Genomic DNA, 99,472 nt, shown 5'->3' with positions numbered 1-99,472 from the left:
GCAACGGCACCGTTTTCGTATTCAGCGACAACCAGGATAGTCATTTAGATTACCTTCGCCTCGTTCTTCAGTTTCTCGACCAGTTCGGCCACCGATTTGACCTTGATGCCAGCGCTGCGAGCAGCCGGCGCTTCAACTTTCAGGGTCTTGGTGGTGGAGGCGGTGGAAACGCCCAGCGCGTCTGGAGTCACGGTTTCCAGCGGCTTCTTCTTGGCCTTCATGATGTTGGGCAGCGACGCGTAGCGCGGCTCGTTCAGACGCAGGTCGGTGGTGACGATCGCTGGCAGGTTGAGCGCAACGGTCTGCAGGCCGCCATCGATTTCACGGGTGACATTGAGCTTGTCGCCAGCCACTTCGACCTTGGAGGCGAAGGTGCCTTGGGCGTAGCCTGTCAGCGCCGCCAGCATCTGGCCGGTCTGGTTGTTGTCACTGTCGATGGCCTGTTTGCCGAGGATCACCAGCTGTGGCTGCTCCTTGTCGACCAGGGCCTTGAGCGCCTTGGCCACGGCCAGCGAGTTCAGCTCGTCGCTGGTCTCGACCAGGATGGCGCGATCAGCACCCAGCGCCAGCGCGGTGCGCAGTTGCTCTTGGGCTGCGGTCGGGCCGACGGCGACGGCGACGATCTCGGTCACAACGCCCTTCTCTTTCAGGCGCACGGCTTCTTCCACGGCGATTTCGCAGAAGGGGTTCATGGACATCTTGACGTTTGCAAGGTCGACGCCGGAGTTGTCCGCCTTGACGCGAACCTTGACGTTGTAGTCGACCACTCGTTTGACAGCTACAAGAACCTTCATGGATTCCTCGTTACTCTCCGGTGAAAAGAATGTCGCCTGGGGCTGGCCCGGCGATTGCGCGTGGGTACAAGGGCACCTCTAAAAACGTTGCGGGGCGAGCGATCTTCACAGTGACCAATCAGTCTTGTTCAGACCCTGCCGGCAAAACCCGCGAGTCATTTTCTGTCGTGGCGTGTAAACTCCACTACACAACGGGTTTTGGCCTCAAAACCCTGCTCTACGCCTGGTCTTTAGGGGTGCACCTGCGCTCGACGGTCAGCCTACGGCGAGCGTAAAACCGCTCGTATCTTGACCGTAACACCCATCCCGGTCAATACGGCAAATCGGCCAGCCTCCAGCCGCGTCCCTGTGATTTTACTGGGCTGCGGCAAATTCAAACAAACGTTTGTATTGGACCCGCCGAGTGGTGTAGATATAATGCGCGCCAAGACAAAACGGTGTAGTCCGCCATCCGCAAAGCTACAGCATAGATAGCTGCGAGTGACCCACCGATAAAACCCACAAGACAAGCAACAGCGATGAGCCTTGAGTAGGAGAGAACCAGTGGAACGCGAATACATGGAATTCGACGTGGTCATTGTCGGCGCCGGGCCGGCAGGCCTGTCCGCCGCCTGCCGCCTGAAGCAGAAGGCCGCCGAAGCCGGTAGCGAGATCAGCGTCTGCGTGGTCGAGAAAGGCTCCGAAGTCGGTGCGCACATCCTCTCCGGTGCGGTGTTCGAGCCGCGCGCGCTCAACGAGCTGTTCCCAGACTGGAAAGAACTCGGCGCGCCACTGAACACCGAGGTCAAGCGCGACGATATCTATGTGCTCAAGGACCAGGGCAGTTCGGTCAAGGTACCCGACCTGTTCGTGCCCAAGACCATGCACAACCAAGGCAACTACATCATCTCGCTGGGTAACCTGTGCCGCTGGCTGGCCCAGCAGGCCGAGAACCTGGGCGTGGAAATCTACCCAGGCTTCGCTGCTCAAGAAGCCCTGTTCGATGAAAACGGCGTGGTGCGCGGCATCGTCACCGGCGACTTGGGCGTCGACCGCGAAGGCAACCCCAAAGACGGCCTGTACACCCCAGGCATGGAGCTGCGCGCCAAGTACACCCTGTTTGCCGAAGGCTGCCGTGGCCACATCGGCAAGCAGCTGATCAAGCGCTTCAACCTCGACAGCGAATCCGACGTCCAGCACTACGGCATCGGCATCAAGGAAATCTGGGAAATCGACGCGGCCAAGCATGAGCAAGGCCTGGTGGTGCACACCGCCGGCTGGCCGCTGGATGTGGTCAGCAGCGAAAACACCGGTGGCTCGTTCCTGTATCACCTGGAAAACAACCAGGTGGTGGTCGGTTTGATCGTCGACCTGTCCTACGCCAACCCGTACCTGTCGCCGTTCGACGAGTTCCAGCGGCTCAAGCACCACCCGGTGATCAGCCAGTACCTCGAAGGCGGCAAGCGCATCAGCTACGGCGCCCGCGCCATCTGCAAGGGCGGCTACAACTCGCTGCCCAAGATGGTCTTCAACGGTGGCGCGCTGATCGGTTGCGACCTGGGCACGCTGAACTTCGCCAAGATCAAAGGCAGCCACACGGCGATGAAATCCGGCATGCTCGCCGCCGATGCAGTGGCCGACGCGTTGATCGCCGGTAGCGAGGGCGGCGATGCGCTGAACGCCTACGTTGACGCCTTCAAAGCCAGCTGGCTGCATGACGAGCTGTTCGCCAGCCGTAACTTCGGCCCGGCCATGCACAAGTTCGGCCCGCTGTTTGGCGCAGCCTTCAATTATGTCGACCAGAACTGGTTCGGCGGCAAGCTGCCGTTCACCCTGCGCGACACCAAGCCCGATTACGCTTGCCTGAAGCTTGCGGCCGACTCGAAGAAGATCGACTACCCCAAACCCGACGGCAAGCTCAGTTTCGACAAGCTCAGCTCGGTATTCCTCTCCAGCACCAACCATGAAGAGGAACAACCCTGCCACCTGAAGCTGACCGACCCGAACATCCCGATCGCCAGCAACCTGCCGCTGTACGACGAGCCAGCCCAGCGCTATTGCCCGGCCGGGGTCTACGAGGTGGTCACCCAGGAAGACGGCGCCAAGCGCTTCCAGATCAACGCGCAGAACTGCGTGCACTGCAAGACCTGCGACATCAAGGACCCGGCCCAGAACATTACCTGGGTCACCCCTGAAGGCGCTGGTGGGCCGAACTACCCGAACATGTAAGTGCATCGCGCTGTATGAAAAAGCCCCCTGGCCGCGAGGTCAGGGGGCTTTTTTATCCGACTGGCGGTGGTCCGAGACGCATAACCAAGTGTCTACGTCGCTCGTGAGCGCGAGCGCCACCCGCTTTATTTTTCAGCACACATGACCGGCACCGCCTGCGAATCGAACACCAACCGCTCCCGCCCCTTGAAATAAAGAGCCGTAAGCAAGCCAACCATGCCCATCAGCAGACAAAAGCCGACACACACCCACGGGCTCCACGGCATCAAGGCAATCAGCGCCAACGGCGTGGTACTGGCCCACAAGGCGTAGGCGACGTTGTAGGTGAAGGAAATACCCGACACGCGGATCTGCGCCGGAAACAGCCCGACCATCACCGACGGCACCACGCCCACCACCCCACAGCACAGTCCGGCCAGGGCATAGGCCGGCCAGATCAGGCTCCACTGCCCCACCAGGCTGGCATACAGCGCGCCAATCCCAACAGGCAGCAACAGGCTGTAGATCTTCAGCGCCCGCCAGGCGCCCAGGCGGTCGACCAGCAATCCGGCCAACACGCAGCCGATATTCAAGAACACGATGCCGACGCTGCTCAAGGCAAAGGTCTGCCCGGCAGCAATGCCAAAGCGTTGCTGCATCACGGTCGGGGTGATCACCACCAGCACCACCACCGCCGAGGTCAATACACAGGTCAGCAACGCCGCCGGCAGCAACGCCCGGCGATGCTCGCGCAACACCTGGCGCAGCGGGAACGCCACCGGCTGCTCGCGACGCTCGCGCAAGGCGAGAAATACCGGCGTCTCGCTCAGCCAGCGGCGCAGCCACACCCCGATCACCCCGAACACCCCGCCCAGCAGGAACGGATAGCGCCAGGCGTAATCGAGAATCTCCTGCGGGCTGAACAGTTGCGCCAGCAAGGTCGCCGTCAGCGCGCCAAGCAGGTAACCGAAGGTCAGCCCCGCCTGCAGAAAACCCAAGGCATAGCCGCGCCGCCCTTCGGGTGCATGCTCGGCGACGAAGGTCCAGGCACTGGGCACCTCCCCGCCCACGGCGGCGCCCTGCAAGATACGCAACGCCAACAGGATCAGCGGCGCCGCATAGCCGATGTCGGCATAGGTCGGCATCACCCCGATCAACAGGCACGGCAGGGCCATCATCAGGATGCTCAGGCTGAACACCCGCTTGCGCCCCAGATGATCGGCAAAGTGCGCCATGAGGATGCCGCCCAACGGGCGCGCAAGATAACCGGTGACGAAAATCCCGAAACTCTGCAGCAGGCGCAGCCACTCGGGCATCTCAGGCGGGAAGAACAATTGGCTGAGGGTCAGGGCGAAGAACACGAAGATGATGAAATCGTAGATCTCCAACGCCCCGCCCAACGCCGCCAGGCCCAGGGTCCGGTGGTCGCCACGGGTAAACCGGGGCTGGCGAGCGGTATCGATGGCAGTCATGACAGGGGTCCGCAGATCGGCAAAGGGCAAGAGGATAGCAAATGCCCGCGGCCTGTTGCCGCATGCCGTTCAGCTTGAGCGACTGAATACCGTCTGGGCGAAGTTCAGCCGCTGGCGCGGATAGGCCGAATGACCGGTCAGCCCCGGCGGCAGGGCCACCTGCCCGACCACTACCGGCAAGTCGATGATCGACATGAACGACTCCAGCGCCTCGCTATCTGGCACCTTGGGCAGGCTGATGCTCACCGCCTTGCGCTCGTTCTGCGCCACCGCCGGTACTTTCAGGTGTTGCGAGTGATACAGCAAGGCGTGCTGGATCTGCGTGCTGACCCGACAAAAGCGCGCCAGGTCGACACCGGCATGGCTGGCCAGCTCGATATTGCCAATCAGCAGGTTGAACGGCTGCAATGCGCATTGCACCAGGCGCTGCAGGTCATCGAAGTTGTCTACCGGGGCGATCCGGTAATAACCCAGGGCATTGAGCATCTTCTCCAGCTGCAAGCGTTGGCTGGGGTGCTCGTCGGCGATGAGGATGCGCATGCATTTGTTTGGCATCGATCGAACCTGGGCAGCAAGGTGATGGGAACTCCCTGACCATACTGCGCCAGTACAGGCAATCGCCAGGGCGATGCCTGGAGAGGGTCTTCATTGATAGTTGTCCTGAAACCCGGAGAAATCAAGTCGCCAGCACCGGGATTTGTCGCCCATCGCCCAGGTTTTGCTCAGGATTCCCACTGACGCATGCGCACCCGGCAGTGCTTCATGGCATTGACGATGTGCTTTTCCACGAGACTGCGCGAAATACCCAGGTGTTCGGCGATCTGCTGGTGCGACATGCCGTCGAGTTTACGTAACAGAAAACTGTCACGACACGGTGCACTGAGCTCATCCAAGGCGCGCTGCATCAGCGCCAGGCGCTGGTTCATTTGCATGCTCTGGGACGGGGCCGGGCTGTGCCAGCGCTCGTCAAGGTCAAGCACCTCCAGCGGTTCGGCCTTGCGTACCAGGTGGCGCCGATGGCGATCGATCACCAGGTTCATCGCCGTGCGATAGAGGAAGGCACGCGGATTCTCGATCTGCTCAGGCTCGTTACGCTCCAGCACCCGCAGGTAGGCATCATGGATGACATCTTCCGCCGCCTGACGATTACCCAGACGCGCACTGAGGAAGCTCACCAACTCGCGATAGTAATGTTCCACGACGGCACCTGGCATGTCCCTGCACAACGGCGAAGGAGGAAAAGCTCGAAGGAGTGATATCAAGCTGGAATCTTACAAATTATAATGATTCTCAGCAACACACAGGCACTCGCCTAGGCTAAATCATCTGCGCTGCGCTTCGTTTATCTGGGACCTCCGTGCGCGTCCACTTGGCAGCGCGTGGCCATCCTTCTGGCTGGAAGTCCACATGAGTCGCACATCCAATACCCGCCGTCGCATCCTCCTCGGCGGCCTGGGCCTGCTTGGTCTGGGCAGCCTGCTGGCGTGGCAGGCGCTGCCCTTCGGCGCCCTGCCCGTCAGCACCGTCGCCGTGACCCGCGCCGATATAGAGAGCAGCGTCACCGCCCTTGGCACCTTGCAACCCAGGCGCTATGTCGATGTCGGCGCGCAGGCATCCGGGCAGATCCGCAAGCTGCACGTAGAAGCCGGGGATGAGGTGCGCCAAGGCCAGCTACTGGTCGAGATCGATCCTTCCACCCAGCAGGCGAAATTCGACGCCGCCCGTTTTGCGATCGACAATCTCAAGGCGCAACTGGCCGAGCAACGCGCCCAGTTCCAGCTGGCTCGCCAGCAGTACCAGCGCCAGCGCAGCCTCGCCGCAGCCGGCGCCAGCCGCGATGAAGACCTGCAGATCGCCGATGCCCAGCTCAAGGTGACTCAAGCGCGGATCGACATGTACCAAGCGCAGATCCACCAGGCCCAGGCCAGCGTGCGCAGCGATGAGGCCGAACTTGGCTACACCCGCATCTATGCCCCCATGGACGGAACCGTGGTCGCAGTGGATGCCCGCGAGGGCCAGACCCTCAACGCCCAACAGCAGACACCCCTGATCCTGCGCATAGCCAAGCTCTCGCCAATGACCGTCTGGGCCCAGGTGTCCGAGGCCGACATCGGCAAGGTCAAACCCGGCATGACCGCCTACTTCACCACCCTTGCCGGCGGCAAGCGGCGCTGGACCAGCACGGTCAGGCAGATCTTGCCGATCCCGCCCAAGCCGCTCGAGCAGACCAGCCAAGGCGGCGGTAGCCCGATCAGTGCTAGCTCCGGAGGCAGCGCCAGCCAGGTAGTCCAGTACACCGTGCTGTTGGACGTGGACAACCCCGATGGCGCCCTGATGGCTGAGATGACGACCCAGGTGTTCTTTGTCGCAGGTCACGCCAGCCAGGTCCTCACGGCGCCATTGGCCGCCCTCGACGACAGTGATGGCGACGGCCTGCGCCTGGCCCAGGTGCTCAACCGCCAGGGCAAGATCGAACAACGGCAGGTGCGCACCGGCCTTAGCGACCGGCTGCGGGTGCAGATCCTCGACGGCTTGAGCGAAGGCGAGCAACTGGTCATTGGCGCGCCTCGCGCCAGTGGAGGATAAATGTCAATTCCCCTGATCGAGCTGAGCGACATCCGCAAATCCTATGGCGGCCTCGACACCCCCACCGTCGAGGTGCTGCGCGGGGTCAGCGTGAGCATCTACCCTGGCGAGTTCGTCGCCATTGTCGGTGCGTCGGGCTCCGGCAAGTCGACCCTGATGAACATCCTTGGCTGCCTCGACCGGCCCACCAGCGGCAACTATCGCTTTGCCGGCAAGGATGTTGCCGAGCTAGGCAGCGACGAATTGGCCTGGCTCAGGCGCGAAGCCTTCGGCTTCGTGTTCCAGGGGTATCACCTGATCCCCTCGGGATCAGCCCAGGAAAACGTCGAGATGCCAGCCATCTATGCCGGCATCCCACCAGCCCAACGTCACAGCCGAGCCAGCGCCCTGCTCGAACGCCTGGGCCTGGCCAGCCGCACCGGCAACCGCCCCCACCAGCTCTCCGGCGGCCAGCAACAGCGCGTGTCGATTGCCCGGGCCTTGATGAACGGCGGCCACATCATCCTCGCCGACGAACCCACCGGCGCCCTGGACAGCCAGAGCGGCGCCGAAGTCATGGCCCTGCTGGACGAATTGGCCAGCCAAGGCCATGTGATCATCCTGATCACCCACGACCGCGAGGTGGCGGCCCGTGCGCACCGGGTGATCGAGATCCGAGACGGCCTGATGCTCAGTGATTCGGCCGCAGATCGGCTGCCCGACGCGCTCCACCCCGGCCTGCAAGCGCAGGAGCTACGCCAGCGCCTGGACCGCGGCGCGACCTTGCGCGGTGCCTGGAAGGGCGAACTGCTCGAAGCCCTGCAAGCCGCCTGGCGGGTGATGTGGATCAATCGCTTTCGCACCGCCCTGACCCTGCTCGGCATCGTCATCGGCGTTGCCTCGGTGGTGGTGATGCTGGCCGTCGGCGAAGGCAGCAAGCGCCAAGTCATGGCGCAAATGGCCGCGTTCGGCTCGAACATCCTCTACCTCAATGGCGCACCGGCCACCCTGCGCGAGCCCGCCGGCACCATCACCCTGGACGATGTCGCCGCCATCGGGGAACTGCCCCAGGTCAAGCACATCATGCCGGTCACCGGCGAGAAGATGATGGTCCGCCACGGCAACAACAGCCAGCAGTTCTACGTGGGGGGCAACAACACCTGGTTTCCCGAGATCTTCAACTGGCCGGTGGTCGAGGGCGCTTTCTTCAGCGAAGCCGACGAAGCCAGCGGCGCTGCTGTTGCAGTGATCGGACAGAAAGTCCGGGAAAAAATGCTCGACCCCCAGGCCAACCCGCTGGGTCAGTACCTGCTGATCGGTAACGTGCCGTTCCAGGTGGTCGGCATTCTCGCCGGCAAGGGCGCCAGCTCCGGTGACCAGGATAGCGACGGGCGAATCGTCATACCCTACTCGTCGGCGGCCATGCGCCTGTTGGGTCATCGTGACCCGGACTACATCACCATCGCGGCAGCCGACTCCAGCCGGGTAAGCGAAACCGAGCGCGCCATCGATCACCTGCTGCGCCAGCGCCACCAAGGCAAGCACGACTTCGAACTGACCAACGACGCCGCCCTGATCCAGGCCGAGGCCCGTACCCAGAACAGCCTGTCGCTGATGCTCGGCGCCATTGCCGCCATCTCCCTGTTGGTGGGCGGAATCGGCGTGATGAACATCATGCTCATGACGGTGCGCGAACGCACCCGCGAGATCGGTATCCGCATGGCCACCGGCGCACGTCAGCGCGACATTTTGCGCCAGTTCCTCAGTGAGGCGGTGATGCTGTCGATGGTCGGCGGCGTGACCGGTATCGTCCTGGCGCTGAGCGTCGGCGCCGGCCTGATGCTGGCCGGCATCCCGGTGGCGTTCGCCCTGCCCTCGATCCTCGGCGCCTTTGCCTGCGCCGTGATTACCGGCGTGCTGTTCGGTTTCATGCCTGCCCGCAAGGCCGCCCGCCTCGACCCGGTCAAAGCCCTTACCAGCGAATAACCTATGACATTGCCAAGCCGCATCAGTCTGCTGACCCTGAGCCTGTCCCTGGCCGCCTGCAACAGCTCCCCTGCCCCCAGCGCCGCCATCGAGCCGCCCGCCACCTGGCAGGCGGCAACTGACCAGACGGCAGTCGGGCTTGTCGATGCCCAGTGGTGGCAAGCCTTTGCCAGTAGCGAGCTGGATCAGCTGATCGAACGCGCCCGGCGTGACAGTCACGACCTGGCAGCCGCCGCCGCCAGGGTGCGGCAAGCCCAAGCGCGGGCGACGATCGCCGGCGCACCGCTGCTGCCAGAACTGCAAGTGGGCCTGGACAGCAGCCGCCAACACCTGCTGCATGGCCAAGGCTACGAACAGCTCGATGTCGATAGCAGCGAGCGCACCAGCACCTCGTTCGATGCCCGCCTGAGCGCCAGCTACGAGATCGACTTCTGGGGCGGTGTACGCGCCGCCCGCGACAGCGCGCTGCGTAGCCTTGATGCCAGCCGCTTCGATCGCCAGACCGTCGAGCTGACCCTGCTCAGCTCGGTCGCCAACAGCTACCTGAGCGCCCTGGCGCTGCAGGAGCAACTGCGCATCGCCCGGCTGAACCTGGACAACGCGCGCAACGTCCTGCGCTTGGTCCAAGCCCGGCACAATTCAGGCTCGGCCACCCGCCTGGAACTTGCCCAGCAGCGCAGCCTGGTGGCGGCACAAGAACGCCAACTGCCCCTGTTGGAGCAACAGTGGCAAGACAGCCGCGTCACCCTGGCCACCTTGCTCGGCCAACCGGTTCAGCAGCTGGGGCCAAGCCAAGCGTCGATCAACGCGCTGCGCTGGCCCCGGATCGGCAGCGGCGTGCCTAGCGAGTTGCTGGCGCGGCGCCCGGATATCGCCGCCGCCGAAGCGCGCCTGGCCGCCGCCAGCGCCAATGTGCAGGTCGCCAGGGCAGCCATGCTGCCCAAGTTGACCTTGGGTGCAGACCTGGGCAGCGGCGCACGAACGCTGGTCGATGTCTTCAGCAGCCCCTACTACACCTTGACTGCCGGTCTTGCCGCACCCATTTTCAACAACGGCCGGCTGCGCGCCTCGCATCAATTGGCGCAGGCCGAGCAAGCAGAACTGCTCGAAGATTATCGCGCCAGCATTGTCGCCGCCTTCGCCGATGTGGAAAAAGCCCTCAATGCCACCCATGGCGTCGAGCGCCAGAGGCAGTGGCAGGATCAAGAAGTGGAGCAATCGCGCATTGCCTTCGACCTGGCCCAGCAGCGTTACGCTGCCGGCGCCGAAACCCTGCTGACAGTGCTGGAAAGCCAACGCACCCTGTATCAGGCCCAGGACCAGCAGGCGCGGTTGCAGCTGAGCCAACTGCAAGCCAGCGTGGCCCTGTACAAAGCCCTCGGCGGCGGCTGGCAGGCCGCCCAGGCACCACGCTAGCGCGCCGATCAGTGGCTGTCGCCTGGGTCAGAGCGAGCGTTGCCTGACCTTCAGGTGCCGCGCATACCAAGGACGGCGCGGCACCTTGCGCAGCAGGCCGTCAAAGCGCTCTTCGTCGGCGTAGATGATGCGCAGGGCCAGCTTCATGGTTTCCGGGTCCATCTCCACGCTGCGCCCTGGGCGCAAGCCTGGGACGCTGCTGCAGCCATGGGTGTCGGGGCCCAACCAGGGGTCGGCCACCTGTACCCAGCGCCCCGCGGCGAACCAAGGCACGCCATTGACCTGCACGCGCACCACCTCCCCCGGGTGGAAACGTTCATGGGCGCGAAACCAGTCCTCGATGCGATCGTCGATCCAGCCATGGAAGCGCCAAAACACCGGGTTTACATGGGACGAGAACGGGTCGCCAAGAAAGTCGTTTTCGGCGCCGTACCAGCGCCCTGCGAAATCATCAGGCGTGCGCGCCATCGGCACTGGCATGCCGTTGACCGGGTCGCGCGGCACCGAAGCCCAGCGCATGTGCAACCAGTCATGCAGACCAAGCTCAAGCTCCGAGCCGAACTGCCCCAAGGTCAGTTTGGACAGGTATTGAGGGTCCGAGTAACGCGACTCCCAGACCTCGAAGTTGCCATGAAAGGTCTCGGCGCTCTTGATGTCCCTGACCCACTGGGTGTACTCGTCATCGTCCGAGGCCAGCCAGGTCGGGGGCAAGGCATTGCCATCATGGTTGTCGAAGTAACGCGCGAACCCCTGTCGATCACGCTCAAGCTCAGGCTGGGGTAGCGGGAAGCGGGTCCACGATGGCAGGTCCTCGATGGCCCGCGCCGCGCCGAGCATGTGCCGGTGCATGAACAGGAAATCTTCCCCCGAGCCATTGCGGTCTTTATGTCGACCACGGGCGTCGCGCTCGCGCTCACGTGGACCCGGCTGCCAGCCCAGGCCACGTAGCGCCTGATGCTTATCCTTGGCCAGCTTGTGCCACTTGTCACGTGATGCATGCCATAGCTGGTGGAACAGTCGATGCTCAGGCGTGATCAGCCACTCGACCAGTGATGCAGACAGCGCCGTGCGCTCGCGCGCCTCGGGAAACACCTGCTTGCTGGCCAGGAAGCGGTTGTCCTGCTCGGGCAACGCCAGTGACCGATCCAGGCGCAGGATCCGCCCATTGAGGGTCGCCGGGCCGGCATTGCCGAACTCGCCCCAGACCTCATCCAGCACCACCTGACACTCATAGCGTGGCAGCTGCCCCCCATCGTCGAGGGCAAACAGGCGCCAGCGCAGGGTCCCCGGCTTGTCTGCAGACAGGTCCCCGACGACCCGGTAGCGCGGCTGCTGATCACTGCGCAAGCGCTCGGGCGTGTCGAGGAAGCCACGAATGGCCCGGCCGCGCTGGGCAACATCGAGAAACAACTCCAACGGCTGATGCTCAAGACCCTCAAGGCCTGCATCGCTGCCCTTCAAGGTCCAGCGCCAGATCCCGCGCAAGGTATCGCCCAATTGCTGACCCGGCGTATCGGCAAGCTCCACGACCGCCTCGCCGGCTGTTTCGGGAAACTCATCATCAGCTGTGAGCTGGCGCTGCGCGTACCACGCTCCAGGTACCGCCACACCTGCCAGCGCCACACTTGCGATGAAGCCTCGTCGAGAAATCGTCATTGAACTACCTGTGCCAGTCGTTATGGCCGCAAGCACGGCCCATCGAAGGCTAAAACGTTGTGCGCAGGGGAAAATTTAACCCTGCCCGGCCTCTGCACAGGCACACGCGCACGCGCCCCCAGCCCGCCGCCGAGCGCTAAATTTCTTGCCTTTGCGCTCGTTCTCTCCAGGTAGCAATGGCCTCGAGCCCGAACCTCTGCGGCGAACCTACTGAGACCGAGATGACGACACCACGCTGGAAAAAAGCCCTGTACATCAGCCTGGCCACTACCCTGACCGTAAGTGCCGGGCTTGCCGCCTGGTACTACCTGGACAAGGACGGTTACCCCAAGGAGGTGGTGCGCCAGGCCAATGATCTGCAGGAGCGGATTATTTCGTTTGATAGCCACATCACCCTGCCGCTGAGCTTCGGCACCGAAGGCAATGAAGCCGACCAGGACGGGCCGGGGCGCTTCGACCTGGTCAAGGCTGCCCGTGGGCGACTCTCCGGCGCTGCACTGACGATCTTCGCCTGGCCGGAATCCTGGACCGGCAACAATGGCCCGCACCGCCCTACCGACGGTTTTGTCGACGCCGCCCGGCACACCCAGGAGGTGCGCTACAACGCCATCACCGCCATGGTCCGCGACTTCCCCAACCAGGTTGGCATCGCCTATACCCCACAGGACATGCGCCGGCTGCATGGCGAAGGCAAGTTCGCGGTATTCATCGGCATGCTCAATGCCTACGCCCTGGGCGATGACATCGACCTGCTGGACAAGTGGGCCGCACGCGGTGTGCGCATGTTCGGCTTCAGCTATGTCGGCAACAACAGCTGGGCTGACTCTTCGCGCCCGCTGCCGTTCTTCAATGACACGGTCGACGCGCTGGGAGGCCTGTCCCCCTTGGGTCGCCAGGCGGTTCAACGGCTCAATGACCTGGGCGTGATCATCGACGTGTCCCAGATGTCGGACCAGGCCCTGAGCCAGGTCGCCCAGCTCACCCGCGCCCCGCTGGTCGCCTCGCACTCGGCGCCCAGGGCCGCGGTGGATATCCCACGCAACCTCAGCGACAAGGACATGCAGCTGATCAAGGACAGCGGCGGCGTGGTGCAAATCGTCGCCTTCGGCACTTATCTGAAGCCGCTGAGCGAAAAATCCCAGGATCGGCTCAACGCCCTGCGGGCACGCTTCAGCCTGCCGCCATTGCCTAACCAGGCCTACGCACTGATGCCCGGGGACCCGATCATCGCCGGCTGGCCGGAGCAGAAAGTCGGCGAATATGCCGAAGCGCTGTACGCCATCCTCGATGAGGAACCGCAGGCAACCCTCAAGGACTATGGCGACGCCATCGACTACGCGGTGCGCAAGATCGGTATCGACCATGTCGGCCTCAGCTCCGACTTCAACGAAGGTGGCGGGATCGCCGGCTGGAACGATGCCAGCCAGGCGCGCAACGTCACTGCGGAGCTGATCGCCCGTGGCTACTCGGAGGCCGACATCACCAAGCTCTGGGGTGGCAACTTCCTGAGGGTCTGGGAGCAGGTGCAACACGCTGCCCGTCCGACCACCACCTCCTCCCGTTGAACTGCGAGCCTTGCATGAACGATCGCCGTACTTTTCTCAAGCATGCCGGACTGCTGGCGGCCAGTTTGCCCTTGGCCAGCCAGTTGCTGGGCTCGGCCCAGGCCAATCCAAGGCCGACCACCGGCAGCGACCCATGGGCCGCTTTTCGCCAGCTGTTCGACCTCGACCCTGACTACGCCCACTTCGCCAATTTCCTCATCACCTCACACCCCAAGCCTGTGCGCGAGGCCATCGAGGGCTACCGGGCCAAGCTCGATCGCCATCCGGCGCGCTGGGTGGACTGGGACACCCAGGAAGACTGGAAGCGCGAAGCCGAGGTCCGCGACTGGGCCGCTCGCTACCTGGAGGTCAAGCCGCGCCAGATCGCCCTCACCGGCAGCACCACCGAGGGCCTGGGGCTGATCTACGGCGGCCTGCGCCTGGCGCCTGGGCAAGAGATCCTGACCACCGAGCACGAACACTATTCAACCCGCAACATCCTCGCCTACCGGAGCCAGCGCGAAGGCACGCCGGTGCGCAAGGTGCGCCTGTTCCAGGATCCGGCCAAGGTCTCCGACGACGAAGTGCTCGGCACCATTGCCGCAGCGATCCGCCCGCAGACCCGGGTGCTGGGCATGACCTGGGTGCACTCAGGCAGCGGCGTGAAACTGCCGGTGGGCGAAATCGGCGCACTGGTGCGCGAGCTCAACGGCAAGCGTGACGATAACCAGCGCATCCTCTACGTGATCGATGGTGTGCACGGCTTTGGCGTCGAAGACATGCGCTTCGCTGACCTGCAGTGCGACTACTTCATCTCCGGCACCCACAAGTGGATGTTCGGCCCCCGCGGCACCGGGATCATCTGCGCCGCCTCCACCGAGCTCAAGCACCTGACGCCGACCTTCGCGACCTTCTCGGAAAACGAAGACTTCGCCACCACCATGACCCCCGGTGGCTACCACGCCTTCGAACACCGCTGGGCGCTGGGCAAGGCATTCGAGCTGCACCTGCAACACGGCAAGGCCGCGATTGAGGCGCGCATCCACGGCTTGAACGACTACCTCAAGGAGCGCCTGGCCGAATTCCCCGCCATTGAGCTGGTGACGCCACGTAGCGCCCGGCATTCGGCGGGGTTCACCTTCTTCCGGATCAAGGGCCAGGACGCCGACGCCGTGGCCGCCGAGCTCAACCGCCAGCGCATCGTGGTCGATGCGGTCGATCGCGATGTCGGCCCGGTCGTGCGCACCGCCCCTGGTTTGCTCAATACCGAGACAGAAATCGATCGCCTGATCGAGGCGCTGCGCCAACGCCTGCGCAGCTGACTTTTCCACCCTTTTTCTTGTAGCCAAACGCTGACGGAAACCACTCCATGTCCGACGAACGCTTCACGTCATTGCCCTCTCCCGCGCGAACCTTGCGCCAGCTCAGCTGTTGCGCCGTCCTCGGCCTTGCCGCCAGCGCCCAGGCGGCGGACAGCCCCAAGCCGGGTAGCGTGTTCCAGGACTGCAAGAGCGCCTGCCCGCAAATGGTCGTGCTGCCTGCCGGCAGCTTCCTGATGGGCACTCCAGAGGATGAGCTCGGCCGCGAAGGCGATGAAGGCCCACAGCACACCGTGACCTTTGCCAAACCCTTTGCCATCAGCCGCTACCACGTCACTGCCGGCGAGCTGGATGCCTACATCCGCGAAAGCGGGGTGACAATCGCCGACGGCGATACCCGCCCTGGGCGCTTCTGCGCAGCCAGCAAACCCACCTACAAGCAGGGCCCGCGTCAGCCCGCGGTGTGCGTCAGTTGGTTCGATGTACAGGATTACGCCAAATGGCTGTCGAAAAAGACCGGGCATCGCTACCGCATGGTCAGCGAAGCGCAGCGCGAATACGCCGCACGCGCAGGCTCCAGCGGCCCGTTCCCATTCCCCTTCGATGACAACGATCCGAGCAAATACAGCATCGCCCAGCACGCCAACACCTACGGCCCCACCGACGGCTACTCCTACACCGCTCCCGTAGGCAGCTACCCGGCCAATGCGTTCGGCGTCCATGACATGCACGGCAACGTCTACGAGTGGGTCGCCGATTGCTGGAACGATGGTTACCAGGGCGCGCCGACCGATGGCAGTGCCTGGACCACCGGTGACTGCAGCGTGCGAGTCATGCGCGGCAACGACTGGGGCGAAGCGCCGGTGTTCTCGCGTTCCGGCAACCGCAACAACCGCGCCCCTGACGTGCGCGGTGATTTCCTGGGCTTTCGGGTCGTTCGCGAACTCTGATGACCCTTAACCCCGTGTGATTCAGGAGATACCAATGACCCGCAAACCTCGTGGCGCCGTCAGGGAACTGTTCGGCCTGCTCAAACCCTTCTGGCCCCTGGTGACGGTATCGATCGCGCTGGGCATGGTCGGCGGCCTCAGTGTCACCGCGCTGCTCGCCACCATCAACAGCGCCTTGCACAGCGACAGCGGCCTTACCCAGGGCGTGGTCCTGGGTTTTGCCGGGCTGTGCGTGCTGGCGCTGTTCAGTTCGATCTTCTCCGACATCGGCACCAACTATGTCGGCCAGCACATCATCGCCAGGCTACGCCGCGAGCTTGGCGAAAAAGTCCTGGCCGCGCCCATCGACCAGATCGAGCGCTATCGCAGCCACCGGCTGATCCCGGTGCTGACCCACGACGTCGACACCATCAGCGACTTCGCCTTCGTCTTCGCGCCGCTGGCGGTCTCGCTGACCGTGACCCTGGGCTGCCTGGGCTACCTGGCGAGCCTGTCGTGGCCGATGTTCCTGGTCATCGTCGTGGCGATCGGCCTGGGTTCGGTCATGCAGTTCATCGCCCGCTCGTGGGGCGTGCGTGGCTTCGAGAGCGCGCGCGAGGCCGAGGACGACCTGCAAAAACACTACAGCGCCATTGCCGAAGGCGCCAAGGAGCTGCGCATCCATCGCCCGCGACGCAAGCGCATGTTCAGCCATGGCATCCAGGACACCGCCAACCGCATCTGCGCCACCCAGGTGCGTTCGATCAACATCTTCGTGGTCGCCAAGGCCCTTGGCTCGATGCTGTTCTTCGTGGTGATTGCCGTGGCCCTGGCCATGCAATCGTTGTGGCCCAGCGGCGACAAGAGCGTCACCAGTGGCTTCGTGCTGGTGTTGCTGTATATGAAAGGCCCGCTGGAACACCTGATCAGCACCCTGCCAATCATCAGCAAGGCGCAGATCGCCTTTCGCCGCATCGCCGAGCTATCGCGCCAATTCTCCTCGCCCGAACCGCACCTGCTGCTGGACGATAGCCGCCCTTCGGCAAAAACCCTCGACAGCCTGCAACTCAAGGACGTCAGTTATACCTTCCCACGGGTAGAAGGCTGCGAGCCGTTCCAGCTAGGCCCGGTGAACCTGACCATCAAGCAGGGCGAAATCGTCTTCGTGGTGGGTGAGAACGGCTGCGGCAAGACCACCCTGATCAAGCTGTTGCTGGGCCTGTATGCGCCGCAATCGGGCAGCGTCGTGGTCGATGGCCAGCCAGTCAGCGCGCAGAGCCGGGACGACTACCGCCAGCTGTTCACCACCATCTTCGCCGACTACTACCTGTTCGACGACGTCGTCCAGGGCGACCAACCGGTGCCAGAGGATGCCACGCGCTATCTCAAGCGCCTGGAGATCGATCACAAGGTCAGTATCCGCGACGGCGTGTTCAGTACCACCGACCTCTCCACCGGCCAACGCAAACGCCTGGCCCTGGTCAGCGCCTGGCTCGAAGAGCGGCCGGTATTGGTGTTCGACGAGTGGGCGGCCGATCAGGACCCGACCTTCCGCCGGATCTTCTACACCGAGCTGCTACCTGACCTCAAACGCCTGGGCAAGACCATCATCGTGATCAGCCACGACGACCGTTACTTCGATGTCGCCGACCAGCTGATCCACATGGCCAATGGCAAGGTCAAGCTCGAATCACGGGTTGCCGATTGCATTTAGTTTTCCGGTTTTAGCCGATGGGTGCGTCCTAATCAATAACAAGAACCACTCACACTTAACACCAGACTCCTACATAGAGCTTTCGATAAATGCCAACACAACGCCTTCGTCCCCAGGCCTTGGCCCTGGTCATCCGCCGCACCCTGCGTCAAGCGGCGCCCGCCGCCCTGGGCCTGAGCGCCCTGATGCCGCTATCGGCCATGGTCCAGGCCCAGCAGGTGCAATTCAACATTCCGGCGCAGTCGCTGGCCAGCGCGCTGCTGGCGTTCGGCTCGCAATCGAACCTGCAGGTGCTCTATAGCCCGCAGGACGTCGAAGGCAAGCGCAGTGCCGCCATCTCCGGCGCCATGGAGCCCGCCCAAGCGCTGCCCAAGTTGCTCCAGGGCACCGGGGTCAGCTACCAGATCGAAGGCAACCAGGCCACCATCCATGCCCGGGAGGGGGGCAATGCGGTGGAACTGGGGGCAACCAACATCAATAGCCAGGGGCTGGGGCAAACCACCGAGAACACCGGTTCCTACACCACTGGCGCCATGCAGACCGCGACCAAACTGCCGCTGACACTGCGCGAAACGCCGCAGGCGGTCACGGTGATCACCCGCCAACGCATGGATGACCAGTCGATGCGCAGCCTCGACGACGTGGTCCAGGCCACCCCTGGCCTGCGTATGTCAGCGGCGCGCCCGGCCAACAGCGAGTACTTTTCGCGCGGTTTCCCCATCAGCAACCTGATGTTCGATGGCCTGCCGACCACCTACAACGCCGACTGGGTCGCGGCAGCCGACATGGCCCCCTACGACCGCGTCGAGATCGTCCGTGGGGCAACCGGCATGATGCAGGGTGCCGGCAACCCGTCAGCGGCCATCAACATGGTGCGCAAGCGGCCCACCAAGGAGTTCCAGGGCAGCGTCACAGGCTCCGCGGGCAGCTGGGACAACTACCGTGGCGAGCTGGACCTGAGCGGCCCGCTCAATGACAGCGGCAGCGTGCGTGGCCGTTTCGTCGGCGCCTACAACGACAAGGACAGCTTCCAGGACTATGCCGGCCGCGAGCGTGGCTTGTTCTACGGCATCACCGAATTCGACCTGACCGACGACACCACCCTCACCGTGGGTGCGTCGAACCAGAACGACAACAACAACATCAACTGGGGTGGCCTGCCGGTCAACCGTGATGGCAGCCATGTCGGCTACTCGCGCTCCACCAACGTCGGCTACGACTGGAGCTATCAGGACATCAACAACACCACGCTGTTCGCCGAGATCGATCATCACTTTGCCAATGACTGGCGCTTGCATGTGGCGGCGTCCAAGAACTGGTCCGATTTCGCTCTGCAAGGCGCCGTGTTCGAGCGCACCGGCTCACCGTCCGCCGAAGCATTCCGCCAGCGCGTGTTCAACCAGCGCCGGGACTACGACCAGTCCAGCTACGACATCTACGCTAACGGCCCTTTCAAGCTGTTCGACCGCCAGCATGAACTGGTGGTCGGTGCCAGCAAACGTGAAGTCAAGACATCCGCACACGGCGGTACCGTGTTCATCCCGGTCGACAACCTGTTCGCCGTCAACCCAAGCGGTATCGCCCGACCCACTGTCCCCGACCTGTACGACCTGAGTGAGAAAGTCGAGCAGGAAGGTGTCTACGTCACCACGCGGCTGAACATCGCCGACCCTCTGAAGGTGATCATCGGCGCGCGCCTGGACTGGTATGACAATCAGTCGACCTACAACGAAATCAACGACGGCTACTACACCAACAGCGATTACAAGGTCACCCGTAACGTCACCCGTTACGCCGGGGTGATCTATGACCTGGATGACAACCACTCGGTGTATGCCAGCTATACCGACATCTTCATGCCGCAATCGGAGCAGGGCCAGGGCCGTTCCATCATTCGCCCGATCGAGGGCAAGAACTACGAGATCGGCATCAAGGGCGAGTACTTCGACGGTGCCCTCAATGCCAGCGCGGCGATCTTCCAGATCGACCAGGAAAACCGTGCAGCGGAGTCTGCCGATCAAAGGGGCTGCACCGACTACATCTGCTACGAGGCCTCCGGCAAGGTCAGGACCCAGGGTATCGACCTGGAGTTGATGGGCGCGCTGACGCCAAACTGGCAAGTGGGTGCCGGCTATACCTATTCGCAAACCAAGTTCTTGAAAGATGCCAACAAGGCCAAGGAAGGCAGCAAGTTCGACAGCGACCTGCCCGAGCACCTGTTCAAACTCAGCACTACCTATACCCTGCCGGGTGAGCTGAACCAGTGGCGTGTCGGCGGTAACGTCTACGGCCAGAGCGGCATCTTCAACAAAGGTAGCAATGCCTTCGGTAACTACCGGATCGACCAGGGCTCGTACGCCGTGGTTGGGCTGATGGTGGGCTACAAGGTCAACAAGAATCTCGATACCCGCCTTAACCTCAACAACATCTTCGACCGCAAGTACTACCAGGGCATCGCCAGCAACAATACCTGGAGCCCATACGACGTATACGGCGACCCACGCAATTTCACCCTCACTGCCAAGTACAGCTTCTAAGCAGCACCTGGGGTAAAAAAAATCCGCATCCCTCACAGGATGCGGATTTTTCATTTGCGCTTCGTGCGCGATCTCACAGCCTGTCGCGCAACGCCTCCACCACCAGCGCCAGCCCCTCTTCAGCCTCCTCGATGATCAAGCCCATGCGCATGAAGTCATGGGTCACGCCCGCCATCACCTGCAAGTTCACCGGCACCCCGCCCTCCTCCAGGTGACGCGCATAAGCCACGCCTTCGTCATGCAACGGATCGCACTCGGCCACCAGCAGCAAGGCCGGCGCCGCCTGTGGCGATACCGCGCCGAGCAACGGCGAGAAGCGCGGGTCGAGACGGTCCGCAGGTTGCCGGGCGTACTGTCGATAGAACCATTCGAGGGTCTGTTGTTCGAGCAGATAGCCGCTGGCATAGCGCTGCATCGAATCGCGGCTGCGGCTGGCATCGGTCACCGGGTAGACCAGCACCTGCAGCCGTGGCGCGGGCAGTTGCGCCTGCTCAGCCAACTGGCTTGCCAGCACGGTGGCCAGGCTGCCGCCGACACTGTCGCCCATCACCGCCAGACGGTTGCGGTCGATGCCCAGCTCAGCGGCGTGGTCGACCAGCCAGCGCCAGCCATCCAGCGCATCGTCGACCGCCGTCGGGAAACGCCACTGTGGCGCCAGGCGATAACCCACCGACAGCACGGGCACGCCCGCCTCTTGGGCCAGGTTCCAGCACAAGGCATCGTGGGAGTCGAGGCTGCCTACCACGTAGCCGCCACCATGCAGGTACATCACAGCCGCGCCCAACAGGTGCGGATCGGCCTCCGGTGGCCGGTAGAGGCGCGCCTGCAAGGCATGGCCATCGCGCGCGAGCAGGGTCAGGTCGTCGATCTGCTCGGGCTCCTCGGCCTTCGGCGCCATCAGCGCCGACGACTGCTCGAATTGCTCACGGGCTTGATCTGGGGTCAGCGCATGCATCGGCAGCACCTTGCCAGTCGTGCGGCCCTCCTCCACCAATTTCAGGTAGGCAGCCAGGTCAGGGTTCAGCGACATCGGTATTCTCCAAAAGGGGCTGCACCCGGCAGCCCCGTCAGCTCAAGTAACAGCAACAGTTCAGGCCTGGCCAGTGCTCGGCAAGCGCCCAAGGGCCTGTTCCAGCGCGTCCAGCACGGCGGCGTCATGAGGAACCTGGAAGTGCCCGCAGGACAGCATCGGTGCCTGATCCAGCGACTGCCCGAGCTGGGCGGCCAGCGCCGCACGCTCATCCTCACGGCCAGCGACCCACCAGCTGCGGGGCAGTACCTTGACCCCCTCGCACACCTGCAGCTCACGTGACAGGCGCTTGAGGGTGCGCGCGGTAAGGAACACTTGAAGCAGCTCCTCGACCCCCAAACCTGCGCCTTCGGGCACATCGCCAAGCGCCTGGACGATCAACTCACGGGCGCCAACTGCGCTCTCTTGACGCGGATCGCCGCGATCTACCGTACGCGCTGCCGGTAGCGTGGCCTGGAGCAGTTCGTTCAAGTCATCCAGCCAGTGATCCGCCTGCTGGGCGGATTGGCGGCTCGGCACGAAGCTGTCCAACAGCGCCAGCAACTGCACCTGTTCACCTTCGCGCTCCAGCTGCGCCGCCATCAACGCCGCCAAGGTGCCACCGAGCGACCACCCCAGCAGCCGATAGGGCCCTTGCGCCTGGCGCTCGCGCAGGCAGGCCACGTAGTCACTCGCCAAGGCCTGCAACGATGCCGCCTGCCAGCTTGCATCGAGCAACTGCCGGGCCTGGATGCCGATCACCTGGCAGCGGCCGTTGAGTCGGCGTGCCAATGGCTCGTAGTCGAACACCGTACCGAAGCCGGCATGCACGCAGAACAGCGGTGCCTGTCCGGCGACTTCGCCATTGAGCGACAACAGCGGCGTCTGCTTGCCAGAGGCGGCGGTGAGCTGGGCGATGCTTGGCTTTTGCATCAAGTCACGCAGACGCAGGCTGAAGCCATGTTTCTTCAAGGCCCGCGACTTGGCCACCACCTGCATGCTAAGGATCGAGTCGCCACCGAGCTCGAAGAAGTTATCGGTGATACCGACCTGCTCGACCTTCAGCACTTGCTGCCAGATCTGCGCGATGGCCCGCTCCAGGTCGTTGCGCGGCGGCACATGCTCGCTGCGCGCCTCGATAGCCGGCAGTGCGTTGCGGTCCAGCTTGCCATTGGGGCTAAGTGGCAACTGCTCCAGTACCATCAGCTGGGCCGGCACCATGTACTCGGGCAACTCCCGCTTCAGCCGCTCGCGCAACTGCTCGGCAAGGTTGCCTTGCGCGTTGCCGACCAAGGTCACATAGCCCACCAGCTGTTTACCGCCCGGGCCGTCCCTGACCACCACTGCGGCCTGGCGCACCTCATCCATCTCGCTCAGGCGTGCTTCGATCTCACCCAGCTCGATGCGAAAACCCCGCACCTTGACCTGATTGTCCAAGCGCCCGAGGTAGTCGAAGGTGCCGTCAGGGCGCTGGCGCACCAGGTCGCCGGTGCGGTACAGGCGCTGCCCCGGGCTGTTCGGGTCGGCCACGAATCGCTCTGCGGTAAGCCCTGGACGATTCAGGTAACCCCGTGCCACGCCCACTCCGCCCAGATACAGCTCTCCGGCCACACCGGGCGGCAGTGGATTGAGATCGGCATCCATGACATAGCCGCTGCGCTGGCCGACCAGGTGGCCAATGGGCGCGTAGACTGCGCCGCAGGGTTGCTCAGGGCCGGCTTTCCAGATCAGCGGCGTGACCACGGTCTCGGTCGGCCCGTAGCCGTTGATGATGTAGCGCGGCCGGAGGAACTGGTGGGCCTGCTCATAGCTGGCCTGCGGCACCGCATCGCCACCGAAACAGTAGATGCGCATCGCGGGCGGGTTACCATCCTGGCGCACCTGCTCGATCAACTGCTGCAAATACACCGGCGGGAAGGCCGCTACGGTGACGCCATGGCGATGCATGGCCTGGCAGGTCTGCTCCGGCGTCCATAGCTCATCACCGCGCAGCAGCACGCTGGCGCCGTGGGTCAAGGCGGTCAGCCAGCGTTCATGGGCGCCATCGAAGGCAAACGACATGAACAATAGCTCGCAGTCCGCCGGCGTCATCTCGTAACGCTCGCCCACTGCCTGGCAGTGCATGGCCAACGCCCCCTGGCTGACCACCACGCCCTTGGGCATACCGGTGGAGCCGGAGGTATAGATCACGTAGGCCAGGTTCTCGGGATCGACCGTGACCTGCGGCGCATGCTCCGGCCATTGCTCAGCCGCGAAATCGTCCAGGTGAAGCGTGTGCAAGGTCGCCACTTTCGGCAAGTGGGCGATGGCCGCGGACTCGCAAAGCAACAGGGTGATACCCGAATCCTGCATCAGGTAGCTCAGGCGCTCCTTGGGGTAGGCGGTGTCGATCGGCACATAGGCCGCACCGGCCTTGAGCACCGCCAGCAACGCTACGATCAGTCGTTCACTGCGCTGCAAGGCAACCCCGACGCGAACCTCCGGGCCGACCCCTTCGGCGATCAAGGCATGGGCCAATTGGTTCGCCGCGCGATCGAGCTCGGCAAAGCTCAGGCTGCGCTGATCGACTTTGACCGCGGTGGCCGCGCCGTGCCGGGCTGCCCACTCCGCGATGCGCTGATGCACCAACTGCGCCGGCTGCGCGTGCTCGACCGGGGCCGGGTTCGCAGGTGCCTGAGCCAGCAACCCGAGGTTGCCCAGCGGCGCTTGCGCATCGAGGGTCAGCGCCTGCAACAGCGCCTCCATGTTCGCCCGGATACCTTCGACCGCCTCATCGCTGAAGCACTGGCGCAGGTACATGTACTCGATGATCAGCTGCTCCTCGACAATCACCATCAGGTCCATCGGGAAGTCAGTCAGGCCTGATCCGCCGACATCGCCGAACTGCAAGGTATCGTCCTGCCAATCACGCAGGGTGCGATCAAGCGGCTGGTTCTCGAAGACGATGATGCTGTCGAACAATGCCTGGCCACTGCGGCCCGACCAGCGCTGCAGATCGCCCAGCGGTGTGTACTCGTGATCGCGCAGCTCCAGGTTGATCCGCTGCAGCTCTTGCAGCCACTGGCCGACCCGAGCTTGCGGGTCGACCTGGTGAATCACGGGCAAGGTGTTGATGAACAGCCCGAGCATGCTCTGCGCCCCTGGCAAGGCAGCAGGGCGTCCCGCCACGGTGGCGCCGAAGGTGACGCTGCGCTGGCCACTGTAGCGACTGAGCAGCAACAGCCAGGCGCCTTGCACCAGGGTGTTGAGGGTAATCCGCTGATCCTGGGCGAACGCCTTCAACGCCTCGGTCTGCTGCTGGCTGAACCGGCTGTAGAGGGCTTGGTGTCCGCTGCCACGCTCACCACTTGCGAAGGCGTCCGCCAGGTAGGTTGGCTCCTGCAGAGCGGCCAGTTGCTGGCGCCAGAACACCTCGCTGTGGCGCGGGTCCTGCTGGCGCAACCAACCGATGTAGTCGCGGTAGGGCACCACCTCGCCCAACGCCTGCCCCGAGTAGCAGGCGAGCACTTCGCCCATCAACTGCGAGGTGCTCCAGCCATCGAGCAGGATGTGGTGATAGGTCCAGATCAGTTGCTGACGATCCTCGCCCAGGCGCACCAGCAACAGGCGCTGCAGCGGCGGCTGGTCAAGATCGAAACCACGCTGGCGCTCTTGCTCGGCCAGGGCTTTGAGGGCGTGCTCGGTATCGTCGCGCCCGCGCCAGTCCAGTTCGCGCAGCGGCACTGGCAGCTCGCGCAGGACAAACTGCAGCGGCTCGTCCAGGTCCTGCCAGAGGAAGCCGGTGCGCAAAATATCGTGGCGCGCCATCACCTGCTGCCACGCCTTTAGCAGACGCTCTGCCACCAACCCTTGCACCGGTACGCTCAGCTGGTTGACGTAAAGCTCATCCTCGCGACTGGCGTTGAGGCTCAAGAACAGCATGCCCTGCTGCATCGGCGACAGGCTGTACAGCCCATCCACCTGCGCATGCTCGAGCGGCAGCGCTTGCACCTGGGCCTCGCTCAAGCCATGCAGGGCCACCGGTTGCTGGGCAACCTCGCGCCATTGGCTGACGCTGTCGGCCAACTGCTCGATGGTCTGCTTCAGGAACAGGTCGCGGGGGGCGATGTCCAGGCCCAATTGACGGGCATGGCTGACCACCTGGATGGCGATGATCGAGTCACCGCCCAGGGCGAAGAAGTTGTCCTGGATACCGACTTGCGGCAGATCCAGCACCGTTTGCCAGATGTCCACCAACTGCTGCTCCAGCGGCGTACGCGGCGCCACGTGAGCGGCCCTGGCAGCACTGAAGTCCGCTGCCGGCAGCAGATTGCGCGCCAACTTGCCATTGGCCGTCACTGGCATGCTAGCCAGCAGCAACAGGTGCGCCGGCACCATGTAGTCGGGCAAGCCCTGAGCGAGGAACTGGCGCAGCGCCTCGCGCCATTGTCGTCCGGTCTCGCCCTCATCGGCGACCCGCTGCGGATCGACCGGCACCAGGTAGGCGACCAACTGCTTGCCGCTCGGCCCGTCCTGAGCCAGCACCACCGCCTCGCGCACCTGCTCGTGCTCCATCAGGCGTGCCTCGATTTCCCCCAGTTCGATGCGCAGGCCACGGATCTTCACCTGGTGGTCGATCCGCCCCACGTAGTCGATCACGCCGCCCTCGCGGTAGCGCGCCAGATCGCCAGTGCGATACAGGCGGCCACCCTGGGCGTCGAAGGGGTTGGGGACAAAGCGCTCGGCGGTCAACGCCGCACGCCCATGATAACCGCGCGCCAGCCCCACACCGGCCAGGTACAACTCACCATTGACCCCACGCGCTGCCGGGCACAGGTCGGGTTCGAGGATGTGCGTGCGCAGGTTATCGATCGGTTGGCCGATCGGCACGCTCACGCCCTGCTTGCCGGCGCAGGTCCAGTGGGTCACATCGATTGCCGCCTCGGTCGGACCGTACAGGTTGTACAGGCCAGCTTGCGGCAAGCGCTCCAGGCATTGCTGGGCCAGCGGCGCCGACAACGCCTCGCCGCTGCAGACCACCCGGCGCACGCTCCGGCACTGCTCCACGCTTGTGCTGGCCATGAACGCCTGGAGCATCGACGGCACGAAGTGCAGGGTAGTGACTCGATGCTCGATGATGGTCTGGCACAACCGCTGCGGATCACGGTGATCACCCGGCAGGGCAATGGCCAGGCGAGCACCGGTCATCAACGGCCAGAAGAACTCCCAGACCGAAACATCGAAGCTGAACGGGGTTTTCTGCAGCACCGTGTCGCTGGCATCCAGGCCATAGGCGCGCTGCATCCATTGCAAACGGTTGAGCAAGGCCTCGTGGGTATTGCCAGCGCCCTTCGGCCGCCCGGTCGAGCCCGAGGTGTAGATCACATAGGCCAGGTTGCCCGGCGCCAGCGTCAGCTGCGGTGAGCTGTCGGCATAGGCCGCCAGCCAGCCTGACGGCTGGTCCAGGCACAGGCTACGTACCGTGCTCGGAATGGGCAGGCGCGCGACCAGCGCCTGCTGGGTCAGCAGCAGGCCGATGCCACTGTCCTGCATCATGTACGCCAGACGATCAGCAGGGTAATCCGGGTCCATCGGCACATAGGCGCCGCCCGCCTTGAGCACGGCCAGCAAGCCGATCACCAACTCCAGGCTGCGCTCCAGCGCAACCCCCACCAGCACTTCCGGGCCAACCCCTTGTTCGCGCAGCTTGTGTGCCAGGCGGTTGGCGCGCTGATCCAGCTCGGCGTAGCTCAGGGTCTGTTCTGCGAAGACCAGCGCGGGCGCATGGGGATGGCGCTGGGCGTGGTCCTCGAACAGCTGATGGACCCAACGCTCACCAGGATAGGCCACTTGGGTTCGATTCCACTCGCCGACGATGCGCAGCTGTTCGGCCTCATCGAGCATCGGCAGTTGCACCACCGGCAGGTGCGGGTCGCAGCTCACCGCCTGCAGCAGGTTGCGCCAATGCCGCGCCATCTGCTCGATGGTCTGGCGATCGTACAGTTCGGTGGCAAAGGTAAACGCCGCAGCAATCCCGGCGGCATGTTCGACGGTGTCCAGGGTCAGGTCGAACTGGGTGCTGTACAGCGCCCAGTCCACCGCCTCGATACGCAGCCCACTGACCTCACGCGGCGCGCCCTTGGCCTCGGTCTGGTGGTTGAACATCACCTGGAACAATGGGCTGTGGTTGAGGCTGCGCTCCGGTTGCAGGGCATTGACCAACTGCTCGAAGGGCAGCTCCTGATGAGACTGGGCATCCAGGGCCGTCTGGCGCACCTGTTCGAGCAGCTCGCTGAAGCGCTGGCGCAGGTGGAACTGGGCCTTGAGCACCTGGGTGTTGACGAAGAAGCCGACCACCCCCTCGGTTTCGCCCCGGGTGCGGTTGGCCACAGGCACGCCCACGCGGATATCCGGCTGCGCCGAATAGCGGTGCAACAAGGCCTGGAAGCTGGCCAGCAACAGCATGAACACCGTCACGCCTTGGGCGCGCGCCTGGGCCTTGAGTGCCTGCACCAGTTCATCGTCGAGCACCAGCCGCACCTGGTCGCCCGCTCGACTCGGTTGCGCCGGGCGTGGACGGTCGGTCGGCAGTTCCAGCACCGGCTGCTGGTCACCCAACTGGCCCAGCCAGTAGTCCAGCTGCCGGGCCTGCTCGCCGGCCTCCATCCACTGGCGCTGCCAGGCGGCGTAGTCGGCGTACTGTACCGCCAGCGCGGGCAAGCTGACCTCGCGGCCCTGGCTATAGCCCTGGTACAGGCTGACCAGTTCGTCGACCAGTACCGCCATCGACCAACCGTCCGTGATGATGTGGTGCAGGTTGAGCACCAACACGTGCTCCTGCGCACCCAGACGCAGCAGGTCGACCCGCAGCAGCGGACCGCGCTCCAGGTCGAACGGCTGGCGGGTCAGCGTTTCCACTGCCTCGCGCAATCCATCGGCGCAGACCTGCGCGTGGCCGATCTTCCACTCGAACGCATGTGCTGCATGGATGACCTGGCGCACTTCGCCGGCCTCCTGGGCGAAGGTGGTGCGCAGGCTTTCGTGGCGCGCCAGCAGGGTCTGGAAGGCACGGCTAAGCGCAGCAACGTCCAGCGCCCCTTGCAGGCGCAAGGCCGAGGCGATGTTGTAAGCGCTACTGTGCGGTTCCAACTGCCAGAGCACCCACTGCCGTTGCTGGGCGTAGGACAGCGCCAGCGGCGCACCGCGCTCGAGCACGACCATCGCCGGCTGCGTTTGCCTGCCAGCGGCGCGGGCGACCCGCTCGGCGAAGCCGGCCAGGTCCTGGGCCTCGAACAGGCTGCGCAGCGGCACTTCGATGGACAGTTGCTGACGCACCCGGCCGACCATCTGCGAGGCCAGCAGCGAATGGCCACCCAGTTCGAAGAAATTGTCGCCTAGCCCGACCTGCTCAACCTTGAGCACACTGGCCCAGATCGCTGCCAGCTGCTGTTCAAGGGGTGTACGCGGCGCCTGGTGCACGCGCTGCTGACGACTGAGGTCGACCGCCGGCAGCGCCTTGCGGTCGAGCTTGCCGTTGGGCGTCAGCGGCATGCATTCTAGGAATGTCAGGTAAGTCGGCACCATGTAGTCCGGCATCTGCCCCAGCGCATGGGTTCTGAGTGCCTGGCGCAAGGCCTCCAGTTGCGCATCCTCCAGCTGCAAGGTGGTCGGATCATGCGCGACGATGTAGGCCGCCAGTTGCTTGCCCAGCGGTCCATCGACATCGATCACGGCAATCTCGCGCACCGCCTCATGCCCCTGCAGGCAGGCCTCGATTTCGCCAAGCTCGATGCGGAACCCGCGAATCTTCAACTGATGGTCGATACGCCCCATGTACTCGAGCACACCGTCATCACGATAACGCACCAGGTCACCCGTGCGGTACAGACGTCCGGCACCGAACGGATCCGGGATGAACCGCTCGGCGGTAAGGCCTGGGCGGTTCAGATAACCCCGTGCCAAGCCATCGCCAGCGATGAAGAGCTCGCCGCTGACCCCCACCGGAACCTCCTCGAACTGAGCATCGAGGACATGGAAGGCGGTATTGCCGATCGGCCGTCCCAGCCACACCTGGTGGCTGTCGCTGACCCGTTCGAGCCCCGACCAGATGGTGGTTTCGGTCGGGCCGTAGAGGTTCCACACATGCCCGGCCTGGTCGATCAGGCGCTGGGCCAGTTCGCCGGTCAATGCCTCGCCGCCGCTGAGCAGTTTCTTGCCGCGCAGCGCTTGCGCCGGCGCGTTGTCCAAGAGCATGCGCCAGGTCGAGGGCGTCGCCTGGATGACGCTGACCGCCTGCTGCTCGATAACCTTGAGCAGGGCGAAAGGGTCCTTGTTCTGCTGCTCGGCCAGCAGCACCACGCTGGCCCCATGCAGCAATGGCAGGTACAGCTCCAACCCGGCAATGTCGAACGACAGCGAGGTCAGCGACAGCACGCGATCGCTGGCGTCGATGCCGGGTTGCTCGGCCATGGTCCAGAGGAAGTTGACCAGCGCGCCATGCCGCACACTGACGCCCTTGGGCCGGCCGGTGGAGCCGGAGGTGTAGATGACGTAGGCCGGATGATCCGCGGCTACCTCGATGGCCAGGTTGTCGACCGGGTTGTGCGCGAACTGCTCTGCCTGGCTGTCCAGGCACAGGCAGGCCACCTGCGCCGGTACCTGAAGCCTCGCCACCACGGCGCTTTCGCTGAGCAGCAAGGCCAGGCCGCTGTCCTCCATCATGTAGGCCAGGCGTTCGCTCGGGTAGTCTGGATCGAGCGGCACATAGGCGCCGCCTGCCTTGAAGATCGCCAGCAGGCCGATGATCATCCGCGGGCCGCGGGGCATCGCCACCCCCACCAGCACCTCAGGCCCCACGCCCTGCTCGCGCAGGGTGTGGGCCAACTGATTAGCGCGCAGGTTCAGCTCGGCGTAGCTCAGCGTCTGCTCGCCCCAGCGCAACGCCGTGGCATCCGGGGTGCGCTGCACCTGCTGCTCGAACAGGCGATAGACACTCTGCCCGGCCGGGTAGTCCATCGCCGTCTGGTTCCATTGCGCCGAGATCCGCTGGCGCTCGTGGTCTTCGAGCAGGGCCAACTCGATGACCCGCTGCCCCGGCTCACGACATACCGCCAGCAGCAGGTTGCGCCAGTGGCGGCCCAACTGTTCGATGCGCGAGGCATCGAACAAGTCGGTGGCATAGGTCAGGGATGCGAACAGGCCGTCGGCATGCTCGCGGGTGTCCAGGGTCAGGTCGAACTGGGTGGTGCGTGAATCCCACTCCAAGCCCGCCACATCAAGGCCGCTGACCTGCGCCTGGACGGCGCTGCTGCGCGTCTGGTGATTGAACATGACCTGGAACAGCGGGCTGTGGCTCATGCTGCGCTCGGGCTGCAACGCCTCGACCAACTGCTCGAACGGCAGGTCTTGATGGGTCTGGGCCTGCAGGGCGGTCTCGCGCACCTGCTGCAGGACATCGACAAAGCGGCTGTGCACGTCGAAGTCGGCCTTGAGCACCTGGGTATTGACGAAAAAGCCGATCAGCCCCTGGATCTCGCTGCGGTTGCGGTTAGCCACTGGCACCCCGACACGCACCTGCGGCTGGCCGCTGTAACGGTGCAGGAGGGTCTGGAACGAGGCCAGCAGGAGCATGAACAAGGTCACCCCCTGCGCTTTGGCCAAGGCCTTGAGCGCCTGCAGCAGGTCGGCATCGATGTCGAGCGTGATCCGCTCGCCGCGGCCACTGGGCACGACCGGGCGGCTGCGGTTGGTGGGCAGGCTCAGTACCGGTTGCTCACCGCCGAGGGTGTCCTTCCAATAGGCAAGCTGGCGCTCCTGCTCGCCAGCTTCCATCCAGTTGCGCTGCCAGATGGCGTAGTCGGCATACTGCACCGCCAGCGCCGGCAGGTTGACCGCCCGGCCCTGGCTGAAGCCCTCGTAGAACTGCACCAGATCGTTGATCAGGATGGGCATCGACCAGCCATCGGCGGCGATGTGATGCACGCTCAGCACCAGCACATTCAGGTTGGCGGCCCGTGGCAGCAGATGCATACGCAGCAACGGCCCCTGCTCAAGGTCGAACGGCTGGCCGATGCACGCCTCGACCTGCTGCCTGAGCCCTTCGTCGGTAGCCTCAGGCGCAGCCGGCTGCAGTGGCTCGAGCTGCAGTTGGAAAGGCATCTGAGGATGGATGACCTGCACCACCCGTTCGCCGTCCTGGCGGAACGTCGTGCGCAACACCTCATGACGCTCGATCAGCGCCTGACAGGCGCGTTGCAAGGCTTGAGGGTCCAGTTCACCTGCCAGTTGCAGCGCCGCACCAATGTTGTAGGCGCCACTGCTCGGGTCCAGTTGCCAGAGAAACCATTGCCGTTCCTGGGCGTAGGACAACGGCGTAGGGTCGGCACTGTCACGGGCGAAGATGCGCGTGACCCCATAGAGGTTGACACCCTGCCGCTTAAGCAAGGCGGCCAGGGCCTTGCGCTCCCGTGACGACAATGACTCTACGGAATCGAGCAATGCTTGCACTAGAACATCTCCTACCAGGGCACCGGTCCCCGCCTGCGAGCCAACCAGCCCGCGACATGCCGACGATGCTGCCGAACAAATGAAAGAGCCGGACAGGAGCCGGCTCTGGGTGTACTGAAGTTGACGAGCCAGGCCAGGCCCAGGGTGGTTCCTGGGCCTGGCCAACCGCGCTACAGGGTCAACTCGTCGATCTCCTCTGCAGTAAGACGTTTCAAGGCTGCCAAGGATTTAGCCAACTCGTCCTGAATCGCCTCGCCATGTCCCTGCCGGGCCGCAACGACCTCGCTGAACGCCGCCAGCGTCGGCTGCTCGAACAACTCGCGCAGGCTGACTTCGGTACTCATCTGGTTGCCCACCCGGGCCACCACCTGCACCACCAGCAGCGAATGCCCGCCCAGCTCGAAGAAGTCGTCGTCAAGGCCGATGCGCTCGACCCCCAGCACCTCGCTCCAGATCTGTGCCAACTGCTGTTGCACGGCGGTGACCGGCGCCTGGTACTGCTGCTGCGAAGTGCTTGCATCCGGCGCTGGCAAGGCCTTGCGGTCAAGCTTGCCGTTGGCAGTCAACGGCAGGCTGTCGAGCATCACCCACAAGCCGGGGACCATGTAGCCCGGCAGGCTGCTGCGCAAGTGCTCGGCGAGCACGGCGCGCAGCTCACCCGCCTGCGCGCTCACCTGCCGGGGCACCCAATAGGCGACCAACTGCTTGCTGCCGGCCACCTGCACATCCACCACCACGGCGCTGTGCACCGCCTCGTGGGCCAGCAGTCGCGACTCGATCTCGCCCAGTTCGATCCGGTAACCGCGAATCTTCACCTGGAAGTCGGCCCGCCCTACGTACTCCAGTACCTGGCCATCGGCGCGCACCCGCGCCAGATCGCCGGTGCGATACAAGCGCTCACCCGGGCTGTGGCTGAACGGATCAGGCACGAAGCTCAAGGCCGTGCGCACCGGGTCGCCCAGGTAGCCGCGCCCTACCCCCACGCCAGCCACATGCAGCTCGCCGGTAGCACGCGCCGGCATGGGTTCGAGCAGGTCGTTGAGCACGTACAGGCGGTTGTGATCAGTGGCTGTGCCGATCGGCAGATGCACGGACGGGGCATCATCGAGCACGCGGTACAGCGCCACGTCATCGGAACACTCGGCCGGCCCATAGGCATTGACCAATTCGATCTGCGGATAGCGCTCGCGCCAGCGCCGGGCCAGGGCCGGTGGCATGGCCTCGCCCGTGGTCAGCAGGTAGCGCAGGTTGGGCAGCGCACGGGCCGGCAGTTCCAGCATCGCCTGGATCATCGCCGGGACGCACTCAAGCACCGTCACCCCCGTGGCCTCGACCTGCTGCAACAATGCCTGTGGGTCCTGGGCGACAGCGTCGGGGAAGATCTCCACACGACAACCGCACAGCGCTGCCGTGAGCAACTGCCACACGCAGATGTCAAAACTCTGCGAGGCCGTCTGGGCGATGACGTCATGCTCTTGCAGCCCCAGATAGGGCAGCTTGCTCAACTGGTTGTTGAGCATGCCGGCCTGCTCCACCATCACCCCCTTGGGCACACCGGTCGAGCCGGAGGTGAAGATCACGTACGCCAGCAACTTGCCGGCTGCCTCGGGCAATGGCTTGAGCGGTGCACGCCAGGCGAGCGTCTGCACCTGCTCCCACACCAGCAGCGCCGGTGGCTGGTCCAACTCGGCGAGCAGCGCTTGGGCCAACGGCGCGCAGCGCTGGTCGCAGACCAACAGCGCCGCGCCACTGAGGCCGAGCACCTCGCTCAGGCGCCGCAGCGGCAGCGACGGGTCCAGCGACAGGTAGCCCGCGCCGGCCTTGAACACACCGACGATCATGCCCAGCAGCGACAGGTCGCGCTCGCCCAACACCGCAACCAGGCCATCGGCGCCGACCCCAGCGGCCTGCAACCTCAGCGCCAGGCGGCTGGCCTGCACATCCAGCTCCTCATAGCTCCACTGGCGCCCACTGCAACGGGCCGCAGGCAGCTGCGGCACCCGCGCCACGGTGGCATCGAAGAGCCGCGCATAGCCCTGCTGCAGCGCTTGCGGCAAGGCCTCTGGGGTCACCCTGGCCTGCTCCTGAAGCCGCGCTGCTACCTGGTGGAAGTCCGCATCCAGCTGCTCGCTCAAGGCCAGCAACAGGGCCTGGAAGTCGGCCAGCAATACCGCGATGGTGTCGCCATCGAACAGGCGCTGGTCATACGACAGGTGCAGGCCCAGCACTTCTCCTGGATAGACCACCACCGTGATCGGGTAGTTGGTGTGGGTGCGCGAGCTGCCCGCCTTGACCTTCATGCTCGACGCCTGCGCACCGACGCTGGACTCCACCGGCGCGTTCTCGAACACGAACAGGCTGTCGAACAACGCCTGGCCACTGCCAATCTCGCTGCACGCCTGGATGTCGACCAGCGGCAAATGCTCGTGCTCTCGCAGGTTCAGGTTGTATTCGAGCAGCGACTTGAGCCAAGCCTTGGCGCTCAGGCCTGCTTGCGCCCCTGGCAGTTTCACCCTGAGCGGGATGCTGTTGATGAACAGCCCGACCGTGGTCTGCATCTCTGGGAACTCGACCGGTCGGCCCGCCACTGTGACCCCGAACAGCACATCCCGATCACCGCTGTAGCGCTGCAGCAACAGCGCCCAGGCGCCTTGCACCAGGGTATTGACCGTCAGTTGCGCCGCCTGGGCGCGCTGCGCCAGCTGGGCACTTTGCTCACGGCTCAGGTACACCAGTTGGTCAGCGACGCTGCCCTTAGCCTGCTCGCGCGACGGTGCACGGTCGAACGGCAGCGCGGTGGGACGCTCGAAGCCCGCCAGCTCCTGGCGCCAGAAGCCGCGCGAAGCGTCACGGTCCCAACGCTGCAACCAGGCGATGAAATCGCGGTAACGCGGCGGCGTCGGCAAGTGCACCGTCTGCCCGCCCAGCAAGCCCTGGTAGACCTTGAAGAACTCATCGACCACCCCCATCCGGCACCAGGCATCGAGCAGCACGTGATGGTTGCTGAAGACAAAGCCGAAGCGGTCCGCCGCCAGCTGGATCAGGCGCAGGCGGAACGGCACTTCTTTGTCCATGGCAAAGCCGTGCTGCAACTCTTGTTCAAGCTCGGCCTGCAGCGCCGGCTCGTACTCGGCGGGCGACAGGTGGCGCCAATCGAGCACCCGCAAGGCAGGCTCGGTACGCCGATGGACAATCTGCACCATGCGCTCGCCCAGGTCCCAGCAGAACGAGGTACGCAGGACATCATGGCGGGCGATGACTGTCTTCCAGGCCTGGTTGAAGGCGTCGATGTCGATTGCATGGTCGACTTGGTAGCAGTACTGCATCAGGTAGATACCCGACCCCGGTTCCAGCAGGGTGTGCATCAACAGCCCTTCCTGCATGGGTGACAGGGGGTAGATGTCTTCGATGTCGCGCGCCGCCACCGGCAGGCGATCGAGTTGTTCCTGGCTCAGGCCGGCCAACGGGAAATCAGCCGGGGTCACGCCCTGGGCGCCATCCTCCAGGCAGTGCATGATCACCTCTTCCAGCGCCTGCTCAAGGGCGCGGGCCAAGCCCTGGATGGTCTCTGCGCGGTACATGGCGCGGCTATAGGTCCAGTCCAGACGCAGTTCGCCGTCATAGACCTGGCCGTTGACGCTGAGCCAGTTGCCCAGTGGTGCATCCTCGCCCTGGCTGCGCCCGGCGCTTTCCCCGGCAGGCACGAACAGCGCACCAGAGTCCTCGCTGAAGCTGCCATCGAACTGCCCCAGGTAGTTGAAGGTTATGCGTGGCTGGGCGACGCCGGCCAGCTGGCGAGCGAACTCGGCATCCCCCAGGTAGCGCAGCACCCCATAGCCAATCCCTTTGTTGGGCACCTGCCAGAGTTGCTGCTTGATGCGCTTGATGCTGTCGCCGACACTGCCTTGCGGGCTCAGGCGCACCGGGAACAAGCTGGTGAACCAGCCGACCGTGCGGCTCAGGTCCAGGTCGTCGAACAAGTCCTCACGGCCGTGGCCTTCGAGCTGAATGCTCACCGCTGGCTGTCCGCTCCATTGGCACAGTACGCGGGCCAAGGCGGTGAGCAGCAGGTCATTGACCTGGGTGCGATAGGCCGCCGGGGCAACCTTCAGCAGCTTGTGGGTCAGGGCCTTGTCCAGCCGCGAACTGGCATGGGCTGCTTCACGCAAAGTGGCAGCTGCGCCCGGGGTGTCGCAGGGGAACTGCGCATCCTCTTCACTCAAGGCTTGCAACCAATAGGTGCGTTCGGCCAGCAACGCATCGCTGCGCGCATACTCGGTCAGCCGCTGCGCCCACTGCCTGCAACTGGCAGAGCGCCCCGCCAGGCTGATCGGCTGGCCTTGGCTGGCCTGCTGATAGGCGCTTTGCAGGTCCTCGAGGAGGATCCTCCAGGACACCCCATCGACCACCAGGTGATGGATCGCCAGCAGCAGCCGCTGCTGACCGCCAGGCAGTTCGAACAGCACGGCCCTGACCAATTCGCCACGCTCCAGGCTGAGGCTGGCTTGGATCTGGGTGGCATGCGCTTCGAGCGCCGACGGCTGGTTCAGCGTGACCACTTGCAACACGGCCTCGATAGCCTGCCGACGTGGCTCGACCTGCCACTGGCGGTCATTGCAGGTGAAGCTCAGGCGCAAGGCTTCATGCTCGTTGAGCACTGCCGTCAGGGCCTGGTCCAGCGCCTTGGGCTGCAAGCGCTGCAATGGCGTGAGCAACACGGCCTGATTCCAGTGATGGCGCTGTTCGATGGCGGTGTCGAAGAAGCGCGCCTGGATCGGCAACAGGGCGAGCGCCCCGCCCGCCTCTGGCGTTGCGACAGCGGCGGGCTTGGGCTTGTCTTGCACCAGCTTGGCCACCTGGGCCAACGCGGCGATGTTCTGCTTCTCGAACAATTGCTTGGGCAACAGCTTGATTCCCTGGCGCTTGGCCCGGGCGATGATCTGCAGGCTGAGGATGGAGTCGCCGCCCAGTTCGAAGAAGTTATCGCCCGTGCCGACTTGTTCCAGCTTGAGCACATCGGCCCAGATCGCGGCGAGCTTTTCTTCTATTTCACCGACCGGTGCCACGTAAGCCTTGCTGGCAATTTCCGGCTTGGGCAAGGCGCGTTTGTCGAGCTTGCCGTTGGCGGTCAGCGGCAGACGCTCGAGCATTACGAGGTGGGCGGGCACCATGTAGTCAGGCAGGCGCGCTTGCAGTTGGCTGAGCAACTCCGTTGGCGAGCTCGCGGGGGCTACCACATAGGCGAGCAGTTGCAGGCGCTCCGGGTCACCTTCCAGCGCCATCGGCACGACCACCGCGTCCTGCACGCCGGGCAGGCCACGCAGCAACTCGCCGATCTCGCCAGGCTCGACGCGATAGCCACGGATCTTCACCTGCTCATCGACGCGGCCAAGAAACTCCACCTTGTCCTGCTGCAAACGGGCACGGTCGCCAGCACGGTACAAGCGCGCGCCAACGCCGGTCGGGTCCGGGACAAATCGCTCGGCAGTCATCGCCGGCCGGCCCAGGTAGCCCTGAGCCACGCCCTTGCCGCCCAGATACAGCTCACCGGCAACCCGCTCGGCAACCGGGTTCAGCGCCGAATCGAGCAAGCACACATGGCTGTTGGGCAAGGGCTTGCCGACCGGCACGGTGCGCGTACCGGACTCAAGCGTGGTGACCTCGTGGCTGAGAATGCCGACGGTGGTTTCGGTAGGGCCATAGTGGTTGACCACCCGGCAGTCAGGCCTGAGCTGAGCGACCTTTTCCACCAACGACCATGGACAGGCCTCTCCCCCGACGATCAACAGCTGGCGCGGCAGCACTTTCTGCGGCTCGCTTGCTTGCAGAAGCCCTTGCAGGTGGCTTGGGACGATTTTCAGCACATCGACCTGATGCTCGGCCATGTAGCCGGCAAACGCGTCCGGATCGAACGCGTGCTCGCGCGATAGCAAATGCAGCAGACGGCCACCCGCCAGCGCCCCGAACAGCACGGTATGGCCCAGGTCGGCGGCCACGGTGGAAACCATCGCCATGCTGGCGCCAGCTGGCAGCTGCAAGCGCTGCTCGATGCCCTGCACATAGTTGGCCAGGGTGCCATGCGCCACCACCACGCCCTTGGGCTGGCCGGTGGAGCCTGAGGTGTAGATCACATAGGCCGGCTGGGCAGGCACCACGGCGGTATCGAGCGGCGAATCCGGGCAATGCTGCCAGGCGTCAGGAGCGAATGGCAACGCAGGGCAAGCCTCAAAACCGCTCAGGGCAACCTGCGGATCTCGCAGCAGCAGGACCGCACCACTGTCGCCGACCAGCTGCGCCAACCGTTCGACTGGCTGGGCGCTGTCCAGCGGCAGGAACGCGGCGCCGACCTTGAGCACCGCCAGCAAGCTGATCACCCATTCGACCGAGCGCTCCTGGCACAGGGCAACCAGGTCACCCGGTGCCACCCCCAGGGTTTGCAGATGGTGGGCCAGCTGGTTGGACTGCCGGTCAAGCTCGCTGTAGCTCAGTTGCTGGGCGCCAGCACGCACTGCGGGTTGCTCGCCAGCGCCCTGCACGGCCTGGCGCCACAGGGCCAGGAAGTCTTCACAGGGGAACTCGGCCTGCTCACCTGACAGCAGTGCCCGCTGGCCTTCGCTATGAGCCAGCAAGCGGCTGGAGGGGGTATCGACCAGGCGCTGCAGCAGCGCATGCAGCGCGCCGACCATGCGTTCGATCGTGCTGGCCTTGAACAGGTCGGTGGCATAGGTGAAGTACGCCTGGATCTGTTCGCCGCTGTCGGTAAAGTCGAAGGCCAGGTCGAACCGGGCGTCGGCGCCGCTCAGTGGATACTCCGCCACGCTCAGGCCGCTGAGGGTCTTGCTCTGCTCGCTGCCAGCCGCCTCGCCAGCGACATTCTGGTTGAGCTTGAACTGGAACAGCGGGTTATGGCTCAGGTTACGCTCAGGGGCCAGCGCATCGACCAACTGCTCGAAAGGCAGCTCCTGGTGCGACTGGGCCTCGGCTACCACTTGCCGGACCTGCTCGAGCAGGCTGTCGAAGGTCGCCTGTTCATCGACCTGGACCCGCAGCACTTGGGTATTGATGAAAAAGCCAATCAGGCCTTCGAGGTCTTTGCGATTACGCCCAGCGTTGGGCACGCCGATGCGAATGTCGTCCTGACCGCTGTAACGCGACAGCACCACCGCCAGCGCCCCGAGCAGGACCATGAACACCGTCTGCCCTTTGCTCTGGGCCAGGCTGCGCAGCGCGCTGGAGAGTGCCGGCGGCAGGTCGGCGCGGACCACCGCGCCTTGATAGCTGGGCTGAGCCGGGCGTGGAAAGTCCAATGGCAGGTCCAACAGCGGCTGTTCACTGCCCAGCTGCGCCTGCCAGTACTGCAACTGCCGCTCGCCTTCGCCCGCTTCGAGCCAGGCGCGCTGCCAGATCGCATAGTCGGCGTACTGAATCGCCAGCGGCTCAGGGTTGACCGGCTGGCCGGCGACCAAGGCATCGTAGAACGAGACGAAGGTCTGCACCATCAGTTCGCTGGACCAGCCGTCACTGATGATGTGATGCATGCACACCGTCAATACATGCTGGCTGGGGTCGACCTGGAACAACTTGACCCGCAGCAAGGGCTCATTGAACAGATCGAACGGACGGCGCAGCTCGTCGCGTACCAAAGTATCCAGGTCAGCTTCGGCCACCTTGACCTGCGCCAGGGCCACCGGCGACTGGTCGAGGATCTGCTGGTAGCATTCGCCCTCCTCCATTACCAGGCGGGTGCGCAGGGTCTCATGGCGTTGCACCAGCAACTCCAGGGCCTTGGCCATGGCCGCAACATCCAGCTCACCTTCCAGGCGAACCGCCATCGGCACATTGTAGAACGCACTGGTCGGCTCCAGTTGCCAGAGGAACATCAGCCGCTGCTGGGCATACGACAGCGGGATCCGCGCGACCTCGTGGCGGGTGGCGGCGATCGGCAGCAGCTTGAAGCTCTGGCCACTGGCGCTCATCTTGTCGAGCACCTGGCGACGTTGTTCCAGCGGCAGTGCGACGAAGCGCTTGGCAATTCGTTCAGCAGTTGTCTTGTCCATGTTCAAGCCTCCGTCAATTCATTCATCAGTTGCTCGATATCGGCGAGGCCTTCTTCGCTCAGGGACTGGCCCGCGCTTTCCAGCGCCAGGGCAAATGCCCCCAGTAGCGGGGTTTCGAAGATGAGGCGGATCGGCATATCGATGCCCAATTGGCTGTTGATACGTGAGATGGCCTGGGCAGCCAGCAGCGAATGGCCGCCCAGTTCGAAGAAGTTGTCGTCGAGCCCGACGCGCTCGACGCGCAGCACATCGGCCCAGATCGCCGCCACCTGCTGTTCGGTGGCTGTCTGTGGGGGCACATAGCGCGCCTGCAGCTGGGTCAGGTCGGGGCGCGGCAAGGCCTTGCGGTCAAGCTTGCCATTCGGGCTCAGCGGCAGTTCTGCCAGCCACATCAGGCAGGCCGGGATCATGTAGTCCGGCAAGCTGCCCTGCAGCTGCGCGCGCAACTCTGCCAGCAGCACCTGCTGGGTCTGCGCGTCGGCCTGGGCCACGGCAGGGTCGGCAGGCACCAGATAGGCGACCAGTTGCTTGCCCAGGGCACCCTCGATGTCGATGACCAGCGCGTCGCGCACACGTTCATGCTCGATCAGGCGCGCGCCCACCTCGCCCAGCTCGATGCGAAAACCGCGGATCTTGACTTGATGATCGATGCGCCCGGCGTATTCGATGCTGCCCTGCTCCAGGTAGCGAGACAGATCACCGGAGCGGTACAAACGGCTGCCGTCGGCGCCGAATGGATCAGGAATGAAGCGCTCGGCAGTCAGTGCGGGGCGACGGTGATAACCCCTTGCCAGCAGATCGCCGCCAATCATCAACTCACCAATGGCGCCGTTGAGTACCGTGCCGCCACTGTTGTCCAGCAGGTGGATGGAGCGTCCGGCCAGTACCGCACCGATCGGCATGACCGATGGCAACGCAGGCGCCGGATCACCCAGATAAGGCGTGCAGTCGTGGGCGGTGACCGTGACCGTTGCCTCGGTCGGGCCATAGGTGTTGAGCAGGTGCACATGCCCCAGGCCTGCCGCTTTCCACGCCGCCAGCCCCTCTGGCGGCATCGCTTCGCCGCCGGCATGGAACTGATGCAGCCGCCCGTAATCGCGCGGCCCTCGCTCGGCGAAGTCTTTGGCAAGCATGAACCAGTAAGCCGTGGTGACGTCCACCACGCTGATGTCATTGGCGATCAGCTCGCGGTAGAAGCGCTCGCTGTCCCACAGCTCAGGACCGCGAATAACCACCGAGGCGCCACAGATCAGCGCCGGATACAACTGCTCGACGAAGCCGTCGAAGTTGAACGTGGCGAACTGCAGGATCCGATCGCGGGCAGTGAGATTGAAAAAGCCCAACGACACCTGCGCATGCTGGCTCAACGCACCCTGGCTGATCGCCACGCCTTTGGGGCGGCCGGTGGAGCCTGAGGTGTACATCACATAGGCCAGCGAAGCCGGCTCGATCAGCACGCTCGGGTTGGTTTCGATGGCGCCCTCGAAGGGCTGATCCAGGCACAGTCGAGTGACCCCAGCGGGCACCGGCAAACGCTCGCTCAGGCCAGTTTGGGTGAGCAGCAAGGCCAGGCCACTGTCTTCGATCATGTAGCCCAGGCGCTCGGCCGGGTAATCAGGATCCAGCGGCACATAGGCCGCTCCGACCTTGAGGATCGCCAGCAGCCCGGCGACCATCTCCAGGCCCCGCTCCAGCGCCACCCCGACCAGCACCTCAGGGCCTGCGCCCAAGGCCTGCAGGCGGTGGGCCAGGCGGTTGGCGCGCCGGTTGAGTTCGGCATAGCTCCAGTGCTGGCCATCATGCAGCACGGCGATGGCGTCGGGGGTCTGCGCGACCTGCGCCTGGAAGCGGTGCGCCAACGCGGTGTCGAGCAAGGGCCCGGCCGGCCCCTGCGACCACTGTTGCTCAACCACCCGGCGCTCCTGCGGCGAAGCCAGGGCCAAGCGGTCCAGACTCGCCTGAGGCGCGACCACCAGGGCCTGCAGCAGGTTCAGCCAGTGCTCGCCCATCCGCTCGATACGGGCCCGATCGAACAAGTCGCAGGCATAGGTGAAGGTTGCCAGCACGCCGTCGGATCGTTCCACGGTATCGAGCGATACATCGAACTGCGAACTGCCCTCGTCCAGGTCGACCTCCTCGACCACCAGGCCATCCAGGCTCTGGCCGGTGACCTGCTCGCCGAGGTCGCGCAGGTGGTTGTACATCACCTGGAACAAGGGGTTGTGGCCCAGCCCACGCTCAGGCTGCAAGGCTTCGACCAGCGCATCGAACGGTACGTCCTTGTTGGCCTGGGCTTGCAGGCTGGCTTCTTTGGTCTGGGCCAGCAACTGCTCGAAGCTGGTGCTGTAGTCCACCTCCAGGCGCAATACCAGGGTGTTGACGAAGAAGCCGATCAAGCCCTCGAGCTCCAGCCGGTTACGGTTGGTCATCGGCACACCGATGTTGATCTTCTCACTGGCACTGTAACGGGCCAGCAGCAGCGCGAACGAGGCCAGGAAGACATGGAACAAGGTGGCATTGCCGGCCACCGCCAGCTGACGCAAGCCTGCGGTCAATGCGGCGGGCAGGTGAATGTCCAGCCGCCCGCCCCGATAGCTCTGAACCGCCGGGCGCGGTCGGTCTGCCGGCAGCTGCAACACGCTGAAGTCATCCTCCAGGCGTGCCTTCCAGTAACCCAGCTGATCCTCCATCTGCCCTTCGCCAAGCCGCTCGCGCTGCCAGCTGGCATAGTCGGCATACTGCACCGGCAGCGCGGCGAACAGCGGCAGCGGCGCGCCCTTGGCATGGTGGTTGTAGAGTGCAATACACTCGCGGACCATAATGCCCATCGACCAGCCGTCAGAAACGATATGGTGCAAGGTCAGTAGCAACAGGTGCTCATCGGCGTCGACTTGATAGAGCTTGACCCGTATTAGCGGCCCTGCGGCCAGGTCGAACGGGCGCTGGATCTCGGCCTGCAAGAGCGCGGTCAGCGCCTCGTCCGGCAACTGGCCAAGCCACTGCTGCTCAAGCTTGACCTCAAGTTGCTCGCTGATGCGCAGGCCCGGCACCCCTTGGCGCTCTTCGAAGCGGGTGCGCAGGGCTTCATGGCGCTGCACCAGCGCATTGATGGCAGCGCTCAACGCGCCTTGGTCCAAGGCGCCGCGAATGCGCACCACCATGGGGGTGTGATACGCCGAGCTGTGCGGATGAATTTTCCAGAACAGCCACTGCCGGTACTGGGCATGGGACACCGGCAGCACCTGGTCGCGCGCCAAGCTGATGATCGGCGCATCGCTGACTTGGCCGAGTGCTGCGACCGCCTCGCTGAAGCGGCGCAGATCGCCAGTGTCGAACAACAGCCGCAACGGGATATCGATCCCCAGCTGGCGCCGGGCACGGGAGACGATCTGCGTGGCCATCAACGAATGGCCGCCCAAGGCGAAGAAATTGTCGCCCAGCCCAACCTGCTCGACCGCCAATACCTCCCGCCACAGACCTGCCAGACCGATCTGCAATGGGCTGACGGGCGGGTCATAGTGTGGCGCCCGGCATTCCTGCTCCGGCTGTGGCAAACGGGCCAGGTCGACCTTGCCATTGGCGGTCAGCGGCAGGCTGTCGAGAAACAGCACGCGCGCGGGAACCATGTGCTCCGGCACGGTCGCCTTGAGCGCCCGCTGCAGGGTGTCTTGCGCCGTGGCGTGATCGGCGCTGCGCTGCACCAGCAAAGGCGCGACCACGTAGGCGATCAGTTGCAACTCATTGGCCTGGGCCCGCGGTCGAACCAGGGCTTTTTCGACGCCTTCAAGCCCCTGCAGACAGGCCTCGACTTCACCCGGCTCAACCCGATAGCCACGGATCTTGATTTGCTGATCACGCCGGCCCACGTACAACAAGCGCCCCTCACGATCACGGCTGACCGCATCACCACTGCGGTACATGCGCGCCCCTGGCGCGCCCGACGGATCTGGCACGAAGCGTTCCGCAGTCAAGCCCGGGCGGCCGATGTAACCACGGGCTAGACCGGCCCCGGAAATGCACAGCTCGCCTTTGGCTTGACCCGGTGCGGTCTGCAGCGATGCATCGAGGACCTGTACGCGGCTGTTGAGCAACGGCGTGCCCAGCTGGGCGACCTGCCCCGGCACTAGTTCGGCGGTCAGCACACCGACGGTGGTTTCGGTCGGACCATAGTGATTGATGATCTTCAGCTCAGGGCGCAACGCGGCGATCCGCGACAACAGCGCCGCTGGGCAGGCCTCACCCCCCAGCACCAGGCAGCGGCGCGGCAGTACCCGCGCATCGCCACAGGCATCGAGCAATGCCCCCAGGTGCGAGGGCACGATTTTCAGGGCGTCGATGGCTTGATCATCGAGGTAGCTGGCAAAACCATCGGCGTCCAGCACCGCATCACGTTGCAACAGGTGCAGGGTCTTACCCGTGCTCAATGCGCCAAACAGCATGGTATGGCCGAGGTCGGCGGCGGGGGTAGAGATCATCGCCAGCTGTTCGAGCGCAGCCAAGGGCAGGCGCTCGGCCAAGCCATCGAGGTAATTGGCCAAGGCCGCATGGGACACGCCCACGCCCTTCGGCGTGCCCGTGGTGCCTGAGGTGTAGATGATGTAGGCAAGGTTGTCGCCCTGCACCGACGCCGGCGCCTGCAGCGCAGGCGCCTGATCTGGGCAAGGCGCATCGAACGCCACTTGCTGCACCTGTGGGCCAAGGTTGTCCATGCCGCCCTGCGGCCCGACGACCAGGGATATGCCGGCGTCACCCAGCATGAACGCCAGACGCTGCCCAGGCTGGCCCGGCTCCAGCGGCACATACGCAGCGCCCGCCTTGAGAATCGCCAGCAGGCCAACCAGCATGTCGACCGAGCGATCAGCCCACAGCCCCACCGCCTGCTCGCTACCGACCCCCAATGCCTGGAGTTCAAGGCGCAGCGCTTCGGCGCGCAGCTCCAACTGCTGATAGCTCAGCGAGCCGTGACTGCTGACGGCCGCGAGGCGATCCGGGTTCGCCGCCGCCGCTTGGGCGAAACGCTGATGAACCGGCAGCGGCGCGACTCGCTCGATCGACGGCAGCGGCACTGGCGCAGCGGCCAGTGGCCAATCGCCAAGTGCCGAGCCGTCATCCTGGCTGAGCGCGGCCAGCAGGCGCAGCCAGTCCTGGCTCATGCCGGCGATGGTTGCCTGGTCGAACAGGTCAAGGGCATAACTGAAGGCCGCGCGCAGCTCCCCAGCCACTTCCACAGTGTCCAGCGTCAGGTCGAAACGGGCGATGTTCTTGCGCAGGTCGAGCTTCTCCAGAACCAGGCCGGAGCCGGTCTGGATGGCGCCTACATCGGCCACCTGCGCTTGATGGTTGAACAGCACCTGGAACAACGGGCCATGGGCCGAGTTGCGCTCCACCCCCAGCACTTCGACCAACTTGTCGAACGGCACGTCCTGGTGGGCCTGGGCCTGGGTCGCGCATTGGCGAACCTGGCCCAGCAGCTGGGCGGTGTCATGGGTCGGATCCATGCGGGTCTGCAGGACATGAGTATTGATGAAGCAGCCGATCAGCCCTTCCACTTCGCTGCGATTGCGGTTGGCGATCGGCACCCCGACGCGCACCGTGTCATGCCCGCCGTAGCGATACAGCAAGGTCTTGAAGGCTGCCAGCAGCACCACGAACAAGGTGACGTTGTGGCGCTTGGCGAGGGTCTTGAGGCGCTCGGCCAGGTCCGCTTCGATCGCCACCTCCAAGCGCTCGCCACGATGACTGGGGCGGGCTGGCCGCGGACGATCGCTGGGCAGTTGCAGGACGGGGTGCTCATCGCCAAGCTGCGCCAGCCAATAGCCCAGCTGACGCTCCTGCTCACCGGCCTCCAGCCAGCTGCGCTGCCACAGGGCAAAGTCGCGGTACTGGATGTCCAGCGCGGCCAGGGCCGGTGCGGTCCCGGCGCTAGCCGCATCGTACAGCCTGACCAGTTCGTCGATCAGGATGCCCAGCGACCAGCCATCGGCAATGATGTGGTGCAGGGTGATCAACAACAAATGCTCCTGCTCGCCGATGCGCAGCAGACGCACGCGCATCAGCGGTCCATTGACCAGGTCGAATGGCGCTGCCGATTCTTCCGCGCAGGTCGACTCGATGCGCTGTTGCTGCGCCTGGCCTTGCAGGTGGCCAAGGTCCAGCAGCTGGACCGCGACCTTCAGATGCGCCTGTACGCACTGGCGCACCTGGTCATCGGCTTCGCGAAACACCGTGCGCAGCGCCTCGTGGCGCTGGACCAGGGTGTCGATGGCGCTTTGCAGGGCGGGCACGTCAAGCACGCCGCGCAACTTGACCGCCAGGGGCAGGTTGTAGGCGCCGCTGTGCGGATCGAGCTGCCAGGCGAACCACATGCGCTGCTGGGCGTAGGACAGGCTGTCGCGGGCCGGCACCTGGACCCCCGCCGCGATCGGCAGGAGGGCAAAATCCACCCCCTCGCCCTTCATCGCATCCAGGAACAGACGACGCTTGCCAGCGGGCAGCTCGATGAAGCGTCGAGCCAGTTTGAGTGAATCTTGGGCATTCATACTGTCGGTCCTTACTGATCTGCGGCTCGGCCTTGGGCAAAGCGTTTTCAGTAGAACGAGCAGATGAGAAGTGAATTTAGCGGCGTGGCCCAGGCCTGTGTGCAAGCGCCGGGTTGTACGCCACCTGACACGGTGGCGTACGGCGGGAGCCGTGCGAATGAGCGCTTAGCGCGCCTTCTCGCTGTAGCCCTGCGCCATGGCGACGACGACTTTGCGCGGGCCGGTGAAAGGCGCCCGAGCGTGAGCGGCGAGCATGTTGTCGAGCATCAGCACATCGCCCTCCTGCCACGGGAAGCTGATCGCACACTCGTCGAGTACAGCGCGAATGCGCTCGAGCAGTTCATGCTCGATGGGCGTGCCGTCACCGTAGTAGACATTGCGTGGCAAGTCCTCCTCGTCGACGATCTCAAGCAGGCTTTCGCGCACCTCGGCCGGTAGATTGGAAACGTGGAACAAGTGCGCCTGGTTGAACCAGACCTGATCGCCGGTCCACGGATGAGTGGCCACCGCCTGACAGACCTGACGGGTGCGCAGTTCGCCGTCGTCTTTCCACTCCCACTCGATGTGGTGAGCACGGCAGTAGGCTTCGACCACACTGCGATCTTCGGTGTTGAACACCTGCTCCCAGCCCACATCCAGGCCATTGCCATAGTTGCGTACATACATCAGGCGCTTGCTGGCAAAGCGTTCGAGGATGTCGGCCGGCATCCGCCGGTAGACTTCGCGGCTGTCGGCGATCGGCGTTTGGCCGCCGGTCTGGGCGGCAATCACGCTGTAGAACCAGATACGCATCGGCCAGTCGAGGCTGTAGGCCTGTTCGTTGTGCAGCGGGATACTCTGGTGCGCCGGGTACTCGGTGGAGGTATACACCCCTTGGGTCACATTGCTGCGTGGGGTGGAACCGAACTCGTAATTGAGCAGCGGATGACCGAACGCCTGGGCGAACTCGCGAAACGCCGCGACCTCACCCACTTCGAAACCGCGAAACAATATCCCTGCGCAGTGATCCAGGTGCTGCGCCACGATCTCCTTGAGCTCGTCGAAGCTCTCCAGCAGCCCAAGCCCTGGCTCAGGTGCTTCGACCAGCAGCGGCAGCGAGCCGCGCTCAGGCATCAATGGCCGCACCTTGATATCGGCAAGTTCACTCATCTGTGTCTCCCCATCCGCGTCACACGCCACGGCCAAGGTGGCGTGCGCCGCGCATTGGCGTTAATCGTATTCATCACGGGCAGACCGCCCGCGTTGCTTGGGCAAAACCTGTTCAGGCGCTGCGCACCGCTACTGCCAGCGCGGCGGCAAACCGCTCTGCGACCTCGTCGATCTGCTCGGCACTGATGATCAATGGCGGCAGGAAGCGCACCACCGCGCCGTGGCGACCACCCAGCTCAAGGATCAAGCCGCGCTTGAGGCACTCGCGCTGCACCTTGGGGGCCAGCTCGCGCGCTGCCGGTGGATGGCCCAAGCTATCCAGCGCGCCTTGCGGGTCGACCAGCTCGACCCCAAGCATCAAGCCGCGCCCGCGAATATCGCCCAGCTGTGGGTACTGGCGTTGCAGATGCTGCAAGTGGCCGCGCAGACGCTGGCCCATGGCCTCGGCGTGCTCGGCCAGGCGATGCTCGACCAGGTAATCGATCACCGCGGAACCTGCGGCCATGGCCATCTGGTTGCCGCGGAAGGTGCCGGCATGGGCGCCTGGGGTCCATTGGTCCAGCCACTCGCGGTACACCACCACCGCCAGCGGCAGGCTGCCACCAATGGCTTTGGACAAGGTCACCACATCCGGGACGATGCCGGCGTGCTCGAAGGCGAACATCCGCCCGGTGCGGGCAAAGCCGCTCTGGATTTCGTCGACGATCAGCGCCACCCCGGCCTGCTCGGTGATCCGCCGTACGCCGCGTAGCCATTCGATGTCAGCCGGTATCACCCCGCCTTCGCCCTGCACCACCTCCAGAATGACCGCCGCTGGCAGCGGTACCCCGCCCTCCGGGTCGAGCAGCAGGTTTTCCAGGTAGTGCAGGTTGGCCCGCACACCCGCCTCACCGCCCAGGCCGAACGGGCAGCGGTAGTCATAGGGGTACGGCATGAACTGCACGCCATTGCCGAGCAACGCGCCCAGGGGTTTCTTCGGCCCATGGCTGCCCATCAGGCTCAATGCGCCCTGGGACATGCCGTGGTAGGCACCCTGGAATGCCAGCACGGTGCTGCGCCCGGTGGCGGTGCGCACCAGTTTCAGCGCAGCTTCCACCGCATCGGTGCCGGTCGGGCCGCAGAACTGGATCTTCGCCTCGCGGCGCAAGGCTTCAGGCAGGATGCCGAACAGGTCCTGGACGAAGCGGTCCTTGACCGGCGTGGTCAGGTCGAGGGTATGCAGCGGCAGTTCGTCCGCCAGCACGCGCTGAATCGCCTCGACCACCACCGGATGATTGTGCCCCAAGGCAAGGGTGCCAGCACCGGCCAGGCAGTCGATGAACTGGCGGCCTTCGACGTCTTCGACATACAAGCCACGGGCGCGCTTGAGTGCCAGGGGCAGGCGTCGTGGGTAGCTGCGGGCGTTGGATTCCTGTTGTTGCTGGCGCACCAGCAGCGGCGAATCGGTGAACTCATACAGCGGTTGCGGCGCTGCGCTTGGCAGGATCTGGGCAAGGCTGGTAGCGGTCGACATCGGAGAATCCCTCGCAAATGAATGGTGGGCCCGCCACGTCCCTGTAACCAGATATGTGTCGGGTGAGCATCGTTTGGAGAACGCTTCAGCGCAGGGAGGATTTAGTGATTGGCTAGCAAGTTTTGTCGCCTCCACGGGCCTCTTCGCGGGCAAGCCCGCTCCCACAGGTACCGCGCTGGCTTCGAACCCAACGGGGTGCCTGTGGGAGCGGGCTTGCCCGCGAAGAGGCCAGTGTTGCCACCACAAAACCTGGCTGTGAGCATCGTTTGGAGGACGCTTTGGCGCAGGCGGGATTCAGTGAATGGCTTGCATGTTTTTGTCGCTTCCACAGGCCTCTTCGCGGGCAAGCCCGCTCCCACAGGTACCGCGCTGGCTTCGAACCCAACGGGGTGCCTGTGGGAGCGGGCTTGCCCGCGAAGAGGCCGGTTGTGACACCACAAAACCGGGCTGGCGGCCGATCTCGACAACCAGCCTTCAGCTCAGGCGCCGGCAGTCAAAGCGCCTCCAGCTCGGCCATCAGGTCACTGAGCCGGTCGACCTTGTCGTCATCCAGCGCCGTGTCCTGCAAGCCCTGCACGTAGCTGGCCAGCTCCTCTACCGTGCTGCACTCGAACATAGCCCGCAGCGGCACGTTGAGCTGCAGCTGCTTCTGCACCCGCGAGGCAATCTGGGTCGCCAGCAACGAATGCCCGCCCAACTCGAAGAAGTTGTCGTGCACCCCTACCCGCTCGGCCTTGAGCACATCGGCCCAGATCCCGGCCAGGGTCTGTTCCAGCTCGTTGCGCGGCGCCAGGTAGGCCTGGATGTGCTGGCTAGCGATGTCGATCGCCGGCAGCGCCTTGCGGTCGAGCTTACCGTTGGCGTTGTGCGGCAGGTTGTCGAACCAGCCCCAATGCAGCGGCACCATGTACTCCGGCAGATCGGCGCGCAGGCGTTGCTTGACCTGTTCGAGCAGCGCGGCGTCGGCGACGATGCCCTGATGCGCGACCAGATAGCCCACCAGGTGCTTGCCGTTGACGCCCTCCTGCACGCCTACCGCCGCATCGCGGATCTCGCCCTGCTCGTGCAGACGGGCTTCGATTTCGCCCAGCTCGATGCGATAACCGCGAATCTTCACCTGATGGTCAATGCGCCCGACGTACTCGAGCACGCCATCCGGCCGGCGCCGCGCCAGGTCGCCGGTACGATACAGGCGCTCACCCGGCGCGCCATAGGGATGCGGGATGAACGCCAGTGCCGTACGCAGCGGATCGCCGACATACCCACGGCCAACCCCGGTACCGGCGACGCACAACTCGCCCACCGCGCCCAAGGGCACCAGCGCCTGGTCCTCGTTCAACAGGTACAGGCGGTTGTTGTCGGTTGGCGTGCCAATCGGCAGGTAGCTGCCCTGGGTCGATTGCGCATCGACGCGGAAGAACGCCACGTCATCCGAGCATTCCGCCGGGCCATAGGCGTTGACCAGGCCAATCGCCGGATAACGCTGCAGCCACTGTGCGGCCAGCTCAGGCGGCATGGCCTCGCCGGTCGGCAACATCCAGCGCAGGCCATCCAGGTGCTGGTGCTCGTTGGCGAGCATGCCCTGGATCAGCGACGGCACGCTTTCCAGCACGGTGATGCCGCTGGCCTGGACATGCGCCAACAAACCTTGCGGATCATGGGCGATGGCATTGGGCACGATCTCTATCCGGGCGCCGAACAAAGGCGCGGCGAGGAACTGCCAGACCGAAATGTCGAAACTCTGCGAGGCGGTCTGGGCGATCACGTCCTGCTCATCGAGCACCAGGTACGGTACCTTGCTCAGCTGGTTGTTGAGCATGCCGCGCTGCTCGACCATCACCCCCTTGGGCAGGCCGGTGGAGCCGGAGGTGTAGATCACGTAGGCCAGGTTGTCTGGCCCACTGTGAATGCCCAGGTCATGGCTGGCCACAGCGCTGCCCTGGACGTCTTCCCACACCAGCAGTTTCGGCCGCACCGCACCCGCCACTTCATCGAGCAATTGGCGCGCCTGATCGGCTTGCGCGGCGCTGCACACCAGCACTGGCGTGCGGCTCAATTCGACGATGCGCAACAGGCGCGCCGCCGGCAAGCCCGGGTCCAGCGGCAGGTAGCCGGCGCCGGCCTTGAAGCTACCGACGATCATCCCCAGCAAGGGCAGGCCACGCTCGGCCAGCAGTGCCACCGGTTGATCGAGGGTCACCCCCGCCGCGACCAGGGCATGGCCCAGGCGGTTGGCCGCCAGGTTCAGCCCGGCATAGTCGAACGAGGCCTCCAGGCAGCGCGCGACAATCCGCTCGGGATGCGCGGCAACCCGCGCCTCGAACAGCTCGACATAGCTCTGCTCCAGGCTGTAGGGATGCTCGGTGCGGTTGCACTCTTCGAGCAGCAAGCGTTGCTCCTCGGCACCGAGCAATGGCAGCTCGGCGACATCGCCGTCGAAGCCTTCGACCAGCGCCAGCAGTAGGCGCTTGAACTCGGCCAGCAAACGCTCGACGGTCGGGTAGTCGAAGTAGCGCTGGTCGAACGACAGGTGCAGGCCCAGGTCATCGCCCGGGTAGCACACCGCCGTCAGCGGGAAGTTGGTATGGGTGCGCCCCGAGTCGGAGCTGGCGTTGAGGTGCTGGGCGTGGTCGAGCACGGCGGTTTCCACCGGCGCGTTCTCGAACACGAACAGGCTGTCGAACAGCGCCTGGCCCTTGGGCAGCTCGCTGCGTTCCTGGATCGCCACCAACGGCAGGTATTCGTACTCACGCAGTTCCATGTTGCGCTCCAGCAGGCCTTGCAGCCACTGGCGCACGCTCAGGCGCTGGCCGGGTGCTGGCAACTGCACGCGCAGGGCGACGCTGTTGATGAACAGGCCAACCGTGCGCTGCATCTGCGGCAGGCTGACCGGACGCCCGGCCACCGTCACTCCGAACACCACGTCACGCTCGCCGCTGTAGCGCGCCAGGACCAAGGCCCAGGCCGCCTGGGCGAAGGTGTTGATGGTCAGCTGGTGAGCCTGGGCCAGCTCGCGTAGACGCACCCCTTGCGGCACGTCCAGGCGGGTGTAGCAGTCGCCAACGATCATGCCGTCGCCGGCATGCTCATGGCGCAGCGGACGGTCACTGGGGAGCGCCGTGGCGCGCTCGAAACCGGCCAGGTTGGCCTGCCACCACTGGCGCGCCTCGTCGAGGTCCTGGCGTTGCAGCCAGCCAATATAATCGCGGTAGCGCGGCGGCACCGGCAGTTGCGCTTGGCGGCCTTGGCCGAGGGCCTGGTAGATCTCGAAGAAGTCGTTCATCAACAGCGAGCGGCACCAGGCATCGATCAGGATGTGGTGGTTGCTCATCATGAACCAGTAGCGCTCATCGGCCACACGCACCAGGCGCAGATGGAACGGCGCCTGGCTCAACAGGGCAAAGCCGGCTTCGCGTTCTTCTTTATGCAGGGCCTGCAGGCGCGCCTCCTGAGCCTGCTCGTCGAGGCCGCGCCAATCCTGGTAATCCACCGGGGTCTTGCCCGGTTTGTGGATGATCTGCAGCATCGCTTCGCCAGCGTTCCAGCTGAACGAGGCGCGCAGGGCTTCGTGGCGTGCCACCACCGCTTGCCAGGCCTGGGCGAAGCGCTGCGGGTCGAGCGCGCTGTTGATTCGGTAGCGGTCCTGCATGTAGTAGATGCCGGTGCCCGGCTCGAGCAGGGTGTGCAGCAACATGCCTTCTTGCATCGGCGTCAGTGGGTAGACGTCTTCGATCTCGGCTGCGGCGATGGGCAGGCTGTCGATCTGCTCCTGGCTCAGTTGCGCCAGGGGGAAGTCCGACGGGGTGAAGCTGCCATTGCCCTCTGCCAGGCAGTGCTCGACCAGCGCCAGCAGTTCGCGGCGATAGGCCTCGGCCAGCTCGGCGATGGTGCGCTCGTTATACCGCTGGTTGCTGAAGGTCCAGCGCAGCTGCAAGGCGCCGCCATAGACCTGGCCATCGACGCTGAGCCAGTTGGGCAGCGGCGCGTCCAGATCATGGGCCAGGCCTGCTGGCGCATCCAGCGGCTGGAACAACGCCGCCACATCGAACTGCTGGTCGAACTGGCCCAGGTAGTTGAAGGTGATCCGCGCCTGGGGCAAGGCCGCCATGCGCTCGCGCCCGGCGTCATCGGCCAGGTAGCGCAGCACGCCGTAGCCGAGGCCCTTGTGCGGCACCTGGCGCAGTTGCTCCTTGATGCGCTTGATCGAGCCTGCGCGGGCTTGCTCGCCCTCGCCCAGCTCGGGGCTCAGGGCCAAAGGATAGGCATTGGTGAACCAACCGACGCTGCGGGTCAGGTCGAGATCTTCGAACAAGCCTTCACGACCATGGCCTTCGAGCTGCACCAGCACTTCGCTGTCACCGCTCCAGCGGCACAGGGTACGCGCCAGGGCAGTCAGCAACAGGTCATTGACCTGGGTGTGATAAGCGGCCGGGGCCTGTTGCAGCAGCTGACGGGTCTGCTCGACATCCAGGCTGATCGCCAGGGTCTGGGCATGACGGTGCAGGTTGCCGCCTTGCGGATGATCACACGCCAGCTCGTGGCGGACACTGGCCAACTGGCCTTGCCACCAATCGAGCTCATCACGCACCGAATCGCTACCGGCATAGGCCGCCAGGCGCGCCGCCCAGTCGCCCACCGCATGGGTCTTGGCCGCCAGCGCCTCACCGCGGTACAACGCCTGCAAGTCTTCCAGCAGCACCCGCCAGGACACCCCGTCGACCACCAGGTGGTGGATCGCCAGCAGCAGGCGTTGGCCGCCCTGCCCGTCGCTGACCAGCAAGGCGCGCAACAGCGGCCCCTGCTCCAGGTCGAGGCTGCGCTGCACATCGCTGTACAGCGCCTGGCAGTCGTCGAGATTTGCCACGGTGGCGGTCCACAGCAAGGGCTGGGCGCTTGGCTGGGCGTAATGCCCCTGCCAGCGACCGTTCACCTGGGTGAAATTCAGCCGCAGGCTATCGTGGTGAGCGAGCAAGCCCGCCAAGGCCTGCTCCAGAGTTTGCGCCTGCAACGGTTGGCGCACCTGCAACAGCACGGCTTGGTTCCAGTGCTGCGGCTCGGGCACTTGGCAGTCGAAGAACCAGTGCTGGATCGGCGTCAGCGCAGTGCTGCCCTGGCGCGGGCCTTGCTCGATGTCGCTTGGCGCCTCGCTGCGGCTGACCACCGCCGCCAGGGTCTGGATGGTCTGGTGCTGGAACAGGTCACGCGGGGTGAACTGCAGGCCCAGCTGCCGCGCGCGGCTGACCACCTGGATCGACAGGATCGAATCGCCGCCCAGTTCGAAGAAGTTGTCCTGTACGCCCACCCGCGCGACGTTGAGCACCTCGCACCAAACCTGCGCCAGCTGCACTTCCAACGCGTTGGCCGGGGCCTGGTAGTGCTGCTGCGCCTGCTCCAGGTCCGGCGCTGGCAGTGCGCGGCGATCGAGCTTGCCGTTGCCCATCAATGGCAACTGATCAAGCAGTACCAGGTGCGCGGGCACCATGTAGTCCGGCAGGTGGCGGCGGGCATGCGCCTTGACCGCTTCGCGCAGGCTGGCCTGGGCTTGGCTGTCGGCATTGGCCTGCTCACAGAGCAGATAGCCGACCAACTGCTTGCCGCCCGGCAGGTCGAGCGCCAGCACCACCGCCTCATCGACCTCGGCATGTTCTTGCAGGCGGCTTTCGATCTCGCCCAGCTCGATGCGAAAACCGCGGATCTTCACCTGCTGGTCGGCGCGGCCAACGTACTCCACCAGACCGTCAGCGCGCAGGCGAACCAAGTCGCCCGTGCGGTACAAACGCCCACCGTCATGGCTGAACGGATCTGCGACGAAGCGCTCGGCAGACAGCCCCGGCCGGTCATGATAACCCTGAGCCAAGCCGGCACCGCCGACATACAGCTCGCCGATGCCACCTTGCGCCAGCAGCGCCAGGTCTTCATCGAGAATGTACGCGGTACGCGCGCCGATCACCCGGCCAATCGGCACACTGCCGGCGTCGGCGGGCAGCGTCTGCGGGGCCACACAGGCCAGCGGCATGACCACGGTTTCAGTCGGCCCATAGGCGTTGAAGAACTGTTCTGGGGTGAACGCCTGGCGGATGCGTTGCAGGTGCTCGCCCGTCAATGCTTCGCCACCGGTAATGATCATGCGCACCGGCAATTGCTCGCCAACACTTGCCAGGTACTGGGCGAGCTGGCTGCCGTAGCTTGGGGTGAAGCCGAGGATGCTCACCTGCTGCTCGCGCACCAGTTGGCAGATGTCCTCGGCGCCCCACTGGCCTTGGGCGCGGATCACCACCCGCGCACCACAAAGCAACGGCACCAGCAAACGCTCGGTGGCAGCGTCGAAGTTGATCGAATAAAAGTGCAGCTCGCAATCGTCGCTGCGCATGCCGAAGGCGGCGATTACCCTCTGGCAGTGCATGCCGATTTCCCCATGGCTGACCACCACGCCCTTGGGCTTGCCGGTGGAGCCGGAGGTGTAGATCAGGTAGGCCTGGTGCTGCGGCAGGTTGAGGTTAGCCAACGGCCCATCGCTGTAGCTGGGCAGTGACGCTGCGTCATCTTCCAGGCACCAGCGCGCTACGCCCGCAGGCAACTGGCCGATACTGTCGAACAGCGCACGCTGGCCCAACAGCAAGCCGATGCGGCTGTCCTCGATCATGTAGTGCAAGCGATCGAGTGGGTATTCCGGGTCCAACGGCACGTAGGCGCCCCCAGCCTTGAGGATCGCCAACAGACCAACGACCATTTCCAGTGAACGCTCCAGGGCCAGGCCGACGCGTACCTGCGGCCCGACACCACGCTCGCGCAGGGCACGCGCCAGGCGGTTAGCTTGCTGGTCGAGCTGGGCATAGCTCAGGTGCTGGCCAGCGAAGGTCAGCGCACGGGCGTGCGGCGTGCGCTCGGCCTGGGCGGCGAACAGGCCGTGTAGGGTGTGGCCCAGGTCGAAGTCATGCTCGCCCTGCAATTGGCCGACCAGCACTTGCTGCTCGGCGCCGCTGAGCATCGGCAGTTCGCACAGGCGTTGCTGCGGGTTGTCGATCAGGCCGATCAACAGCTGCTGCCAGTGCTCGGCCATGCGCGCGATGCGTGGCTCGTCGAACAGGTCGCGGCTGTAGGTCAGGCAGCAGCCCAGGCGACCGTCGAGGTCAGTGACTTCCAGATACAGGTCGAACTTGGTCGCGCTGGCGTCGTTGACCAGGTAGTCGACCTGCATGCCGACCAGCTCGCGACTCTGCTGGAAGGCCCAACGCTGAACGTTGCACATCACCTGGAACAGCGGGTTGTAGGCACTGCTGCGCGGTGGCTGCAGGGCTTCGACCAATTGATCGAACGGCAGGTCCTGGTGCGACTGGCCTGCAACGATGGTCTGGCGCACCTGTTCGAGCAGCTCGGCACCGCGCATCTGGCCATCGAGCTCGCAGCGCAGCACCTGGGTATTGAGGAAGGCGCCGATCAGGCCTTCGCTTTCCGGGCGAATGCGGTTGGCCATCGGCGCGCCGATGCGCAGGTCACGTTGGCCGCTGTAGCGGTGCAGCAAGGTGGCCAGGGTCGCGGTCATGGTCATGAACAGGGTCAGGCCACGTTCGCTGTTGAAGGCGCGCACGCGGGCGGCCAGAGCGGGATCGAGGTCGAAGCGATACAGCGCGCCCTGGTGACTCTGCACCGCCGGGCGCGGGCGGTCCGTCGGCAGCTCCAGCACCGGGTGTTCATCGCCCAGGCGCTGTTGCCAGTAGGCCAGTTGCCGTGCGCCTTCGCCCCCTTCCAGCCACTGGCGCTGCCACACGCTGTAGTCCAGGTACTGTACCGGCAACGGCGCCAGTGGCGATTCGCGGTCGTCGACGAAGGCCTCGTACAGCTCGCCCAGTTCGCGGGCGAAGATGTCCATGGCCCAGCCTTCGGTGACGATGTGATGCAGGGTCAGCACGAAGTAGTGCTCACGCTCCTGGGCCTTGACCAGACAGGCACGCAGCAATGGGCCGCGCTCCAGGTCGAACGGCTGGTGGGCCTGGGCGTCGGCCAATGCCTGCAGACGTTGTTGGCGCTGGGCTGCTGGGGTGGCGCTGAAGTCATGCCATTGCACCTTGAGCGCGCTGTGCTCGGCCACGCACTGGTACGGCACGCCATCGATGCTGGGGAAGGTGGTGCGCAGGGTCTCGTGCCGGGCGATCAGTGCATGCAGGGCGCGCTCGAAGGCATCCACGTGCAAGGTGCCGCGTAGGCGTGCCATGCCACCGACATTGTAGGCGGGGCTATCGGGCTCCATCTGCCAGAGGAACCACATGCGTTGCTGGGAATACGACAGCGGCACCGCCTGACGACGGTCGACCCGGGCGATCTCGCCCTGCTGGTTACGTTCGCCACGTTCGCGGATGCTGGCGATTGCGGCGCAGAACGCTGCCAGCTCACTGGCCTCGAACAGCACCTTCAACGGCAGCTCGACATCCAGTGCCTGGCGGGTCCGCGAGACGATCTGGGTGGCCAGCAACGAGTGGCCACCGAGGGCGAAGAAATCATCCTGCAGGCCGACTTGTTCCAGGTTGAGCACCTCACGCCAGATGGCCGCGACCTGCTGTTGCAGCTCGGTCTGCGGCTCGACATGCTCACGCTGCTGCCAAACCGGTGCCGGCAGGGCTTTGCGCTCGACCTTGCCGCTTGGGCCCAACGGCATCTGCGCCAGATGGATCAGTTGCGCCGGGACCATGTACGCCGGCAAGCGCGCGGCCAAGGCAGCCAGCAGCGCAGCGCTTTGCTCGACGCCGCTGTAGTAGCCGACCAACTGCGCGCCGACGGCATCCTGGTGGATCAGCACCACCGCCTGTTCGACACCTGCCTGGGCCAGCAGGCTCGCCTGCACTTCTTCGGGCTCGACGCGGAAACCGCGCACCTTGACCTGCTGATCGAGACGCCCGAGGTATTCCAGGGCACCCTGCTCAACCCACCAGCGGGCGCGGTCGCCACTGCGGTACAGACGCTCGCCGTTACCATCGGCTTGCGGCACGAAGCGCTCGGCGGTCAGCCCAGGTCGGCCCAAATAACCGCGGGCCAGGCCCATCCCACCCAGATACAGCTCGCCGGCGACACCCGGCGCGCTCAGCTCCAGCTGCTCATCGAGGACCCGGCACAGCACATTGGCCAGCGGCCGGCCAATCGGCGAGCGCTCACCGTCCGCGCTCTGGCAATGCCAGTGGCTGACGTTGATGGCGGTCTCGGTCGGGCCATAGCGGTTATGCAGCTGCACCTGGGGCAGCAGTTGCAGGACGCGCTCGCGCAGGTTGGCGGACAACGCCTCACCGCCAGAGAACAGCCGACGCAGGCTGGTGCAATTGGCGGCCAGTGGTTCCTGGACGAACACCTGCAACAGCGGCGGCACGAAGTGCAGCGTGGTCACGCCATGCTGCTGGATCAATTGGGCAATGCGCTGCGGGTCGCGATGCTCGCCGGGGCCAGCGAGCACCAGCGTGCAGCCAGTGATCAATGGCCAGAAGCACTCCCACACCGACACGTCGAAGCTGATCGGCGCTTTCTGCATCAGCACGTCGCTGTCATCGAGCGCGTACGTGGCTTGCATCCACTGCAAGCGCTCAGCCAAGGCCGCGTGGGTATTGCCGACGCCCTTGGGCTGGCCGGTGGAGCCGGAGGTATAGATCACATAGGCGAGGTTGTCGCCGTCCAGGTGCAGGCCCGGCGCCTGGCTTGGCCAGCTGTCCAGGTGCAGTTGATCGAGGGCGATGGTACTGACCCCGGCCACCTGCGGCAGGCGCTCGAGCAAGTTGCTATGGCTCAACAGCAGGCTGGCCTGGCAGTCGCCGAGCATGTACGCCAGGCGCTCTGGCGGATAGTCGACATCCAGCGGCACGTAGGCGCCACCGGCCTTGACGATCGCCAGCAGGCCGACCAGCAACAGCGGCGAACGCTCCACGGCGATGGCCACGCAGGTGTCGGGGCCGACGCCCTTGTCGCGCAGGTAATGCGCCAGGCGGTTGGCCTGCTGGTGCAGGCTGGCGTAGTCGAGGCTACCGCCCTCCCACACCAGCGCGGTGCGTTCAGGCGTCAGCCGCGCCTGTTCGTTGAGTTGCTCGACCAGCAGGCGCTGCGCCACGGGCGCGGGCGCCTGGCCCCAGCCCAACAATTGTGCGCGGGCCTGCTCATCGAGCAACTGCACCTCGCCCAAGGCCAACTGCGGCTGCGCACTGACCTGTTCGAGCAACGCCAGCAGATGATTGGCCAGGCGCTTGATGGTGCTGGCTTCGAACAGCTCGGCGGCATAGTCGAAGGCCAGGCTCAGGCGGCCCTGATGATCTTCTTCGCTGTGCAACTGCAGGTCGAACTTGGCTTCGCGGCTGTGCCATGGCAGCTCTTCAGCGAGCAAGCCCGGCAGGCGGCGCAGCGCCGACAGGTCACGTTGCTGGTGGTTGAACATGACTTGGAACAGGCCCTGCTCGCGGGCCTGCGGCAAGGCTTCGAGCAGTTGCTCGAACGGCAGGTCCTGATTGGCCTGGGCGTGCAGGGTCGCCTGGCGCACCTGGGCCAACAGCTGGGCGAACGGCTGACGGCCATCGAGCTGGGCGCGCAGCACCTGGGTATTGATGAAGAAGCCGACCATGCCCTGGGTTTCCAGGCGTGGGCGGTTGGCATTGGGCACGCCGACGCGGATGTCGCCCTGGCCGGTATAGCGGTGTAGCAGGCCTTGCCAGGCGGCCAGCAGAACCATGAACAGACTCGCCTGCTGCTCGCGGGCCAAGCCCTTGAGCGCGTCGGCAAGCTTGGCCGGGACTTTCACACTCAGGCGTGCGGCGCACTTGTCGCGTTGGCTGGAACGGGGGTGGTCGCTGCCCAGGTCGAGCACCGGCAGCTCATCGCCCAGCTGCTGTTGCCAGTGTTCGAGCTGGCGCGCGGCCTCGCCTTCAGCCAACCACTGGCGCTGCCAGATAGCGTAGTCGGCATACCCCAGCGGCAGCGCCGCCAGGCTCGCCTGCTGGCCCTGGCAGCGGGCCGCGTACAGGCGGGCGAACTCGTCGAGCAGAATATTCAGCGACCAACCGTCGGCGATGATGTGGTGCAGGGTCACCCACAGCTGATGATCCTCCTCATCCAGTCGCGCCAGGGTCACCCGCAGCAACGGTCCTTCGATCAGGTCGAACGGCTGCTGCGCCTCGGCTTCACGCCGGGCAGCGACTTCAGTCGCCTCCAGCCCGTGCAGATCGACCTGCTGTAGAACCAACCGCTGCTCAGGTAGCACCCGTTGCAGGGCCTGGCCATCGACCTCGCTGAACACCGTGCGCAACGATTCGTGGCGGGCCACCAATGCCTGGAAGCTGTGCTCCAGGGCGGCAACATCCAACGCGCCGCGCAGGTGCAAGCCAGCCGGGATGTTGTAGGCAGCCGACGTCGGTTCCAGTTGCCACAGCAGCCACAGGCGATTTTGCGCCAGCGATTGCGCCAATGCCTGGCCACGGCCCAGCGTGTCGATGCGGCCATTGCCCTGTCCGCCCTCGGCGAGCAGCGCGGCCACGGCTGCACTGTAGTCGGCCAGAAGCGGCGCCTCGAACAGCGTGCGCAGGCTCAGGTTGATGCCCAACTCGTCGGCCAGGCGCGCAGTGACTTGGGTGGCGGCAATAGAGTTGCCGCCCAGCAGCAGGAAGTGATCGTCTGGCGCAACCGCCTCGACCTTGAGCAGCTCGCGCCAAATGGCGGCGATGCGGGTTTGCAGCTCATCAGCCGGCGCAGCGACCAGCGCCTGCTCGGCGACGGCCGGGAAGCGTGCGTAGCAATCCAGGCTGCCATCGTCCATGCGCAGGCGACAGGCCGAGCGTTGCAGTTTGCCGCTGGAGGTCTTGGGCAAGGCACCCGGGTTGAGCAGCAGTACCACTGCCGGGGCCTGGCGGCAGGCGTCGGCGATGACCTGACGTAGGGTCTTGATCAGCTCTTGCGGCGGGTGCGCCTTTTGCACATTGCGGCTGATCTCCACGGCAACGCCAATGCCCTCCTCGCCCTGGTCATCGACGGCGAACACCGCCACACGGCCCTTGCGCAGCACATCGACCTCGCGCTCCAAGGTCTGTTCCAGGTCCTGCGGGTAGAGGTTCTGCCCGCGCACGATGAGCATGTCTTTCAGGCGCCCAGTGAGGAATACCTCGCCCTCGCGCATGAAGCCCAAATCGCCGGTACGCAGCCAGGTCTGGCCGTCCAGTTCGACGAAGGTGCGCGCGCTGGCCTCGGGGTTGCGCCAGTAGCCCAGGGCGATGCTCGGGCCATTGGCCCAGATTTCACCGACCAGGTTGTCGCCCAGCACGCATTGGCGCTGCGGGTCGACGATGCATACCGCATGGCCTGGCTGGGGGTAGCCGCAGCTCATCAGCACGCTGCCTTTGCCGGGCTCGGCGCGGTGGCTGGCGAACGCTTGGGCGTCGATCTCCAGCGCGGCAATGCCCTGGCCACGACGGCTGCCGCTGACGAACAGGGTCGCCTCGGCCAGGCCATAGCTGGCGAAGTAGCTCTGCGGGTCGAAACCGCACACCTGGAACTTGCTGGCGAAGGTCTCCAGGCTGTCCTGGCGGATTGGCTCGGAGCCGGAATACGCCACGCGCCAGCGGCTCAAGTCGAGCCCCGCCAAGGCCGCCTCGCTGACCCGCTCGCTGCACAAGCGGTAGGCGAAATCGGGACCGCCGCTGATGGTGCCGCCATATTCGCTGATCGCCTGCAACCAGCGCTGCGGCCGCGCCAGGAAATAGCCCGGCGACATCAGCACGCACGGCACGCCGCTGAAGATCGGTTGCAGCAGGCCGCCAATCAGGCCCATGTCGTGGTACAGCGGCAACCAGCTGACGATCACATCGTCCGGGTTCAGGTCGATGCCAAAGCCGTGGCGAATCAGTTGCTCGTTGGCCACCAGGTTGCCGTGGCTGACTTGCACGCCCTTGGGTAGCGCGGTGGAGCCGGAGGTGTACTGCAAAAAGGCGATGTCATTGCCGGCCAGCTGCGGCTGGCGCCATTGATCGGCCAGGGCCGGGGCCAGGGGGTCGACGGCCAGCAGCTCAGGCGCGGCGTCACCGGCCAGAGCCTCAAGGCCCTGCAAACTGTCGCACAGCGCCTCTACCGTCAGCAGCAAACGCGGCTCGGCATCGTCGATGATCGACAGCAGGCGCTCCTGGTGATGACGGCGCGACGACTCTGGTGGATAAGCCGGCACCGCGATCACCCCGGCATACAGGCAGCCGAAGAATGCCGCGACGTAGTCCGGACCACTGGGGAACAGCAACACCGCCCGATCGCCGAACTCGGCGCGCTGTTGCAGCGCCGCGGCGATGGTTCGCGCACGCAGGTCGAGGTCCCGATAACTGAGTACGGCCTGCTCGCGAGGATCATCGGCCAGAAAGCGCAAGGCGATCCGGTCCGGGGTCTGCGCGGCGCGTTGGGCCAAGGCCTGGACCAGCGAGTGCGGGAGTTCGAAGGCGTCCGTCATGGGGTGTTCCTGCCAGTGTCTGGGTGAGTCGCACCGAACGCCGCCACGCAAGGATGGAGGGCAGGGTTCGGCAGCTGGATGTACACAGGGGAACGGATGGGCGAGGCAAATAATTAACTGCCCAGAGCGCGGAACAGCGCGTCGCGCGGTTAGCGCGAAGTGAACCGGTTCACGCGGGTGAGCTTAGAACCAATCCGAATGGAGTCTCATTAACTTTCGTATTTGACAATCATTATCATTGGGAATAGCTTGTCGACCGTCGTTGGAAGCATGCAGTTACAGGTTGCTTCCTTTCCTCAGAGAACAAGGTGATTTCCATGGCGGAACAACTATCCACAAGTAAGTGCGATTCACCATTACTCCAAGCATTCGTCGACAACCGCAACATCCTGGTCAAAATTGCCGCGCGCATCACCGGCTGCCGTTCGCGTGCCGAAGATGTGGTACAGGACGCGTTCTTCCGGCTCAGCGCAGCGCCGCAGATCACCTCCTCGTTCAAGGCCCAGTTGAGCTATCTGTTCCAGATCGTGCGCAACCTGGCGATCGATCACTACCGCAAGCAGGCGATGGAACTGAAGTACTCCGGCAGTGAGGAAGAAGGCCTCAACGTGGTGATCCAGAACGCCTCGCCGGAAGCCACCCATATCAACCTGGCGGCCCTCGAACACATTGCCGAAGCGCTCAACGAGCTGCCCCAGCGCACCCGCTACGCCTTCGAGATGTACCGCTTGCACGGTGTACCGCAGAAAGACATCGCCAAAGAGCTCGGCGTCTCGCCGACCCTGGTCAACTTCATGATCCGCGATGCCCTGATCCACTGCCGCAAGACCGCTACCCGTCACTGAGCTGCGGCAAGCACAAGCTGCAAGAAAAAGCCGCACACCGCACCGCTTCTCCTTGCAGCTTGCCGCTCCAAACTTGCAGCTCGAGCCGCTAGGCGAGCGTGCAGTGATCGAAGAAACGCTCGCGCCCCAGGATCATCAGCGCCGCGCGCTTGTGCGGAAAATCGAACTCCTTCTCGCAGTGAAAGCACTGATCGTGCATGTAGCCGATCATCTTGGCGTTGTCGGCCCGCGGCTCGGCGACCACCCGTTGGGTGCGCGGATCATCCAGGAACAGGTAATGCACCAGCGCCGACATCCAGCTGGCGACCTTGTGCGGCCCGCGATGGTTTTCTTCACCGACCAGCATGTGGATGCCGCGGTCATAGTCATCGGCCGGGTAGAACGGCGCGATGCGGTCTTCCTTGGCCCAGTAGGCTTCGAAGTAGGCGAACGGCTGATCATCGAAGCAGCCGATCAGGGTGAGGGTATGGGGGTCGGCTTCAAGCTTGCTCAAGTACTCGCGGTGCTGCTCGAGGCTGCCCTGCTCCTGCCAGAAGTGCGCCACTCGCGGGTTGTTCTGCCAGCGGTTGTAACGCTCAAGATCGTGCTCGATCTCAAGCGTGCGCAGTGACACCCAGGCCCCCAGGCGTGCATCGAAACGTCGATACACTTCACCGCGTGGCTTGGGTGCGCGTAGCGGGTGGCGCTTGCCGTTGCTGATGTGCATTTGCTGGGGATAGACGCCGTCATGTGACTCGCCCAACCACGGCTGGGGCAACTGCCAGAACAACGTGCGTTCGCTGCGGTACACGCCGGCGTGTTCGGTCGCCAGCAACAGGCCGCTGGCTTGGGCTTGCGCCACCGGATCGCTCAGGTGCCATTGCAGGCGCTGGCATGCAGGGTCGCGCGCAAACAACCAGTAGCAGGCAGCCCACAGCGCCTGCTGGCGGCGCTCGGCACAGATCGCTTGCACGTGCACCTCAAGCACCTCGCCGGGCACCAGCCGGAGCTGGATCAGCGGGCGTCCTTCAAGGGTCAAACTCAGCCGACAGTCGCCCTCATCGGCACTTAAACTGCGCCAACGTGGCAGGGACAGCGGCTGTGAAGCGGCATCGAACGGCATGGTCTTGGCTCACCGGAAATGAAAGAGAGGCTCACTCCTGAAACGTGGCCACTACCGGCTAATTTAGTCGACGGGGGCTGCGACGGTGATTCGGTAGGGCTGAAAGATGCGCAATAGCTCGCCATTTTCACGCAGGCGCCGCATGAGTTGCGCGAAGGCCTGGGGGCTGATCGGCGCTTGCGGTCGCAGCAAGGCATAGTGATGGTAGACCTGGTCGACCCGCTCGGAAGCCATCAATTGGCTGCGGCTGTCGGGGTTACGTGCCAGGAAATCGCTGAAGAACGAGCGCGTGACCAAGGCAATATCGGCCCGCCCGCGCTGGACCATCGACAGGTTGCTATCGTGCGAATAGGTCAGCGTCGCGCCGTAGGTCTGGCGCAGGTAATGCGGATCGGAGTTGAACTCGGCGAATGCGTAGTGATAGCCGTTGTAGAGTGCCAGACGCTTGCCGCGCAGGTCCTGGAAATACTGCTGATCGCGGTTGCCTTGCTGGTGGGCGACGAAGATCTCGGCATCTTCAAGGCCCATGTCTACCGCCTGGTAGGCAATCTGCTGCCAACCCCATTGGGGGTTCTCGAAGATCGCCATGTCGGTGCGGCCTTGCTGAAAATCACCAAAGCGGCGCTGGATCGAGGTAGGCACCAGGACGAAGCGATAATCGCTTTGCAGCGCGTTGAGCGCCTCGGCCAGTTGCGCCAGCAAGCCACTTTCGCCACCCTGCTCGGGGCGCACGGTATAAGGCGGGAAATGCGCCGCACCGATCCTCACCTCGACCACCGCCGCCGCTTGGCCTGCTGCGCCCAGGCACAACGCGGCCAAGCTCAGCAAGCAGGACACGGCCTTGAGGCTGGGGGCTGGAGTCAAGACGAGACACTCATCACGGTATGCAACCTTAATGCGCCTAAGCTAGGCGTTTTCACCGGCGTACACAACCGACGGATATGCCAAAGTGCCAGGGGATGTCGGACGTCGCAGACTTTGGCTACTCTCTAGCGAGACTTGCGAGGGAGCCTGGCATGGGCCATTGGTTGGTGATCGACCTGGAGGCTACCACCGACGACGGTGGTTGGCCGGTCACGGAGATGGAAATCATTGAAATCGGCGCGAGCCTGGTAACCCGTGAAGGCCGCGAGGTTGACCACTTCCAGTGCTTCGTCAAACCGAAACGGCGACCGCAATTAACGCCCTTTTGCCGTGAGCTGACCCATATCAGCCAAGCTGATGTGGATGCTGCTGCGTGCTTCAAACAGGCCTGGGCGCAGTTCGAAGGCTGGCTTGGCCAGCAGACGCAAGAACTGCAAGCCTGGGTCAGCTGGGGTGACTATGACCGCAGGCAACTGCTACAGGAGTGGCATGACTACAAAGTGCGCAGCATTCTCCAGGAACTGCCGCACATCAACCTCAAGCAGCGCTTTGCCAAGGCTCGGCACTTGCAGCGCCCGGCTGGCCTGAACAGTGCCCTGCAACTGGCTGGCCTGCAGTTCACTGGCCAGCAGCATCGCGCCCTGGAAGATGCGCGCAATACCGCGCGTTTGCTACCGCTGAGCTTGCCTGTCGAAGGCACCTGAAAGCAGATGACGACGGGGCAGGCCTTGGGCATACTGGCCAGCCCTTTTTTCCATCGCTTTTTCAGGAGTCGCCCATGTTCAAGGTCAATGAATACTTTGATGGCACCGTCAAGTCGATCGCCTTCACCGGTAGCGAAGGCCCGGCCACTGTTGGCGTCATGGCCCCGGGCGAATACGAGTTCGGTACTGCCAAGCGCGAGATCATGCATGTGGTTTCCGGCGCTCTGAACGTCAAGCTGCCAGGCAGCGACAACTGGGAAAACTTCACCGCTGGCAGCCAGTTCAATGTGCCGGCCGACAGCAAGTTCCAGCTCAAGGTAGCGGTTGAGACCGCTTACCTGTGCGAGTACCGCGACTGATTTATAGTCATAGGCGCTGCTTTGCAGCCCATCGCAGGTGAGCCAGCGCCTACAGGGATCGCGCAATCCTGTAGGCGCTGGCTCACCTGCGATGGGACGCAAAGCGGCCGCAAAATGCGCTACCCAAGAAACGCCGCAATTCGCTCAGCCGCCGTCTGCAAATGCCCCTCATGGGTCAAGCCCGAAGCCTTCAATGGCTTCAGGTCATGGTCCGCCGCCCCCAGCCAGCACACCTCGATCGCTGGCGACAGCTCATACCCCTCGACCGCCTCGCGGTTACCCAAGGCATCGCGCTCGCCCTGAATGATCAAGGTCGGCGTGCGCAGCCCGGGCAAATGCTCGACCCGCGGCTTCTCCGGTTTGCCCACCGCATAGAACGGATAACCCAGGCACACCAATGCATCGGCCTCAAGTTCATCGGCCAGCAAACTGGCCATGCGCCCGCCCATCGACTTGCCGCCAATGGCCAGCTTGCCCGTGACCAAAGGTCGCACCTGCCGGTACACCTCGCGCCAGCATTCCAATAACACCTTCTGCGGGTTGGGCGGGCGTTTGCCGCCCGTTAGCCGCCGCTCGGCCATGTAGGGGAATTCGAAGCGCACCACCGCTACCCCTTGTGCCGCCAGCCTTTGCGCGATGTCCTGCATAAACCCGCTGTCCATCGGCGCGCCCGCGCCATGGGCCAGGATCAGACCCCCCACATAGCCCTGTTCGCCGCCAATTTGCGCAGGATCGCAGCGCAAGCCTGGGACATTTGCCACTTGCGCCCATTGATCCCCGTCAATACCGGCACTTTGCCCATTAATCATGCTTGCCTCGCTGTTTAGCCTGCCTATAACCGTGGATGGGAACCCATACATGAACACAACAACCAGTACCGCCTATAACTACAAGGTGGTCCGCCAATTCGCCATTATGACGGTGGTGTGGGGAATCGTCGGGATGGGGCTCGGCGTTTTCATCGCCGCTCAACTCGCCTGGCCCGCCCTCAACTTCGACCTACCATGGACCAGCTTCGGCCGCCTGCGACCGCTGCATACCAATGCGGTGATCTTCGCCTTCGGCGGCTGCGCGCTGTTTGCCACCTCCTATTATTCGGTGCAGCGCACCTGCCAGACCACCTTGTTCGCACCAAAACTGGCGGCGTTCTCGTTCTGGGGCTGGCAGCTGGTGATTGTGCTGGCGGCCATCAGCCTGCCGTTGGGCTATACCAGCTCCAAGGAATACGCTGAGCTGGAATGGCCGATCGACATCCTGATCACCATTGTCTGGGTGGCCTATGCGATCGTGTTCTTCGGTACGCTGATCAAGCGCAATACCAAGCACATCTACGTCGGTAACTGGTTCTTCGGTGCGTTCATCCTCACCGTGGCGCTGCTGCACATCGTCAACAACCTGGAAATCCCGGTCAGCCTGACCAAGTCCTACTCGGTGTATGCCGGGGCCACGGACGCCATGGTCCAGTGGTGGTACGGCCACAACGCGGTGGGCTTCTTCCTGACCGCAGGCTTCCTGGGGATGATGTACTACTACGTGCCCAAGCAGGCCGAACGCCCGGTGTACTCCTATCGCCTGTCGATCGTCCACTTCTGGGCGCTGATCACCCTGTACATCTGGGCCGGCCCGCACCACCTGCACTACACCGCCCTGCCCGACTGGGCGCAGTCGTTGGGCATGGTCATGTCGCTGATTCTCCTGGCCCCGAGCTGGGGCGGCATGATCAACGGCATGATGACCCTGTCGGGGGCCTGGCACAAACTGCGCAGCGACCCGATCCTGCGCTTTTTGGTGGTATCCCTGGCGTTCTACGGCATGTCGACCTTCGAAGGGCCGATGATGGCGATCAAGACGGTCAACGCCCTGTCGCACTACACCGACTGGACCATCGGCCACGTCCACGCTGGCGCCCTGGGCTGGGTTGCGATGATCTCGATCGGCGCGCTGTACCACACCATTCCCAAGATCTACGGCAAAGAGCGCATGTACAGCCTGGGCCTGATCAACGCGCACTTCTGGCTGGCGACCATCGGCACCGTGCTGTACATCGCCTCGATGTGGGTCAACGGCATCGCCCAGGGCCTGATGTGGCGCGCGGTCAACAGCGACGGCACGCTCACCTACTCGTTCGTCGAGACCCTGGTGGCCAGCCACCCAGGCTTCATCGTGCGCTTCGTCGGTGGTGCGATCTTCCTCAGCGGCATGTTCCTGATGGCCTGGAACACCTGGCGCACGGTGCGCGCACCGGCCGCCGTCGCCGCCCCTGCGAACGCCCAGCTGGCCTGAGGAGACAAGCCTGATGAAACATGAAGTCATCGAGAAAAACGTCGGCCTGCTGGCACTGTTGATGGTGTTCGCCGTCAGCATCGGCGGCCTGACCCAGATCGTCCCGCTGTTCTTCCAGGACGTCACCAACAAGCCGGTCGAAGGCATGAAGCCCTACACCGCGTTGCAGCTCGAAGGCCGCGACATCTACATCCGCGAAGGCTGCGTGGGCTGCCACTCGCAGATGATCCGCCCATTCCGTGCCGAGACCGAGCGCTACGGCCACTACTCGGTGGCCGGTGAAAGCGTCTGGGATCACCCGTTCCTGTGGGGCTCCAAGCGCACCGGCCCGGACTTGGCCCGGGTGGGTGGACGCTACTCGGACGACTGGCACCGCGCGCACTTGTACAACCCGCGCAACGTGGTGCCGGAGTCGAAGATGCCGTCCTATCCGTGGCTGGTCGCGCACCAGGTCGACAACAGCCATACCGACACCAAGATGCGTGCCCTACGCACCCTCGGCGTGCCTTACAGCGACGCCGACATCGCTGGCGCCCGGGACGCGGTCAAGGGCCACACCGAGATGGACGCGTTGGTGGCGTACCTGCAGGTGCTCGGCACCGCGATCAAGAACAAGAGGTAAGCGATGGAACTGTCAATCGACATCGGCATGATCCGCGGCCTGGGCACCCTGGTGGTGATGATCGCCTTCATCGGCCTGAGCCTGTGGGTTTTCAACCGTCGCCGCGACCGTGATTTCGCCGAAGCGCGCCTGCTGCCCTTCGACGATGACCGCCTGCCCCCCGCCGGGCAGGAACCTGCCATGAGGAGCACCCAGCAATGACCACCTTCTGGAGTACGTACATCAGCGTACTGACCCTCGGCAGCCTGATCGGCCTGACCTGGCTGCTGCTCGGCACCCGCAAGGGCCAGAGCAAGGACACCACCGACCAGACCATGGGCCACGCCTTCGATGGCATCGAGGAGTACGACAACCCGTTGCCCAAATGGTGGTTCTGGCTGTTCGTCGGCACCCTGGCCTTTGGCGTCGGCTACCTGATCCTGTATCCGGGCCTGGGCAACTGGAAAGGCGTACTGCCCGGCTATCAGGACGGCTGGACGCAAGTGAAGGAATGGCAGAAGGAAATGGACAAGGCCGACGCCCGCTTCGGCCCGATCTTCGCCAAGTTCGCCGCCATGCCGGTGGAGGAAGTGGCCAAGGATCCGCAGGCGCTGAAAATGGGCAGCCGGCTGTTCGCCTCCAACTGCTCGGTGTGCCACGGCTCGGATGCCAAAGGCGCTTACGGCTTCCCCAACCTGACCGACAAGGATTGGCGCTGGGGTGGCGAGCCGGAAACCATCAAGGCCTCGATCATGGGCGGCCGCCATGGCGTCATGCCAGCGTGGTCGGAAGTGATCGGTGAGCAGGGCGTGGCCGATGTGGCGGCGTTCGTGCTGACCCGCATGGATGGCCGCAGCCTGCCGCAAGGGGTCAAGGCCGATCCGCTCAAGGGCCAGGAGATCTTTGCCGCCAACTGCGTGGCGTGTCATGGGCCTGAAGGCAAGGGCACTCCAGCGATGGGCGCGCCTGACCTGACCCACCCACAGGCGTTCATCTATGGGTCGAGCTTTGCCCAGCTGCAACAGACCATCCGCTATGGTCGCCAGGGGCAGATGCCGGCCCAGGAAGAGATTCAGGGGCATGACAAGGTGCATCTGCTGGCCGCTTATGTGTATAGCCTGTCGCAGGAGGAGCCTGCTGAGACCGTAACCGCCAAGTAATCGCTGCAAGCCTTATCGCGGGGCAAGCCCGCTCTCACGCACAACGTGGGAGCAGGCTTGCCCCGCGATGCGTTTCCCCCCTCCCCTTGCACCCCCTTCGAACAGAACTAAGCTTGTTGCCCAAGTGACCACGCATCGTGCGCCGGTCTGCGACGCGGCGCATGGCCTGACGCTGCGCAGAACTTTGGAACGCTTTACCTACGGCTTTGGGATGATGTCTTGCGTGCCCTGGCCCTCGAAAAAAAGCTTGACCGATCGATCAGAAAAAGGTGAAAAACGGTACACATTACAAATATTTATTTGTGTACAATCCTCCGAACCCGACAACCGCGGGACGGCGGTGAGAGGGCCTGGACACGGGTCGGCGCAAGGATCCTTGCGTTGCCATAACCCTAGGGGTTACCGATACTGGCGCCGATTTTTCGACCAACAAGAACTACCCAAACCGTGGAACCTTAGAATGAGCACAGCAATCAGTCCGACTGCTTATAACTATAAGGTCGTCCGCCAGTTCGCCATCATGACGGTGGTCTGGGGGATCCTTGGCATGGGCCTGGGCGTCTTCATCGCCTCGCAACTGGTATGGCCGCAGCTTAACCTGGACCTGCCATGGACGAGCTTCGGACGCCTGCGCCCACTGCACACCAACCTGGTGATCTTCGCCTTCGGAGGCTGTGCACTGTTCGCCACCTCCTACTATGTGGTGCAGCGCACCTGCCAGACCCGGCTGATCTCCGACAGCATGGCCGCCTTCACCTTCTGGGGTTGGCAGGCGGTGATCGTCGGTGCGCTGATCACCCTGCCGATGGGCTACACCACCACCAAGGAATATGCCGAGCTCGAGTGGCCGATCGCGATCCTGCTGGCCATCGTCTGGGTCACCTACGCGCTGGTGTTCTTCGGCACCATCGTCAAGCGCAAGACCAAGCACATTTATGTCGGTAACTGGTTCTATGGCGCGTTCATCGTGGTCACCGCGATGCTGCACATCGTCAACCATATCTCGCTGCCGGTCAGCCTGTTCAAGTCGTATTCGGCCTATGCCGGCGCAACCGACGCGATGATCCAGTGGTGGTACGGGCACAACGCCGTGGGCTTCTTCCTGACCACCGGCTTCCTGGGCATGATGTACTACTTCGTACCCAAGCAGGCCGAGCGGCCGATCTACTCCTATCGCCTGTCGATCGTCCACTTCTGGGCACTGATCACCCTGTACATCTGGGCCGGCCCGCACCACCTGCACTACACCGCCCTGCCTGACTGGGCGCAGTCGCTGGGCATGGTCATGTCGATCATCCTCCTGGCGCCCAGCTGGGGCGGCATGATCAACGGCATGATGACCCTGTCGGGAGCCTGGCACAAACTGCGCACCGACCCGATCCTGCGCTTTTTGGTGGTGTCCCTGGCGTTCTACGGCATGTCGACCTTCGAAGGGCCGATGATGGCGATCAAGACGGTCAACTCGCTGTCGCACTACACCGATTGGACCATCGGCCACGTCCACGCTGGCGCCCTCGGTTGGGTTGCGATGATCTCGATTGGCGCTGTGTATCACATGATTCCCAAGCTCTACGGCCGGGCGCAGATGCACAGCGTCGGGCTGATCAACGCGCACTTCTGGCTGGCGACCATCGGCACTGTGCTGTACATCGCCTCGATGTGGGTCAACGGCATCACCCAAGGCCTGATGTGGCGCGCGATCAACGATGACGGCACGCTCACCTACTCGTTCGTCGAGGCGCTGCAGGCCAGCCATCCAGGCTATATCGTTCGCGCCCTGGGCGGTGCGTTCTTCGCCTCGGGGATGTTGCTGATGGCCTACAACGTGTTGCGCACGGTACGTGCCGCTGATGCCACGCAAGCGGAAGAAGCCGCCAAGATCGTCGTCGTGGGAGCCCACTGATGAAGCATGAAGCAGTCGAGAAGAATATCGGCCTGTTGGCCTTCTTCATGGTCATTGCCGTGAGCATTGGCGGCCTGACCCAGATCGTCCCGCTGTTTTTCCAGGACGTCACCAACAAGCCGGTCGAAGGCATGAAGCCGCGCACTGCGCTGGAACTGGAAGGGCGCGATATCTATATCCGCGAAGGTTGCGTGGGTTGTCACTCGCAGATGATTCGCCCGTTCCGCGCCGAAACCGAGCGTTATGGCCACTATTCGGTGGCCGGTGAAAGCGTCTGGGATCATCCGTTCCTGTGGGGCTCCAAGCGTACCGGTCCGGACTTGGCCCGGGTGGGTGGGCGCTACTCCGATGACTGGCACCGCGCGCACCTGTACAACCCGCGCAACGTGGTGCCGGAATCGAAGATGCCGTCCTACCCGTGGCTGGTCGAGCACAAGCTCGATGGCAAGGACACCGCGAAGAAGCTCGAAGTACTGCGCACCCTGGGCGTGCCGTACACCGACGCCGACATTGCCGGCGCCGCCGACGCGGTCAAGGGCAAGACCGAGATGGACGCCCTGGTGGCGTACCTGCAAGGCCTTGGCACCATCATCAAGAGCAAACGGTGACGCTGATGGATATCGGAATGATCCGCGGCCTGGGCACCGTTGTGGTGATGGTGGCCTTTGTCGGCCTGGCCCTGTGGGTGTTCAACCCACGGCGCAAGAAGGAATTCGACGAAGCCACCCAACTGCCCTTCGCCGACGATCCCGAGGCCAGCCGGCACGTCGAGCAAGCGCACGCTAAAGCGCAAGAGAAAGCTTCTGGGAGCAAACAAGAATGACAACCTTCTGGAGTCTGTACGTCACAGTCCTGACGTTGGGCACTATCTTCGCCCTGACCTGGCTGTTGCTGTCGACCCGCAAGGGCCAGCGCGAAGAGGTCACCGACGAGACCGTCGGGCATGCCTTCGACGGGATCGAGGAATACGACAACCCGCTGCCCAAGTGGTGGTTCTGGCTGTTCGTCGGCACCATCATCTTCGCCCTCGGCTACCTGGTGCTGTACCCCGGCCTGGGCAACTGGAAAGGCGTGCTGCCAGGCTACAGCTACCTGGATACCGACAAGCAGACCGAATTCGCCAACGGCGAGCCAGGCTGGACCGGCGTGCATGAGTGGGAAAAAGAAATGGCCAAGGCCGATGCCCGCTTCGGGCCGATCTTCGCCAAATTCGCCGCCATGCCGATCGAAGAGGTGGCCAAGGACCCTCAAGCGCTGAAAATGGGCGGACGGCTGTTCGCCTCCAACTGCTCGGTGTGCCACGGCTCCGACGCCAAGGGCTCGTATGGCTTCCCCAACCTGACCGACAAGGATTGGCGCTGGGGTGGCGAGCCGGAGACCATCAAGACCACCATCATGAATGGTCGTCACGGGGTGATGCCGGCCTGGGCCGAGGTCATTGGCGAGCAAGGCGTGGCCGATGTCGCCGCCTACGTACTGACCAATCTGGACGGGCGCAAGCTGCCGGAAGGGATCAAGGCCGATGCTGCCAATGGCCAGAAGATCTTCGCCGCCAACTGCGTCGCCTGCCACGGACCTGAAGCCAAGGGTACGCCGGCCATGGGTGCGCCTGACCTGACCCATCCGCAGGCGTTCATCTACGGCTCAAGCTTCGCCCAGTTGCAGCAGACCATCCGCTATGGCCGCCAAGGCCAAATGCCGGCCCAGGCCGAGCTGCAGGGCAATGACAAGGTGCACCTGCTGGCGGCCTACGTCTACAGCCTGTCGCACCAGGAGCAAACCACCGAGCAAGCCGAGTGATCTTGCGCAACGGCCCTGCCGCTTCCAACCGGAAGGGCCGTTGCGGATTCGACCGAGCCCGGCACTCGCCCAGCTACAGGAACAGCTTCCGGCTTCTGCCCCGCCACTCGCCTCTCAACACTCCCTCCAGCCAGGCGTATCGCCTGACTTACCAAGAGGGAGCTTGCATGACTACATCTGATCTGGATCGACGCTTCGAAACCGTTCTGCCGCCCAAGCGGCCCGGCCCCGCTGGCAAGCGCGCTACACCGCGTGCGTTCGTCTTCGCCTCCGATCCTCAGTACCCCTGGACCCCAGCTTCGGATTTGAACCTGGAGCAAAGCGCTGCCGACCGGGACCAGGAATCGGCGCAGCTGATCAACCAGCAGTACGCCAATATTGCCGACTACCGCGCACACATGGGTGGCACGGCAATACCGGTGATGATCAACGGCGACATGACGGCCTATGGGCACGCCTGGCAGCGCAGGGTGCTGTATCCGATCCTTGAGCGGCACTTGCAGGACAATTACTACTTCGGCCTGGGCAACCACGATTACGAGAACAACACGACCTTCAACAACGGTGCCGCCCGCGACAGCATCCTGGACCTGATCGACCACCACCGTGAGCGGGTCGACACCATGGACATCAGCGCCATTACAGATCGTCGGCAGACCCATTACAGCGGCAGCCTGGCCTACAGCATGAATTTCGGCAGGGTGCGCCTGATCCAGCTCAATAACGAACCCACCTATGAGCTGGGCTTCCAAAGCGGTTGGGCCTGGCCGCTCGAGCATCGCCATCACTTCGATATCAGTGGCTCTTTGCAGTGGCTCGAAGGCCAATTACAGGAAGCCTACGACAGTGGGCAGATCATCCTGCTGAACCTGCATAAGCCCAATGACTGGCACGGAAGCTGGCAAGAGCGGGCGAATTTTCGCAACCTGATCAATCACTTTCGCGTCGACGCGGTATTCGCAGGGCATGTGCATCGCGAGCCAGGCCGCTGGTACCGCGACTTGAACTCGTTCGGCAACGCCATTCCCGTTTACCTAAGCGGCTCGGCCTCGCAGAGCACCTACCTGATCGCAGAACTGAACGACAGCGCCGACAGCCTGAGCGTACGCCTGGTGCGGGGCAACGACTGGCGCTCAGCCGAGGAGATCGACCAGTTGCAACTGTATAAGCCATGAAGGCAGCAACTAAACGCAATGTTCATGTGGACTGTCAATTGATCCACATCAAATGAACATCGCATACACCAACCCAACGCTTTACCCAATGCGACCAAAAGTCGCAGGGTGAACCTAGGCGCCACGACGGGCGTATCATGCTCGCAGGCGCCTACTACACCTGACCGCGGCCGGCATGCACTGGCCGCGGCATTTACCACTGCCGTGGGACTTGATGATGAGCAAGCAAATTCCGGTACATGATGTCACCCCGCCTGCCAAACAAGGAAAGGACTCTGTCGACCTCTACGCTGCCCGTGAAAAAATCTACACCCGTGCCTTCACCGGGGTGTTCCGCCGCCTGCGCATGGTCGGCGGCGCTGTCCTGTTCCTGCTCTACTTCGGCACCGTGTGGCTGAACTGGGGCGGTCACCAGGCGGTCTGGTGGAACCTGCCTGAGCGCAAGTTCTACATCTTTGGCGCGACCATCTGGCCGCAAGACTTCATCCTGCTCTCCGGGATCCTCATCGTCGCCGCCTTCGGCCTGTTCTTCATCACCGTGTTCGCCGGCCGCGTCTGGTGCGGTTACACCTGCCCGCAGAGCGTCTGGACCTGGATCTTCATGTGGTGCGAAAAGGTCACCGAAGGCGACCGCAACCAACGCATGAAACTCGACCGCGCACCGATGAGCGCCAACAAGCTGCTGCGCAAGACGGCCAAGCACAGCATGTGGCTGCTGATCGGTTTCGTCACCGGGGTGACGTTCGTCGGCTACTTCTCGCCCATCCGCGAACTGGTGACCGAGTTTTTCACCGGCCAAGCTGACGGCTGGGCCTACTTCTGGGTCGGTTTCTTCACCCTGGCCACCTATGGCAATGCCGGCTGGTTGCGCGAGCAAGTGTGCGTGTACATGTGCCCGTATGCGCGTTTCCAGAGCGTGATGTTCGACAAGGACACGCTGATCGTCTCCTACGACCCGCGCCGCGGCGAAACCCGTGGCCCACGCAAGAAAGACCTCGACTACAAGGCCAAGGGCCTGGGCGACTGTATCGACTGCACCATGTGCGTGCAGGTCTGCCCGACTGGCATCGACATCCGAGACGGCCTGCAGATCGAGTGCATCGGCTGCGCGGCGTGCATCGACGCCTGTGACAGCATCATGGACAAGATGAACTACCCCCGCGGCCTGATCAGCTATACCACCGAACACAACCTGTCGGGCCAGAAGACCCACCTGGCCCGCCCGCGCCTGATCGGCTATGCGCTGGTGTTGCTGGTGATGATCGGCGTCCTGGCCACAGCCTTCGCCACCCGCTCGCTGGTCGGTTTCGATGTCAGCAAGGACCGCGTGCTGTACCGCGAGAACGCCCAGGGACGGATCGAAAACGTCTACAGCCTCAAGGTGATGAACAAGGATCAGCGCGACCACGTCTACGTGCTCGACGCCACTGGCCTGCCGGACCTGAAGCTTGAAGGCCACCGCGAGATTCGCGTTGCCGCCGGTGATATCGTCAGCCTGCCGGTGCAGTTGTCGGTTGCCCCCGAGCAGTTGCCCTCGACCACCAACGAAGTCATGTTCATCCTCAGGGACGCCGACGACAACGGCACCCAGGTTGAAGCCAAGAGCCGTTTCATCGGCCCGCAAATACGCTAAGGAATCGCTGCATGCCTGCCACCGCCACCAGCCCCTGGTACAAGCACCTCTGGCCCTGGATCATCATCGCTATCCTGACCACCTCGGTGTGCCTGAGCCTGACCATGGTCAGCATTGCCGTGCGCAACCCGGACAACCTGGTCAACGACAACTACTACGAAGCCGGCAAAGGCATCAACCGCTCACTGGACCGCGAGCTGCTGGCGCAGACCCTCAACCTCAAGGCGCGGGTGTACCTGGACGAGCTGACCGGCGAAGTCGAGCTGCGCCTGACCGGTAACAGCGATCCGCAGACGCTGGAATTGAACCTGATCTCGCCGACCCAGCCGGACAAAGACCGCAAGGTAACGCTGGCCCGCAGCGAGCCGGGGCGTTATGTCGGCCAACTGGATGACAAGGTCGAGGGGCGGCGTTTCGTCGAACTGCTGGGCAGCCAGGATGGTCATGTCTGGCGCTTGTTCGAGGAGGAAAAGGTCGAGCATGGGCTGACCCTGGAGCTGGGTGACGAGGCCCTGCAAGGGGCTGAGCGTCAGCAGTGAGTAATGCCATGAGTTTGGCTTGCGTATATCACCGCGTGGGCACGGGACACGTGGGAGCGGGCTGCATGCGCGTCCTCCAAAGCAAATTGTGCAAGGCAGTAGACCTGTGACCCAGCCCACCCCCTGCTACCACTGCGCCCTGCCCGTCCCTGCCGGCAGTCGCTTTAGCGCCGTGGTCCTTGGTGAACCCCGCGCATTCTGCTGCCCCGGTTGCCAGGCGGTGGCCGAATCCATCGTTGCCGGTGGCCTTGAGCACTATTACCAACACCGCAGCCAGACCAGCGCCAATCCCGAAGCCCTGCCGCAACAGTTGCAGGATGAACTGGCGCTGTACGACCGCAGCGATGTACAGCAGACCTTCGTGCACCATGCCGATGACCTCGCCGAAGCGACGCTGATGGTCGAAGGCATCAGCTGCGCCGCCTGTGGCTGGCTGATCGAAAAGCACCTGCGCAACCTGGACGGGGTCGCCGATGCGCGACTTAACCTGTCCAACCATCGTTTGCTGATCAGCTGGGACGACCGCCAACTGCCCCTGTCCAAGCTGATGGCCGAGCTGCGCCACATCGGCTATGCCGCCCACCCGTACCAGCCCGACCAGGCCGCCGAGCAACTGGCCCGGGAAAACCGCAGCGCCCTGCGCCGCCTGGGCGTGGCTGGCCTGCTGTGGTTCCAGGCGATGATGGCGACCATGGCTACCTGGCCCGAATTCAACATCGACCTGAGCGCTGAACTGCACACCATCCTGCGCTGGGTCGCGCTGTTTCTCACCACGCCGATCGTCTTCTACAGCTGCGCACCGTTCTTCAAGGGCGCTGCTCGCGACCTGCGCACCCGCCACCTGACCATGGACGTTTCGGTCTCACTGGCCATCGCCCTGGCGTACTGCGCCGGGATCTGGACGGCAATCACCGGCAGTGGCGAGCTGTACTTCGACACCGTCGGCATGTTCGCGCTGTTTCTGCTCACTGGCCGCTACCTGGAGCGCCGCGCCCGCGAACGCACCGCCGCCGCCACCGCGCAACTGGTCAACCTGCTGCCCAGCTCCTGCCTGCGGCTGGACCGCGACGGGCGTAGCGAGCGCATCCTGCTGGCCGAGCTGCAACGGGGCGATCAGGTACAAGTGCTGCCCGGCGCGGTGATTCCCGCCGATGGGCGGATCATCGAAGGCCGCTCGAGCATCGACGAGTCGCTGCTGACCGGCGAGTACCTGCCGCTGGCGCGGCGCGCTGGCGACCGGGTGACGGGGGGCACGCTCAATGTCGAAAGCACCCTCACCGTCGAGGTCGAGGCGCTTGGCCAGGAAACACGCCTGTCGGCGATTGTCCGGCTGCTGGAGCGCGCCCAGTCAGAGAAACCGCGCCTGGCGCAGATCGCCGACCGCGCCTCGCAGTGGTTCTTGCTGTTCACCTTGGTCGCCGCAGCCGCTATCGGCCTGCTCTGGTGGCAACTGGACGCGTCGCGGGCGTTCTGGATCGTCCTGGCCATGTTGGTCGCGACCTGCCCCTGCGCGCTGTCGCTGGCCACTCCCACTGCACTGACCGCCGCAACCGGCACCCTGCACAAGCTCGGTCTGCTGGTCACCCGCGGCCATGTGCTGGAAGGGCTGAACCAGATCGACACGGTGATCTTCGACAAGACCGGCACCCTCACCGAAGGCCGCCTTGCGCTGCGCAGCATTCGCCCGCTGGGCGCGCTCGCTGCCGACCGCTGCCTGGCGCTTGCCGCTGCCCTGGAAAACCGCTCCGAACACCCCATCGCCCGCGCCTTCGGCCGCGCTGCGCAGCCTGCCGAGCAGGTGCACAACGTGCCAGGCCTGGGCCTTGAGGGCGCCGTCGACGGCCAGCGCCTGCGCATTGGCCAGGCCAGCTTCGTCTGCGCCCTGAGCGGCGCTGAAATACCTGTCGTACCCGAGCCGCGTGGCCAGTGGCTGCTGCTCGGCGACCGCCAAGGCCCACTGGCCTGGTTCGGCCTGGACGATCGCCTGCGCGAGGATGCCAAGGATCTGCTCGACGCCTGCAAGGCGCGCGGCTGGCAGACACTGCTGCTGTCAGGCGACAGCTCGCCGATGGTCGCCGAAGTGGCCGCCCAACTGGGCATCGACCAGGCCATTGGCGGCCTGCGCCCGGACGACAAACTGGCACGCCTGCGCGCGCTGCAGGCCGAAGGGCGCAAGGTGCTGATGCTCGGCGACGGGGTCAATGACGTGCCGGTGCTGGCCGCAGCCGACATCAGCATCGCCATGGGCTCGGCCACTGACCTGGCTAAGACCTGCGCCGATGCAGTGCTGCTGTCCAATCGCCTGCAAGCGTTGGCGCAAGCCTTCGACCTGGCCCGCCGGACCCGGCGTAATATCCTCGAGAACCTGCTGTGGGCGACGCTGTATAATGGCCTGATGTTGCCGTTTGCCGCCCTGGGCTGGATCACCCCAGTCTGGGCTGCCATCGGCATGTCGCTCAGTTCGTTGATCGTGGTGCTCAATGCCCTGCGCCTGACCCGGCTGAAAGACGACGCCTTATCGCCGGGCAAGCCCGCTGCCACGCTGCAATCGCTGGCCTGAACCGCCCCGCGATGACAGTAACTGAAGGATGACCATATGCCCGCCCTCTACATCATGATCCCCGCAGCCCTGCTGATCGTTGGTGTGGCCGTGTACATCTTCTTCTGGGCGGTGGACAGCGGCCAGTACGACGACCTCGACAGCCCCGCGCACAGCATCCTGTTCGACGACCAGGACCCACAGCACCAGGCCGCGGTCAAAGCCGATGGCGACAAGCCCAAAGACGAGGACCAAACCCCTCGTGGCTGACCTGCTGCCTCTGCTTGGCTCAGCCCTGGTACTCGGCCTGCTCGGTGGCGGCCACTGCCTGGGCATGTGCGGCGGCCTGATGGGCGCCTTGACGCTGGCCATCCCCCCAGAGCAACGCAGCCGGCGCCTGCGCCTGCTGCTGGCCTACAACCTCGGCCGTATCCTTAGCTACACCTGCGCAGGCCTGCTGCTCGGCCTGGCCGGTTGGGCCGTGGCCAGCAGCCCGGCGGCCCAGGGGCTGCGGGTGGTGGCGGCGTTGCTGTTGATCGCCATGGGCTTGTACCTGGCCGGTTGGTGGAGCGGGCTGACCCGCATCGAAGCACTCGGGCGCGGGCTGTGGCGGCATATTCAGCCGCTGGCCACGCGATTGTTGCCGGTATCGAGCTTGCCCCGAGCGCTGCTGCTCGGCGCACTGTGGGGCTGGCTACCCTGTGGACTGGTGTACAGCACCCTGCTGTGGGCGGCGAGTCAAGGCAATGCCGGCTACAGCGCGGCGCTGATGCTGGCGTTTGGCCTGGGCACCTGGCCGGTGTTGCTGGCCACAGGGCTCGCCGCAGAGCGGGTCAATGCCCTGCTACGCCGACGCAGCGTACGCATGGCCGGTGGCTTGCTGGTGATCATGTTTGGTTTGTGGACACTGCCAGGGCCGCACCAGCACTGGCTCATGGGCCACTGAGCAAGCCAGGCGGCTGCACAGCGCCCATGCCCCAACGCCCGTTGATACAAATCAACATGAATTGTTACCGCCCCCCCTAGACTCCGGACACTGCTGCTCCTATACCGGGGACTACCCTCATGCTCGACGACCTGCGTTGGGATGCCGACCTGATCCGCCGCTACGACCTGGCCGGCCCTCGCTACACCTCTTACCCAACCGCGGTGCAACTGCACAGCGAGGTGGGCTCGTTCGACCTGCTCCACGCCCTGCGCGAGAGCCGGCGGGCGGTGCGGCCGTTGTCGCTGTACGTGCACGTGCCGTTCTGCGCCAACATCTGCTACTACTGCGCCTGCAACAAGGTGATCACCAAGGACCGTGCGCGGGCCTTGCCCTACCTGCAACGCCTGGAACAGGAGATCCAACTGATCGCCTGCCACCTGGACCCCAAGCAAAAGGTTGAGCAACTGCACTTTGGCGGCGGCACGCCAACCTTCCTCAGTCACGTCGAGCTGCGCCAGCTGATGGCCAGCCTGCGCCAGCACTTCCACCTGCTCGACGACGACTCTGGCGACTACGGCATCGAGATCGACCCGCGTGAAGCCGACTGGTCGACCATGGGCCTGCTGCGCGAACTGGGCTTCAATCGGGTCAGCCTCGGCGTGCAGGATCTCGATCCGGTCGTGCAGCGTGCGGTCAACCGCCTGCAGAGCCTGGAGCAGACCCGCACGCTGATCGAGGCGGCGCGCACCTTGCAGTTCCGCTCGGTCAACCTCGACCTGATCTACGGCCTGCCCAAGCAGACCCCGGAAGGCTTTGCCCGCACCGTCGAAGAGGTGATCCGCCTGCAGCCAGATCGGCTGTCGGTGTTCAACTACGCGCACCTGCCTGAACGCTTCATGCCCCAGCGGCGCATCGACAGCAACGATTTGCCGGCCCCGGCAGCGAAGCTTGAGATGCTCCACGCCACCATCGAGCAACTGACTGGCGCGGGTTATCGCTACATCGGCATGGACCACTTCGCCCTGCCCGACGACGAGCTGGCCATCGCCCAGGAAGAGGGCACCCTGCAACGCAACTTCCAGGGCTACACCACCCATGGTCACTGCGATCTGATCGGCCTGGGGGTTTCGGCGATCAGCCAGATCGGCGATTTGTACTGCCAGAACAGCAGCGACCTGAACACCTACAAAGAGACCCTGTCCAGCGCGCAACTGGCGACCCAGCGCGGGCTGCTGTGCAACCAGGACGATCGTATTCGGCGGGCGGTGATCCAACAGTTGATCTGCCACTTCGAGCTGGAGTTCGAGCAGATCGAGCACCAGTTCACGCTGGATTTTCGCGGCTATTTCAATGCGCTGTGGCCTGAACTGCAGGCCATGCACCGCGACGGCTTGATCAGCCTGGACAGCAAGCGCATCAAGGTCCTGCCGGCTGGGCGGCTGCTGGTACGCTCGGTGTGCATGGTGTTCGATGCCTACCTGGGGCTGCACAATCGTCAGCGCTTTTCGCGGGTGATCTGACGTACAGCGAGACGATCAACCGCATGGACATCCTCGCGTGGCGAGCACACTATTGGCCAGTGACAGGCTGCGGCCAACCAGAATCGCAGCCCGGTCAGCGCGCACCAAAATAGCGCAAGCTGGCCTACAGCCTATGCCGTCGGTTATCCTTACGGCTTATGTGTGCTTTCCCACAAGGATCGAAGAAATGTCCGAGCCAGTTAAACTGCGCCCACACAACCAGGCCCATTGCAAGGATTGCAGCCTGGCCCCCCTGTGCCTGCCCCTGTCCCTTAACCTTGAAGACATGGATGCACTGGATGAAATCGTCAAGCGCGGCCGCCCGCTGAAGAAGGGCGAGTTCCTGTTCCGCCAGGGTGACAATTTCGGCTCGGTCTATGCGGTACGCTCCGGCGCCCTGAAGACGTTCAGCCTGAGCGACAGCGGCGAAGAGCAGATCACCGGCTTCCATCTGCCCAGCGAGCTGGTCGGCCTGTCCGGCATGGACACCGAAGCCTATCCGGTCTCGGCCCAGGCCCAGGAGACCACTTCGGTCTGCGAGATCCCCTTCGAGCGCCTCGATGAGCTGTCGGTGCAACTGCCGCAGTTGCGTCGCCAGCTGATGCGGGTGATGAGCCGGGAAATCCGCGACGACCAGCAAATGATGCTGCTGTTGTCGAAAAAAACCGCCGACGAGCGCATCGCCACCTTCCTGGTCAACCTGTCGGCGCGCTTCCGCGCCCGCGGTTATTCGGCCAACCAGTTCCGCCTGAGCATGTCGCGCAACGAGATTGGCAATTACCTAGGCCTGGCGGTAGAAACCGTTTCGCGAGTGTTCACCCGCTTCCAGCAAAACGGTCTGATCACTGCCGAAGGCAAGGAAGTGCATATCCTCGACCCGATCCAGCTGTGTGCATTGGCGGGCGGTGCAATCGAAGTCTGAAGCTAACGGTTCGGGGTATACTTGCTGCTTGGTTTTTCAGGATACCCCTTTCATGCACAGCGACACCTTCGACCTCAAAGCCCTGATCCGCCCGGTAGTGGACTTTCCCAAACCGGGGGTGATCTTCCGCGATATCACGCCGTTGTTCCAGTCGCCGCGCGGCTTGCGCTATGTGGCCGACCAGTTCATCGAGCGTTATGTCGAGGCCGAATTCAGCCATATCGGCGCCATGGATGCGCGCGGCTTTCTGATTGGCTCGATCATCGCCCACCAACTGAACAAGCCGCTGATCCTGTTCCGCAAGCAGGGCAAGCTGCCGGCTGACGTGCTCTCTGAGGGCTACCAGACCGAATATGGCGAGGCCTTCCTGGAAGTGCATGCCGACAGCCTGTGCGAAGGCGATTCGGTGCTGATCTTCGATGACTTGATCGCCACCGGCGGCACCTTGCTGGCAGCTGCCAATCTGGTGCGTCGCACGGGTGCTGAAGTGTTCGAGGCGGCGGCGATCATCGATCTGCCGGAGCTGGAAGGTTCGCGTCGGCTGCAGGCGGCGGGTGTGCCGACGTTCTGCCTGACTGAGTTTTCGCTGAGCGAATACTGAGTGCGTTCAGTTGATTGATGGGCCAGCCTGGCTGGCCTGATCGCGGGGCAAGCCCGCTCCCACGATAGCGCTGCCACAATAGTGCTGCCAAGTGGCGCTATTACAGGTTGGCGCTAGACACAGATTGGCGTGGGAGCGGGCTTGCCCCGCGATCAGGCCCTATCAAACGCCAGAGATCAGCGCCCGCCCGGCGAAACGATGATCTTCACATTCTCCTCCTTGTTGTTGACCAACTCCTCGAACCCCAGCTCGACAATCTGCTCCAGGCCAATGCGCCCCGTCACCAGCGGGCGGATATCCAGACGCCCATCGGCAATGAAGGCAATCACATCGGCAAATTCGCCGTTGTAGGCCAACGCCCCAAGCACCTGTTTCTCGGTCGAGACCAGATCGAAGAAGTTGAACGCACTGGGCTCCTCGAAGATCCCCACCAGCACGCACTTGCCCGCTTTGCGAATGGCATCGATGGCAAGCTTGGCGGTGTGCTTGTTGCCGATACATTCAAAACTCACATCCGCGCCCAGCCCCGCCGTTAGCCCGCGGATCTCGGCCAGGGCATCGCATTGGCTGGGGTCGAGCACGGCACTGGCGCCCACTTGCAGGGCCTTGGCCTTGCGTGCCGAGGACATTTCCAGGGCGATCACCTGCGCCGCGCCCGCCGCCTTGGCACACATGATGGTACACAGGCCGATGGTGCCCGCACCGACCACCACCACGTTCTGCCCCAGCAGGCTGCCGGCCTTCTTCACTGCATGCATGCCCACCGCCAGTGGCTCGATCAACGCCCCCGCCTCACGCGGGAAACCTTCTGGCAAGCGGTACAGCAGGTTGGCCGGTACATTCACTCGCTCGGCAAAGGCACCGTTGTTCATCAGCCCGGTAAAAGCCAGCTTTTCGCAGATGTTGTACAAGCCATGGGTGCAGTAATAGCAGCTGCCGCAATGCTGGCAGGCATCGGCCGCCACTGCATCGCCGACGGCGTAGCCGCTGACACCCTCGCCGAGCTTGGCGATCTCGCCGCAGAACTCATGACCCAGGATGCATTGCCCCTGGATCCCGGTCAGCGGATGCGGCGCCTCGACCGGTATGAACACCGGGCCTGCGACGTATTCGTGCAGGTCCGAGCCGCAGATCCCGCACCAATCCACCTTGATCTGCACCCAGCCAGGCGGCGGATCGTCCGGCAGCGGTACCTGTTCGACGCGAATATCGTGGCGGCCATGCCAGACGGCGGCGCGCATATGGGTGTGGCTCAGGTCGTTCATTATTGTTGTCTCCAGGCTCACGTAAGTGACTCAGTGTTTGCGCAGGAACGCCTGCAAGGCTTGGTTGACCTGCTCGGCAGCCTCCATCTGGACCATGTGCCCAACCCCGTCGATCAGCAGCACTTCGGCTTCCACGCCTTGGCTGTGGCTGGCGGGGATGATCGCGTCCTGGCTGCCCCAAACCACCAGGGCCGGATGTTGCCCAAGCACCCCGCGCAAGTCGTGACGCTGGCGATCGCCCTCGGCGATGCTCGCCGCCAGTTGCCGCAGGGCGCTGTCGACGCCTTCCAGGCGCTTGAACTTGAGCATGTCCTCGAGCATCTGCCGGGTTACCAGGCCCTGATCGGCAAACAGCGTGCTCATGTGTGGCTTGAGCGCATTGCGATTGCCCGCCTCGACGAAGCCCTGCAGGTACTGGCCATTGATCTGCGCGCCTAAGCCGGCGCTGGCAATCAGGCTCAGGCTGGCCACCCGCTGGGGTGCCAGGCGCGCCAGGTTGAGGCTGACCGCGCCGCCCATCGAGTGCCCTGCCAGGTGGGCGCGGGGAATGTCGAGGTGATCGAGCAGCGCCAGCAGCGCGTCACTCAATTCATCCAGATCGCCCCGTTGCAGAGCCTTGGCCGACTCACCATGACCGGGCAGATCGAGCGCGATGACCCGACGCTCGGCCGCCAGCGCCGGATGATTGAACAGCCAATTGTTCAGGTCGCCAGCAAAGCCATGCACCAGCACCAGCGGCGTGCCGCCCTCGCCCAGCTCGAACCAGCGCAACAGCCGGCCGCCGACCTCAGCCTTCTGCGGCGTCGGCCCCTGGGCTTGATCGGCGCCGCCGTCGGCCACGAACTCGGCCTGAAAGCGCTGTACCACCGCATCGATCTCAGCCTCCTGCGCCTCGCCCTCGACCACCACTGCCAGCAGCGCACCGACCGGCAAGGTCTCGTCAGGCTTGGCCACCTGCCGGCGCAGCACGCCACTGAACGGCGCCTCGACGCTACTGCTGATCTTATCGGTCTCGACATCCAGCACTTCGTCGCCTTTGTTGATCTGCTCGCCTTCCTGCTTGAGCCAGGTGTCGACCCGGCCCTCGGTCATCGACAGGCCCCATTTGGGCATGGTCAGGGTATGGATCTGGCTCATGCGGCGCTCCTTGCAGCTTCGATGACCTTGCGCACGGCAGCCTCGATCTTCGCCGCAGTGGGGATGTACAGGTCTTCCAGGGCATCGGAGAACGGCACCGGGGTGTGCGGCGCGGTGACCATCTCGATCGGCCCCTTGAGCGATGAGAAGGCTTTCTGTGCCACCAGCGCGCTGATGTCGGTGGCCATCGAGCAGCGTGGATTGGCCTCGTCGATCACTACCAGCCGACCGGTTTTTTCCACGCTTTCCAGGATGCTGTCTTCATCCAGCGGGCTGGTGGTGCGCAAGTCCAGCACTTCGCAGTCGATGCCCTGGCGCGCGAGGTTGTTGGCCGCCTCCATGGCCAGGTGGACCATGCGCCCGTAGGTCACCAGGGTCACGTCGTCGCCGTCGCGCAGGTAGTTGGCTTCTCCGAAGGGCACGGTGTAGAGCTCCTCGGGGACCTCGCCTTGCATGCTGTAGAGCAGTTTGTGCTCGCAGAAGATAACCGGGTCGTTGTCGCGAATCGCCTGGATCAGCAAGCCCTTGGCGTCATACGGCGAAGAGGGGCAGACCACTTTCAGGCCGGGGATGTGGGTCCACAGCGAGGTGAGCATCTGCGAATGCTGGGCGGCGGCGCGCAGGCCGGCGCCGACCATGGTGCGCATCACCAGCGGGGTCACCGCCTTGCCGCCGAACATGTAGCGGAACTTGGCCGCCTGGTTGAGGATCTGGTCCAGGCAGCAACCCGCGAAGTCGACGAACATCAGTTCGCACACCGGACGCAGGCCCTGGGTGGCCGCGCCCACTGCAGCCCCGACGTAGCCGATCTCCGACAAAGGTGCATCCAGCACCCGACCGGGGAACTGGTGGTAAAGACCTTTGGTCACCCCCAACACACCGCCCCAGGCATCGTCCTCGCCAGGCGCACCGGCCCCGCCAGCCACATCCTCACCAATGATGAACACGCTCGTGTCGCGGCGCATTTCCTGGGCCAGGGCCTCGTTGATGGCCTGCTGGTAGCTGATCTTTCTTGCCATGATGATTCTCCTGTCGTTGTTGTTGTGCCGGAGTCAGGGATAGGCGACGTAGACGTCGGTGAGCAGGTCGGCCGGTTGCGGCTTGGGGTCGGCTTTGGCGCGGCGCACGGCGTCCTCGATCAGGTCTTCGACCTGGGCATCGATGGCATCGAGTTGCTCGGCGCTGAGCACGCCGCTACGGGTGGTCTTGTTACGGAACTGCAGCAGGCAGTCGCGGGTTTCGCGCAGGTTCTTCACTTCATCCGGGGCGCGGTAGGTTTGTGCATCGCCCTCGAAGTGGCCGTAATAGCGGGTCAGCTTGACCTCGATCAGCGACGGGCCTTGGCCGGCACGGGCGCGCTCGATGGCAGCGCCAGCGGCTTCGTGCACGGCGAAGAAGTCGAAGCCATCGATGGTGACCCCGGGCATGCCAAAGCCTGCCGCTCGGTCGGCGATATGGTCACAGGCCACCGACCAGTTCGACGCGGTAGCCTCGGCGTAGCCGTTGTTCTCGGCCACGAAGATGCACGGCAGGTTCATGATCGAGGCCATGTTCATCGCCTCGAACACCGCGCCCTCGTTGGAGCCGCCATCGCCGAAGAAGGCCACCGAAACGTCATCGCGGCCCTTGAGCTTGGCCGCCAGGGCAGCGCCCGCGACCAGCGGCGCACCGGCCCCGACGATGCCATTGGCGCCGAGCATGCCCTTCTCCAGGTCGGCGATGTGCATCGAGCCGCCCTTGCCGCCGCACACGCCGGTCTTCTTGCCGTAGATTTCGGCCATCATCCCGTACACATCGACGCCCTTGGCGATGCAATGGCCGTGGCCACGGTGGTTGGAGGCAATACAGTCGGAATCGCGCAGGTGCGCCATGACGCCGGCTGCTGACGCTTCTTCGCCGGCGTACAGATGAACGAAACCGGGGATTTCGCCGGTGGCGAACTCCACATGCAGACGCTCTTCGAAGGCACGGATCGTGCGCATCACTTGATAGGCGTGGAGCAATTGCTCGGAACTGAGGTGAGTGGACATCTTGTTGTTCTCCAGGGTTGTCTCAACACAGGTTTGCAGGGAGCTGCCGGTGACCGCGCGGTACCGCCAGCAGGTGATGACGGGCGGCATGCGCCAGCACGGCCTCGACGTCGATGGTCAGCGGGCCTCGATGGTCGAGGGTGATGGTAGGGGTGTCGTGTTCGGCGAACTCGATCTCACGTTCGCCATCCAGGGCCAAGGTGCCGCTCGGTAGGCTCAATGAGTAGCCGACGCCGGGCGTGAGTGCGCCGCTGGCGGTGATCCCGCAGCCTTGCAGCAGGCCGGGGGCCAGCGGCGCCAACAGGGCCTGCTCAGCGCCGGGATGCAGGCGCACCCAGGCGCCTTCCGCGGCCTGGCGCGACACCGGGCACCACAGCCCGCAGAGCGCCGACAGGCCAATCGCGTGGGGTTCGGCGAAGCAGGCGAACACTTCTGCCAAGTCTTCGCTGCGGCTCAATGCGCGCGCGCCGACGAAACGTTGTGGAGAGACGGCCACTTCAACCAAGGCCCATTCGCACAGGCCTTGCTCGGGCACGCGCACCAGCAGGCGCTTGTTGCGACGCAGACCGATGCTGGAGGGAATGCGACCACTGGCCACCAGGCCACCCGCAAGGCCGGCGCTGGTCGCCTCGCGCAGCTCCGGGAAGGCATTGTTGGTGCCGGTGGAAAGGGTCAACAGCGGCACGTCACCGGCCTCGGCTGCCACCGCCTTATGCGTGCCATCGCCGCCCAGTACCGCGATCAGGCTGGCGCCGCGCTCGACCATCCAGCGCGTGGCCAGACGGGTATCGGCGACCGTCTGGGTCAGTGGCAGATCGAGCACCTGCAGCGCCGGCCAATGCTGGTCGCGGGCAACTGGGCCGCCGCTGGCCTTGAGCACAGCGGCGGCGATCCCGGTCATATCGGTTGGCAACAGCACCTGGGCGATGCCGGTGGCGCCGAAGGCTGCGAGCAGACGCTGGATGGCCGAAGCCTTGTCGGTACTGGAATAGAGCCCTGCGTTAGCGGTCAGGCGACGCAGGTCGCGGCCCGAAGCTGGGTTGGCAATGATCCCGACGATTGGCGCGGGTTGCGGCATGGCGCACCTCATTTTCTTGTTTGCCAGGGCTAGAGCAAGGGCGGTGCCAGCTTTGCAACTACACGCGCCAGATGCCGAGCTAGAGCACTTCCAGCGCGACAAGACAGGCCCCTGCGCCAGCCGCTGCGAGACGCTGCGTACCGGTCAGGCCAGGCGCTGGGCGAGACGCTGAGACGCAGCGTCTCAGCGCCACCGGCAAGCACGTGGCGCTTGTCGCCGCTCGCCCACAAGCGCTTAATGGCCGCATAACGACAAGAACACGAGAACCGGAGGCCCCAATGCTTGCCGCGAACTCCCGAGCCCATGTCGACTGTGTCAGCCGGGTAGTGAAGAACGCCGATCGCCTGCCCCAGGCGCCGGTGCCTGCGCTGATCCTCGACTCCTGGCGCCGGTCCATGGATCTGTACCGTCTCGATCCCGGCTCCCAACAGGGGCCACGCATCCTTTCGCAGAACCTGCTCAACGAATGCCGCGAGCGCGCCGAACTGTTCCTGCGCATCGCCAGCGACGCAGTGGCGCGACTGCATGGCCGGGTGAGCGGCGCCGACTACTGCGTACTGCTCACCGACGCCCAAGGGCGGACCATCGACTACCGGGTGGAAGCGGCGATTCGCAACGACTGCCGCAAGGCCGGGCTATACCTGGGCACCTGCTGGTCGGAAGGCGAGGAAGGCACCTGCGGGGTAGCGGCAGTGCTGACCAACAAGGCGCCGGTCACCGTGCACAAGCGCGATCACTTTCGCGCCGCCTTCATTGGCCTGACCTGCACCGCAGCACCGGTTTTCGACCCGCAGGGCGAGTTGCTCGGGGTGGTCGATGTGTCGGCCCTGCAATCGCCAGATGACCGCCGCAGCCAACATCTGATTCGCCAATTGGTGGAGCAGACCGCGCGGGAGATCGAAAACGCCTTCTTCATGCACAGCAGCCAGGGCCACTGGGTGATGCGCGCCCATGGCACGCCCGGCTATGTCGAGAGCCAGCCAGACTACCTGCTGGCCTGGGATGGCGATGGCCGCCTGCAGGCGCTCAACAGCCTGGCACGCCAGCACTTGCTCGAGCGCCACGGGCGGTTGCCGGAACATATCGGCGAGCTGTTCGACCTCGATCAGCTACGTCGCGCCAGTGACGCCAGTGCCCAGCGCCTGCCCGGCTGGCAACTGTATGGCCGAGTCAGTGCGCCGCGCTGCCTGCGTCCCCGCGCCCAGGCGCCGCAATACACGCAGGACCCACGCATCGAGCAGCACCTGCGCCTGGCCACTCGGGTCAAGGACTGCAACCTGGCGGTGCTGGTGCAAGGAGAGACCGGCGCCGGCAAGGAGGTGTTTGCCCGCCAGCTACATGGACAAAGCCAACGCCGCACAGGCCCCTTCGTCACCCTCAACTGCGCAGCGATTCCGGAAAGCCTGATCGAAAGCGAGCTGTTCGGTTATGTCGCCGGCGCCTTCACCGGGGCATCGAGCAAAGGCATGCACGGGCTGCTGCAACAGGCCGATGGCGGCACGCTGTTTCTCGACGAGATTGGTGATATGCCGCTGAGCCTGCAGACCCGCCTGCTGCGCGTACTGGCCGAGGGCGAAGTAGCGCCCCTGGGTGCGGCGCGGCGTGAGCGGGTGGATATCCAGGTGATTTGCGCCACCCACCGGGATTTGGCAGCGATGGTCAGCGAGGGGCGTTTTCGCGAGGACCTGTACTTTCGCCTGGCCAATGCCCGCTTCGAGCTGCCACCCCTGCGTGAGCGGGCGGACCGGCTCGGGCTGATTCATCGCATGCTGGCTGAAGAGGCGCAGGCCTGCGGCGTTGAAGTGATGTTGGCCGATGCCGCGTTGGAAGCGCTGCTGACTTATCGCTGGCCAGGTAATCTCAGGCAATTGCGCCAGGTCCTACGCTATGCCTGTGCGGTGTGTGATGGCGGCCAGCTGCGGCTTGAGGATTTACCGCAAGAGGTGCGTGGAGAGGTCGAACCTGCTGCCCAGGCCAGTGTTTCCAGCCCGGCGCGACAGGTGCTGCTCGATGCGTTGATTCGCCATCGCTGGAAGCCGGCGGAGGCGGCCCGGGCACTGGGGATTTCACGAGCGACCCTGTATCGGCGGGTGCATGAGCACCGGATCGAGATGCCACGGATGAAGGTTTGACGGGTGTCAGTTCCGGCCTCTTCGCGGGCAAGCCCGCTCCCACAGGGATTGCACAAAGCTCAAGGTCTGCGCGGTACCTGTGGCAAATCACTCGACGCCCAGCCCACAGACACAGCGCAAAGCTAAAGGTCTGCGCGGTACCTGTGGGAGCGGGCTTGCCCGCGAAGAGGCCGCTACAGCCTCACAGCGAAATCGGCCGACACCCTGCAAAGGCTTGCCCCACAGACACAGCACAAAGCTAAAGGTCTGCGCGGTACCTGTGGGAGCGGGCTTGCCCGCGAAAAGGCCGCTACAGCCTCACAGCGAAATCGGCCGACACCCTGCAAAGGCTTGCCCCACAGACACAGCACAAAGCTATAGATCTACGAGGTACCTGTGGGAGCGGGCTTGCCCGCGAAGAAGCCGCTACAGCCTCACAGCGAAATCGGCCGACCCCCTGCAAAGGCTTGCCCCACAGACACAGCACAAAGCTATAGATCTACGCGGTACCTGTGGGAGCGGGCTTGCCCGCGAAAAGGCCGCTACAGACTCACAGCGAAATCGGCCGACGCCCAGCGAAGGCATGGGCCAAGGTGCCGCCATCCACCAGCTCCAGCTCGCCGCCCAGCGGCACGCCATGGGCGATCCGCGAGGCGACCAGGCCCTTCTCATTGAGCAACTGGGCGATGTAGTGCGCGGTCGCCTCGCCCTCCACTGTCGGGTTGGTCGCCAGGATCACTTCGCTGAAACTGCCCTGCTCCTCGATCCGCGCCATCAACTGCGGAATGCCGATCGCCTCCGGCCCCAAGCCATCGAGCGGCGACAGATGCCCCTTCAACACGAAGTAACGCCCGCGATAGCCCGTCTGCTCGACCGCATAGACATCCATCGGCCCTTCCACCACGCACAACTGGGTATCGTCGCGGCGCGGGTCGGCGCACTGCGGGCACAGCTCCTGCTCGGTCAGGGTCCGGCATTGGCGGCAATGGCCAACGCCTTCCATCGCCTGGGTCAGGCTCTGCGCCAGGCGCAGGCCGCCGCTGCGGTCGCGCTCGAGCAACTGCAAGGCCATACGCTGGGCAGTTTTCTGACCAACGCCCGGCAGAATGCGCAGGGCGTCGATCAGTTGGCGGATGAGGGGGCTGAAGCTCATGGGAAAGGCCTGACAGTTCAATGAGAGGCGGTTTATACCGGCCAAGGCAGGCAGCGTCAAATCAGCTACAGCGCAGCGGCAACTGTCCTACCTGCTGTTGCAATTGACACTGGCTGCCCGGCCCGCGTTCACGCCAGGCCGGGCCTTTACCAACGGCCGTCACTCAGGTCGACTTGACCGCCCCGCGCAGGGCGGGGTCTTGGTCGTCGCGCTTGGGCGAGCGCACGGCCAGCACCGCAATCAGCGAGATAGTGACAGTGCCCAACAGATACAGGGCCACCGGTTGCCAGTCACCGTTGTAGCGGCTGAGCAGGTAGGTGGCGATCAACGGTGCAGTGCCGCCAGCCAGTGCCGCGCCTAACTGGTAGCCGAGGGTGATGCCGGTGTAGCGCACGCGGGTGGAGAAGATCTCCGAGCTCATGGTGCCCAACACCGCAGTGATCGGCGCCCAGAGCACGCCGAAGGCGATGATCGTGGCGACCATCAGGCCCCAGGTGCTGCGCGTATCGAGCAGTTTGAAGTACGGCACGATGAACGCCGCCATCAGCAATATGCCACCGATGTAGACGGCCTTGCGCCCTACCTTGTCCGACAGCCAGCCCATCAGCGGAATCATCAGCGAAGCCACGGCCGCGGCGATCATCACCGCATTCAGGGTGCTGACCTTGTCATAGCCCAGGGTACTTACCGCGTAGCTGACCACGAAGGTCGAGAAGATATAGAAAGGCGCCGTTTCCACCACCTTGAGGCCAGCGGCGATCAGCACTTCACGCCAGTGGTCGCGCAGGGTTTCCACCAGGGGCATCTTGGCGACGTTGCCCGACTCCTTGGCCTTCTTGAAGTCCGGAGTTTCATCCAGGCCGTGACGAATCCACAAACCGAGGAACACCAAGCCAGCGCTCAGCACGAACGGCACTCGCCAGCCCCAGCTGAGGAACTGCTCTTCAGGCAACATGGCCATCAGGCTGACCGCCATGGTCGCCAGCAGCATGCCGACGGTAACCCCCACCTGCGGCACGCTGCCGAACAGACCCTTACGCTTGGCCGGGGCGTATTCGTAGGCCAACAGCAGCGCCCCGCCCCACTCCCCGCCGATGCCCAAGCCCTGTACTACCCGCAGTGCGATCAGCAGGATAGGAGCCCAGACGCCGATGTGCTCGTAGGTTGGCAAGCAGCCGATCAGCACCGTGGCACCGCCCATCAGAGACAGGGTGATCACCAGGGTTTTCTTGCGCCCGATACGGTCTCCGATGTGGGCGAAAATCACCCCGCCGATGGGCCGTACGAAAAAAGTCAGAGAAAACGACAGGTAAGCCAGCAACAACCCGACCACCGGATCGAAGTTGGGGAAGAACAGCTTGTTGAATACCAGCGCGGCGGCGGTGCCGTAGAGGAAGTAGTCGAACCATTCGATGGAACTGCCGGTAAGGCTGGCGACCAAAGCGCGGCCGCGCCCCTGGGTCGCGGTGTGGGTTGCACTGGACGGCGTCATGCGAGTCTCCGTTTTTTTGATGTTATGTCGGCGAGCACAGGGTGGAGCAAGGCAAAGAGCAACCAGGTTGCACCCATGCCAGCGGATCTTAGTGAAAGTTATAAAAAAGGTACAACCCAGATTAAACGTTTAACCCGTAATTATTTTCAAAACACAGCAGAAATGCACTGTTTTGGTTCAGGCTTACAGCGGAAATTGCTTTAAAGGCCATAGTGGTGCATCCGGCTGCGCAGTCACCAAGTTGGTATTGCTCAGCACTTTTTCGTTTTTGGATTTTTGTGGTTGCACCCAGTTGCACCCGGATTTAAAAAGCCCTTACTCTGAAAAAGATCACAACAACAACCAAGGGGACTTGCCGGTGAAAACGCTGTTTATTGGGTATGGCCGTATGGGCGCTGCGTTGGGCGATGCGTGGCTCAACGCAGGTTTGATCGAGCAGTTGAGCATCGTCGATCCGGGGCTACCTGGCGCTGGCGGCGAAGGTCGTTATACGCGTCTGGCGGATGTGCCCGACGAGGCTTTCGAGCTGATCGTGCTGGCCGTTAAACCGGCTTATGCCAGTGAAGCCCTGGCAGGGCTCAGCGACCAGCAATGTGCGCAAGCCTGCGTGATTTCGGTGGCTGCGGGAGTTACCCAGGCGACCTTGAGTGCAGCCCTGAGGCAGCGCTGCCCGGTAGTGCGAGCCATGCCTAATACTCCAGTGCTGGCCGGCGCCGGTTGCACCGGGCTGTATGCGGGCGATGAGCTGGAGGCGAGTCAGCGCGCCAGGATCGGCCAGTTGTTCGAGGCGGTTGGCTTGGCCTCCTGGGTCGCGACAGAGAGCCAGCTCGATGCGGTTACAGCCATCAGCGGCAGTGGCCCGGCGTATTATCACTTGTTCAGCGAGGCACTGGCGCAAGCAGGAGTCAAGCTTGGACTTACTGCTGAATTAGCACGTGCCCTGGCGGCGCAAACTGCGTTTGGCGCAGCAACTTTGCAACAGCAGCGGCATGCCAATTTCGCCGAACTTCGTCAGGCAGTTACTTCGCCAAATGGCACGACGGCGGCGGCGATTGAAGTGTTCGAGAACGGGGGAAAGTTGCGCGATTTAGTCGAAGCGGCAACTGCCGCGGCCTGTCGACGATCAGTGGAGTTGTCGCAAAACGGCTAAAGCCATTTTATTAACTAACCGTTCAACTAACAACGTGCGGCGTTATCTTTTGCCGGCAAGTTGAGCGGAGCATCGTTGTTGGACGTTGTGGCCCTATCGCGGGACAAGCGCGCTCCTACAGAAATTGCGCAATTGTGTAGGAGCGCGCTTGCCCGGCGATGAGGTCAGATCAAACAGCGCATTTGCAAAACGCTGGGTCAGAACGGCATCTTGAAGCCTGGCGGCAACTGCATGCCAGCAGTCATGCCACCCATTTTCTCCTGGCTGTTCTGCTCGACCTTGCGTACCGCGTCGTTGACGGCGGCTGCGATCAGGTCTTCGAGCACTTCCTTGTCTTCCTGCATCAGGCTGTCATCGATGCTGATGCGCTTGACGTCATGACGACCGGTCATCACCACGCTGACCAGGCCCGCGCCCGATTGCCCAGTCACTTCAGCGTTGGCCAGCTCTTCCTGCATCTTGGCCATTTTTTCTTGCATCTGCTGCGCCTGCTTCATCAGGCCGGCCATGCCACCTTTCATCATGGGGTACACCTCGATTGGGTCATGTGATGCGGCCAAGCACGCTGCCGGCCGCACGGATATCGGTTCAATCGCCCTGGCTGACCAGGGCCTCTACAGGCTCAATAGTATCCTGACGCACGGTCGCGCCGAACTGCCGGATCATCTGCTGGATGAGCGGATCGCGCTCGATCGACACTTCAGCCTCATGCTGGCGCTCCGAGCGCTTGCGCGCCGCCGCTTGCGCTGGAGTCTCCTGCTCGGGGCGGATCAGCTCGATGCGCAGCTGCAAGGTGCGGCCCAGGTGCTGGTTGAGCGCCTCGTTGAGGCGCCGCTGCTGGGTCGAGTTGAACAGTGCGCCCTGGGCTGGGTCCAGGTGCAGCAGCCAGTCATCGCCGTCGGCAGCGATCAGGGTACAGTTTGCCGCGATGTTGCCTGTCATGCCGGACACAGGCAACTGCGGGAATAATTCCAGCCATTGCAGCGCAAGGCCGGTGGCCGGCTTGGAGGCTGGCAGGGGCTCGGCGACAGGGACCGACTCGGCCTCATGGACATGCTCAGCCAACTCATCCAGGTAGCTGAAGCCTGCCGGATCAGACTCGGGCGCGTAGTAATCTTCATCCAGCGGCGGCTCGTCGTCCCGATCCATGCCAACAGCGTCATAGGCAGAGGGATCGAACGGCGGCTGGTCATCGCTTGGCGGGCCGGCTTGCGGCGCAGGCTGCGCGACAGGCGCAGGCGCTTGCGGCACCGGCTCGGCCGGCACTGTCGCCTCCTCCCACGGCAGATCGACAACCTCTTCCTCAATTGACGCAGGCTCTTGGACGGCAACCGGCGCCTCTGGCGCGGGCTCAGGCTCGATAACCGGCTGCACGGCAACCGGTTCCAGCACCGCAGGCTGCGCCGTCACAGGCGCTGCAACAGGCTCGTGCGCCTCGACCGGCGTTGACATGACAGGCGGTTCAGCGACCGGCGCTGGCGCTGCCACCGGTTTTGCAGAATCAGCTGTGGCCTGGCTGATCCCCACTGGCTTTAGCACCGGGGTCGGCGCGTCGTCGGTATCGGCGGGGCGGAACGCGAGCATGCGCAGCAGGACCATTTCAAAGCCACCGCGCGGATCCGGCGCCAAGGGCAAATCGCGGCGGCCAATCAAGCCCATCTGGTAGTAGAACTGCACATCCTCGGCGGGCAGCGCCGAAGCCAGGCTCAACACCCGCTCGCGGTCGCCCTGGCCGTTATCCACCGCCTCAGGCAGCGCCTGGGCAATGGCTACGCGGTGCAGCACGTTAAGCATCTCGGCCAGCACGCCACTCCAATCCGGTCCCTGCTCGGCCAGATCACGCACCGCTTGCAGCAGCGCCCGCGCATCACCCTCGAGCAGCGCCTGCAGCACCCCGTACACCTGGCCATGGTCGAGCGTGCCGAGCATCGCCCGGACATCAGCGGCCAATACCTTGCCTTCACCGAAGGCGATGGCCTGGTCGGTCAGGCTCATGGCGTCGCGCATCGAGCCATCGGCCGCACGCCCAAGCAGCCACAGGGCATCTTCTTCGAAGGGGACGTTCTCGGCACCGAGCACATGGCTCAAGTGCTCGACCACCCGCTCCGGACTCATGTTCTTCAAAGAGAACTGCAAGCAGCGCGACAGGATGGTCGCCGGCAGCTTTTGCGGGTCAGTGGTAGCGAGGATGAACTTGACGTAGGGCGGCGGCTCTTCCAGGGTCTTGAGCAGGGCGTTGAACGAGTGCGTGGAAAGCATGTGCACTTCGTCGATCAGGTAGACCTTGAAACGCCCACGGCTCGGCGCGTACTGCACGTTGTCGAGCAGCTCGCGGGTGTCTTCGACCTTGGTGCGGCTGGCGGCGTCGATCTCGATCAGGTCGACAAAACGCCCTTCGTCGATCTCCCGGCACACCGAACAGGTGCCGCAGGGGGTCGAGGTAATACCGGTTTCGCAGTTCAGGCACTTGGCGATGATCCGCGCGATGGTGGTCTTGCCGACCCCGCGCGTGCCGGTGAACAGGTAGGCGTGATGCAGGCGCTGGTTGTCCAGGGCGTTGATCAAAGCCTTGAGCACATGGGTCTGGCCGACCATTTCGCGGAACGAGCGCGGACGCCATTTTCGTGCAAGAACCTGATAACTCATTAAAAAACCATCGCAAACTGAACGAGCGGAAGATCGCTAATGCTAGCGGAGCGGGGGCAAAATTGCACCCGGCCAATCTCGTCTAAGCTAAGCAACGCACGACTAGGCTCAGACCCTAGGTAGTCATCAGGGAGGAAAACCGTGCGGCGAATCCTGGCGATCCTGCTGTTGTGCTCCACTCACAGCCTGGCCGAACAGCCGGTGCTGCGCTTCTCGGTCGCCGAAAGCTGGAGCATGCCACTGATCCGCATCGAGCACCAACAGCCGGTCGAAGGCATTCTGTTCGACCTGATGCAAGCCGCCGCGCGCGAGGCCGGGGTACGCGCCGAGTACCACCTGATGGCTCGCCTGCGCCTGCAACAGGCGCTGGAAGACGGCGATATCGACGTGCGCTGTTATGTCACCACCAACTGGCTGATCGAGCGGCCGGGCAACTACGTCTGGAGCGTGCCGTTGATCCAGCAGCGCGATTTGCTGGTCAGCCGCAGCGCCGACCTGGCCCCCATCAACCCAGAGCAATTGCCAGCGCAGGCCATCGGCACGGTGCTGGGCTATCGCTACCCGACCCTTGATCCGCTGTTCAGCCAAGGCCGGCTGCGCCGCGAAGACAGCCGCAACCAGCAACTCGCCCTGCAAAAACTCGAGGCCGGACGTTACCGCTATGCCGTGAGCAACCAATTGTCATTGCACTGGTTCAACCGCCAACTCCCTGCGGCGCAGCGCTTGCGCGTACAGGGCGTGCTCGAGGAGCAATCGTTGGGCTGCATGGTGCGCAACGATCCAACCCTCCCCACTCAGGCACTGCTCAGGGCGCTGGTGCGGATCAAGCAGTCCGGAGAAGTCGAACGGATAGTCCAGCGTTACACCGGCCAGGACGCTGCGGGTCAGATCGTCAGCGGCTCAACTCACTGAAAGCCCCAACGCACTGAGGTACAGGCCCAGACCAAACACGCCATGCGTGGCCAGGCTACGCAGGCAGTTTCGCAACGGTGTGGGAGTATTGTTGGCAAACAGACCTGCGCCAAACGCCGGCTGCACCACACACAACGGCACCAGCACCGAAGCCAAACCGAAGCCCAACGCAGGCGGCAGGGACGGCGTGCGTAGCCAGCCCTCCCCGACCAGGCCGACCAGCAGCGCTGCGAACAGCAAGCCAGTCGCGTAGTGCAGCGCCCATCCCCAGGCCAACTCATGCCTGACCGGCGCAGCCTTGGCGATGGCCGGGTGATACACACGCCCCTGCAGCAAATGCCCGGCCCAGCGCCCGACCATGGCGTAGTTGAGCGTGGTCACGCCCAGCCGTTTGAGCAGTAGCGTCCACAGGTCCATGACCAACGTGGCACCGAGGCCGATCAGCGTAATACAAGTCATCAAGGTGGTAGCAGTCATGGCGAAACCCTTGGCAGATTGACGGAAAAGCCCAATGCCGCGCAGCATAGAAGTTGAAGTCAACTTCAAGTCAAGGGGCCACGCATGGACATCGCCGATGTCGCCAAACGCACCGGGGTACCAGCTTCAACGCTGCGTTACTACGAGAACAAAGGTTTGCTCAAGTCACTCGCAGGCAAAGGCCAACGCCGCCAGTTCGCTGCCGACGTGGTGGATCGCCTGGCA

Annotated in this window: 58 protein-coding genes (1 of these 58 only partly in view); 33 read left to right on the top strand and 25 right to left on the bottom strand. The window is 64.2% G+C overall.

The window, feature by feature from the left end:
* Positions 1 to 44 precede the first annotated feature (44 nt).
* Positions 45 to 794: an electron transfer flavoprotein subunit beta/FixA family protein gene (locus ACI2JX_RS10205; RefSeq protein ID WP_186555692.1), complete on the bottom strand. Its 750-nt coding sequence runs from the start codon at positions 792 to 794 to the stop codon at positions 45 to 47.
* Positions 795 to 1,337: 543 nt separating this feature from the next.
* Here ACI2JX_RS10205 and ACI2JX_RS10200 point away from each other — a divergent pair.
* A complete protein-coding gene (locus ACI2JX_RS10200; protein ID WP_404690009.1) occupies positions 1,338 to 3,002 on the top strand; it encodes an electron transfer flavoprotein-ubiquinone oxidoreductase in 1,665 nt (554 codons plus the stop codon).
* A 125-nt stretch (positions 3,003 to 3,127) separates the two neighbouring features.
* Here ACI2JX_RS10200 and ACI2JX_RS10195 read toward each other — a convergent pair whose 3' ends face one another.
* From ACI2JX_RS10195 to ACI2JX_RS10185, 3 genes are all read right to left on the bottom strand, one after another.
* The gene (locus tag ACI2JX_RS10195; RefSeq protein WP_186555690.1) at positions 3,128 to 4,453 is read right to left on the bottom strand and encodes an MFS transporter; all 1,326 of its coding nucleotides are present in this window, start codon (positions 4,451 to 4,453) and stop codon (positions 3,128 to 3,130) included.
* A 69-nt stretch (positions 4,454 to 4,522) separates the two neighbouring features.
* On the bottom strand, positions 4,523 to 5,008 hold the full coding sequence (locus tag ACI2JX_RS10190) for a histidine kinase (RefSeq protein WP_264234976.1): 486 nt from the start codon (positions 5,006 to 5,008) through the stop codon (positions 4,523 to 4,525).
* Between the two features lie 167 nt (positions 5,009 to 5,175).
* Positions 5,176 to 5,652 carry a sigma-70 family RNA polymerase sigma factor gene (locus ACI2JX_RS10185; protein WP_404690008.1) on the bottom strand — a complete coding sequence of 159 codons (477 nt, stop codon included), beginning with the start codon at positions 5,650 to 5,652 and terminating at the stop codon, positions 5,176 to 5,178.
* Between the two features lie 208 nt (positions 5,653 to 5,860).
* On the opposite strand from ACI2JX_RS10185, the gene ACI2JX_RS10180 reads away from it, so the two are divergent.
* Genes ACI2JX_RS10180 through ACI2JX_RS10170 form a run of 3 tightly spaced genes read left to right on the top strand, consistent with a single transcriptional unit; the run spans position 5,861 to position 10,420 of the window.
* Positions 5,861 to 7,039, top strand: a complete 1,179-nt coding sequence (locus tag ACI2JX_RS10180) for an efflux RND transporter periplasmic adaptor subunit (RefSeq protein ID WP_264234978.1) — start codon at positions 5,861 to 5,863, stop codon at positions 7,037 to 7,039.
* Positions 7,040 to 9,004, top strand: coding sequence for a MacB family efflux pump subunit (locus tag ACI2JX_RS10175; protein WP_404690007.1), 1,965 nt, complete (start codon positions 7,040 to 7,042; stop codon positions 9,002 to 9,004).
* 3 nt (positions 9,005 to 9,007) lie between these two features.
* On the top strand, positions 9,008 to 10,420 hold the full coding sequence (locus ACI2JX_RS10170; protein ID WP_264234980.1) for an efflux transporter outer membrane subunit: 1,413 nt from the start codon (positions 9,008 to 9,010) through the stop codon (positions 10,418 to 10,420).
* 27 nt (positions 10,421 to 10,447) lie between these two features.
* Here the strand turns inward: ACI2JX_RS10170 and ACI2JX_RS10165 are convergent, their stop codons facing one another.
* Positions 10,448 to 12,076 carry a PvdJ/PvdD/PvdP-like protein gene (locus tag ACI2JX_RS10165; RefSeq protein ID WP_404690006.1) on the bottom strand — a complete coding sequence of 543 codons (1,629 nt, stop codon included), beginning with the start codon at positions 12,074 to 12,076 and terminating at the stop codon, positions 10,448 to 10,450.
* A 221-nt stretch (positions 12,077 to 12,297) separates the two neighbouring features.
* Here ACI2JX_RS10165 and pvdM point away from each other — a divergent pair, with 221 nt between their 5' ends.
* From pvdM to ACI2JX_RS10140, 5 genes are all read left to right on the top strand, one after another.
* A complete protein-coding gene (gene pvdM / locus ACI2JX_RS10160) occupies positions 12,298 to 13,641 on the top strand; it encodes a pyoverdine-tailoring dipeptidase-like protein PvdM (protein WP_404690005.1) in 1,344 nt (447 codons plus the stop codon).
* A 14-nt stretch (positions 13,642 to 13,655) separates the two neighbouring features.
* The gene (locus tag ACI2JX_RS10155; protein ID WP_368971532.1) at positions 13,656 to 14,942 is read left to right on the top strand and encodes an aminotransferase class V-fold PLP-dependent enzyme; all 1,287 of its coding nucleotides are present in this window, start codon (positions 13,656 to 13,658) and stop codon (positions 14,940 to 14,942) included.
* A 47-nt stretch (positions 14,943 to 14,989) separates the two neighbouring features.
* Positions 14,990 to 15,889: a formylglycine-generating enzyme family protein gene (locus ACI2JX_RS10150; protein WP_368971533.1), complete on the top strand. Its 900-nt coding sequence runs from the start codon at positions 14,990 to 14,992 to the stop codon at positions 15,887 to 15,889.
* A 34-nt stretch (positions 15,890 to 15,923) separates the two neighbouring features.
* On the top strand, positions 15,924 to 17,582 hold the full coding sequence (locus ACI2JX_RS10145; protein WP_404690004.1) for a cyclic peptide export ABC transporter: 1,659 nt from the start codon (positions 15,924 to 15,926) through the stop codon (positions 17,580 to 17,582).
* 89 nt (positions 17,583 to 17,671) lie between these two features.
* Positions 17,672 to 20,119 (top strand): TonB-dependent siderophore receptor, encoded by a 2,448-nt coding sequence (locus ACI2JX_RS10140; RefSeq protein ID WP_404690003.1) that lies wholly within the window; start codon positions 17,672 to 17,674, stop codon positions 20,117 to 20,119.
* 73 nt (positions 20,120 to 20,192) lie between these two features.
* Here the strand turns inward: ACI2JX_RS10140 and ACI2JX_RS10135 are convergent, their stop codons facing one another.
* The 7 genes from ACI2JX_RS10135 to ACI2JX_RS10105 all read right to left on the bottom strand — a co-directional run bounded on the left by ACI2JX_RS10135 (position 20,193) and on the right by ACI2JX_RS10105 (position 62,318).
* Positions 20,193 to 21,149: an alpha/beta hydrolase gene (locus tag ACI2JX_RS10135; protein WP_264234986.1), complete on the bottom strand. Its 957-nt coding sequence runs from the start codon at positions 21,147 to 21,149 to the stop codon at positions 20,193 to 20,195.
* A gap of 60 nt (positions 21,150 to 21,209) precedes the next feature.
* Entirely contained in the window at positions 21,210 to 31,604 is a 10,395-nt protein-coding gene (locus ACI2JX_RS10130; RefSeq protein ID WP_404690002.1) for an amino acid adenylation domain-containing protein, read from the bottom strand.
* Positions 31,605 to 31,783: 179 nt separating this feature from the next.
* Positions 31,784 to 39,670, bottom strand: coding sequence for an amino acid adenylation domain-containing protein (locus ACI2JX_RS10125; RefSeq protein WP_404690001.1), 7,887 nt, complete (start codon positions 39,668 to 39,670; stop codon positions 31,784 to 31,786).
* A gap of 2 nt (positions 39,671 to 39,672) precedes the next feature.
* Complete coding sequence (locus ACI2JX_RS10120; RefSeq protein ID WP_404690000.1) at positions 39,673 to 46,209, bottom strand: amino acid adenylation domain-containing protein; 6,537 nt, start codon at positions 46,207 to 46,209, stop codon at positions 39,673 to 39,675.
* A gap of 165 nt (positions 46,210 to 46,374) precedes the next feature.
* Positions 46,375 to 47,358 carry a TauD/TfdA family dioxygenase gene (locus tag ACI2JX_RS10115; protein ID WP_368971540.1) on the bottom strand — a complete coding sequence of 328 codons (984 nt, stop codon included), beginning with the start codon at positions 47,356 to 47,358 and terminating at the stop codon, positions 46,375 to 46,377.
* A gap of 112 nt (positions 47,359 to 47,470) precedes the next feature.
* Positions 47,471 to 48,871 carry an aspartate aminotransferase family protein gene (locus ACI2JX_RS10110; protein ID WP_264234991.1) on the bottom strand — a complete coding sequence of 467 codons (1,401 nt, stop codon included), beginning with the start codon at positions 48,869 to 48,871 and terminating at the stop codon, positions 47,471 to 47,473.
* Between the two features lie 493 nt (positions 48,872 to 49,364).
* On the bottom strand, positions 49,365 to 62,318 hold the full coding sequence (locus ACI2JX_RS10105) for a non-ribosomal peptide synthetase (RefSeq protein ID WP_404689999.1): 12,954 nt from the start codon (positions 62,316 to 62,318) through the stop codon (positions 49,365 to 49,367).
* A 317-nt stretch (positions 62,319 to 62,635) separates the two neighbouring features.
* Between ACI2JX_RS10105 and ACI2JX_RS10100 the strand changes: the two genes are divergently transcribed.
* Positions 62,636 to 63,163 carry an RNA polymerase factor sigma-70 gene (locus ACI2JX_RS10100; protein WP_186555671.1) on the top strand — a complete coding sequence of 176 codons (528 nt, stop codon included), beginning with the start codon at positions 62,636 to 62,638 and terminating at the stop codon, positions 63,161 to 63,163.
* An 88-nt stretch (positions 63,164 to 63,251) separates the two neighbouring features.
* Here ACI2JX_RS10100 and ACI2JX_RS10095 read toward each other — a convergent pair whose 3' ends face one another.
* Entirely contained in the window at positions 63,252 to 64,265 is a 1,014-nt protein-coding gene (locus ACI2JX_RS10095; RefSeq protein ID WP_404689998.1) for a GNAT family N-acetyltransferase, read from the bottom strand.
* 63 nt (positions 64,266 to 64,328) lie between these two features.
* Positions 64,329 to 65,129 carry a substrate-binding periplasmic protein gene (locus ACI2JX_RS10090; RefSeq protein ID WP_404689997.1) on the bottom strand — a complete coding sequence of 267 codons (801 nt, stop codon included), beginning with the start codon at positions 65,127 to 65,129 and terminating at the stop codon, positions 64,329 to 64,331.
* Between the two features lie 152 nt (positions 65,130 to 65,281).
* Between ACI2JX_RS10090 and ACI2JX_RS10085 the strand changes: the two genes are divergently transcribed.
* The gene (locus tag ACI2JX_RS10085; RefSeq protein ID WP_264234995.1) at positions 65,282 to 65,833 is read left to right on the top strand and encodes an exonuclease domain-containing protein; all 552 of its coding nucleotides are present in this window, start codon (positions 65,282 to 65,284) and stop codon (positions 65,831 to 65,833) included.
* 74 nt (positions 65,834 to 65,907) lie between these two features.
* Positions 65,908 to 66,192: a pyrimidine/purine nucleoside phosphorylase gene (locus tag ACI2JX_RS10080; protein ID WP_186555667.1), complete on the top strand. Its 285-nt coding sequence runs from the start codon at positions 65,908 to 65,910 to the stop codon at positions 66,190 to 66,192.
* Positions 66,193 to 66,311: 119 nt separating this feature from the next.
* On the opposite strand, the gene ACI2JX_RS10075 is transcribed toward ACI2JX_RS10080, so the two are convergent.
* Positions 66,312 to 67,001, bottom strand: coding sequence for an alpha/beta family hydrolase (locus tag ACI2JX_RS10075; protein WP_264234996.1), 690 nt, complete (start codon positions 66,999 to 67,001; stop codon positions 66,312 to 66,314).
* A 49-nt stretch (positions 67,002 to 67,050) separates the two neighbouring features.
* On the opposite strand from ACI2JX_RS10075, the gene ccoN (ACI2JX_RS10070) reads away from it, so the two are divergent.
* From ccoN (ACI2JX_RS10070) to ACI2JX_RS09990, 17 genes are all read left to right on the top strand, one after another.
* The gene (gene ccoN / locus ACI2JX_RS10070; protein WP_186555666.1) at positions 67,051 to 68,475 is read left to right on the top strand and encodes a cytochrome-c oxidase, cbb3-type subunit I; all 1,425 of its coding nucleotides are present in this window, start codon (positions 67,051 to 67,053) and stop codon (positions 68,473 to 68,475) included.
* Between the two features lie 13 nt (positions 68,476 to 68,488).
* Positions 68,489 to 69,097, top strand: a complete 609-nt coding sequence (gene ccoO, locus ACI2JX_RS10065) for a cytochrome-c oxidase, cbb3-type subunit II (protein WP_186555665.1) — start codon at positions 68,489 to 68,491, stop codon at positions 69,095 to 69,097.
* 9 nt (positions 69,098 to 69,106) lie between these two features.
* Positions 69,107 to 69,298, top strand: a complete 192-nt coding sequence (locus tag ACI2JX_RS10060; RefSeq protein WP_186555787.1) for a cbb3-type cytochrome c oxidase subunit 3 — start codon at positions 69,107 to 69,109, stop codon at positions 69,296 to 69,298.
* A complete protein-coding gene (gene ccoP, locus ACI2JX_RS10055) occupies positions 69,295 to 70,236 on the top strand; it encodes a cytochrome-c oxidase, cbb3-type subunit III (protein WP_264234997.1) in 942 nt (313 codons plus the stop codon). The genes ACI2JX_RS10060 and ccoP (ACI2JX_RS10055) overlap by 4 nt, the downstream gene beginning before the upstream one ends.
* Positions 70,237 to 70,696: 460 nt before the next feature.
* Positions 70,697 to 72,139 carry a cytochrome-c oxidase, cbb3-type subunit I gene (gene ccoN / locus ACI2JX_RS10050; RefSeq protein WP_186555663.1) on the top strand — a complete coding sequence of 481 codons (1,443 nt, stop codon included), beginning with the start codon at positions 70,697 to 70,699 and terminating at the stop codon, positions 72,137 to 72,139.
* The gene (gene ccoO / locus ACI2JX_RS10045; protein WP_186555662.1) at positions 72,139 to 72,747 is read left to right on the top strand and encodes a cytochrome-c oxidase, cbb3-type subunit II; all 609 of its coding nucleotides are present in this window, start codon (positions 72,139 to 72,141) and stop codon (positions 72,745 to 72,747) included. The genes ccoN (ACI2JX_RS10050) and ccoO (ACI2JX_RS10045) overlap by 1 nt, the downstream gene beginning before the upstream one ends.
* Positions 72,748 to 72,752: 5 nt before the next feature.
* The gene (locus ACI2JX_RS10040) at positions 72,753 to 72,962 is read left to right on the top strand and encodes a cbb3-type cytochrome c oxidase subunit 3 (protein ID WP_264235134.1); all 210 of its coding nucleotides are present in this window, start codon (positions 72,753 to 72,755) and stop codon (positions 72,960 to 72,962) included.
* Entirely contained in the window at positions 72,959 to 73,939 is a 981-nt protein-coding gene (gene ccoP / locus ACI2JX_RS10035) for a cytochrome-c oxidase, cbb3-type subunit III (RefSeq protein WP_186555661.1), read from the top strand. Before ACI2JX_RS10040 ends, ccoP (ACI2JX_RS10035) begins: the two co-directional genes overlap by 4 nt.
* A gap of 167 nt (positions 73,940 to 74,106) precedes the next feature.
* Positions 74,107 to 75,114, top strand: a complete 1,008-nt coding sequence (locus ACI2JX_RS10030; RefSeq protein ID WP_404689996.1) for a metallophosphoesterase family protein — start codon at positions 74,107 to 74,109, stop codon at positions 75,112 to 75,114.
* A 217-nt stretch (positions 75,115 to 75,331) separates the two neighbouring features.
* Positions 75,332 to 76,747, top strand: coding sequence for a cytochrome c oxidase accessory protein CcoG (gene ccoG / locus ACI2JX_RS10025; protein ID WP_368972902.1), 1,416 nt, complete (start codon positions 75,332 to 75,334; stop codon positions 76,745 to 76,747).
* Between the two features lie 11 nt (positions 76,748 to 76,758).
* On the top strand, positions 76,759 to 77,286 hold the full coding sequence (locus tag ACI2JX_RS10020; RefSeq protein WP_264235000.1) for a FixH family protein: 528 nt from the start codon (positions 76,759 to 76,761) through the stop codon (positions 77,284 to 77,286).
* 106 nt (positions 77,287 to 77,392) lie between these two features.
* The gene (locus ACI2JX_RS10015) at positions 77,393 to 79,846 is read left to right on the top strand and encodes a heavy metal translocating P-type ATPase (RefSeq protein WP_404689995.1); all 2,454 of its coding nucleotides are present in this window, start codon (positions 77,393 to 77,395) and stop codon (positions 79,844 to 79,846) included.
* 36 nt (positions 79,847 to 79,882) lie between these two features.
* Positions 79,883 to 80,095 (top strand): cbb3-type cytochrome oxidase assembly protein CcoS, encoded by a 213-nt coding sequence (gene ccoS / locus ACI2JX_RS10010; protein ID WP_368972899.1) that lies wholly within the window; start codon positions 79,883 to 79,885, stop codon positions 80,093 to 80,095.
* Positions 80,088 to 80,771 carry a sulfite exporter TauE/SafE family protein gene (locus ACI2JX_RS10005; RefSeq protein ID WP_404689994.1) on the top strand — a complete coding sequence of 228 codons (684 nt, stop codon included), beginning with the start codon at positions 80,088 to 80,090 and terminating at the stop codon, positions 80,769 to 80,771. Before ccoS ends, ACI2JX_RS10005 begins: the two co-directional genes overlap by 8 nt.
* Before the next feature lie 119 nt (positions 80,772 to 80,890).
* Positions 80,891 to 82,273, top strand: coding sequence for an oxygen-independent coproporphyrinogen III oxidase (hemN, locus tag ACI2JX_RS10000; RefSeq protein ID WP_404689993.1), 1,383 nt, complete (start codon positions 80,891 to 80,893; stop codon positions 82,271 to 82,273).
* 187 nt (positions 82,274 to 82,460) lie between these two features.
* A complete protein-coding gene (gene fnrA, locus ACI2JX_RS09995; protein WP_186556035.1) occupies positions 82,461 to 83,195 on the top strand; it encodes a Crp/Fnr family transcriptional regulator FnrA in 735 nt (244 codons plus the stop codon).
* 52 nt (positions 83,196 to 83,247) lie between these two features.
* Complete coding sequence (locus ACI2JX_RS09990) at positions 83,248 to 83,796, top strand: adenine phosphoribosyltransferase (protein ID WP_186556034.1); 549 nt, start codon at positions 83,248 to 83,250, stop codon at positions 83,794 to 83,796.
* 176 nt (positions 83,797 to 83,972) lie between these two features.
* Here ACI2JX_RS09990 and ACI2JX_RS09985 read toward each other — a convergent pair whose 3' ends face one another.
* Genes ACI2JX_RS09985 through ACI2JX_RS09965 form a run of 5 tightly spaced genes read right to left on the bottom strand, consistent with a single transcriptional unit; the run spans position 83,973 to position 89,306 of the window.
* On the bottom strand, positions 83,973 to 85,037 hold the full coding sequence (locus tag ACI2JX_RS09985; RefSeq protein ID WP_264235135.1) for a 2,3-butanediol dehydrogenase: 1,065 nt from the start codon (positions 85,035 to 85,037) through the stop codon (positions 83,973 to 83,975).
* Positions 85,038 to 85,091: 54 nt separating this feature from the next.
* On the bottom strand, positions 85,092 to 86,198 hold the full coding sequence (locus tag ACI2JX_RS09980) for an acetoin dehydrogenase dihydrolipoyllysine-residue acetyltransferase subunit (RefSeq protein ID WP_404689992.1): 1,107 nt from the start codon (positions 86,196 to 86,198) through the stop codon (positions 85,092 to 85,094).
* Positions 86,195 to 87,217 carry an alpha-ketoacid dehydrogenase subunit beta gene (locus ACI2JX_RS09975; protein WP_186556031.1) on the bottom strand — a complete coding sequence of 341 codons (1,023 nt, stop codon included), beginning with the start codon at positions 87,215 to 87,217 and terminating at the stop codon, positions 86,195 to 86,197. Before ACI2JX_RS09975 ends, ACI2JX_RS09980 begins: the two co-directional genes overlap by 4 nt.
* 33 nt (positions 87,218 to 87,250) lie before the next feature.
* Entirely contained in the window at positions 87,251 to 88,228 is a 978-nt protein-coding gene (locus ACI2JX_RS09970) for a thiamine pyrophosphate-dependent dehydrogenase E1 component subunit alpha (protein WP_186556030.1), read from the bottom strand.
* Between the two features lie 22 nt (positions 88,229 to 88,250).
* Positions 88,251 to 89,306 (bottom strand): ATP-NAD kinase family protein, encoded by a 1,056-nt coding sequence (locus tag ACI2JX_RS09965; protein WP_404689991.1) that lies wholly within the window; start codon positions 89,304 to 89,306, stop codon positions 88,251 to 88,253.
* A gap of 278 nt (positions 89,307 to 89,584) precedes the next feature.
* On the opposite strand from ACI2JX_RS09965, the gene ACI2JX_RS09960 reads away from it, so the two are divergent.
* Complete coding sequence (locus ACI2JX_RS09960; RefSeq protein WP_404689990.1) at positions 89,585 to 91,438, top strand: sigma-54-dependent Fis family transcriptional regulator; 1,854 nt, start codon at positions 89,585 to 89,587, stop codon at positions 91,436 to 91,438.
* A 529-nt stretch (positions 91,439 to 91,967) separates the two neighbouring features.
* On the opposite strand, the gene recR is transcribed toward ACI2JX_RS09960, so the two are convergent.
* Both recR and ACI2JX_RS09950 read right to left on the bottom strand, forming a co-directional pair.
* On the bottom strand, positions 91,968 to 92,570 hold the full coding sequence (gene recR, locus ACI2JX_RS09955; protein WP_264235009.1) for a recombination mediator RecR: 603 nt from the start codon (positions 92,568 to 92,570) through the stop codon (positions 91,968 to 91,970).
* Positions 92,571 to 92,733: 163 nt separating this feature from the next.
* Entirely contained in the window at positions 92,734 to 94,062 is a 1,329-nt protein-coding gene (locus ACI2JX_RS09950; RefSeq protein WP_264235010.1) for an MFS transporter, read from the bottom strand.
* Positions 94,063 to 94,234: 172 nt separating this feature from the next.
* Here ACI2JX_RS09950 and proC point away from each other — a divergent pair, with 172 nt between their 5' ends.
* Complete coding sequence (proC, locus tag ACI2JX_RS09945) at positions 94,235 to 95,212, top strand: pyrroline-5-carboxylate reductase (protein ID WP_404689989.1); 978 nt, start codon at positions 94,235 to 94,237, stop codon at positions 95,210 to 95,212.
* Between the two features lie 197 nt (positions 95,213 to 95,409).
* Here the strand turns inward: proC and ACI2JX_RS09940 are convergent, their stop codons facing one another.
* Positions 95,410 to 95,736, bottom strand: coding sequence for a YbaB/EbfC family nucleoid-associated protein (locus ACI2JX_RS09940; protein ID WP_186556024.1), 327 nt, complete (start codon positions 95,734 to 95,736; stop codon positions 95,410 to 95,412).
* A gap of 64 nt (positions 95,737 to 95,800) precedes the next feature.
* Positions 95,801 to 97,858, bottom strand: a complete 2,058-nt coding sequence (gene dnaX / locus ACI2JX_RS09935; RefSeq protein WP_404689988.1) for a DNA polymerase III subunit gamma/tau — start codon at positions 97,856 to 97,858, stop codon at positions 95,801 to 95,803.
* A 141-nt stretch (positions 97,859 to 97,999) separates the two neighbouring features.
* Here dnaX and ACI2JX_RS09930 point away from each other — a divergent pair, with 141 nt between their 5' ends.
* Complete coding sequence (locus ACI2JX_RS09930) at positions 98,000 to 98,770, top strand: substrate-binding periplasmic protein (protein ID WP_404689987.1); 771 nt, start codon at positions 98,000 to 98,002, stop codon at positions 98,768 to 98,770.
* Here the strand turns inward: ACI2JX_RS09930 and ACI2JX_RS09925 are convergent.
* On the bottom strand, positions 98,759 to 99,247 hold the full coding sequence (locus ACI2JX_RS09925) for a DUF2938 domain-containing protein (protein ID WP_404689986.1): 489 nt from the start codon (positions 99,245 to 99,247) through the stop codon (positions 98,759 to 98,761). The two genes, ACI2JX_RS09930 and ACI2JX_RS09925, sit on opposite strands and share 12 nt — an antisense overlap.
* Before the next feature lie 84 nt (positions 99,248 to 99,331).
* Here ACI2JX_RS09925 and ACI2JX_RS09920 point away from each other — a divergent pair, with 84 nt between their 5' ends.
* Positions 99,332 to 99,472 carry the start of a helix-turn-helix domain-containing protein gene (locus ACI2JX_RS09920; protein ID WP_404689985.1) on the top strand. 267 nt of this gene lie beyond the right edge of the window, so 141 of the gene's 408 nt are visible here — the first part of the coding sequence; its start codon is at positions 99,332 to 99,334; its stop codon lies off the right edge, out of view.

The organism is Pseudomonas sp. NPDC088890, assembly GCF_044900155.1.
GTDB lineage: Bacteria > Pseudomonadota > Gammaproteobacteria > Pseudomonadales > Pseudomonadaceae > Aquipseudomonas > Aquipseudomonas urmiensis.
Note: the sequence above shows the minus strand (reverse complement) of the source record. Positions and strands in the feature narration are given on the sequence as shown.

Bases quoted from the DNA above. Each gene is read 5' to 3' on its own strand.
- ACI2JX_RS10205 (WP_186555692.1), bottom strand. From the start codon at position 794: ATGAAGGTTCTTGTAGCTGTCAAACGAGTGGTCGACTACAACGTCAAG.
- ACI2JX_RS10195 (WP_186555690.1), bottom strand. From the start codon at position 4,453: ATGACTGCCATCGATACCGCTCGCCAGCCCCGGTTTACCCGTGGCGAC.
- ACI2JX_RS10190 (WP_264234976.1), bottom strand. From the start codon at position 5,008: ATGCCAAACAAATGCATGCGCATCCTCATCGCCGACGAGCACCCCAGC.
- ACI2JX_RS10180 (WP_264234978.1), top strand. From the start codon at position 5,861: ATGAGTCGCACATCCAATACCCGCCGTCGCATCCTCCTCGGCGGCCTG.
- ACI2JX_RS10175 (WP_404690007.1), top strand. From the start codon at position 7,040: ATGTCAATTCCCCTGATCGAGCTGAGCGACATCCGCAAATCCTATGGC.
- ACI2JX_RS10170 (WP_264234980.1), top strand. From the start codon at position 9,008: ATGACATTGCCAAGCCGCATCAGTCTGCTGACCCTGAGCCTGTCCCTG.
- ACI2JX_RS10165 (WP_404690006.1), bottom strand. From the start codon at position 12,076: ATGACGATTTCTCGACGAGGCTTCATCGCAAGTGTGGCGCTGGCAGGT.
- pvdM (WP_404690005.1), top strand. From the start codon at position 12,298: ATGACGACACCACGCTGGAAAAAAGCCCTGTACATCAGCCTGGCCACT.
- ACI2JX_RS10155 (WP_368971532.1), top strand. From the start codon at position 13,656: ATGAACGATCGCCGTACTTTTCTCAAGCATGCCGGACTGCTGGCGGCC.
- ACI2JX_RS10150 (WP_368971533.1), top strand. From the start codon at position 14,990: ATGTCCGACGAACGCTTCACGTCATTGCCCTCTCCCGCGCGAACCTTG.
- ACI2JX_RS10145 (WP_404690004.1), top strand. From the start codon at position 15,924: ATGACCCGCAAACCTCGTGGCGCCGTCAGGGAACTGTTCGGCCTGCTC.
- ACI2JX_RS10140 (WP_404690003.1), top strand. From the start codon at position 17,672: ATGCCAACACAACGCCTTCGTCCCCAGGCCTTGGCCCTGGTCATCCGC.
- ACI2JX_RS10135 (WP_264234986.1), bottom strand. From the start codon at position 21,149: ATGTCGCTGAACCCTGACCTGGCTGCCTACCTGAAATTGGTGGAGGAG.
- ACI2JX_RS10125 (WP_404690001.1), bottom strand. From the start codon at position 39,670: ATGGACAAGACAACTGCTGAACGAATTGCCAAGCGCTTCGTCGCACTG.
- ACI2JX_RS10120 (WP_404690000.1), bottom strand. From the start codon at position 46,209: ATGAATGCCCAAGATTCACTCAAACTGGCTCGACGCTTCATCGAGCTG.
- ACI2JX_RS10115 (WP_368971540.1), bottom strand. From the start codon at position 47,358: ATGAGTGAACTTGCCGATATCAAGGTGCGGCCATTGATGCCTGAGCGC.
- ACI2JX_RS10110 (WP_264234991.1), bottom strand. From the start codon at position 48,871: ATGTCGACCGCTACCAGCCTTGCCCAGATCCTGCCAAGCGCAGCGCCG.
- ACI2JX_RS10105 (WP_404689999.1), bottom strand. From the start codon at position 62,318: ATGACGGACGCCTTCGAACTCCCGCACTCGCTGGTCCAGGCCTTGGCC.
- ACI2JX_RS10100 (WP_186555671.1), top strand. From the start codon at position 62,636: ATGGCGGAACAACTATCCACAAGTAAGTGCGATTCACCATTACTCCAA.
- ACI2JX_RS10095 (WP_404689998.1), bottom strand. From the start codon at position 64,265: ATGCCGTTCGATGCCGCTTCACAGCCGCTGTCCCTGCCACGTTGGCGC.
- ACI2JX_RS10085 (WP_264234995.1), top strand. From the start codon at position 65,282: ATGGGCCATTGGTTGGTGATCGACCTGGAGGCTACCACCGACGACGGT.
- ACI2JX_RS10080 (WP_186555667.1), top strand. From the start codon at position 65,908: ATGTTCAAGGTCAATGAATACTTTGATGGCACCGTCAAGTCGATCGCC.
- ACI2JX_RS10075 (WP_264234996.1), bottom strand. From the start codon at position 67,001: ATGATTAATGGGCAAAGTGCCGGTATTGACGGGGATCAATGGGCGCAA.
- ccoN (WP_186555666.1), top strand. From the start codon at position 67,051: ATGAACACAACAACCAGTACCGCCTATAACTACAAGGTGGTCCGCCAA.
- ccoO (WP_186555665.1), top strand. From the start codon at position 68,489: ATGAAACATGAAGTCATCGAGAAAAACGTCGGCCTGCTGGCACTGTTG.
- ccoP (WP_264234997.1), top strand. From the start codon at position 69,295: ATGACCACCTTCTGGAGTACGTACATCAGCGTACTGACCCTCGGCAGC.
- ccoN (WP_186555663.1), top strand. From the start codon at position 70,697: ATGAGCACAGCAATCAGTCCGACTGCTTATAACTATAAGGTCGTCCGC.
- ccoO (WP_186555662.1), top strand. From the start codon at position 72,139: ATGAAGCATGAAGCAGTCGAGAAGAATATCGGCCTGTTGGCCTTCTTC.
- ACI2JX_RS10040 (WP_264235134.1), top strand. From the start codon at position 72,753: ATGGATATCGGAATGATCCGCGGCCTGGGCACCGTTGTGGTGATGGTG.
- ccoP (WP_186555661.1), top strand. From the start codon at position 72,959: ATGACAACCTTCTGGAGTCTGTACGTCACAGTCCTGACGTTGGGCACT.
- ACI2JX_RS10030 (WP_404689996.1), top strand. From the start codon at position 74,107: ATGACTACATCTGATCTGGATCGACGCTTCGAAACCGTTCTGCCGCCC.
- ccoG (WP_368972902.1), top strand. From the start codon at position 75,332: ATGAGCAAGCAAATTCCGGTACATGATGTCACCCCGCCTGCCAAACAA.
- ACI2JX_RS10020 (WP_264235000.1), top strand. From the start codon at position 76,759: ATGCCTGCCACCGCCACCAGCCCCTGGTACAAGCACCTCTGGCCCTGG.
- ccoS (WP_368972899.1), top strand. From the start codon at position 79,883: ATGCCCGCCCTCTACATCATGATCCCCGCAGCCCTGCTGATCGTTGGT.
- hemN (WP_404689993.1), top strand. From the start codon at position 80,891: ATGCTCGACGACCTGCGTTGGGATGCCGACCTGATCCGCCGCTACGAC.
- fnrA (WP_186556035.1), top strand. From the start codon at position 82,461: ATGTCCGAGCCAGTTAAACTGCGCCCACACAACCAGGCCCATTGCAAG.
- ACI2JX_RS09990 (WP_186556034.1), top strand. From the start codon at position 83,248: ATGCACAGCGACACCTTCGACCTCAAAGCCCTGATCCGCCCGGTAGTG.
- ACI2JX_RS09985 (WP_264235135.1), bottom strand. From the start codon at position 85,037: ATGCGCGCCGCCGTCTGGCATGGCCGCCACGATATTCGCGTCGAACAG.
- ACI2JX_RS09980 (WP_404689992.1), bottom strand. From the start codon at position 86,198: ATGAGCCAGATCCATACCCTGACCATGCCCAAATGGGGCCTGTCGATG.
- ACI2JX_RS09975 (WP_186556031.1), bottom strand. From the start codon at position 87,217: ATGGCAAGAAAGATCAGCTACCAGCAGGCCATCAACGAGGCCCTGGCC.
- ACI2JX_RS09970 (WP_186556030.1), bottom strand. From the start codon at position 88,228: ATGTCCACTCACCTCAGTTCCGAGCAATTGCTCCACGCCTATCAAGTG.
- ACI2JX_RS09965 (WP_404689991.1), bottom strand. From the start codon at position 89,306: ATGCCGCAACCCGCGCCAATCGTCGGGATCATTGCCAACCCAGCTTCG.
- ACI2JX_RS09960 (WP_404689990.1), top strand. From the start codon at position 89,585: ATGCTTGCCGCGAACTCCCGAGCCCATGTCGACTGTGTCAGCCGGGTA.
- recR (WP_264235009.1), bottom strand. From the start codon at position 92,570: ATGAGCTTCAGCCCCCTCATCCGCCAACTGATCGACGCCCTGCGCATT.
- ACI2JX_RS09950 (WP_264235010.1), bottom strand. From the start codon at position 94,062: ATGACGCCGTCCAGTGCAACCCACACCGCGACCCAGGGGCGCGGCCGC.
- ACI2JX_RS09940 (WP_186556024.1), bottom strand. From the start codon at position 95,736: ATGATGAAAGGTGGCATGGCCGGCCTGATGAAGCAGGCGCAGCAGATG.
- dnaX (WP_404689988.1), bottom strand. From the start codon at position 97,858: ATGAGTTATCAGGTTCTTGCACGAAAATGGCGTCCGCGCTCGTTCCGC.
- ACI2JX_RS09925 (WP_404689986.1), bottom strand. From the start codon at position 99,247: ATGACTGCTACCACCTTGATGACTTGTATTACGCTGATCGGCCTCGGT.